Raw genomic sequence first — 110,105 nt, forward strand, 5'->3', positions numbered from 1 at the left:
CACATCCTCATTCTGAGGTCAGAAGCCGTGCTGGACGTCCTTTTCTAAAACTGAAAGATGTCAGTTAACCGTCGTGACACGGCTCTCAATCCGCCGCTCCCGGACTGCTGCCGGGCCGCGCTAGGCTGCGGGTGTGACCGACAGCAGCCTCCCGCACTGGACTCCGGCGGACGCGCGGGCGTTCGAGCGTGGCGCGGCCCTGTTCGCGCGGGGCGAGTGGTGGGAGGCGCACGAGGCCTGGGAGGAACCGTGGCTGCGGGCGTCCGGGCCGGACCGGGCGTTCCTTCAGGGCGTGATCCTGCTGGCGGCGGCGCTGCACAAGCGCTGGCATCACGGGAGCCTGACGCACCGCAACTACCACAAGGCCGCCCGGCACCTGGACACCCTGCCGCCCGTGTACGCGGGCGTGAACCTGACCCGCCTGCGGGCCGAGGTCTGGGAGGCGCTGCACGACCCGGCGCTGCGGCCCGCCCTGCACCCTGCCTGAAGGAACTGGGGGCCTGAATGAAGGCGCCGGGGTGTGCGGGGGGGTGGGTGAGGCGCCGGGGGGTCGGGTATCCTGCGGGGCGGACCCCCGATCGGGGAGGCCAGCGGCCCAGGCCCCTCAGTGGGCCGGGCGCACAGGAGAGACATCAGATGGAACGCATTGCACTTTTTATTGACGGCGCGAACGTGTACGCAGCGGCCAAACGACTCGGCTGGAACTTCGACCACCGCAAGATCCTGGAGCACTTCTCGGCGGGCGGCGCCCTGTACAACGCCTTTTACTACACGGCGGTGCCCACGCCCATCGACGACAAGCAGAAGCGCTTCACGGACGCCCTGACGTACATGGGGTACACGGTCCGCACCCGCCCGCTGCGCGAGGCGACCGACGAGGGTGGCGAGACGCACCGCCGCGCCAGCCTGGATATCGAGATCGTCACGGACCTGCTGTCCACCAGCGACCGGTTCGACACGGCGGTCCTGCTGACCGGTGACGGTGACTTCGAGCGTCCGGTCGAGGTGCTGCGCGCCCGTGGCAAGCGCGTGGTCGTGGCCTGCATCGCCGAGATGACCAGTTACGAACTGCGGAACGCCGCCGACGAGTACGTGGATTTCAAGGACATCCGCGAGCACGTCGAGCGCCCCGGTTACCGCCTGCCCAGCGAGTCGCGCGGCAACGGCGGCAGCGAGCACCGCCCGTTCTACACCTCGGCGGCGTTGCAGGAATCCGATGACCGCTGAAGCCCCGGTGAGCGCCGAAGGCCAGAAGGCCCTGCCGGTCGCGCTGGACGCGATGGGCGGCGATCACGGCGCCGCGCCGAACGTCGAGGGCGCCGTCCTGGCTGCCCGCGCGGGCGTCAGTGTGCTGCTGGTCGGTGACCGCGTGAAACTGCACGCGGAACTCGGGAAGCACGCCGGAAGTGCCACGCTGCCCATCGAGGTCGTCGAGGCGACCGACGTGATCGGCATGGACGAGCACGCCAGCGACGTGCGCCGCCGCACGCAGGCCAGCATCAACGTCGCCACCCGCCTCGTCAAGGAGGGCCGCGCGTCGGCGGCCGTCAGCATGGGCCACAGCGGCGCGACCATGGCATCCGCACTGCTGACCCTGGGCCGCATTCCCGGCGTGGAACGCCCCGCCATCCTGGCGCACCTCCCGGCACGCGGGGGCTTCACGACCATGCTGGACGTGGGCGCCAACGCCGACGTGAAAGCCAGTTACCTCGCGCAGTGGGCGCGGCTGGCCAGCGTGTACCTGCGGGTCGTCGAGGACCGCGAGAACCCCACCGTGGGCCTGCTGTCCATCGGCGAGGAGGACCACAAGGGCAACGCCCTGGTCCTCGAAGCGCACGGACTGCTGCGGGAACTGCACGGGCGCGGCGTGAACTTCCACGGGAACATCGAGGGCCGCGACGTGTTCATGGGTACCACCGACATCGTCCTGACCGACGGGTTCACCGGGAACGTCGTCCTGAAACTCGCCGAGGGAGAGGCCAAGGTGCTGTTCGGCTGGGTCAAGGAGGCCCTGAGCAGCACCCTGAAAAGCAAGCTGGGTGGCCTGCTGGTGCGCGGTTCGCTGCGCAGCCTCGCCGACCGCATGGACCCCAGCACGTACGGCGCGAGCCTGCTGATCGGCGTGAAGGGTCTGGCATTCATCGGGCACGGCAGCGCCGACGCCCGCGCCGTGAAGAACGCCCTGCTGCGCGCCGCCCGCGCCCACGACGCGAAACTGGTGCCCCGCCTGGAGGCGGCCTTTCAGGAACAGTCAAGCCTGAACTGACCTTCTGCCTCACAGCCCTCATGTTCTCATGAGAGGCTGGGGGGCATGTTGGCCGAATTGAGTGTTCAGATCGTCAAACCGCAGGTGTGGGTCGGGCTGGCCCTCACGGCGGTGTTCGCCTACGCCATCTACCGCTTCGGGCGACTGCTGATCAAGGCGCTGACCCCGCACATCCACCGCCGGCTCGTGCCAGTCCTCAAGTGGGCGTGGCTGCTGATCGTCAGCGTGTCGTGGCTGGCCGTCGCCACCTTCGTCGCGTACCTGCCCAGCGTGCCCGTGCTGTTCGAGCTGGGCCGCGACATCACGCAGGGATTCCGGCACAGCGCCGGACAACTGGTCGTGGTGATCGCCATGGCCCTGATCGCCTGGAACCTGATCAGCACCCTGGCGGCCCGCATCGTCGCCGAACAGGAATTCAACCGCCGCAGCGTGCGCGTGCAGACCCTCAAGGGCGTCGTGGAAAGCACCCTGCGGGTCGTGGTGGTCATCATCAGCGCCATCGCCGCCCTGCAGGCCATCGGCCTGAACGCCACCAGCCTGCTCGCCGGGGTGTCCGTGCTGGGCCTCGCGGTCGGTTTCGGCGCGCAGAGCCTGATCAAGGACGTCTTCAACGGCTTCTTCATCCTGCTGGAGGACCAGTACGGCGTGGGCGACGTGATCACCATCAACACCGGGCAACTCTCGGGCGGCGTGGAACGCCTGAACCTGCGCGTCACCGCCCTGCGCGCCCTGGACGGCACCATGCACATCGTCCCGAACGGCCAGATTCAGACGGTCAGCGTGAGCAGCAAGGACTGGTCGCGCGTGGTCGCCGCCGTGGACGTCACGTACAACGCCAACCTGGACGAGGCCCTCAAGGTGCTGCAGGCCGTCAGTACCGAACTGTACGAATCGCCCGACTGGCGGCACTTCTTCCTGGAGGAACCCGAGATGCAGGGCGTCGTGCAGCTCGCCCCGGACGGCGTGACCCTGCGCGCCCTGTACAAGGTGCAGCCCAAGAGCCAGTGGGCGCTGGGCCGCGAGTTCAACCGCCGCATCAAGATCGCCATGGACGAGGCCGGCATCGAGATTCCCTTCCCGCAGCGCAGCGTGAACTTCGGTTCCAGCCCCATCGAGATCCGCCTGACCCGCGACGAGGCGACCGCCCCCACCCCCGCGCAGGACACCAGCACCCAGAACCGCCACAAACCCCCGGTGGAACCCAGCCTGGGCCGCGACCCCGAGGAAGAGGAACTCTGAACAGCGCCCCCGATCCACGCGGTCGGGGGCGCTGCCCTGTGTAGCCCTGTGGTCTGTGTAGCCCTGTGGAGCCGATCCGGCGGGGGCTTCAGCCGGGCAGGCTGGCCGGGGTGGGCGGCGCGACGGGCGGCAGCGGTTCGAGTTCCTGACCGCCCAGCAGCGCGCTGAATTCCTCGCCACTCAGGGTCTCGCGGGTCATCAGCACCGTCACGATCTCGTGCACGCGGCCCAGGTGCTCGCCGATCAGGGCGAGGGCGCGGGCGTATGCGGCGTCCAGCAGGGTGCGGACCTCGGCGTCCACCTGCGCGGCGGTGGCCTCGCTGATGGGTGTCATCTGACTGCCGCCGCCCAGGAATCCGCCCTCGCTGCTGGCCAGGGCGACCTTGCCGATGGTTTCGCCCATGCCCCACTCGGTCACCATGCGCCGCGCAATGCCGGTCGCCTGCTGGAAGTCGTTCTGCGCGCCGGTCGTGACCTCGCCGAACACGACCTCCTCGGCTGCGCGGCCCGCCAGGGCGACGGCGATCATGTCCTCCAGCGCGGGCCGGGTGACGTGCAGGCGGTCATCGGCGTCCGGCATCATGAACCCGGCGGCGCGGCCCCTGGGCACGACCGTCAGTTTCGCCACTCGGTTGGCGTGCGGCAGCAGTTGCGCGGCGAGGGCGTGACCAACCTCGTGGTACGCCGTGACCTTCCGGTCCGCCTCCCGCACCACCAGCGACCGCCGCTCCGGGCCCATCAGCACCCGGTCCCGCGCTTCATCCACGTCCCGCCCCACGATCCGCGTCCGACCCGACCGCGCCGCCTGCAACGCCGCCTCGTTCAGCAGGTTCTCCAGGTCCGCCCCCACCATCCCCGCTGTGCGCCGCGCCACCACGCCCAGGTCCACCGATGCGTCCAGCGGTTTCTTGCGCGCGTGAATCCGCAGGATCTGCTCGCGGCCCCGCACGTCCGGCGCGTCCACCACCACCTGCCGGTCGAAGCGTCCCGGACGCAGCAACGCTGCGTCCAGCACGTCCGGGCGGTTCGTGGCGGCCAGGATGATGACCTCCTGCCCGCTGGAGAAGCCGTCCATCTCGACGAGCAGTTGGTTGAGGGTCTGTTCGCGTTCGTCGTTGCCGCCCTGCATGTTCATGCCGCGCTTGCGGCCCACGGCGTCGATCTCGTCGATGAAGACGATGCAGGGGGCGGCCTTGCGGGCCTGCTCGAACAGGTCGCGGACGCGGGCGGCGCCGACGCCGACGAACATCTCGACGAAGTCGCTGCCCGAAATGCTGAAGTAGGGGACCCTCGCTTCACCGGCGACAGCTTTTGCCAGTAAGGTCTTGCCGCTGCCTGGGGGGCCGACCAGCAGCACGCCGTGGGGGATGCGGGCGCCGAGCTGGTGGTACTTCTCGGGGTGGCGGAGGAAATCGACGACTTCCTGAAGGTCCTGCTTGGCCTCGTCGCAACCGGCGACGTCAGTGAAGTTGAGTTTGATCTGACCCTCGCTGATCACGGCCGCCCTCGACTTCCCGAAATTCCCTGCCGCGCCGCCACTCCCGCCCTGTCCGCGCATGCTGCGCCACAGCACCACCAGGATCAGGGCCGTGAGGATCAGCGGCAGCACCTGCCCCAGCCACGCGAACGACGACCCGGCCTGCGTCACCTGAAGCGGCACCCGCGCCGCGCGGATGCGGGCCAGGGTCGCGCCGTCCGCCGGAACGACCAGCGAACGCGGGCGGCTGCCGTCCACGAACGTCACGCTGGCCTGCCCCGCGCTGGACAGCACCACCCGCGCCACCCGCCCGGCCCCCAGATCACTGAAGAACCGGTTGCTGGAGTACGGGCCGTCCGGCGCGGTCGTCGTCACCTGCGGCGGCGCGGTCTGCGTGCCCGTCGTGACGGCCCCCGCAGGTGCGCTCAACATCAGGACCGTCAGGGCGGCCCTGGCGGCGGCGCGGGGCCGGGCGGTCCGGCGCGGGGCAGCGGCATGTGCGGCGTCGGCGGGATTCATGCCCCATGCTACGCCGCCGGCACCCCACCCGAACGCGCGTCCGCTGACCATCCCGCCCCGCCCCGCCCGGCTGTCCCATCCGGCGTCCCACCTGATGGGGGGCGTGAGGGCGCGCGTCAGGTCCGCCTCAGGTTTCCGTCAGCTGCGCCCGGTATGCTGACCGCATGCGCACTGCACTTCTGCTCGGCACGCTGGCCCTGGGCCTCAGCGCCTGCACCGTCACCGTCCGCCCCAACCTGGGCCTTCAGGGATCGGGCAGCAACCTGATCGTAGGCCTCCGCCCGGACCGTGGCGAGGGCAGCACCTACGCCGTGGGTGAAACGCTGCGCCTCAGCGTCACCACCCGCACGGCCGGGTACGTCACCCTGATCGCCCTGCAGAGCAACGGGTACACCAGCACCCTGATCCGTAACGCCTACGTTCCGGCCGGGACGACCACCTTCCCCCGCGCGCAGGACGGCGAGACGTACACCCTGGCCGAACCGCGCGGCCTGCAACGCGTGCGTGCCATCTTCACCCGCGTGCGCCCCACCACGGACCTCGTGCTGCGCGGCACGTACGACGACGGCCGCTGGAACGCCACCAGCAACGCCTACCTGCAACCCTACGCCGCCGCCGACCGCGACGTGCAGGAAACCTACCTGTACATCCGCTGAAGCCCGGCTGGGCGGCAGAGCTGGCAGGTAGAGGGGGGAAATCCAGACCGGGTTTCCCCCTCGCCCGTTCAGCCCGCCGGGCGGGGCAGGCGGCCCCGGTGCGGTCGGCCCGGCAGGGGAGAGGCCGCGCCGCGCCACGCGCCGCACAGGGCCCGCACGGCTGCCACCCGCTGGCCCCCGGCGGCGTTCAGTGCGGCTGTCATGGCCTCCCGCTCGCCGCGCCGCTGCCCCAGCAGGAACAGCGTGCGGGCCTGCGCCAGCGCCGCCAGCCGCTCCGGGTCACGCGCGGGCAGCCCGGCAGGGGGCGCGGCCCAGGCGTCGGCCGGGAAGCGCGGCGCGACCTTCTCGCCGTTCTCGGCCAGCCAGGACCACAGGCCCGCGCCGGTCAGGACACTGCGGGCCTGCACGCCCCGTAACTCCGGCAGCGCGTTCCAGCGGTGCGCGGCGGGCCGCGCGTACCCGCCGCGCAGCAGGCCCACCAGCCGCACCCGCCGGGTCACGCAGCGCCCACCCAGACCGTCCTGCCGCGCCCAGTCGCGCAGCGCCCGGTGCAGCTCGGCAAACGTCCCGCCCGACGCGACCACGTCCACCAGCGCCGCCCGGCGCCCCGAACGCACCAGTTCGCGCGGGTGCAGGCCCGCCCCGGCCAGCAGGGGCCGCAGCGTCCGCGCCTGCCCGGCGTCCAGGGTGGCGTTCAGCAGCGACACGTTCAGGCCCGACACCCGCCACGGCACGTCCACGCCCCACAGCAGGCCGCCCAGGTACGCCCGCAGCGGCTCGGGCGAGCGTCCCACGAACACCAGATCCGCGCCGTCCGCCGCGACCAGCACGCCCGCCAGTGCCGAGCGCAGGTCCGGCAGGAACGCCTCCAGCGCGTCCGGACTGTCCGGGAGTACCCCCAGGCCGTCGGCGCGGGTCACGTCCCACACGGGCGGCCCGGCACTGTGGAGCGGGTGGGGCAGAGGGTGGTGCAGCGGGGGCGGCGCGGTCATGCCTCTCAGGGTGCGCCACGCCGGGCGGCCCGCGCATCGGCCAGCTGGCGCACGGCACCCCCGGCCATTGCCGGTATGCTGACCCGCATGAGCCTGACCTTCGAGGATGCCAGCGCCCGCGTGGACGCCTACATCAGCCAGTTCCGGGAGGGGTACTTCCCGCCGCTGCTGATGCTGGCCCGACTGACCGAGGAGACTGGCGAGATCGCCCGCGTCATCGCGCACGCCAGCGGCAAGACGCCCAAACCCGGCGAGGACCCCGGCGACCTGGAGATGGAACTCGCGGACCTGCTGTTCGTGACCATCTGCATGGCGAACGAACGCGGCCTGAACCTGGAACGCGGCTTCGAACGCATGATGGCCAAGATCGAGAAACGCGACGCGACCCGCTGGACCCGCAAGGAACCCGGCCAGCCCAGTGAGCCCAGCAACACCGGGGTCACCCCGTGACCGGCGACCTGCGCTACCCGCTCGGGCCGATGCCCACCCCGCAGACCCTCACGCCCGTCGAGCGTGTCGAGGCCCTCGGGCACCTGTTCGCGCTGCCCGCCGACCTGTTCGACGCTGTGCAGGGCCTGAGCGACGAGCAACTGTCCACCCCCTACCGCGACGGCGGCTGGACGGTGCGGCAGGTCGTGCATCACGTCGCCGAGAGCCACATGAACGCCTTCATCCGCCTGAAACTCGCGCTGACTGAGGAAAACCCCACCATCAAACCCTACGAGGAAGACCGCTGGGCGACCCTGCCGGACCACGAACTGGTCCCTGACGTCAGCCTGAACCTGCTGGACGCGCTGCACTCGCGCCTGGGCATGCTGTTCGCCTCGCTGGACCCCGCCGGATACGACTGGGCCAGGCCCTGGACGCACCCCGCGCAGGGCCGCACGTACACCGTGGACACCCTGCTCGCCATGTACGCCTGGCACGGACGGCACCACACCGCCCAGATCACCGCCCTGCGCGAACGGAACGGCTGGTAAATGCAGTTCGGCCCCGAACTTCACACGCCCGTCTCTCACCGCGCGGCGGGCGTGGTCATCCTGAACGAGGCGGGCGACATCCTGCTCGTCCGTGAGAACGGAGTCCCGCAGCAGCGGCAGAAGGCGGGCCTGTGGCACATCCCCAGCGGCACCGTCGAGGACGGCGAGAACCCCCAGGACACCGCCGTGCGCGAAGCGTGGGAGGAAGCGGGCGTGCGGGTCCGCCTCCTGAAATTTCTGGCCGCGTACCTGGGTCACTTCCCGGACGGCGTGCCCGTCCTGCGGCACGCGTGGCTGGCCGAGGCCCTACCAGAATCCACCTTCCGCCCCACCCTGCCGGACGAGGTGACCGAGGTGCGTTTCGTGCCGAAAACCGAATTCGACGCCCTGTACGACGCCCGCCTGATCCGCATGCACCACACCAAGCTGTTCTACGAGGACGCCCTGCGGGAACGCGGGTGCTGACCGCAAGGGCAGCAGCGGGGCGGAACGCACTGATCTGCGTTCCGCCCCGGCGGGTGGCCGTGCCCGTGTAAACCCTTACTCGTACCCGAGTTCGCGCAGGGCTTCCTCGTCCTCGCGCCAGTTGTTGATCACGATGACTTCCAGGCCCAGGTACACCTTGCGGCTCAGGAACACTTCCAGTTGCTTGCGGGCGGCCTGACCGATCTCGCGCAGCTGCTTGCCGCCCGCGCCGATGACCATGCCCTTGTGGGCGTTCTTCTCGACGACGATCTCACCCTCGATGCGTTGCAGGCCGTCCTGGCGTTCCGTCCAGGAGTTCACGCGGGTCGCGACGGCGTACGGCAGTTCGTCGCGCAGTTTCTTCATGGCTTCCTCGCGGATGATCTCGGCCGCCCACTGCTCGCGGGTCTGATCGCTGGCGGCGCCCTGCGGGAAGAAGAACGGGTTCTCCGGCAGGGCGTCGAGCAGCTGCTCGCGCAGGGTCGCCACGGCGGCTGGGTTGTTCTGCGCGCTCAGCATGGTCTCGCTGGTGTCGTGCTCGCGGCCCTCCAGCAGGGCGCGGTACAGTTTCATGGCCTCGTCCGGGTACTTGGCGGCGTCGGTCTTGTTGCCGACCATGAACACGGGTTTGGGCAGTTCGCGGATCTGCCGGGCGACCAGCTGGTCCTCGTCGGTGGGCGGGTGGCGCAGGTCCACGACCCACACGACGGCGTCCACGTCGGCCAGGGCGCTGTGCACCTCGTGGTTCATGTACTTGCCCAGGGCGTCCTTGGCCTTGTGCAGGCCGGGCGTGTCCACGAACACGATCTGGCGGTCACCGCTGGTGTGAATGCCGCGCACGCCGCGTCGGGTGGTCTGAGGGCGGGGGCTGGTGGGGGCGACCTTGGTGCCCAGGAAGCTGTTCAGCAGGGTGCTCTTGCCCACGTTGGGTTTGCCGATAATGGCAATGAAGCCCGAGTGGGTCTGCTGCTCTCCGGTGGAGGAAAAATCCGTCATCGTTTCTATTCTCTCATGCCGCGCCCCCGGCAAAGGTGCCGGGGCGGGACCGGCGGGCGGGGTTCAGGTGCGGCGGCCCTGCACGCGGGCGATCAGGCGGGTCATGACCGCGCGGGGCAGCAGGCGCGGCAGCAGCGTCTGCACGCGGTTCAGGCGGCCCGCCACGACGACACGCTGGCCGCGCAGCATGCCCTGCACGCCCAGCCGGGCGACCTCATCGGCGCTCAGGATGGTCAGGCGGGCCGGGCCGCTCAGCAGGTCGCTCTCGTGCAACTGACTGACCGCCTGAAAGCCGGTCCGGACGGGTCCGGGGCACAGCGCCGTGACGAACACGCCGCTGCCCGCGACCTCCTCGGCGACGGCCTCGCTGAAGCTCAGGACGTACGCCTTGGTGGCGTAGTACACGGCCATCATCGGCCCCGGCTGGAACGCGGCGGTACTGGCGACGTTCAGGATGCGGCCGCGACCGCGTGTCAGCATGTCCGGCAGGAACGCGCGGGTCAGGCCGGTCAGGGCGCTGATGTTCACGGCGATCATGTGGTCGATCTCGGCGGTCTGCTGCGTGCTGAACTCGCCGTAACTGCCCAGTCCGGCGTTGTTCACCAGGATGTCCACGCTCAGGCCGCGTGCGCGGACCTCGCGGGCCAGGTCGGCGGCCGCGCCGGGGCGGTTCAGGTCGGCGGGCAGCACGTGCACCTGCACGTGGCAGCGGGCGCGCAGTTCGGCGGCCAGGGTTTCCAGGCGGGTTTCGGTGCGGGCGACCAGGATCAGGTCCGCGCCGCGCGCCGCGAGTTGCCGCGCGAGGCTCTCGCCGATGCCGCTGCTGGCCCCGGTGATCAGGGCGGTCGAGGTGCGGGTGATCAGGGGCGGTGTGGCGGGGGCCTGGGTCATGCTTCCCAGCATGCCGCACGCCGCGCGGCACGCACGCGCCGCCGCAGCGCATGAAGGTTCCGTGAACGGCTTGACTGCCCGGCAGGCTGAAACTTCCATGAGGTGCCCCGCGTACTCTGGGGCATGAGAACTCCAGTCACCGGCCCGGACGTCAGCGTGCAGGACATGTTCGCCCAGAGCACGGCCGTGCTGACCCGGCCCAGCCCCGCCACCTTCGAACGCTACGAACGCAGCGGCGGCCTTCAGAGTGCGTTCATCTACGTGATGCTGGCCGCCGCCGTCTCGGGCGTCATCGCGGCCGTGTTCTCGTTCCTGCACAGCGACGTGAGTTTCTTCGGGCAGCTGTTCAGCCGCCTGATCAGCGTGCCCGTCGGCTTCCTGATGTTCACGGGCGCGGTCTACCTGATCGGCCGCACGCTGTTCAGGGGTACCGGCACGTACCCGGAAGTGGCGTACACCTTCGCGCTGTTCTACGTGCCGATCAGCATCGCCATGACCCTGATCGGCATCATCCCGGTTCTCGGCTGGCTGGTGAGTTTCGCCCTGAGTCTCGTCCTGATCTACTTCGGGTTCCTGGCCGTGCAGAGCAGCATGAACCTGCGCGACCAGACGCAGGCCGCCGTCACGCTGGTCCTGGCGTGGATCGCGCAGGCGGTCGTGACCGGCCTGATCGCCCTGTTCTTCGGCACGCTGTTCGCCGTGGGCCGCGCCGTCACGGGCGGCTGACCCGGCCGCGCAGACCGCCGCAGGGGAGGGGAGGCCAGGGCATCACGCCCCCGCCTCCCCGCTGCTCTGCCTGCCCGCCCTGCCGGGACGCTGCCGCATCCGTTACGACTGGCCGTACACGTGAACCGCCACGTCCATGCGGCCCTGCCCGCCCCCATAGTACGTGCCGCGCACCGGGGACACGTCGCTGTACTCGCGGCCATGCCCGATCTTGATGTGCTTCTCGCGCGCCAGACAGTTGTTGGTGGGGTCCAGGCCCAGCCACCCGTACCCCGGCACGAAACACTCGACCCAGGCGTGCGTGGCCTCGGCGCCGACCATCTCGCCGCCGCTGTACAGGTACCCGCTCACGTACCGCGCCGGAATGCCCAGTTGCCGCGTGATGCCCAGCATGGCGTGCGTGAAATCCTGGCACACGCCCCGCTGGTGCGTGGCGAACTCTGCCAGGGGCGTGCTGACGGTCGTGGCCTTCGTGTCGTACGTGAACTGCCGGTACAGCGACGAGTTCAGGTTCACCAGGAACGACGGCAGGTCGTCCGCAGCGGTGGGGCGCGTCACGCCGAACAGTTCCGGCCACGCGCCCGCCGGGACGCGCGGACTGGCGACCAGGAACTCGGTGTGCCGCCCACGCTCGTCCAGCAGCGCCCCGAACGACGTGCCTGCCGGGTCCGGCACGGCGTGCGTGTCCACCAGCGCCTGCGCCTCGATCAGCAGGTGCCGGTGGTGCTCGTGCACGTGCACGTGATGCACGATCGCCCCGAAGTAATCCTTGTGCGAGGTCACCTCGGCGTCCGGCGTGACGTGCAGATGAAAGGACCGCACGGTCTGCCGGGCCTCCTGACTGGGATGCAGCCGCACCTGATTGAAGGAATCCCAGGCGGGTTTCGGGTAGTGGTACTCGGTCGTGTGACGGATCTCGCAGCGCATCAGCCCTCTCCCCGGTCCTGGCAGGCAACTGTTCCTGTGTTCAGGTAGCCCGTCATTCCTGCTGGAAGTACGCCGCGTCGATCGCGGCCCCCACGCGGTTGATCTCGACCAGGAGTTCCGGCAGCGACGGCGAACGCCGCTCCAGGATGTCGTCGGTGCGGGCGTACTGAAGCCGCGCGACCAGCCAGCGTGACAGGCGCAGCACCTCCGGATGCGCGCCCGGATGGCACAGGTCGATCTGCGTCAGCGCGTCGTGCAGGTTCTCGGCGCTGTACCGCAGGCTGCGCGGAAAGTACTCGTCGAACAGCAGGAACCCCGCCACGCCGCGCGGATCGATGCCGGTGTGCGCCGACTTGCGGTACGCCTCGAAGGCACTGGCGCCCTTGAGCACACTGACCCAGCGCTGCTCCTGCAGGGCGCGCCACGTCGGGTCGGCCGGGCCGCCCAGCGCCGCCGGGTCCTGCGGGCTGTCCAGCCGCGCCTGCAACACCCGCACGGTGTTGTCCGCGCGTTCCAGCAGTTGACCGCTGCGCAGGAACGACCAGCTCTCGTCGCGCGGGAGGGTCGCGAAGGCAATCCCGAAGAAGAACTGGGACGCCTCGCGCGCCGCCACGCAGTACTCGTAGAGGCCGTCGCGGTCCATCACGCCGCCCGTCTCGAAGCACAGGTTCAGGTACGAGCGGTTCAGGGCCTCCCACATCTCGCTGGGAATCCGGTCACGCAGTCCGCGCGCGTTCCGGCGGGCCTGCGCCAGACTGCTGGCGATACTCGACGGGTTGTCCAGGTCGAAGGCCAGCCAGGACGTGGCGGTGCGGGTATCCACCTGCCCGTAGCGTTCCAGCAGTGCGCCCTCGCCGCCCGTGAGTTCCAGCAGGGGCCGCCAGTGTTCACGGACCCGCCCGGCCGATTCCAGCGACGCGTAGTAGTTGACGTTCAGCAGGCGGGCGGTGTTCTCGGCGCGTTCCATGTACCGCCCGGTCCAGTACAGGTTCTCGGCCAGCCGTGAAAGCAGCAGCATCAGCGGTCCTCCCCGGCCTGTTCGGCCTGCCCTGCGGGTTCCTCCCCGGCTTCCGGGGTGCGGGCCTGTTCCGGCGCGGCTTCCAGCTGTTCCTTTTCCAGTTGCTGCTGGTAGGAGCGGGCCGGGCCGTCACCCGACGGAGACAGCATGTCCTGCACCTGCCCCTGCGACTGACCCTGCGACTGGCTCTGGCTCTGACTCTGGGACTGCTGCGCGGCCCGGACGGCCTCGTGCGCGGCGGCGGCGGCCGTGTCCTCCAGCACCCAGGTGTCCTTGCTGCCCCCACCCTGCGAACTGTTCACGACCAGACTGCCGCGCGTCAGGGCCACGCGGGTCAGGCCGCCCGGCACGATCGTCACGTCCTGCCCGAACAGCACGTACGGCCGCAGGTCGATGTGCGACCCCTCGAACGTCCCGGTGTCCGGGTACAGCGTCGGGTGGCGCGACAGACCCACCACCGGCTGCGCGATGAACTCACGCGGTTCGAGCCGCACCTTCTGAAGGTACGCGTCGATGTCCTTCTGCGTGGCCGCCGGGCCGATCAGCATGCCGTACCCGCCGGCCTCGCCCACACCCTTGAACACCAGGTCCCCGGCGTTCGCCAGCATGAACTCCAGGTGATCCGGGTTCCAGCCCAGGTACGTGGGCACGTTGTTCAGCAGTGGCTCCTCGTTCAGGTAGTAGCGGATCATGTCGGGCACGTACGCGTACACGGCCTTGTCGTCCGCCACGCCCGTCCCGACCGCGTTGGCGATCGCCACGCGCCCCTGCCGGTACACTTCCATCAGGCCCGACACGCCCAGCGAACTGTCCCGCCGGAACGCCAGCGGGTCCAGGAAATCATCGTCGATCCGGCGGTAGATCACGTCCACCTGCCGCCGCCCGCCCGTCGTGCGCATCCAGACGCGCCCGGCGTCCACGAACAGGTCGCGGCCCTCCACGAGTTCCACGCCCATCTGCTGCGCGAGGTACGCATGCTCGAAGTACGCACTGTTGTACATGCCGGGCGTCAGCACCACCACCGTCCCGCCGGGCTTGGGGCTCACGGCCTGCAGGTTCGCCAGCAGCGCCGTCGCGTACTGCTGCACGGGCCGCACGCCCTGACCCTCGAACATGCCAGGGTAGATGCGCGTCATGGCCTGCCGGTTGGCCAGCAGGTACGACACGCCGCTCGGCGAACGCAGGTTGTCCTCCAGCACCAGGTACTCGCCCTGCTCGTTGCGGATCAGGTCCGTGCCGACCACGTGAATGAACACCCCGCCCGGCGGGACGACGCCGTGCACCTCGCGCCGGAAGTGCACGGACGTGAACACCAGTTCAGAGGGGATCACGCCGTCCGCCAGGATCTGCGCGCCGCTGTAGATGTCGGTCAGGAAGGCGTTCAGTGCCCGCACGCGCTGCGTGAGGCCCGCCTCGACGTGCGCCCACTCGGACGCCGGAATGATGCGCGGCACCGGATCGAACGGGAAGGTCCGCTCGGTGCCCTGCGTGTCCCCGTACACCGTGAACGTGATGCCCTGATTCCGGAACGCGGCGTCCAGCAGGTGCCGCCGCCGCTCGAACTCTGCAATTCCCAGCCGCTGAATGTAGGCCTCCACGCCCTCGTAATGGGGGCGCACCTGCCCCGGCGCGCTGAACATCTCATCGAAAAACCTGGTGCCTGGATCGTACTTCATGCCATCCGTCCCCCCCGCATCCCGTGAGATGCAAGCAAGATAATGGTTTCCTCCGCGCGGCGCGGGCAGCGGCGCAGACAGCAAAGACACCGTGAAGACAGCCCAGGCGGGCAGCACGCAGGCGCGGCACCGGACCGGGGCAGGTCCGGCACTGTACTCCGGCACTCTGTTCCGTCACTGTGCGGCGCGTCCCGCGCCCGCCGCGCCGCCCGCACTACACTGCCGCGTATGAGCAGCCCCGCCGGAACCCCCATCAGCGCCGACGACCGCGCCCGCCTGGACCCCGTGTTCATGCAGGTCATCCTGGACACCCAGGCGCAGGTGCAGCAGACCCAGCCCGCCCAGACCAGCCCACTGGCCGCCATGTTCCACCGCGAAACCGTCACCGAGGCCCTCCAGGGCTGCGCCATGCTGATCGCCGGCTGGAACCAGGGCCGCGTGGACGACGCCGGCCTGACCCGCGCCGCCAAGGCCCTGCGCGCCCTGCAACTGGGCGAACTGGCCGACCGCCTGGGCAACCTGCGCAACATCGCGGGCACCGAAGACTGATACGGATTCCGTTTATTGCGTTAACAGATCGGAACACCACCGATCTGTTAACTCCACGTCCGGAACCCGCTTCGACTCCTACTCGCTCCGCTCGGATTGAACGGCTTTATAAGCCATTCAATCGGAGTCCGTATGACCCGCCCCCCCTGGCGGCCCCGGCCGTGCGGGACTGGACAGGTTTCTGACACTGCCCTAGACCGCCGCGCCGCCCCCCGCCCGGCCCGGCGCCTACACTTGCCCCATGACCAGTCGCGGCGCCTTCTTTTATTGGTTCGGTTCACACCGGGCCTAGGTGCGCTGTACCCCCGCCGCCCGGTGAGCCCCCAGAGGCCACCGGGTCTTTTCTTTCCCTCCACCCCACCCCCGAGGAACCCCCATGACGCACCCGGACCCCATCATCGAAGCTGGCCGTACCGAGAACCTCAACGTGAGCGGCTTCACGCCCCTGATCACCCCCCGCGCCCTGAAAGCCCTGCATCCCCTGACCGCGCAGGCCGAGGCGACCGTCCTGGCCGGACGCAAAGCCGCGCAGGACATCCTGCACGGCCGAGACGACCGCCTGCTGGTCGTGGTCGGCCCCTGCTCGATCCACGACCACGAGCAGGCCGTCGAGTACGCCCACCGCCTCGCGGCGCTGCGTGAACGCGTGAAGGACCGCCTGGAAGTGCACATGCGCGTGTACGTGGATAAACCCCGCACCACCGTCGGCTGGCGCGGCTACCTGCTCGACCCGGACATGGACGGCAGCAACAACATCAACCGGGGCCTGGAACTGACCCGCAAACTCATGGTGCAGGTCAGCGAGATGGGCCTGCCCGTCGCCACGGAACTCCTGGACCCCTTCGCGCCGCAGTACGTGTTCGACGCGGTCGCCTGGGCCTGCCTGGGCGCGCGCACCACCGAAAGCCAGACGCACCGCGTCATGAGCAGCGCCGTGTCCGCCCCGATGGGCTTCAAGAACGGCACGGGCGGCGGCATCAAACTCGCCGTGGACGCCATCGTCGCCGCCGCCGCCCCGCACGCCTTCTTCACCGTCGACGACGACGGACAGGCCTGCATCGTCCACACCCTCGGCAACCCCGACGGGCACGTGATCCTGCGCGGCGGACGCGGCGGCCCCAACTACGCCCCGCAGTTCGTCAGGGAAGCCGCCGACCTCATGCGCGCCGCCGGACTCGACCCGGCTGTCATGGTGGACTGCTCGCACGCCAACAGCGGCAGCGACCACACCCGTCAGGGCCTCGTGTGGCGCGACGTGCTGCACCAGCGCGCCGCCGGGCAGGACGCCGTGCGCGGCCTGATGATCGAGAGCAACCTCCGCCCCGGCAAGCAGGGCATCCCCGCCGACCTGAGCACTCTGGTGCCCGGCCTGAGCGTCACGGACGCCTGCGTCGGCTGGGACGAGACCGAGGCGCTGCTGCTCGAAGCGCACGCCGCGCTGGGCGAGCTGGCGCTGGGCCGCGAGACCGTCAGCGGCTGAGGTCCGGTTGCGGCCAGGGAAGGTCCGGCGTGCCCTTGCGCCAGTTGGTCGGCCCGTCCTGTATGAAGGTCACGTTCAGGGCGGTGCCATTCCTGGCCGGGTGCCGCCGGTGGTCAGCGGGCATTACCGAGTACAGGTACGCCACCTTCATCTCCTGCCCGTCCTCCCGCCACATCACGCTCCGCTGCTTCCCGCCCGGCTGGGTGTAGTCCAGGCCGTACACGGCCAGGGGCGTCCACTCGTTCATGGGCAGCACCCGGGCTGAGCGGTGGTTGCTGCTCCGGATGTCCCGGACGGTCCATGAGGTCCGCCCCCAGCTGCCCTGAATCCAGTCGAGGCCAGCACGGGGTGGAAGGTCCGCCAGACAGGTGGGAGATGCGCGGGAAGGGTCTTTCTCGGCGGGCCAGGTCAGGGCCGCGAACAGCGCCAGCCCGTCTCCTTCGCACAGCTTGGCGTCCCAGGGACTGCTTCCCAGCACGGCCCGTGCCAGCCGCACCCGGTTCGGCCCTGTGCCCGGCGCGGGAACCAGCTGGTGGGCGGACAGTGAGGCGCGCCCCTTCGTCTGCGCCAGCGGTGTCAGGGCCACATACACCCACTCGGTCGTCGGCGGAACCCGCAGGGTGGCGGCCAGCATCTGACCACGGGGGGCGTCCGGTGTGGCGAGCACGTCCCGCAGGTCGTCGCTGCTCAGGTCCTGCGACCAGTTCCAGCTGGCCTCGCGCACGCCGGGCAGCGGGAGCGGCACGTTCTTCCACACCCACCAGCCTCCACCACCAGTCATCAGGGCGGTCAGGAGCGTCCAGCCCAGCGCGGTCGTGAACACGTGCCCCAGCAGGGCGCGGTTGGTGCCCGTCGGGTGGCCCATGGCGGTCACGGCCAGATGCTCGGCCTCCTCGCGGCTGAATCCCTCGGCCTCCAGTTGCCGCACCCGGTCGAGCAGGTGCGTGCGGAGTTCGGCGGCGACCTCCAGGCGTTCGTGGCGGGGCAGGCCGGTGGTGGCGCGGCGGACGTAGCGGGACACGCGGCTCACGCGAGGCTCCGGCTGATCAGGGCGTTCACGGCCGCCTGGAGTTTCTGCCATTCGCCGCGCCGCCGCGTGAGTTCCTGGCCGCCGCTGTCGGTCAGGGTGTACACCTTGCGGGGACTGCCGCCGCCGGGGGTGGGGTGCCACTGGCCCTCGATGAGTCCGGCGCGACTGAGGCGCAGCAGGGCGGGGTAGAGGGTGCCCTCGCTGAGTTCGAACAGGCCGCCGCTGCGGGTGCCGATATGCTGCGCGAGTTCCAGGCCGTAGCGGGGCTGTTCCTGAACGGCCGCGAGGATGACGAGGTCGATGGTGCCGGATTTGAGTGGGTTCAAGGGAGACCTCCGGAGCAATGCCTTGTGATGCAAGGCTTGCTGGGCAAATCATGCGACGGGCTGCCAGCCACGGCAAGCGAGAATGACCGGCAGCGAAATCCCCCACCCTGGCAGGCGTCCAGGGTGGGGGAGAGGTCCGTTCAGGTCAGGGGTTCTGCACGAGCCTGAAGTCCCGGAAGCTCAGGCCGTAGCTGCTGCCGGGCGTGCCGACCGCGCCGAGAATCTGGAGTTGCGCGGCGGGGTTCGTGGCGGCCGCCGTGAAGGTGTACGTGAAGGGCTGCTCGGTGGCGTTCAGGGCGGCGGTCTTGTCGAGGTAGCGGGCGTAGCTGCCGCCGTTCTCGCCGATCACCACGGCGACCTCGCGGGCGTCGGTGGCCCTGCCCTTGAAGGTCAGGGTGTAGGACTTCCCGGCGGTCAGGGGCACGTCGGTCTGGTTGAGTTGCACGTGCCAGTTGTTGGCGGGGTCCACGTCCCTGACGTTCAGGGTGACGGTGCCGCCGCCGACGCTGGTGGTCAGGCGTTCCGGGACGTTACTCCAGGTGGTCCAGTACGCGGTGCCGGGCACGCCTGTGATGCCGGGGTGGTTGGGGCTGTCCTGCGTGAACGCGGCGTTGTACAGCAGGTTCCCGTCGGCGGCGGGTGGGCGCGCCCCGGCGGCGTTCCCGATGCGCTTGACGACCACGTTGTCGATCCAGACGGGGCCGGTGCCGGCGTTCCCGAGGTTGAATTCCAGGCGGGTGGCGGCGTCCGTGGTGGCTTTCATGTCGAAGGTGACGGTCTTGCGTTCCTTCGTGGTGCCCAGTTGCAGGGTCTGCTCGCCGGAGTACGCGGCGTACCCGCGGTCCTGCCCGCCGCCGACTTTCAGCATCATGGGCCGCGCGGTCTGCGCCCAGGCGTCGAAGGACACCTCGTACTTCCCGCCGGTTTCCACGTTCAGGCCGTCCTGCCGGACCTGCACGGCGTAGTTCACGCTGCCGGGGTTGGTGATATCGACCTTCAGGGCCTTCCCGGCGGCCACGTCGTTGCTCAGGGTGGCCTGCCCGTCACTGCGGAACAGCGTCCAGTACGCGCTCTGGGTCACGCCGTCCAGGCGGGGGGCGTCGGCGGTGACGCGCTTGTCGTCGTCGGCCCAGTCGAAGGACTCGTTGAACACGAGGTTCCCGTCCTGCTGGGCGTCACGGGCCTCGGCGGGCGTCCAGGGGTACTTCATGTCGGGGCGGGCGCCGGGACTGGCGGTCTCGCCGGTCAGGCCGTACACGCGCACGTAATCCACGCGCATCTCGGCGGTGTCCGGGGTGCTGGCGTCGGGGTTCCCGTCGAAGTTGCCGCCCACCGCGAGGTTCAGCAGCAGGTGGAAGGGTTTGTCGAACGGCGCGGGCCAGGCGTGCAGGTCGGCGTCACTGGTGGGCGGCGTGCCCCTGGCGCTCCACCAGGCGGTCTTCTCGCTGGTCAGTTGGCCGTCGATGAACCACTGGATCTTGCCGGGCGTCCATTCCACGGTGTAGGTGTGCCACTGGTCCATGGTGCCGCCGTTCGGGAAGTTCACGGTGGTGCCGGAGTACACGTTGTTCGGCCACTGCCCGCCGTAGTGCAGGGTCTGCGCGAGTTCCGTGGGTTTGCTGCCCCAGCCCTCGGCGATGTCGATCTCGCCGCTGGCGGCCCAGACGCCGTAGGGGTTGGGTTCTTCCGGCAGCAGCCAGATGGCGGGCCACAGGCCCTTGCCGGTGGGGAATTTCGCGCGGATCTCGAATTTGCCGTAGGCGCGGCTGAACTTCCCGGCGGTGCGGATGCGCGCGGAGGTCCAGTCGAAGGTGCTGTTCTGGCCGTTCGCGGTTCCCTGGTACGCGCCCCGGCGGGCCGTGATGACCAGTTCGCCGTTCTCGACTCGCAGGTTCTCGGGCCGGTCCGTGTAGTACTCCAGTTCGTTGTTGCCCCACCCGCTCACGTAGTCGCTGCCGGACATGAAGCCGTTGCCGATCTGCGGGGTCCAGTTGGCGCTGCTGAGGCTGGTGCCGTTGAATTCGTCCTGCCAGACGGCCTGCGGTTCGGCCGCACCTGACCGCGTGCAGCCGGCCAGCAGTGAGGCGGTCAGGGCCACGGCAAACAGGCGGGCGGTGCGGGCGACCGGGCGGGTGGGGCCTTTCAGTGAGCTGTTCATGCTGACTCCTGGGGAGCAAGAAGACCTGCTGCCACCGGACCCGCGCAGACGGGGCCTTGTGGGACGGCAGAACGGGGCGGCCCGGAAACGGGGGAGGCCGGTGGGCATGGGTTGGAGCGGGGCTCCTGCTGGACTGTCTGTACCGCCTGAGCCTAAGCAATTCTGAAAACGCTGTCAAGCTGCGCAGAGCAAGGATGAAGGTGCATGATGCCCGGCCGGAGTCATGCGTCAGAAAGGTCCGCGTGATGCTGAGGAGAAGAATAGAGCGACCCAGACACCTAAATCCGGCGATATAGTGCAGATTGAGGGTGCGGGTATCTCTGGCGGGCGTCCTCTGGATGACCGGGGCGTCATTCTGAAATGTGACGGGTGACACCAGAAGTTTTGAAAGCGCTTTCAAAACTAGAAGACGTCCCTCTTCACTCACCATGAAGGCCACCCCGGAGGGATCGCACACTCTGCCCCCACCCCAGCAGGCACACTCGGAAGCATGAGCCCCACCACTGCCCGGCGCCCCGGCGGAGGCCGCAAACCCAGCGAACGCCCCAGCAAACCCTGCGCCCACTGCGGCCTGCCCTTCACGTGGCGCAAGAAATGGGAACGCGACTGGGACAACGTCCTGTACTGCTCGGACCGCTGCCGCGCCGCCGCCAAACGGGACCGCCCGTGACAGCCACCCCGAACGCGGGCAGCCCCGCCTACGGCCTCGTATGCCTGACCACCGGCCCCGAGGTCCGGTTCCGCACCATCACTCTCACCCGCTACCGCGCCCTGACCCCCACCGCGCGCGAGGGTGCCCTGCTCGACCTGTACGCCGACAACATCGCCCGGCTGCGCGCCGCCGCCACCTTCTGCCAGGAACGCGGCATCCGCCTGTACCGCCTGAGCTCCAGCCTGTTCCCCATGCTCGACCTCGCCGGAGACGACACGGGCGCCGCCGTCCTGACCCACCTCGCCCCGCAACTGACCCGCGCCGGACAGGCCTTCACGGACGCCGGTATCCGCGTGCTGATGCACCCCGAGCAGTTCATCGTGCTGAACAGCGACCGCCCCGAAGTCCGCGGCAGCAGTTTGCGTGCCATCAGCGCCCACGCCCGCGTCATGGACGACCTCGGCCTGACCCGCACCCCCTGGAACCTGCTACTGCTGCACGGTGGCAAGGGCGGCCGCGCCGCCGAACTGCGCGACCTGATCCCCGACCTGCCGGACGCCGTGCGCCTGCGCCTGGGCCTGGAAAACGACGAACGCGCCTACAGCCCCCGCGACCTGCTGCCCGTCTGCGAGGCCACCGGCACGCCCCTCGTGTTCGACGCGCACCACCACGTCATCCACGACCGCCTGCCCGACCAGGAACACCCCAGCGTCCGCGAGTGGGTCCTGAGTGCCCGCCGCACCTGGACACCCCCCGACTGGCAGGTCGTGCACCTGAGTAACGGCATCGACGGCCCCCAGGACCGCCGCCACAGCCGGCTGATCACCCACCTGCCCAGCGCCTACCACGACGTTCCCTGGATCGAGGTCGAAGCCAAAGGCAAGGAAGAAGCCCTGGCCGCCCTGGCCGCAGCCCCGCCCGCACTGACCTGATCCGATCCCTACCCACGCTGGCACGCCGGGCGCCTAGCACGCCGCCGCCCCGCATGCCGCCGCAGATGCCCCGACGGCCGGGCTGTCCGCCCGGTACGCTCTGGGCATGACCCAGCGTTCAGTCCGATCCCTGACCCTGACCGCCCTGCTGACCCTCCCCCTGACCGCGCACGCCGCTGGCATTCTGGGCACCAGCGTCACGCAGGCGCAGATTCAGCAGTCCGCGTTCTGCCAGTCTTACGACTGCGGCGAACCGTTCGTGCGCGGCCGGGAATGGCAGTACCCGTTCAGTCGCTACCAGGGGCTGTCCATCACGCGCGAATCCGCCGAACCCGGCAGCCGCGTCGTGGATGTTCAACTGTGGGTCCGGAACGACGGTCTGAACGCCGCTGCCGACCGCGCCGCCTTCCAGCAGATGCAGAAACTCGCGCTGGGGTACGTGCCGTATACCGGCGCCGTTGAATCCTGCTACGGCGCGAACTTCACCCGCACGCTCGTCGACAGCCCGGACGAACGCACCCAGGGCGTCACCTGCGAGAAATGGGACAGCTCCACCGATTTCAACGTCACGGTCAGCCCGGCATTCCTCGCGCGGACCGCGCCCGCGCCCGCCACGCTCACGACCGGCCCCACCAAACTGAACACCTGGAAATTCACGGGGTGCGCCTCCCAGAGCGGCACGAACGCCTACCTTCAGATGGGCGAGGCCGCCCGCTGCACCCTGCGCATCGAGACCAAGGGCGCGCAGAGCGCCGTGGTCCGCGCGGACTTCCAGTACGAGATCGAGTACGTGCAGAACGGCCAGTACGTGAAAAAACTCCTGCCAGACGTGGAAACCTGGGTGGCCGGCCGCACACCCGGCACCCTCGACCCGCGCCTCAGCCAGAACGGGCGGGTCGTCACGGCGTCCGTCAGTCTGGCCGTGAAGAAGGTTCCGGACCGCACCGTCACCAGCCTGAACACCATCGCCCGCCTGACGTTCGCGAACGGCACCGTGAAGACCGCGTACGAACCGCTGCTGGTCCGCTGACCCGCCCCTCCCGCCCCGCACACCCCACAGAGGCTCCGCCCCGCACGCGCTACGCTGCGGGGCGTGAATGTTGTCGTGTTCGACCTTGAAACCACGGGCCTCTCACCGGAACGGGACGGCATCGTGGAAATCGGCGCGGTGCGCATCGTGGACGGTCAGGTGCAGGAACACCTGAAGTACGAGACGCTGGTGCGCCCCACCACCCCCGACGGGCAGACCCTGATGATTCCCTGGCGGGCCGAGCAGGTGCACGGCATCAGCAACGCAATGGTCCGCACCGCCCCGACCATTGCCGAGGTCCTGCCGGAATTCATCGAGTACGTGAACGGCTGGCCGGTCGTGGCGCACAACATCGGCTTCGACGGCGGGTTCATGCGCGCCAACGCCCAGCGGCACGGCCTGACCTGGGCGCCCGCCAGTGAGCACTGCACCGTGCAACTCTCGCGCCGCGCCTTCCCGAAGGAACGCGCGCACAACCTGACGGTCCTGGCCGAACGGCTGGGCCTGAACTTCGCGCCCGGCGGCCGTCACCGGTCGTTCGGTGACGTGCAGGTGACCGCGCAGGCCTACCTGCGCCTGATGGAACTGATCAAGTTGCGGGCCTGACGTGGGCGTGGGCCGTGCAAAACAGCCTGCGGCGCCGTGCCCACGCCTCACCTACTTCTTCGCGGCGGCGGCCGTGCCGGGGCGCGGCACCAGCACCAGCGCGTTGGGCACGGTGCGGCTCCAGACGGTGTTCAGGTACCCGCCCAGGTCGGCGTACCCGCCCGTGACGTACGCGGTGGCGCTGCTGCCACTGTCGAGCCGCACGGCGTCCCGCACGCCGGCCCCGGCCAGCGCGGCGGCGAACGTTTCGGGACTGCCGTACTCCAGGTAGGCGATGGTGGGCCGTCCGCTCAGCGTGCCGAACGCCACCTGCCGGGTGGGTCGCCAGATGCTGGCGGTCGTGTTGAAGCCCTCGCGGACCGGGTCCACCACGACCTTCCCGCCCTGCACCAGCAGCGGCCCGGCGCTCAGGGCGTCCACGGCGCCGCTCCAGGGGGCGTCGGTGGCGCGCCAGTCCAGCGTGACGGTCAGCGGCGACCCGGCCGCGCGGGGTAACTGCGGAAAGCGGGCGTGGTCGAACGTGACGGCCAGCGTCCCGGCGGGCGGAACGACACTTCCCGTGAAGGCCCGCAGGACGCTGCTGCTGCCCGGCGTGACGTACAGCGTGGTCAGGCTGTCCGCGCCGACGCTGCTGCGGCCGTCACCGACGAAGGCGGTCAGCAGGTCCGGGGCGGGCCGGGCGCGCACGCTGTTCACGGTGACGCTGTACGGCGCGCCGTCCGGGTCCGCGCCGCTCAGGACGTAGCGGGGGCGGGGGTACCCGAACAGCGTGTCGCCCTGCGCGGTCACGCCCAGCGTCGCGCGTTTCTCCAGACTGCCGGAAGTCATCAGGCCGCCCACGGCGACCAGATCGACCGGCAGGTTGCTGCCCGGATCGAAGTACCCGCCGTTCACGCCCGCCACGCCGCCCGCCGCCCGCACGAGGTCCGCCACGCCGCTGGCCCGCCCGGCCGGGGCGCTGACCACGCGCGTCTGGTACAGCGCCGGGTCGAAGCTCAGCAGGTGCAGTTTGCCCTGCTGGCGGTACGTGACCCCGGTGGGCAGCGTGTCCGGGTTCACGGGCGGCGGGACGCTGGTGTCGGTGTAGGTGGTCGTGTCGATCACGATGCGGGCCGGGCTGTCCAGCGTGAAGATCTCACTGCGGCCCCCGCCGGTCCCCAGGAACAGGCTGCTGCCGCCCGCCGTGAGGTCCAGGGTCAGGGCGTCCCCGGATTCCAGGGTCTGCTGCACGGGCGAGCTGCTCACGCCGGGCAGCGTGAGGCGCAGTCCGCTGGCCTCGCGGTTCACGCTGTACGCGACGGCGCGTGCGTCCGGCACGTTGAATTCCAGGACCACGCGCTGCACTTCCACGCTGCGGTGCATGCTGCGGCTCACGCGGATGGTGCCCAGGTTCGCGGTCGGCTGGAACGCCGGGGTGGGGGCCGCCGGGGGCAGGCTGACGGCAGGCCGCGCGGGCGAGGCGGCCGGACGCGGGGTCGCTGGCGCCGGGACGGGCAGGGAGGGCTGCCCCGCCTGCGCGGGGGTGGCAGGTGCAGGGACTGCGGGCGTCTGTGTTGCGGGTCCCGGTGTTGCGGTCCCCTGTGCCGTGGTCCCCTGGGCTGCGGGGGTCTGGGCTGCGGGGGGCTGGGGCGTGGGAGGCAACGTCGCGGTGGGCACGCGGGCCGGGGCAGCGAAATCCAGCAGGTCCGGCGTGTCCGCCAGGATCCGCACGCCCAGCACCTCCAGCGCCGCCAGCGGCACGAACAGGCTGCCGCCCGCCAGTTCCGGCAGCGGCAGCCGCGCACTCAGCGTGAACCCCACGGCCCGCCAGCCGGTCTGCGGCGAGAAGCGCAGTTCCCGCGTGCCCAGTTGCAGCCGCAGGTCCTGCGGATCGTTGCGGACCGCGACCCCCAGGCGCGGCAGGGTCCACACGGCCAGCGCCTCGCCACTCACGAACTGCCGGGAGTCCAGGCCCGCACTCTGCCGTAACCCGCCGATCGCCACGGGGCGCGCGGCGGCCACGCCGGACACCAGCAGCGCCGACACGATGGCCGCCCTGCCCAGCCATCCCAGTCGCCTGCCCACCTGAAGGTCCGTGCCTGCCTGCCCGCTGTTCCCCTGAACGCCCCTGATCCTCACGCGGGCGAGTGTAACGCCGCCGCCCCCGCCTGCGGGTGAGCGGCCCGTCAGGTTCCGCGCCGTCCACGCGGATTAATTCACGCGCGCCCGGCAGTCCGTCAGGCTCTTGTGTGAAAGGCTTCCTATACTGGCAGCCATATGATTGAACCTTCACTGGCGCTGTACGGAGACGCGTTCGAACGCGTGGATCAGCTGATTCAGGACCTGCTGGAAACCACCGGCGTGCGCTACGGTCTGCTGGTCGACCGCAAGGGCTTCGTGCTGTCGCACAAGGAAGCGCTGTGGGCGCCGCGGCCCCCGGCGCTCGACAGTGTCGCCACGCTGGTCGCCAGTAACGCCGCCGCAACCGCCGCGCTGGCGAACATGCTGGGCGAACGCACCTTCAGTGAACAGATTCATCAGGGCGAGAACGGCACCCTGTACGTCGAGTCGGTCGGCACGGACTCCCTGCTGACCCTGATCTTCGACGCGAGCGTCCCGCTGGGCAAGGTGAAGGTGTACGCCAAGAAGAGCATCACGCAGATCGCCGCGATTCTCGAGGAACTCAAGGACATCCCCCCGGTGCAGCTGGGCGAGGACTTCAGCCAGGGCGCCAGCGCACTGCTCGACGACCTGCTGGGCTGAAGGGCCCGCACCTCTGTTCCTTCCTCCTATCCCCTCACCCTGACCCGGCGTCACAGGAGACCTCGCCCATGAGCACCATCAACTTCGCTGCGCGCGAAATCAACTGCAAGATCGTGTACTACGGCCCCGGCATGAGCGGCAAGACCACCAACCTCAAGCACGTGTTCTCCAAGGTGCCCGGCCACCTGCGCGGCGAGATGGTCAGTCTGGCCACCGAGGACGAACGCACGCTGTTCTTCGACTTCCTGCCGCTGGACCTGGGCACCGTCCAGGGCTTCAAGACCCGCTTTCACCTGTACACCGTGCCGGGGCAGGTGTTCTACAACGCCAGCCGCAAACTGATCCTGCGCGGCGTGGACGGCATCGTGTTCGTGGCCGACAGCGCCCCCAACCGCCTGCGCGCCAACGCCGAGAGCATGCGCAACCTCCGCGAGAACCTCGCCGAGCACGGCATCGACGTGAAAGAAGTGCCGATCGTGCTGCAGATCAACAAACGCGACCTGCCCGACGCGCTGCCCACCAGCATGATCCGCTCCGTGATCGACCCGCAGGGCGAACTGCAACTGTTCGAGGCGATGTCCGACAAGGGCGTCGGCGTGTTCGAGACCCTCAAGACCGTCAGCCGCCTCGTGCTGGAACGCCTGTCCCAGAACAAGTAATACGGACTCCGATTGAATAGCTTGTAAAGGCGTTCAATCCGAGCGGATACGAGTAGGAGAGAAACGGAATCCGTATAACCGTCGCACTGGGCATGCAGGACGTGGGCAGCGGAGTGAATTCCCCGCTGCCCACGTCCTGCATGCCCCCCCTCGCCGTCAGTCGGCGCTGAGCGGCAGGGCGTCCGGGCTCTGGCTTTCCTCGGGCAGGTGGCGGCGCACCTCGCGCATGGCGGAGTGGATGATCGCCAGGGCGAGACTCATGGTCAGCATGCTGGAAAAGCCGTAACTGACGAGCGGCAGCGGCACGCCCGTGACGGGGAAGACCCCGGCGGCGACGCACAGGTTCACGAAGGCCTGCCCGACGATCATGAACATCGACCCTATCGCGAGGATGCTGGCGCCGTGAATCTCGGGCGTCATGGGACGCACGCGGCTGGCGAGATGCGCGACCTCCAGCGCCGTGGCGACGATCAGCCAGTACGCGAACAGCAGCATGGCGACGCCCAGCAGGCCCGACGTGAAGCCCACGGACGCGACGATCATGTCGGTGTGCTCGCCGAAGTAGTTGAAGCGCAGGCCGTCCGGCCCCTGGCCCCACAGACCGCCGAAGTTCAGGTCCCGGTGCGCCATCCCGATCTGGTCGAGGCCGATCTCGCGGATCTGCTCGGCGTTCTGGTGCGAGGTCAGGCGGGACATGATGTACGGGTGCCGTTCCAGGTACGTGCCGATCAGCGGCAGGATCATCATGGTGATGGCCAGCAGCAGCCCGCTGATGTTGCTGATCCGCACCCCGGCGGCGTACATGAGGATGATGCCCAGCCCGAACATCAGGACGCTGGTGCCCAGGTCCGGTTCGACCAGCACCAGGATGGTGGTCAGCAGGATCATGCCGGTGGCGCTGATGAGTTTCTTCTGCACGCCGCGCCGCGCGAAGAACGACGCGAGCATCAGGACCAGGCCCAGTTTGCCCAGCTCGGACGGCTGGAAGCGCACCGGGCCGAAATCCAGCCAGCGGCGCGTGCCTGCACTCTCGGCAGTACCGACCCCGATGAACGGCACGAGCAGCAGCAGAAACAGCGTGAACCCCCAGAACCACGGGCCGACCCGCAGGAACGCGCGGGGACGCAACCGGGCCAGCGTGAGGGTCAGCAGTACGGCAACGACCATCTTGCTGCCGTGCTCGAGGATCTTGTCGGGTTCGGTCGTGGCGATCCCCAGCAGCCCGAGGCTCATGAGCATGATCTGCGCGATGACCAGTTGAACGCTCACGCGCGGTCCCCCAGGCGGGCGGCCAGGGCGCGGGCGGCGCGGCTGAAACTGTCGCCCCGCTGCCGGTAATCCCGGAACTGATCGAAGCTCGTGCCGATCGGGGCCAGCAGCACCGTGCCCTGCGCCTCCCCGCCCGCGCTGCCCAGGGCGTCCAGGCCCGCCTGCACCGCGCGGTCCATGCTCTCGTCGCCGGTGTCGCCCGGCACGGCCCGGTAGGGGAGGCCCAGCCCGCGGGCCAGGGTCTCGCCGTCCTCACCGAACGCGATGACCTGCGCGACCCGCCCGGCCGCCGCCGCCCGCAGCGGCGCGAGGTCCGCGCCCTTGTCACGGCCGCCCACCAGCCACGCGACCGGAGGCGTGGCCCGTTCCAGCGCCGCCTGCACCGCCAGGGTGCGCGTGGCGATGGAATCCTCGATGAAGCGCACGCCGCCCACGCGGGCCACCGTCTCGAAGCGGCCCTTCACGGGGGCGGCCGTGCCCAGCGCGCCGGCCAGCACGCCCGTATCGACCGGGCGGCCCAGGTGCCGCAGCAACGCCTCGGCCGCCAGGATCGCCGCCGCCGCGTTCGCCGGGTGAATGCCGTCCGGCAGCGCGTCGGCGTCCAGCACGGGCGTCCCGTCGGCCAGGGCCAGCCTCGCGGGCGTGAACGGCTGAAGGTGGGCGCGCGTGGGCACGGTCAGGTCCGCCGGGACGATCAGCACGTCCCCGGCCTCCTGCGCCGCCGTGATGTTCAACTTGGCCGCGTGGTACGCCCCGACCGTACCGTGCCGGTCGATGTGATCCACGCCCAGGTTCGTGATGACCGCCACCGGCAACCGCACGCCCGGCACCCGCTCCAGCTGAAAGCTCGACAGTTCCACGACCGCCACCTGCGCCGTGTCCACCACGTCCAGCAGCGGCGGGTCGATGTTCCCGCCCTCGCGGGCGTTCAGGCCGCACGCGCGCAGCAGGTGCGCGACCAGCACGGTCGTGCTGCCCTTCCCGGCCGTGCCGGTCACGCCCACCATCGGCAACGCGGGCCGCAGCCGCGCCGCGAGCGCCACCTCACCGATCACCTCGGCCCCCGCCGCCCGCAGCGCCGTCAGGTCCGGGTGATCAATGGGCACGCCCGGCGCGGCCACCACCGTCCGGTAGGGGCGGGTCACGTCGCCCCGCTCCCAGCCCAGTTCGTCCATCAGCGCGAGGTCCTCTGCCGCCGGGCGCGCGTCCAGCCACTCGCCGCGCACGCCCTCCCGCGCCAGGAACCGCGCCGCGCCGCGCCCACTCCGTCCCAACCCGTACACCAGCACCCCGTCAAGCTTCACGCCACCCACCATAGAACAGCGCCGCGCCCTTGTGTTCTGCGGGTTCCAGGGCAAACAATCGAACACCACACCCCGCGCCGATTCCCCCCTGGAGGTCACCCATGCCCACCCACCCCGCGCCGTCCGTCCTGACCCTGCTGGGCGCGGCCCTCGCGTGCGCCGCGTCTGCCGGGGGCAGCGCTCCCGCTGACCGGTCGCTGCCATCTCCCGTCCTGAGTACCCCCGTGCGGGAGGTCGCGGTGGCCGCCGCACCCGACGGCACCGTGTTCCTCGCGGCCCTCAGCGACAGCGGGCAGTTCAGTAGCGGCCGGGGCACCTTCACGGCCCGCACGCTGCGCGCCTGGAAGGCCGCGCCCGGCGGCCCCTGGACGCCGCTGCCCCGCCAGGACGGAACCGGGGTGGGCGGCCCCCTCGGCCTGAACGACCGCCACCCGCGCCCCGCCGCGAACCTGAACCTCAGCGCCGACCGGCACGGCAGCGCCGTCCTGGCCTGGAACGAGAACTACGGCGACAACGACATCGTGCAGCTGCGCGCCCTGCGGCCCGGCGGCTGGACCGACTGGCCCGGTCGCTACCTGGGCGACGACCTGCCCTACGCCGCCCGCACCCGCGCCGTCGCCGCCTGGAAGGGCGAGGCGGTCCTCGCCTGGGGCGAATTCCTGCGCAATCCCGACGGCAGCCAGCTGACCGTGCGCCGCTGGAACGACGCGGCCCGCAGCTGGGTGCGCGGCCCCGCCTTCAACGACCCACGCGCCTACGCCCGCACGCCCGCGCTGGCCCTAACCCGCGCCGGGCAGCCCGTCGTGGCGTGGCTTCAGGGCGACGTGACCGCCGCCCGCGTCCTCGCCGCCCGCTGGGACGGACAGGCGTGGCAGGCCATGGGCGGCCCGCTGAACCGGCACCCGCCCGGCTACGTCGCCTCCACCCGCCTCGTACTGGACGGGCAGGACCGCCCCATCGCCGCGTGGCTCGAAGACCACGCCGGACAGGACACCCTGTACGCCGCCCGCTGGGACGGCCAGCACTGGCAGCCGCTGGGCGGCCCGGTCAGCGCCGCGTTCGCCTCGGCCCCCACCCTGAGTACCGACCCCGCCGGGCACGCCGTCCTCGCCTGGGTGCAGGAACGCGGCGGCCAGGGGCAGGTGCACGCCGCCCGCTGGACCGGACAGCACTGGCAGGGATTGGGCGTGCAGAACCGCGACCCGCGCCGCGACGCCCGCAGCCCCAGCGTCACCACCGACGACGCCGGACGCACCACCCTCGCCTGGAGGGAAGACGGGGGAGGCGTCTACCAGATTCAGCTCCGGCAGATTCAGCTCCGGCAGTTCTGAATCCTGTTCAGGCTACTCAGCGCCTTACGCTCCGGCGGGCTCTACTACTTCAGGCTCACGGACGGGCGGCGGCGTGACCGTCAGGCCCGCCTCGTCCTGCGCCCACGCCATGAACGCCCCCAGGCCCCGGCGGAACATCACCGGGCGTTTCTCGCGCTTACCCAGCTTGCGGGGCTTGCCGGTCCGCTCGTTGATCTCGGCCGGCAGTTCCGGCACCAGCGCCCAGTTCACGTTCATCGGCTGGAACCCCTTCGGGTTCGCGCTCGCCAGGTAACGGGTCAGGCCACCCAGCATGCTCTCGGCAGGCGGCGTGAGAGGTTCGAGGCCCAGCGCCAGTCGCGCGGCGTTCGTTCCGGCCAGCCAGCCGGTCGCCGCCGACTCCAGGTACCCCTCCGTGCCCGCCAGGACGCCCGCCACCAGCTTCGTCGGGTCGGCCTTCAGTTGCAGCGTGGACTCCAGCACCAGCGGCGCATTCAGGTACGTGTTGCGGTGCATCACGCCGTACCGGACGATCTCGGCGTTCCCCAGGCCCGGAATCAGGTTCACGACCACCTTCTGATCCCCCCACTTCAGGCCCGTCTGGAAGCCCACCAGCGACCACATGCGGCCCTCGCGGTCCTCCTGACGCAGCTGCGCCACCGCGTACGGCCAGCGCCCCGTCCTCGGATCGTCCAGCCCCTTGGGCGACATCGGCCCGAAGCGCGGCGTGTCGATCCCGCGCCGGGCGATCTCCTCGATGGGCATGCAACCCTCGAAGAACTCCAGCTTCTCCCAGTCGTGCGGCGTGTGCGCGCGCGCCTGCTCCAGCGCCCCGAAGAACGCCAGGTACTCGTCCTTCGTGAAAGGGCAGTTGATGTAATCCGCGCTCTGCTCGTACCGCCCCGCCCGCCACGCCACGTCCATGTCGATGGAGTCGAACGCGATCACGGGCGCCGCCGCGTCATAGAAGCTCAGGCGCTCGCTGCCGGTCAGGCGGGCCATGTCCGCCGCCAGCGCGTCCGACGTCAGCGGCCCCGACGCGATCACCGCGATGCCCTCCGGCACGGCCGTGACCTCCTCGCCCAGCACCTCGATCAGCGGATGCTCCCGCACCGCGCGCGTCACCCGCTCACTGAACTCGTCCCGCTCGACCGCCAGCGCATTCCCCGCCGGCAGTTTGGAGGCGTCCGCCGCGCCCACGATCGCGCCCCCCACACTCCGCAACTCGGCCTGAAGCAAGCCCTTGCTCTGCAACTCACCCTCGCCGCCCAGCGAGTTACTGCACACCAGCTCCGCGAAATTCCCGCTGCGGTGCGCCGGGGTCATCTTCACGGGCCGCATCTCATAGAGGCGCACCCGCACGCCCAGCCGCGCCGCCGCCAGGGCCGCCTCGGACCCCGCCAGTCCCGCACCAATCACTGTGATCATTCGCTCGCTCATCAAGACGGCAGTGTAGGGCAGACCTGTCTGCACGTTTGTGGGACGTCACGGTGCCGGATGGTTCGCGGCCAGCCTGTCAATCCTCGGCCTTCAGGCGCCGGCCCGCCCTGACCAGATGCAGTTCCCACAGGGCACTCCCGAGCAACCCGAGCGCCGCGCCACCCAGCGGTACCGCGTACAGAAAGATCATGAATGAGGTCGATGCCGCCTCCTCTCCGTACAAATACATCCCCCAGAGCATCGCCACGCCTGCCAGTGGACTGAATGGCAGGACCACGGCACTCAGCACGCACAGCAGGACCGTGCGGAACCAGGACCGGAGCAGGACACCCCAGCCGAATTCACTGCCCCCCGGCGACGCCACGTACAGGCCCCGGTAGCGGTACGACACCATCCGCGCCATCCTGGCATCACCTGGATCGGGGGCAGGACCGGTGGCCGGACGCGCGCGGCTGACTGGCAGGCCGAGGGCCAGGATCAGCGCCGCCAGCGTGAGCAGGCGAATCAGCGTCTCTACCATTAGACCTCCTGCGAAAGTGGGTTTTCGAGCCAGCCAGCCTCTTCGCTATTGTTGGCTGGCAGGAAGAAATCAGGCACGAGTCAGGAGTCAGAAGGACTTCCGCGGGAGGTCTACTGCGTTCAGGACGCTATTTCTGGCGAAGTGTCAGGTGCTGAGCTACTTGACCCGCTCAAGCACGCCTCGCTGCGTGGAGAGCGTTCAGTATGTTGGGGAGAAGATGTCCCGCCTTTTGACTCATCCTGTCCTGCTGGTGATTGGTCTCAACATACTCCTTGCCGGTATCAGCATCATTCCCGTACTAACCACTCCTGACATGCGCCCTCCACGTCAAAAATTTGAGAGGCTTTGCGCGAAAGAGCTTGATCGTCTAAAAGATTTAACAGAGGGCAGAGTTATACGAGCCGTAACTTTTAATTATAATACCAGAGGCGGAAAAACCCCCAATAGGGCAGATTTTAGTAGTTTTACAATTTCATATAATAAAGTATCGCTCAAGACAACTGGAAGCTGCCAATTTAAAGATAATAATGGTATTCCATCATTCATCATCGAAAATATAAAAACAGTCCAATAGTATTTCTACACGCATGCTGGTATATTCGACCTCCTGCGCAAGTGAGTTTTCAAGCCGCCCGGCCTCTCCGCAGGCTTTTATCTTGACGCGAGTTCAGGAATCAGGAGTTGAAGAGCGAGCAACGGATCAATGGTCAGGCGGCGCACCAGTGCTGTGATCTGACGAGTTCTTCCACTGAGCAGAGCAACCATCACGCCATTGAGCATCGCCCGTCCCTGTGCTCCTTTGCGCAACCGACACGCATCCTCGTGCAGCACGACATCCCGGCAATGGTGGCTTCGATTCTCTATACCCCAGTGACCGCGCCAGATGCGCTCCGCTTCCTGAGCCGTCAGCAGCCGGCTGCTGACGGCATACCGCACCTCAACCCGTTGTATGCCATCGCGGCGCGTGACCTGATGTTCTCGACGGATCAACGTCTGCACGCCACACAACCCGTCCTTGATGTCTTCCGGAACCTGCGCACCGGTGATCACCGACGTACGCCGCTCCCAGACTTCCCCACTGCGCCGCTCGACGTCCACGACGTGATCGTGCGCCGGGTATGTGAACGCGAACTTCGCCCATTCCTTGAGCGAGCGGGTGTTGTTCTTGAGTGGGACGAGGTAGGCTCCGCCTGCCTCGTCGATTCGAGTGGTGAGTTCCCGCTCGGTGTAGGCGGCGTCCAACGTCATGAGCCACCCGTTCCCGAAGAGGGTCGTGAGGGTGGGGAGCAGATCCTGCATCCCTTTGGCTTCATGACGCCCTGCTTGATCGACCTGCGCGACGGTCAGCGCCAGCTCATGGAAGAAGACCGATAGGAACGAGAGGGCCGTTCGGCCCTCTCGAGCGCTTCCTTTCAGGACTTTGCCGTCACCGGCAAGGATGACCAGGTGGTCATGCGCCGTGGGATGTTGAGCCTTCACCCAATCCAGCAGGGCGCGTTGCAGTTCAGGAAGATGCTGGTCCAGCGACCAGAAGAAGCGGTAGATCATAGCCTGCTGGGGGAGGCGGTCGAGGCCGAGGTGCTGGCACAGCACCTCGCGGTGTCCGGCGATCCACTGGGTGAGGGCGAGAATGTTGGGTGGTCCGGCGAGGAGGCCAGTGAGAATGACGGTCCAGAGGGCGTCCCACGGATAGTGGATGCGGGTAGGGGCACGCCAGTCGGGAATTTGAGTTAGAAATGGGAGCGGGCTGATGGGTGGTCTCACAACTCCCAATCAGCCCGTTTTGTTGGACCCGAGTCAAGATAAAAGCCTGGCCTCTCCGCTGTTCCTACCTGCAAGGAGGAATCCCGACACAGCTTTGAGCTTTAGAAGGACTTTCGCAGGAGGTCTATTCCTGCACCATGCCGGCAGCCTACCCGCGCCGACCCGTTCCCGTGAAGGCACCTGACGCAACGCGACCGACCACTGCCCCTCCGGCAGCTTCAGCGTTCCGGCGTGCCGCCCAGCGCGGCCTTCACGCGCGACAGGCTCTCGTAGGCCAGGATCCGCACGGCCCACAGGCGGTCCAGGGGGAGGGGCAGGGTGGTGTCGAAGCGGGTTTCGGGTGCGGGTACGCTGATCACGTTCACGCCGTACGTGCGGAACAGCGCGGCGGCGCGGCGGCTGTGGCTGGGGCTGGTCACCAGCAGGATGGTCGTCCAGCCGCGCGTGCGGGCCAGGTCGCGCACGCGGGCCGCCTCGTCGCGGGTGGTGGTGACGTTGCTCAGGGTCAGGACTTCCGGGCCGTCCTGCGCGAACTGCCGCGTGATGACCTGCCGTGCCAGCACGCTGATTTTCGGGCAGTCGCGCGGCCCGATCAGGCCGGACTGCTCGGAGACGGTCAGGGTGGGCGCGTAATTCTGCCCCCACAACTCCAGGCCGCGCGTCAGGCGGGCCAGACTGGCGGACTCCAGCGTGCGTGCCCCGCACTGCACGCCGCCGCCCAGCACCACGATCGCGTCGGCCCGGCCGGGCGGCTGGTCCAGCGTCAGGGCCGCCAGCGGTGCGCGCAGCGTGGGTGTCAGCAGGCACGCGGCCAGCGCCAGTGCCACGCCAGCGGCGGCGGCGTGCAGGGCGCGGCGGGACGGGCGGAACGCTCCGGCCAGTGCGCCCAGGATCAGCAGGCCCCACAGCAGGGGCGTGCCCGCACGCACCTCGCCCAGAAAGGCGGCCAGCACGCCCAGCGCGGCGCCCACGGCAGCACCACCCAGCGCGCCCCTGATCTGCTCGTTGCGGTCCGGTGCCGTCATCGCCCGGCAGTGTAACGGGCGCAGGACACTTCCCCCTGCCGGTCACGGCGTGGGGATGCCTATACTCGCGGGCATGTTGCGTCGCCTCGCCCTTCCACTGCTGGTCGTTCTCGCTGCCGTGCTGGGCGGTCTGCTGCTGCTTCCGCGTCTGGGCGGCCCGGCCGAGAGCAGTACCGAGGTGCGGTTCGTGCGCGAGATGATCCAGCATCACGCGCAGGCCGTGGACATGGCCACCCGCGTCCGTGAGCGCAGCACCGACCCGGACGTGCGCCTGCTGGCGCTGGACATCATGCTCTCGCAGCAGGAGCAGATCGGGCAGATGCGCGGCTGGCTGACCCTCTGGAAGCGCCCGTGGGCGGGGGCAGGCATGAGCGCCGACCACGCCCGCATGATGGGCATGGCCACGCAGGCGCAGGTCGAGAACCTCAGCACCCTGAAAGGCCGCGCCGCCGACGTGAGTTTCCTGCAACTCATGACCCGCCACCACCAGGGCGCCCTGAGCATGGTCGGTCCGGCCTTGAAGCCCGGCGTGCGCCCCGAGGTGCAGGCCCTGGCCCGCCAGATCGACCTGACGCAGACCGCCGAGGTGAAACTCATGACCGACATGCTGCGGGAGCGGGGCGCGCAGCCGCTCCCCACGCCTGCCAGCAGCCACGGCGACATGGACGGTATGCAGCACTGACACGGACTCGGATTGAATGGTTTGCGGAGCCGTGCAATCCGCTGAGCTTCAGCCGGGGCGTTACCAGGTGTCCTCGTCCCAGGCGTCGGTCTTGCCGTCGCGGCGGGCCTTGCGGCGGGCGTCCTTGCCGGTCTTCTTTTTCGGGCGGGGCGGCAGGGTCAGTTCGTAGGGCCGTTCCGGGTTGCAGGGGGCGGGGTGTTCGCCCAGCGACTCGCCGGGGTCGTTGCGGATGTTCCCGGCGACGTGCAGGTGCCGCTCGCCGCAGTACGGGCAGGCGTCCACGACCCAGAACATCACGCGGGTGCCGGGCATGTCGCGCAGGGTCACGAAGGCCTGCTGGGGGGTGCGTCGGTCCTTCTTCGCCATGCGGCGCAGAGTACCGCCCGCCCGCGCCGGAGTCTGTGGCGGGCATGGCGTTCCGGTCAGGGCGGCCCGGTCTACACGTCCTCGTCGCCGTCTTTCATGTACGTCACGACGCTGCGGCAGTGTTTCAGTCCGGCGCGGGTGTACAGCGCGCGGGCGGGTTTCATGTGGTCGTGCGCGCGGACGCGCAGCGTGCGGATTTCCGGGTGGGTTTCGGCCTCGGCGGCGGCCAGGGCCAGCAGTTTCAGGCCCAGTCCCTGCCCGCGCTCTGCGGGATGCACGGCCACGTACGTCACGTCCGCGCGGGCGTCCTCGGGGCAGAATTCCAGTTCCGCGAAGCCCAGCGCCGCGTCGCCGCGCATCAGGGCCACGAGGCGCACGTCGTCCTGCGCGAAATGCGCCTCGAACTGCTCGGGCGTCCAGTTCAGGCGTCCGGCCCAGGCGTCCTCGCTGCTGCGGTACAGCGCCCGGTAGTCCGTGAACGGCAGTCGGCGTGAGATGCGCGTGCCTGCCGGAGCGCAGGCCTGCGCGGTCAGCAGGGACGGCGGTCCGCTGTAGAAGTCGGTGGTGTGCATGGCCGCGAATCCCGCTGCTTCCAGCGCCGCGCGGACCGGAGTGTTGTCGCGGGCGCTGAAGGCGTACACGGGCAGCCCGTCGGCGTGTTCCAGCGCGCGGCGCAGCAGGGCCGGGAGGTGCCCCCCGTCACTGACCGGCCCCTCGAGGACCAGTCCGTCCCGGAAGGGCGACAGGGCGCAGTAGGCGTTCACGCCGTCCTCGTCGGCGTCCACGAGGCAGGTGCTGTCCTCGCACTCCAGTTGCAGTTCGCGGGGGTCGCGGGCGTCGGGGGAGAACACCTCTCGTTCCGGGGCGTCATCCATCCAGTTGAGCAGGGCGAGCACGTCGGGCACGTCGGTCAGCAGCATGGGGCGGATCATGGGAACCTCCAGAGCAGCGGGAGCCGGGATTCACGGGAGTGCGCCGGGCGGCCCTCACGGGCGCGGCGGGAGGGCCGGCGCCGCAGGGCTGACCGGAACCTGACCCCAGGGTAGTCACGCGGCGCGTTCCGTGTCTGCCGCGCGCTTCACCACGCCCGCCGTCCCGCGCGTGCTATGCTCAGGGCATGCCCTGAACAGGGTACGCCGCCTGCCTCCCCACAGACACGAAGCCGTGTTTGAGGGGCGTTTTCCTTTTTGAAGGGAGGCTGACACGGTCCGCCGCCCGACACGGGGAAAGCGGGGCGCCACTCACCGGAGGTGTTTCGCCGTGACCAGACAGTCCAGCAGACCGGGCGTCAGCCACCCCCCACGCGCCGCCCGCACCGGCCCCAGCGTGCCCGCCACCGACGTGCAGGTCGGCACGGACCTGCTGGCCCTGCGTGCCCAGCTGGCCCGCGCCGAGAAGGCCGCCCGCCGCGCCCAGGCCACCCCGCCCCCCAGGCCCGCCGCGCAGGCCCCCGTGAAACCCCAGCGTGAAGCGGACCTGGACGGCGTCAGCACCGACGACTTCAGCCTGGGCCGCGCGCACGCCCGCCTGCGCGACGCCGTGTACGACGGCCGTTACCACCTGTGCGACCACGCCATCGGGCACGCCCGCGCCGAGGGGTTCCTGGAACACGACGTCATGAACGTCCTGCTGACCGGCCGGGTCCGGGCCGTGTACACCGAGGACCGCCGCTGGCTGGTCTGCGGGTACTTCGAGGCGTGCGGCGTGAAACTCCCGCTGCACGTGGTCGCCGAACACGCCCGCGACGGATTCGTGGACATCGTGACGGCGTTCGTGCCCAAGCAACCGCACCACATCATCAGCCGCGCCCGGCTGGCCGTGATGCTCCGCTACGACGAGCAGACCATCCGCGCCCGCACCGCGCACGCCGGGAACCGCGTCGGGCACCGCAGCAAGGGCCGCTGGAAGAAAAGCGCCTGATCAATGGTGCGGGCACTGTTCGGGCGCCAGAGGGGACAGGTATGGAACACCAGAGGGGACAGGTATGGAAAACGTCTTCTGTCACGCCATGCCTGCTCACCCCCTCCCAGCCTCTCCCCTCAAGGGGAGGGGGAACCACGGCGTGTTCATCGCTGGTCTGCCCTGAAGGTATGAATCAGCAGCGGACGTTCTGACCGAAGTACTTCTGGCTCAGGCGGGCGTACGTGCCGTCGTCGATGACGGCTTTCAGGGCGACGTTCAGCGCCTGACGCATGGCGCCGTTCTCCCTGGCGACGGCCAGACCGACCGTTTCCTTCCAGAGCATGTCGCTGACGATCAGGTTCGCTTTCGGGTACAGCGTCAGGGCCTCCAGGGCCACGAACCGGTCGGTGACGGCGGCGTCGGCGCGGCCGAGGGCCACGGCGCGCACCACGTCCTTCCCGGTCGGCAGGACCGAGATGGACTTACCGAACGGCAGTTTCTTCAGGAAGCCCAGGTACGTGCTGCCTTCCTCGGCGGCCATCGTGCGGCCGGACAGCGCCCGGCTGGTCTGCGGGCCGCCCTGACGGGCCAGGATCACGCCGCCCGTGCAGTAGTGCGGGTTGCTGAACTCCACGGTCTTCAGGCGGGTGCTGGTGATGGCGTGCGAGGCGGCCACCACGTCGATGCCGTACCGGTCGCTGTTCACGTCTTCCAGCAGGCCGTCGAAGGGCCGGACCTGCCAGTTGACCTTCAGGCCCATCTGCGCGGCCACCGCGCCAATCAGTTCGACCTCGAACCCGTCGGGTCGGCCGCTGGCATCCAGGAAGTTGAAGGGCCGGAAGTCACCGCTGGTCGCGGCGTTCAGGGTGCCGCTGGCTTTCGCTTCGGCCAGCGTGCGTGCCTGGGCCGTTCCGAGGGACGCGCCCAGCAGTGGCAGGAGCAGGGCGGCGGCGCGCCACACGGGGCGCGAGGTGGTCAGGATGGGCATGATGAAGTACCTCGTGAAGTGGGCGGGATACGGACTCCGACTGAATGGGCTGCAAACCCCATTCAATCCGAGCGGACGCGCGCGGGAGAAAGAAGGGGATAAAAACGCCCCTCCGGGTTACCCAGCGAAACAGACGGAACCCATGAGCGGAGCAGGACGGAGCAGAATCCGGGCCTGACCGTCACTGTAGGCAGCCGGGCCGCGCATGCGCCGCCGAAAACCTCGCACGCGCCGGACACGGCCACCGGGGGTGCCCGGCCCCCCCACGCGGCCCGGACACCCCCGGTGACATGCTTTCCGTTCCGGTCGAGCAGCCGTTCAGGCCCGACGGCTCAGGTGGCAACGACTCAGGGGCGACGGTTCAGTGGCGACGGTTCAGTGACGGAAGTGGCGGCTGCCCGTGAACACCATACTGATGCCCAGTTCGTTGCACGCGGCGATCACTTCGGGGTCGCGTTTGGCGCCGCCGGGTTGCAGGATCGCCGTGACGCCCACGCTCGCGGCGAGGCGCACCACGTCGTCGAACGGGAAGAACGCCTCGCTGGTCAGCACGGCGCCCTGCGCCCGCTCACCGGCGTTCGCCACGGCCCGCTCGGCCGCCCAGATGCGGCTGACCGCTCCGGCGCCCAGGCCGACCGTCACGCCGCCGCGCGCCAGGACCACGGCGTTGCTGCGGGCGTTCTTCACGACTGCCCACGCGAAGCGCAGGTCATGCCATTCCTGATCGGTGGGCTGCCGGGCCGTGACGACTTCCGGGCACAGGTCGTCCCAGGGGCGGGCGTCGCGTTCCTGCACGGCGAACCCGCCGGTCAGGGGGCGCACGTCCAGCACGCTCACGTCCTGCGGCGCGGCGGCCACCAGCACCCGCAGGTCCGGTTTCTTCTCCGCGAACCACGCGGCGGCCTCGGGCGTGACCTCGGGCGCGATCAGGACCTCCAGGAACGTGCCGCGCGTCGCCTGCGCCGTTTCCAGCGTCACGGGCACGCTCAGGGCGACCACGCCACCGAACACGCTGAGGGTGTCGGCGTCACGGGCGCGTTCCCAGGCGGTCTTCGCGTCGTCCGCGACAGCCACGCCGCAGGGGTTGGCGTGCTTGACGGCCACGCACACGGCCACCGGGTCGCCGTGCTGCGCCTGCGTTTCCTGCGCCGCGAGTTCCTGGCACAGTGCCCACGCGGCGTCCGCGTCGGCGTAGTTGTTGAAGCTCATGGGTTTGCCCGCCACGACCTGCGCGTCGATGACCGGCCCGACCGCGCCGCCCAGACGGTAGATCGCGCCCGGCTGGTGCGGGTTCTCGCCGTACCGGACCTCGGCCACCCGGCTGAGGTTCAGGGTCAGCGTTCCCGGCAGCGCGGTGGGCAACTCGTCGCTGCTGCCTTCCAGGTACGCGGTGATGGCGGCGTCGTACTCGCTGGTATGCCGGTACGCCTTGGCGGCCAGCCGCTGCCGGTCGGCGGCACTCACGTCGTCCTGAAGCGCCACCGGGTAGTCGGCGGGGTCCACGAGGACCAGCACGCCCGCGTGGTTCTTCGCGGCCGAGCGGATCATGGCCGGGCCGCCGATGTCGATGTTCTCGATGGCCTCGTCGAACGCCGCGCCGCGCGCCACCGTCTCCCGGAACGGGTACAGGTTCACGCACACCAGATCGATGGTGCCGATCCCGTGCGCGTCCAGCTGCCCCAGGTGACCGGGTTCGCGCCGCGCCAGAATCCCGCCGTGCACCGCCGGGTGCAGCGTCTTCACGCGGCCGTCCAGCATTTCCGGGAAGCCCGTCACGTCACTCACCTGCCGCGCCGCGACGCCCGCCGCGACGATACTGGCGTACGTGCCGCCGGTACTCAGGATCTCCCAGCCGCGCGCCTCGAGTTGCCGCGCGAACTCCACCACGCCCGTCTTGTCACTGACCGAGATCAGCGCCCGTTTCCTGCCCTGCCCGCCGCCCTGACCTGCACCCTGCTGCGTCATCTACTTGCCTCCCTGATACCAGAAACGCGAACGGTTCCCACCGACAGGGAGCCGCTCGACCCAGGCGCGCGATCATAAGGAACATCCCGGAGGCTCCCCCGTGGTCACCCCACGTTCAGCGCCAGTCGCCCCCGCACTTGCCGCAGCATACCGGGTTCACCTGCCGCCGGGTTCGGCAGTCTCAGACAGGACGCTCAGATCGAACGTATTGATCGGAGGTGCTGATCGAGCGTGCTGATCGGAGGTGTTGATCGAACGTGCGTCCCGCGTGCGACGCAGCCCGGCTACACTGAAGGTCCTGGTCGCCCCGCCGTGAAGGGCTTTCCGGCCTGCTGTTCCCTCCCGGCCGTTTCCCGGCTGCCTGACCGGAGATTCCCCTGCCTGACCTCCCTGATCTTCCTGCGGCGCCGCTCCCGGACGCCTCGCCCGCCGGACTGCCGGAACTGCTGACGTTGTTCCGGCCGCTGGCCCGCACCGGGTTCCTGCCGCCCACCGCACCGCTGCTGCACCTGCCCGGCCCCTTCCAGGCGCTGCTGGACGCTGTTCCGGCGCTGGCCCCGGCGTACCAGGGGAGCGGCGTGCGCGCGGCCCTGCTGGACCTCGACGCGGCCCTGGGGTACCGGCGGGACGACGCCCGGCAGCTGAGCGCCGCGCAGCAGGAAGCGCTGCTGTCCGCCACGGCGATCCTGATGCACCTGTACCGCTGGAACGCCGTGCCGGTCGCGCCCGCCCGCTTTCAGGAACGTCCGGACTTCCCGGCGCACCTGCACGCCCTGTTCCGCGACCTGAGCGCCGCGCACCACCTCCCGCCGTGCGGCACCATGCACACCCTGAAGTACCTGAACTGGCGCTCGGACGCCCTGCCCCCCGGCGAGCCGTACCACGCCGCGCAGGTGCAGGCGGGTCAGGTGCGGACCGCGCACAACTGGCACGCCACGCCCGCCGGGGACGACCGGGACCTCGCCGGGCAGCTGGACCTGTGGATTCAGACGTTCGTGCTGACCGAGGCGCGCGGGCAGGCGGTCCTGGGTGCCGCCGCGCAGGCCCTGAGCGCCGCCCACCACCACGACCGGTCCGCGCTGGAAGACGCGCTGGCAGACCTGCACGCCGCGATCAGCGCCATGACCCGGCAGATCAACACCCTGATGCGTTTCCGGGTGGTCCGCAGCGACCTGTGGCGGGTGTTCATCCAGCCGACCTTCGGGTGGGGGCTGCCCGTGGACGGCGTGCCGGACGGCCCGGTTCTGGAGGGCGCCAGCGGGCTGCAACTGGGCGGCACGCAGGTCGCGGACCTGGCGCTGGGCGTGGGGTTCGACTCGAACCTGGGGCGCGCCCTCCGGCACTCACGGGCCTCCATGACGCCCCCGCAGCGGGCGCTGCTGAACGCCTGGGAACCGCACCGGAACGTGATCCGCGCGGCTGTGCTGGACTGGGGCGGCAGCCGCGCCCGTGACGCCTTCGACGCGGCGCTGAACGACCTGAACCGCTGGCGGGTCAGTCACCGCGAGCGCGGCGCGGTGTACCTGCGCGGCGACGGCCGCGAGCACGTCATGGCGTCCACCGGCACCCAGCTGGACGCCGGAATCCCCCACGAGCAGGCGTTCCGCGACCTGATGAACGAACGCATCCGGGAGACGGGCGCCCGGTCAGTCGGGCAGGGCGGCCCACACGACTGACCGGGCCGCCTTATGGGGACAGCCGACTGTTTCGCTGGCAATCCGCCTCCACACCGGACTGTCAGCGAAACAATCGGAACCCGTATCAGCCGCTGTTGCCGCTGCCGTCGGGGGAAGGCTGGTCGGTGGGGGCAGGTGCGGCCTCCAGGTTCAGGATGCGGCGCAGGTCGTCCAGTACGGCGCGTTCCCGGTCGTTCACGAGTTCCCCGCCGAAGCCCAGGAATCCGCCTTCCTTGGCGGCGTTCGCGGTGCGTTCGGCGACGCTCAGGAGCATCTGGCGGTACGCGGCGCTGTCCTCGGGGCTGGCCTTGGCGCTGACCAGCCACGCGGCCTGCCGGACGTTTTCGAGGCTCTGCTCCAGCGCTTCTTGCATGGTGCGGGCGCGTTCCTGGTGAGGCATGACGGCCGGGTCCGGCGCGGTGCGCAGCAGGTCGGCGGCGATGGCTTCCAGCAGGGGCGTGCGGGTGTCGGCGCTGACGCCGTCGCGGATGGCGTCGTTCAGGGCGCGGGCCTCGGCGACCAGTCCGGTCAGACCGCTGGGGCTGGAGGCGACGATGGCCGCTCCGGCCCGGCCGGGGCCGGTCATGACCTTGAACCACTCGTCGGGCGTGAAGTTGTCCTTGATGCTCATGCCCCCAGCGTACGGGCCGCGCCGGACGCGCAGGTTACGGGTTCATTCACGCTCGGGCAGGCCGCTCAGGTCGAACCGGACGGGCGCCGTTTCCTCGGGCACGCTGCGCACGTCTGCCGGGAGGCCGTGACCGCCGAACAGGCCGGTGGCAGCCAGCCCGCCGCCCAGGGCGTCGTGGGGTGACTCGTCCGGCGGCACGACGGGTTTCATGCGGAACGACAGGACGATCAGCGCGGTGGGGATCAGGATGAACAGCAGGAAGGCGGTCATGGGTCGCTCCGGGACGCGGGGGCAGAGGTCGGGGGCAGAGGGTCGGGGGCGGGACCGTCCAGCCGCTGCTGGCTGCCCACGCCTGCGCCCCGGCGATGATCAGGTCCATCACGGGGTCCTTGACAGCATAGTAGGCGTCCGTGTCGTGCGGGTGAAGGCGTGCCAGCCGGGTCTTTACCTCGCCGTACGCGGCGGCGGCCGGGGTGGCGCGCAGGAAGTCATACGGACTCCGATTGAATGGGCTGCAAAGACCATTTACTCCGAGCGGATGCGAGTGGGAGCAGGGCGCCCCTCCGGACGTGGAGTGGACAGAACCGTGGTGTTCCGTGTTAAGAAAAAAACGGCAGTCCGTATGATGCAGCGCCGCGCCGGGCGGCAGGTGCGGGCGGATGGCGGCGGCCAGCGCATGAAAGCGTGCCGCCCAGCGTGGATCGGGCGGCACGATACGGATGGAGGGACGGGCAGAGGGGCCGTGCAGGGCGGGGTCGTCTGGGCCGGTCATGACCGGATGATGGGGCCGCCGCTCAGCCGGCGCAGTCGGTGGCGGGCAGCTCGCTGAAGGCGGCGGGTGCGGGGGCCGGGGTGTTCAGGTGGGTGACGGCCCAGGTGTCGATGGCGTCGATGACGCTCTGGAGTTCCAGGCCGGCGGGGGTCAGCGTGTAGACGCTGCGGGCCAGTTTGCCCTGGGTGTCCTCGGTGCGTTTGCTGATCAGGGCGAGGGTTTCGAGGTGTTCGAGGCGCTGCGTGAGGGTGGCGCTGTTGCATCCGCCGACGGCGCGGGCGAGCTCATTAAACCCTTTTTCACCGTTCAGCAGGGCGCGGACGATGTGCAGCACCCATTTCTCCTGCAACACCCCGATAGCCCGGTAGACCGGGCAGAATCCAGTGTGTTCAGTACTCATGCCCAGAGTTTACACTGCGGGGCTGATCAGATCATGACGAATCTCACACCGCTTGACATTCCAAAGCGATTCGGATAACGTAGCCCCATGACCGCTACGACCCCCAAAGTGCTTGACGTCAAAGAAGCCATCGAAACCCGCCGCAGCATCCGCAAGTACGTCCAGGAACCCATGAACCAGGACGACCTGCACGAAATCCTGCGCCTCGCCAGCCTCGCCCCCAGTGCCTGGAACGCCCAGACCTGGCGCTTCGCCGTCGTGCAGGACGCCGCCATCAAGGAGCAGCTGCAGGCCGCCGCCTACGGCCAGGGCCAGGTCACGAACGCCCCCGCCGTCATCGTCGTGTACAGCGACATGGAAGACACCCTGGCCACCGTCGAGGAAACCGCGCACCCCGGCATGGGTGACGCGGGCCGCGAAGGCCAGCGCAAGACCTTCGACGGCGCCTTCGGCAGCCAGGACGTCGCCCAGCGCGGCCAGTGGGGCCTGAGCCAGGCGAACATCGCCTTCGGCTTCGTGATGATCGCCGCCCGCGGCCTCGGCTACGACACCGTGCCCATGCTCGGCTTCGACCCCGCCAAGGTCAAGGAAATCCTCGGCCTGCCCGAGCACGTCCAGTTCGCCGGTCTGCTGCCCGTCGGCAAGCGCGCCGAGGACGGCTTCCCCCACCACCGCCACAGCGTCGAGCGCATCACCAAGTTCTACTGAACCCCGACAGAGGGTGAATCATAGGGGTGCTGGGCCCGCGCTCGCGGGCGCACCCCACACTGCCCGGCCGTTCCTTCCCAGGACGGCCGGGCCTTGCTGTACCTGCCCGTTCAGGTGCAGGGCCGGTAGCAGGGCCGGGCCGTAGCTGACCGCGCCCAGACGCCCCGCCCGTTAGAATGAACGGCGCATGAAAAACAATTTCCTCCTGATCGGCGCCGCCCTCAGCCTCAGCAGCTGCTCCATGATCCTGGGCCCCTCCACCGTAGACGTCACCGTCATCGGCGTGAACGACTTCCACGGCAACCTGCTGCCCACCAGCTTCCGCGTGCCCGACCCCGCCGACCGCACCAAGACCCTGACCGTCCAGGCCGGCGGCGTCGAGGCCATCGGCGGCATCCTCGCCGAGGCCCGCCGCACCAACCCCAACACCGTCTTCGTCGGCGTGGGCGACATGACCGGCGCCAGCCCCCTGATCAGCGGCCTGCTGCGCGATGAACCCACCATCGACGCCCTGAACGGCCTGGGCATGGCCGTCAATGTCGTCGGCAACCACGAATTCGACTACGGCTTCGCCGAACTGATGCGCTACCAGAAGGGTGGCTGCAACAGCAACGACGCCACCAAGGCCTGCAAATTCAACAACACCTTCGAAGGCGCCAAGTTCCCTTACATCGCCGCGAACGTCATCGACGAGAAGACCGGCCAGCCCGTCCTGCCCGCCTACAAGATCGTGCAGGTCGGCAAGGCCAAGGTCGCCTTCGTCGGCGCCGTCTTGAAGGACACCCCCACCGTCGTCACGCCCGCCGGTGTCGCCGGACTGAAATTCGAGGATGAAGTGAGGAGCATCAACGCCGCCATCCCCGCCATCAAACGCATGGGCGCCGACGCCATCGTCGCGCTCGTCCACCAGGGCGGCACCAGCAAGGACGCCTTCGACATCGTCGACTGCAAGACCCTCAGCGGCCCCATCGTGGACGTCGCCAGGGGCCTCGACCCGGCTGTCAGCGCAATCATGACCGGCCACACCCACCGCGGCTACAACTGCCTGGTGCCCGGCCCCGACGGCAAGGACCGCATCGTCATCCAGGGCGACGCGCTGGGCCACCTGCTGCAGCGCATCGACATGACCGTCGACACCCGCGCCAACCGCGTCACCGCCATCCGCGCCAGCAACGTCGTCGTGGACGCCGCCAAGGCCCCCAAGGACGCCGCCATGACCGCCCTGGTCCAGAAGGCCAGGGACCTCACCGACCCGATCTCCAAGACCGTCATCGCCACGCTGGGCGTCGAGCAGATCAGCCGCACCGCGGGCACCAACGGCGAAAGCCCCCTGGGCCGCGTCATTGCCGACAGCCAGCTGGCCGCCACCGCGCCCGCCAGCAAGGGCGGCGCCGTCATCGCCTTTATGAACCCCGGCGGCATCCGCGCCGACCTGCCCGTGAACGTCCCCAACGCCAGCAAGCAGGTCACGTACGGTGACGCGTTCACCGTGCAGCCCTTCGGGAACATCCTGACCGTCATCACCCTGACCGGCGCGCAGATCAAGGAAGCCCTCGAGCAGCAGTTCGACAACCCCTCCGCCGGCAGCAACCGCATCCTGCAGGTCAGCCGGGGCTTCACGTACACCTGGGACAACGCCAAGGCCAAAGGCGAGAAGGTCAGCGACATCAAACTTGGCGGGCAGGCCCTCGACCCCACCGCCAGCTACCGCGTCGTCGTGAACAACTTCCTCGCCGACGGCGGCGACGGCTTCACCGCCTTCGCCAAGGGCACCAGCCGTCTCGGCGGCGACCTGGACATCGACGCCTTCCGCGCGTTCCTGACGAGCACCACCGTCAGCCCCGACACCACCGAACGCATCAAGCGCCTGAACTGAACCCAGCCGCCCGATGACCGGAGGCCGCCCAGTGCGGCCTCTGTTTCATTGCAGCCGCTGTTTCATTGCGGCCGCCTCACGATTCGTGCACCCCGCCGCCCCCGACGCGCCACTCGCGCGTGGCGACCCGCTTCACCAGCCGCCGGTCATGACTGGCGAGCAGCAGCGTGCCCGGAAAGTCCAGCAGTAGTGCTTCCAGCGCCTCGATGGCCCGGACGTCCAGGTGGTTGGTGGGTTCGTCCAGCAGCAGTACCTGCGCGCGCGTGACCCGCAGCCGCGCGAGGCTCAGGCGCATCCGCTGCCCGCCCGACAGACCCGCGAGGGGGAAGGCCGGGCCGCCCGGCACCTCCAGCGCCGCCGCGACCTCGTGCAGCTGGTGCGGGGTCAGCAGCGGATTGGCGTCCAGCAGGGCGTCCCCCACCGTGCCCAGCCCCAGCAGTTCCTCGCCGTGCTGCCCGATCAGGCTGACGGTCAGGCCCGCACCCCACGTCACCGCCCCGCTGTGCGGCAGCCCGCCCAGCAGGGCGCGCAGCAGCGTGCTCTTGCCCCCACCGTTCGGGCCGGTCAGGGCCACCCGGTCACCATGCCGCACATGCAGGTTCACGCCGGACAGCACCGCCTCCGACTCCCGAACCACGCTCAGGTCGCTGACCGTCAGCACCTCCAGCGGCCCCGGCGGCACGGGCGGCAGCGTCAGCCGCACCTGACGGTGATCCTCGTGGGGTTTCGGTGTGGCGGCCGCGTCCGCCCGATCGATCTGCCGTTCCAGTCGCCGGGCCGCCGCCGCGTTCACCCCCTGCGCGTTCTGCGCCTTGCCTTTCGCCAGGAGCTTGTCACCGTCACTGGCCCGCCGGTGGTTGTACTGCCCGGCACTCCGCGCCCGGCTGGCCCGCCGCGCCCGTTCCTCGTCCAGCGCCGCGCGTTTGCGTCGGTACGCCCCGAACTCCCGGGCCTGCGCCTCACGCAGCGTCGCCTTCAGCGCCATCGCCCCGGAGTAGTTGCCGGGGTACACGGTCAGCGTGCCGCGTTCCAGCTCGGCCACGCCGGTCGCCACCTCATCCAGGAACGCCCGGTCATGACTGGCCAGCACGAACGCCGCTCCCGACGCCAGAATCCAGTCCTGCAGCCACGCCGCGCCCCCTGCATCCAGGTGGTTCGTGGGTTCGTCCAGCAGGTACACGTCCGCCGGGGCCAGCAGCAGCGCCGCCAGCAGCACCCGCCGCGCCTGCCCGCCCGACAGCCGGTCCGCCCGCGCCCCGGCGTCCAGACCCAGCCCCGCCAGGACCGCCGCCGCGCGCCCCGCGAAGTCGTACCCACCCGCGAGCCGGTAGGCTTCCTCGGCGTCCGCGAAGGCCAGCAGCGCCGCCTCGGACCCGCCGGGCAGCGCCGCAGAGGCCGCCTCGAACGCTCCCCGGGCCGCCGCCAGCGCCGGGGGAGTCACGGCCTCCAGCACCGACCCACCCACGGGCTGCGCCTGCGCCAGCAACGCCACCCGGCCCGCGCGGGTCACCACGCCCGCATCCGGCGCGTCCAGCCCCGCCAGCACGCGCAGCAGCGAACTCTTGCCGCTGCCATTCTCGCCGACCAGTGCCAGCCGTTCCCCGGCCCCCACGGTCAGCTCCACACCCGAAAACACCACACGGGCCGCGAACGACCGCGCGACCCCACGCGCCATCAACATCACTGCATCCCCCTGACGGGACAGGCCAGCCCACACACGGCAGGCGGCAACTTGGAACACGGCAGTCAGGGGTTACAGACGCAAGGCAGGGAGGTCCTTTGAATGAGCGGAGGGGCAAACGACCGGGCAACCCCGGTGGTCAGGGCCGACCGTACCACGCGCCGCGCGGCGGGCACATGCGCCGGATGGCGGAGGGTTCCCTCACCCCTCCGGCGCTGTGCGATTCCTTCTCCCCAGTGGTCGGGGATTTCAGCTCTCGGCAGGCACGTCCGGGAAGTTGCTGAGGGGGAAGGTGTCCACGTTCGCGCTGCGCTGCTGCACCAGCACCCCGCCGTCCACGACCACGAACTGCCCCGTCACGTACGCCGCGTCGTCCGACGCGAGGAACGCCGCCGCGCCCGTCAGGTCCTCGGCGGTGCCGTAGCGGCCCAGCGGCACGGTCTTCTCCCGCTGCGCCAGATCCTCGCCTTCCAGCCCGTACGTGTTGATGAAGCCCGGCGTGATCCCATTCACGCGCACCCCGTACGGCGCCATGTCCAGCGCCAGCGCCCGCGTGAACGCCTCCACGCCGCCCTTCGCCGCGTCGTACGACGTGAAGCCCCGGTGCGAGCGGGTCGCGCCGCCACTCGACACGTTCAGGATCACGCCGCGCCGCCGCGCCGCCATGCCCCGCGCCGCCCGGTGAGCGCACAGGAACACGCTCTTCAGGTTCACGCGCAGGAACAGGTCCCACCACGCCTCATCCGCGTCCAGGAAGTGCCGCTGGTCACTCGTCAGGGCTGCGTTGTTCACGAGCACGTCCACTGGTCCCAGTTCTGCCTCGGTCGCCGCGAAGATCGCCTCCACGCCCTCCTGAACACTCACGTCGCCCGGCACGCTCAACGCCCGCGCGCCCGCCGCCGTCAGGGCGTCCGCGACCGCCTGCGCCGCCGCCGCGTTCACGTCGTTCACCGCGACCCGCGCTCCCTCTGCGGCATACCGGTGCGCCAGGGCCGCGCCGATCCCACCCCCCGCACCCGTGATGAGCACCGTCTTGTCCGTGAATCGCTGCAAAGTCGTCATGACGCACAGGGTACGGCAGGGGAGGGGACATGAGCGCTGAGCTGTGGGCTATGAGCAGGAAAAAAAGCCGGAGCGTGTGCCCCGGCGTTCTTCCTCACAGCTCAAAGCTCAGAGCCCACAGCCCCGTCACTCCCGTCTGCGGAACGCCAGCGCCAGCAGGAAGATGGCGGTGTTCACGAGGACGATGGTCGCGCCGGGGGCGGTGTCCTGGTAGTAGCTGAGGTACAGCCCCGTCACGCCGCCGACGGTGCCGAGCGCGGCGGCGAGGAGCATCATCTTCTTGAGGCTGCGGGCCAGGAGGCGCGCGGCGGCGCTGGACGTGATGAGCAGGCTGACGCTGAGGGTCGTCCCGACGAGCTGCACGGTCAGGACGACGACGAGGCCGATCAGGATCAGCAGCAGACTTTCGAGGCGGCGGACGGGGAGGCCCACGGCGCGCGCCTCGGTCGGGTCGAAGGACGCGAGCAGGAGTTCCTTCTGGATGGCGGTGAGGATGCCGCCGACGACGACCGTGACGGCCAGCGCGCCCCACAGGTCGGCGGGCGTGACGCCGAGTGGGTTGCCGATCAGGAAGTTGCTGAGGTCGGTGGTGAAGGTCGGCGCGCGCGACAGCATGACGATGCCGAGGGCGAACATGCCGACGAACACGATGCCGATGGCGCTGTCCTGCTTGAGGCCGCTGCGCCGCCCGATGGCGCCGATGCCCAGCGCGGTGAGGACGGCAGCGATGAGCGCCCCGACGAGCAGGTTGCCCTGCATGAGGAACGCGCCGACGATGCCGGGGAACACGGCGTGGCTCATGGCGTCCCCGATGTAACTCAGGCCGCGCAGCACGACCCACGCGCCGACGAGGGCACACAGGACGCTGACGAGCACCACGGCGAGCAGCGCGCGGGTGAAGAATTCGAATTGCAGGGGGTCGGTCAGCAGGTGCAAGGGAAGCCTCGGAGGTGCGGGAAGGTGGTCGGCGCGTGCAGGTGTTCCATCAACTTTCAACCATCACCTGTCGACCTCACGCCTCGGCGTGAGTATGGCCCAGGAAGCTGGTGCTGAACGTCGCCTCGATGTTCTGCGTGGTGTACACCTGTTCGGGCGTGCCGTCGGCGATCACGCGGCGGTTCACGAGCACCAGATGGTCGCACCAGCGCCGCGCCTGTTCCAGGTCGTGCGTGACCATCACGACGGCGCGGCCCCGGTCGGCCTGCGCGCGCAGCAGCCCCATCAGGGTTTCCTGCGTGGCGGCGTCCACGCCGGTCAGGGGTTCGTCCAGCAGCAGCAGGTGCCCCTGGCGGGCCAGCATGCGGGCCAGCAGGACCCGTTGCCGCTGCCCGCCGGACAGCGCGCCGATGTGCCGGCCGCGCAGGTCGTACACCCCGGTTTCTTTCAGGGCGTCCTCCACGATCTGCCGGTCCTGCTTGCCCGGCCAGCGCAGCCAGCCCAGGCGGCCGGTGCGGCCCATCATGGCGACGTCCCACACGGTCACGGGAAAGGCCCAGTCAAGGGTCTGCTGCTGCGGCACGTAACTGATGCACGAGCGGGCGCTGTGGCCCTCGTCGAAGCGCACGGCGTCCGCGTGGTCGGGCAGCAGGCCCACCAGGGTTTTCAGGAGGGTGCTCTTGCCCGCGCCGTTCGGGCCGATGATCGCACTGAACGTTCCAGCCTCGAAGCGGACGCTGGCGTTCTCCAGGGCCGTCTGCGGGCCGTATTTGACTGTCAGGTTCTCGACGCCCAGCATCAGACCAGCATACCTCCCCACGCGGTGATGTTGCGAGCGCAGAATCAAAAATGGGAAGTGGGGAGTAGGCAGTGGGTAGTGGGAAGGAGGCGGCATCGCATTTCCTTTCTGGCCTGCTCTTGACGTGTTGACCCAGGCAGACAACCCCCACTCCCCACTTCCTACTGCCTACAACCCACTCCCTCAGCGCGTTTTCAGCGCCTTCACCATGATGTCCACGTTCGTCCGGAACGCCTTGAGGTACGTCTCGCCGCCGCTGCCCTTGGGTCCCAGGGCGTCGGTGTACAGCGCGGGGGCGATGCGGGCGCCGGTCTCGCGGGCGAGCGTCTGGGCGAGGCGGGCGTTGACGGTGTTCTCCGTGAAGATCACCTTCGCTCCGGCCTTCTTCATGGTCTGGGTCAGCACGGCGAGTTCGCGGGCGCTGGGTTCACGTTCGGTGCTCAGGCCCGGAATGACCGCCCCGATCAGGCGCAGCCCGTACCGCTCGGCGAGGTAATGCAGGCTGTCGTGGTTCGTGACGAGCACGCGCCGCGCGGCGGGCACCGTGGCGAACTGTTTCTTCGCGTAGGCGTCGGCGGCGCTGATGGCTTTCAGGTGCGCGGCGGCGTTCTTCGCGTAGGTGGCCTTCCCGGCGGGGTCGAGGCGGGTCAGGGCCGCCTGGGCGTTCTTCACGTACCCGGCGGCCAGGGTGGCGTCCCACCACGCGTGCGGGTCGAGCGCGCCGTGGTCGTGGTCGTCATGCCCGGCTTCCGCGTGGTCCTCGCCTTCATCGGCGGCATGGAGTTTCAGGCCCGCCGTGAGTTCCTGCACGGGCACCCTGGGCGCGCTGGCCTTCAGTCTGGGCAGCCAGGGTTCCAGGCCCGCGCCGTTCGCGAACAGGGTGCGGCTGCGGGCGAGTTCGCGGATCGCGCCGGTGCTGGGCTGGAAGGTGTGGGTGTCCCCGCCGGGCGGCACGATGACGTTCACGCTGACGCGGGTGCCGCCGACGGCCTTCACGAAGTCCGCGATGATCGTGGTCGTGGCGCTGACCTGCAGGGGCGCGGCCTGCGCCGTGGGTGCGGCGCACGCGGCGAGCAGCAGCGCGGGCAGGAGGAGGTGGGGGCGCGTCACAGCAGTTCGATGCCCTGGTACGGGCCGCGGCTGAGGGTGCGCAGGGCGTTCGCGCTGAGCCAGACGGTCTTGACGGTGCTCTTGCCGTTCACGGTTTCGCGGATGGTTTTCTTCAGCAGGTTGGCGCGCTGTACGCGTTTGGTCACGCCGGTGACCTTGCGGCCCACGCCGCCCTGCGCGCGGGCCTTGCCGCGCCGGGTGACGCTGTTCACCACGAGGTTCTTCTTGCCGGTCAGGTAGCACTCACGACTCATATTGATATATCCTTATCACTTCTGGGGGTGGGGGAAAGGTTCAGCAGCGCACGTTCCGGCACAGGGGCTTACAGGATGGAACTGAATCGCTGATCGCTCGAATGACTTCCGTTTTCCCCTCTCCCCCAGCGGGAGAGGGAGGGAGGAGCGGAGCGACGGAAGGGTGAGGGGGCAATCACGCAACAGAAATCGATCTGACGGTGACAGAGTTAGGTCTCAGGCGCGCAGGGCGCCGCTCAGCAGTTGGTCCAGCGCGGCGCCGTCGAGGTCGTGCCCGATGAACACCAGTTCACTGAAGGCCTCGTCCGGACTGAGCCACTCGCCCGCCGTTTCCAGGGCCAGCTGCCGCCCGGTGTGGTTCCAGAGGGTCGCCACGCCATTGCCCAGGTTCACCCAGCCTTTGCTGCGGATTACGTTGCGCGGCAGGCCCAGCGTCAGCGCCGCGTTCAGCATGTCGGGGTCGAAGGGCTGCTCACTGCGGAAGATGTGGGTGCCCAGACCGTACGTCTCGGATTCCGGGGTGTGCTCTTTTTCCAGTTCGGCCATCCAGGCGTCGAGCTGGCTGGAGTGGTCGAAGTCGAACAGGCCGGTGTTCAGCAGCCCCTCGGCGGGCAGGACGCCGCGCGTGGCTTCCAGCACGCGGGCGCGGGGGTTGGTGATGCGGATCAGGTCGCGCAGTTGCCGCACGTCGTCGGGTGCGGCCAGGTCGAGTTTGTTCAGCACGACGATATCCGCGAATTCCAGCTGCTCGGCCAGCAGTTCCCCGAAGCCACGTTCAAAGTCGTCGCCGGGGATGGTGTCCTGGCGGTTCCAGAGCGGGAAGAACTGCGCGCTGTCCACGACGGTGATCATGGCGTCCACGTGCACGCGGCCCAGCAGGTCGGGAATGGCGGGCTGGCCTTCCTCGGGTTCGATCTCCAGTTCCTCTGGGGTCAGGCAGAAGCTCTGCGCGATGGGCAGGGGCTCGCCGATGCCGGTCGATTCGATCAGGATCGCGTCCAGGTCGCGCGTTTCCAGCAGGTCGTTCACGGCGTGCAGCAGGTCGCCGCGCAGCGTGCAGCAGATGCAGCCGTTACTCAGTTCGATGGTCTGCTCGTCGGTCTTGACCACGAGGCTGGCGTCGATGTTCACGGCGCCGAACTCGTTGACGATCACGGCGACGCGTTGACCGTTCGTCTGGGTCAGCAGGTGGTTAAGGAGGGTGGTCTTCCCGGCGCCGAGAAAGCCGCACAGGACGGTGATGGGCACGGAGGGGCGCGGGTCGGGTGGGGTGGGGGAGGCAGACGTCATCAGACGATAACGATAAATGATTATCAATAACTGTGCAAGCGTCTGCTACTGGCGCGGAGATCCCGCAGAATTCAATAGATGCAAAGTGCTTTAAAAAGTAAACTGTGCTTGACTGACTATCTGCAAACGTGCCCGGTGGTACGCTTCACCCATGACAGGCGACACCACCACCCACACCTACGACGTCGTGATCGTCGGCGGCGGCCCCGCCGGACTGACCGCCGCCATCTACACCGGCCGCGCCAGCCTCAGCACCCTGATCCTCGAAAAAGGCCTCCCCGGCGGCCAGATCGCCCAGACCGAGGAAGTCGAGAACTACCCCGGCTTCCCCGAACCCATCAGCGGCATGGAACTCGCCAGCCGCATGCAGCAGCAGGCCGAGAAATTCGGCGGCAGGATCGAGATGGACGAGGTCCAGAGCATCACCCGCGCCGACGACGACCGCGAACACGCCTACCCCTTCACCGTCACCGGCTACAGCGGCACCTACCGCGCCAAGGCCGTGATCCTCGCCACCGGCGCCAACCCCAAACGCCTGGGCATCCCCGGCGAGCAGGACTTCTGGGGCCGCGGCGTCAGCACCTGCGCCACCTGCGACGGCTTCTTCTACCGTGGCAAGAAGGTCGTCGTGATCGGCGGGGGCGACGCCGCCGTCGAGGAAGGCCTGTTCCTGACCAAATTCGCCGACGAGGTCACCCTGATCCACCGCCGCGACACCCTGCGCGCCAACAAGGTCGCCCAGGCCCGCGCCTTCGCGAACCCCAAGATGAAATTCGTCTGGGACACCGCCCCCGTCGAAATCCAGGGTGACGAGGCCGTCAGCGGCGTGCGCCTGAAGAACCTCAAGACGAACGAGGAATACGACATGCCCACCGACGGCGTGTTCATCTTCATCGGCCACACCCCCAACACCGAATTCGTGAAGGACACCGTCGCCCTGCGCGCCGACGGGTACGTGGAAGTCACCGACGAGATCTACACCAGCGTGCCCATGCTGTTCGCCGCCGGTGACGTCAGCGACTACATCTACCGCCAGCTGGGCACCAGCGTCGGCGCCGGCACGCGCGCCGCCATGAGCGCCGAACGCGCCCTGGCTGCCCTGGAACTCGAAACGGCCGAAACCGCAGCGGATTAAGAACACCTCTGCCCCCAGCGGAACGCCCCACCACCCGGTCGGCGTTCCGCTCCCTTATGCTCGGGGCATGCCTCACCGCACCCTCATGAGCCGCCTGCGCCGCAAGGCGACCGGGTACACGGCCAAGGTGCGTAGACTGATGCGCAGCCTGCGCCCCACCGACGCCTACCCCGACGACCCCTGGGCGCACACTCACCTGACTCCCGAAGAGCGGCGCGTGTACGACGCCATGGACCCCCGCGACCGCGAACACGCCTGCCGCGTCACCCGCCACCTGCTGCGCGACCACCCGCACGCCCCGCCCGAACTGACCGCCGCCGCGCTACTGCACGACTGCGGCAAGAGCCTGCGCCCCTACCACGCCTGGGAACGCGTACTGGTCGGCCTGATCCCCAACCGCGTGGCCCGCGTCCTGCCGCCCGTCGGGGCGCTCGGCATCCGCGCGCACCACCCGGAACTCGGCGCGCGACTGCTGGCGCACGCCGGAGCGCGGCCCCGCGTGGCCCGCCTCGTCGCCCGCCACCACCACCCCGGCGGCGACCCAGAGGCCGAACTGCTGCACCACTACGACGACCAGGAATAGGCCGGGTCCGGCAACATGAACTGAACAGCGCCGCCTCTCCCGGATGGGGAAGGCGGCGCTGTCCCGGGAAGTCAGGCTTCCCACTGTGGGTTACTCGTGGTCGTGATCCCCGTCGCTGTGCGCGTGACCGTGCTCGAGTTCCTCGGGCGTGGCGTCACGGACGGCCAGTACCGTCACGTCGAAGTCCAGGACCATGCCGGCCAGGGGCGGGTTGAAGTCCACCTTCACCACGTCGCCCTCCACGGCCATCACCGTGAACGGAATGACGCTGCCGTCCTCGGCCTGCGCGTAGTACGTCTGCCCGACCTCGATGTCGTCCTCGAAGTCCTCGCGGGACAGGTCCTCGACGTTCTCCTCGTCGCGGGGGCCGTAGCCCTCCTCGGGCTGCACCGTCACCTGCAGGCTGTCACCGGCGGCCTTGCCTTCCAGCGCGTCTTCCAGACCGGGGATGATGTTGTGGTGCCCGTGCAGGTACTCCAGCGGCTCGCCGGCTTCGCTCTGATCGACGATTTCGCCGTTCACGGTGAGTTTGTAATCGAGTTTGACAACCTTGTCCTGGGTAATATTCATGCGGTCTCCATTTCCCCGCCCGTCCCTGGAGGTCAGGGAACGCCGGGCAGGTTCTGCTGCCCAAGGAGTGTACCCTCTCGGCGTGGCGGTCAACCGTTACCGCACCCCGAAACTCCAGCCGACCCGCCCGGCGGTCGTGCCGAAACTCACCTGCACGCGGTCCCCGGCCCGCAGCGGCACGTGCGGCAGCAGCACCCCCGCCCCCTGCGCGCCCAGCACGCCCCGCCCCGCCTGCGTATCGCCCGCCGAGGCGCCCCGGAAGGACGCCGCGCTCAGCAGGCACGCGGCGGCGGGTTGCCCGTTCACCTTCAGGGCGGCGCTGCGTACCGTGACGCCCGCACCCATCAGCAGCGCGACCGGCGCGCCCGCCTCCTTCAGACCGCAGTGCACCAGCGGGTCCGGCCACTCGGACGCCGACGCACTCGCCGGGGCCACCGTCAGGTCCAGGCCAGCCTCCGGGCCGGGGTAGCGCACCGGGTACGCCTGACCGTCCGGCGCGTTCAGGCCGCGCCGCACGTCCAGCACGGCCGCCGACCGGAACGCGCCGCCCGCGTCGTGCGCCTCCCCGAACGCCACGCGGGTCAGGCGTGGGTCCAGCAGTTGCGGCAGGTGGAACGCGCCGCCCACCCAGTACGCCAGCGCCCGCCGCAGGTCACTGTCCGGCTGTGACGACACGAAGTAATGCCCGGGCGCGCAGGCCTCGCCCGCCGCCGACCGGTGGGGACTGGCTGGGTCCTCGCGGTGCTCGGCACGGTCGGCGCGCACCAGGTACCGCGCGTGCGCCGCGCAGCCCGCCTGCCAGTCCGGCTCGGCCTGCACCGCCCCCACGCCCGCCCCGGCCCGCAGGCGGTTCAGGAGAGGCAGTGGCCCGGTCGCCTCCAGAGTGCCGGTCGCCTCCAGAGCGCCGGTCGCCTCCGGATCGGCTGCCGGGGGAGGGACAGGGGAGACCGGGGGTGTCGGATCGGGTTGCCCTCTGCCTGTCGGGTCTGTGCCTGTCGGCGTGCGCGGCAGCGTGAGCGTCACGTCCGGCAGGGGCGGCGCGGCCTGCCCACCTGCCTGTCCACCTGCCTGCCCACCGGCCAGCGGGTCGGGCAGCAGGTCGGCCTCCGGGGCGGACGTGGTCGGCGCGGGCGGCGGCCCCTCCGCCTGCGGTGAGACAGGCAGCCACCCGGCCACCCGCAGGCCCAGCCACGCCAGAGCCAGCAGCGCGAGTAGCCAGACCAGCGCCCACGCGGCCCGCCGCGCCGCCCACCGCCAGGAAAAACCGTCCATGAATGCCTCATGGTACGGACGCCCGCACGCCCGCAGGCCCGCCCGACCCCTATCCTGCCTTCATGACTGCGCCGCTCCCCCCGTTCCCCATGCACGTCAGCGTGCAGGAGGCCCGCACCCTGCTGGCCGCGCTGCTTCCCGAACGCCGCACCGAGACCCTGCCGCTCGCGCAGGCCGCCGGGCGGACCCTGGCGGGCGACCTGCGCGCCCTGGTCAGCCACCCCAGCGCCACCGAGAGCGCCCTGGACGGCATTGCCGCCCGCGAGGCCGACACGCTGGGCGCTGCGCCGCCCACCCCGGTGCGGCTGCGCGTGATCGGCGAGAGCCGCGCCGGGGCGGCCTTCACCGGCACGGTCGGCGCGGGCGAGTGCGTGCGCATCTACACGGGCGCGCCCCTGCCGCCCGGCGCGGACGCCATCTGCCCGGTCGAACAGCTGCTCGACGACGGGCCGGACGGGGTGCTGCTGCGCCGCCCCGCCAGTCCCGGCGACGTGCGCCACGAGGGCGGCGACTTCCGCACCGGCGAGGTCGTCATGACCGCCGGTCTGCTCCTGACCGCGCCCCGGCTGGCGCTGGCCGCCGCACTCGGGCACCCGCAGGTGCCGGTGCTCGCGCCGCTGCGCGTGGCGCTGCTGTCCACCGGGGATGAGGTCGTCCCGCCCGGTCAGCCCCTCACGGCCGGGCAGGTGTATGACAGTAACTCCGTGGGCCTGCGCGCCATGCTGATCGAGGCCGGGTGCGAGGTCATCCCCCTCGGGCACGCCCCGGACAGCCCCGAGGCGCTCCAGGCCGCCATCGACCGTGCAGGCGGCGCGGACGCGCTGCTCACCAGCGGCGGCGTCAGCATGGGCCGGTACGACTTCATGCGCGACCTGCTGGTCGAGCAGGGCCGCGTGAGCTTCTGGAAGGTACGCATGCGTCCCGGCGGTCCCGCCATCCTGGGCGGCTGGAACGGCCTGCCTGTGTTCGGTCTGCCGGGCAACCCGGTCAGCAGTCTCGTGGTGTTCCACGTGATCGTGCGGCCCGCCCTGACCGGCCAGCCCCCGCAGACGCTGCGCCTGCGCGCCGCCACGCCCTTCCGCGCCCTGCCCGACAAGACCGCCTTCTGGCGCGCCACCCTCCAGAACGGCACGGTCAGCGACTACGGCCAGCAGGGCAGCGGCATCCTCCGGTCCCTCAGCGACGCCGGGGCGCTCGTCATCGTGCCCGAAGGCCAGCCCGTCGCGGCGGGCGACGACGTGGACGTGATCCTGCTGTAAAGGATGCTGGGAGGCAGGTCGCAGTGAACCGCCCCCCACGCCCCGCGTCCCTTACCCCAGCGGAACGAGGACCAGCGCGCCGCGCGCCGGGACACTCAGGGGCGTGTCGCCGGTCAGGGTCAGGGTGCGGCCCGTCAGGACGTCGCGGTAATCGCCGGGCGCCACGCCCGTGAACGGCAGGTGCGTGTCCCGGGTGGCGGTGTTCAGGGCGACGTGGGCATTGCCAGCCTCGTGGCGGCGCATGAAGACCACGCCCTCACCCTGCGCGTGCGTGACCTCGAAGGTGCCGCGCGTCAGGGCGGGCGTGGCGTGCCGGGCGGCCGTCAGGGCGCGGGTCAGGGCCAGGGTGTCCGCATCCCACTCCTGTTCGTTCCAGGGGAACGCGCGGCGGCAGTCGGGGTCGGGACCGCCGGGCAGGCCGATCTCGTCACCGTAGTAGATGCAGGGCGCGCCCACGTACGTCATCTGGAACACGGTCGCCAGCCGGTACGCGGTCGCGTCGCCGCTCACGGCCGTCAGGAAGCGGGCCGTGTCGTGCGAGTCCAGCAGGTTCAGTTGTGCCCGCACGATGTCCGGGTGGTACATGTTCTTCACGTCGGTCATGCGGGCCGCGAACGCCTCGGCGGTCATGGGGTCCACGCGGCCCGTGCCGCTGCGTTCGTTCATGGGGTGGTCCAGCGTGCGCGCCCCGAAGAACGCCAGACACGGCCGCGTGAAGTGGTAGTTCATGACCGCGTCGAACTGGTCGCCCTGCAACCAGCGGTGCGCGTCGCCCCAGATCTCCCCGACGATGTACGCCTCGGGGTTCACGGCCTTCACGCGGCGGCGGAACTCCTGCCAGAAGGAGTCGTCGTCGATCTCGTTCGGCACGTCCAGCCGCCAGCCGTCGATCCCGAACTGCATCCAGTACTCGGCCACGTCCCACAGGAACTCCCGCACGGCCGGGTTGCCCGTGTTGAACTTCGGCAGGGCGCGGTTGCCCCACCACGCGGCGTAATTGGCGGGGCGGGTGTCGTCGTACGCCTGGAGGGGCCAGCCGTCCACGTGGAACCAGTCGCGGTACGCGCTCGCCTCGCCCTGTTCCAGCAGGTCGTTGAACTGGAAGAACCCTCGACTGGCGTGGTTGAACACGCCGTCCAGCACCACCCGCAGCCCGCGCGCGTGCGCCGCGTCGATCAGGGCGCGCAGCGCCTCGTTCCCGCCCAGCATGGGGTCCACGCGGTAGTAGTCGTGCGTGTGGTAGCGGTGGTTACTGGCCGACTGGAACACCGGGCAGAAGTAGATGGCAGTCACGCCCAGACTCTGAATGTGATCCAGATGCTCGATCACTCCCCACAGGTCACCGCCCATGTACCTGTGGAAGTGCGGCGTGTCGCCCCAGGGTTGCAGGTTCAGGCCCGTCACGCGGCCCGAACGGGCGAAACGGTCGGGGAAGATCTGGTAGAACACCGCGTCCGCCACCCAGTCGGGCGTGATGGGATGCGTGTCGCGGGAATGGTCGGGGCGCAGCGGATTCATCTCTGCGGCAGCATAGCGGGGATTGACTGGCAGTCCCCTGACAGCGGCGTGATTCGCGGTCAGGATGAGGGAGTCCGCTCTGCCCAGGCCCGCACGAACGCCCGCGCCCCGTCCGGCGTGGTCACCTCGCCCAGCGCGGCCGCCTCGGCCAGGGCGCGGGCCGCTACACCCACGCGCGGCCCCGGCGGGATGCCCAGCAGCGCCATGATCGCCTGCCCGTCCAGCAGCGGCGGCGGGGGCGTGGGCTGCTCCTCCAGCGCCGCCAGCACCCGCTCGAAGCCCCGCGCGTACGCCCGCCGGGACGCCTCACTGCTCGACGGGCCGCGCGCCGCCTCGCGGTCCGCCAGCATCAGGGACAGCAGGTCCGGCAGCAGGTCCCGCCGCCGGTGCACGAACCGCCGCGCCTCCCGCTCGTTCGCCGGGAGCGGCAGCATGTGCGCCCCCACCAGCGCCGACACCCGCCGCACATCGTCCCCCGGCAGTTTCAGGCGGGTCAGGATCCCGGCACTCAGGTCCGCCCCCACCCGCTCGTGCCCATGGAACGACACGCGGCCCGTCACGGGGTCCACGGCGCGCGTGCGGGCCTTGCCCACGTCGTGTAGCAGCGCCGCCCAGCGCAGTGTCAGCGGCGCGTCCGGCCGCCGCGCCAGCAACTGATGCAGCGCCTCCAGGCTGTGCCCGAACACGTCCAGGTGATGAAAGCCGCCCTGCGCCACCCCCAGCCCCTCGCGCACCTCCGGCACGGTCAGGACCAGCAGGCCCAGCTCCTCCAGGCGTGCCACGCCTCGCGCCGCCTCTGGCGACCCCAGCAGCGCGTGCAGTTCATCCCGCACCCGCTCCCGGGCAGGCATGGGCAGGCGGCCCGCGCCCAGGTCCAGGGCCACCTCCCGCACCGCCGCCTCCGTGCCCGCCTCCAGCCGGAAGCCCAGCGTGCCCTCGAAGCGCGCCGCCCGCCACGCCCGCAGCGGGTCGGCCCGCAGGTTCTCCCGCGACACCATCCGCAGCCGCCGTGAGCGCAGGTCCGCGCGGCCACCCGCCGGGTCCAGCACCCGCCCGTCCGCCCACACGCCCAGCGCATTCACCGTGAAATCCCGCCGCAACAGGTCCGCCGTCACATCAACCGGCAGCGGCACCAGATCATGCTGCACGCCGCCCGGCGCACTGACCCGCCAGTACCCACGCTCCTCGTCCAGCGGGAACGCCGCCCCACCCGACACCCGCGCCAGCTCCTGCGCCGCGCCCGCCGGGTCCGGCACCGCCCAGTCGAAATCCTTCGCGGGCACGCCCCGCAACCAGTCACGCGCCGCGCCGCCCACCAGCAGCGCACCAGGCGGAAACTCAGGCAGAGGTGCGCGACGACTGAACATCCCCCCATGCTACCCACCCGCCGCCGCCCACGCCTTATACGGACTCCGATTGAATGGCTTATAAAGCCGCTGGGTCCGAGCGGATGCGAGTAGGAGAGAAACGGGTTCCGGACGTGGAGTTGACGACCCGGTGCTGTTCCGGGTTGTCAACGAAACAAACGGCAGTCCGTATGCGCCATCTGGCCCACACTTGCCAAACCCCCCGCAAGCTGGTACAGTTCACGGCGCTGAGGGGGCTTAGCTCAGCGGGAGAGCATCCGCTTTGCAAGCGGAGGGTCTGGGGTTCGAATCCCCAAGCCTCCACCAAGAAAAACCGCGCCTAGTGCGCGGTTTTCTTTTGTCGATTTTCGCCCAGCCGGGGCGCGTGACCAACCCGTGACCAACCGGCCTAATTCATCACCCTGGGCCGCACCAAGTCCGACAGGTTCACGGCCCACTCTTCATGCTCGCTCTGGTAAACCGTCCGGTACACGTCTGCCGTGAAGCTGGGCCGCGAGTGCCCCAGCTTCTCACTCACCACTTCCAGCGGCACACCCCGGCGCAACATCAGCGAGGCGTGCGTATGCCGTAGCCCGTGCACCGTGACTTCACGCACCCCAGCTTCAGTGCAGAACGCCGCGAGGTATCGCCTCAAGCCCGCTGGGGGCAGGGCGCGGCCCGTAATGCCTGTGAACACGTACCCCGTGTCTTCCCAGCCCCTCTTCCGCACGTAGGTCTTGGGATGCCCCGGCACGCGCTGCCCAGGCGCGAGTGCGGCCCGCTCGAAATCCTGCACGGCCTTCTGACGGTTCAGGCAGTCCAGTGCCTCAGGTGACAGGTGTACGCGCCTCGCGCTCTTCGCCGTCTTGGGTGTGCTGACGTGCGCCTTGCTGCCAATGGTCACAAGGTTCTCTCTGATCTGCACCGTCCCGGCGTTCAGGTCGACGTGTTCCCACTTCAGACCGCAGGCCTCGCCCCGGCGTAGGCCGGTGTGCAGCATGAACTCAAAGACCAAGCCCCAGCGGCTCGCCCGCAGTGCGGGCAGCAGCGCGGCCACCTCTTCAGCCGTCAGGGCCTTATCGACCGGCGCGGCCGTGGCGTCCCGCTTCACCGGCTGGGGCCTGACCACTGCCGTAGGGTCACGCATGACCAATTCCAGCCGTAGCGCCTCGCTGAAGGCCCCGTGCAGAACGTTGTGGGCTTGCCGCTGCATGGAATCCCCCAGGCCAGCCGCGCCCAGTCCCGTGTACAGGCCCCGCAGATCAGCGGGCCGCACGTCCTGTAGCCGCTTGCGCCCCAGCGCGGGCGTGATGTGCAGGTCAATCAGCTTGCGGTAGTTGTGATGTGTCTTCGCCGCGAGGCTGGGCCGCTTGCTTGCAAGCCACCTGTCCAGCCACTCGCCCAGCGTCACGCGGTCAGGCGCGGCCACACCCCCGCGCATGTGGTCAGCCTGGGCCTGAGTCATGGCCGCCCATGCTTCCTTCTCGCTGGGGGCCGTGCCGGTCTTGCGGATGGGCGTACCGTCCGGCTTCAGGCCCACCGTGATACGCCAGCGGTACTTCCCACTGGGCAGCGGGTCGATACTGCCGCGCCCGTTCCCGGCCTTCTGATCTGCCTTCGCCTTCGCCCGTGCCACGGCCTAGCCTTCCCGCTTGGGAACCGCGATCAGTTCCAGGCCCAGCGCGTCCAAGACCCGCTGCCAGTTGTCAGGGACTTTGCCAACCGTGCCGCTCAGAAGGCGGGTCACGTTGGCCCGTTCAATGCCGGTCAGGTCTGCCAGCTCTTGGTGGGTCAGGCCCTTCTCTTTCATGGTGCTCTTCACGCTCTGCCGGACTGTTTCGTTCATTCCTGTCATGGTATCACCCCTTGACACATAGTATCAGAATCCGATACAATGTCAATCAGCAGAAGGGGCGGCACTCCCGCGAAGAAATGACCGCCCCGGCTGACTCCCAAGAGAAGAGGAATCGACATGCAGACTACCAAACCCCGCAGCATCACCCGCACCTGGGAAGCCGTCACGCATCACGAGATGGACCGCGTGGTGGTCATGACCACCGTGCAGACCGTGACCCTGAGCGCAGACCGGCACGGCCACAAGACCGCCCAGATCGACGGCAAGCCCGCCCAGGTGGAAGAGGCCGTGAACATCCTGAACCGCGCCGCCCGCGTCACGCTCATCAGCGAGGAACGCCAGCCCATCGGCAAGCCCCGCGCCGCCCGCCTGCACACCCTCATGGGCCGCGCCGGAATCCCCAGCGGCGAACACTACGCCTTCGCCGGGGCCGCACTTGACCGCCCCGTGTACAGCCTCGCGGCCCTCACGGAAGAGGAAGCCCGCGCCGTCTGGGCCTTCCTGACCTACACCCACCCTCACGCCGCCTGAACACCCACGGGGGGCCCCAGCGCCCCCCACAGAGGACACAATGACCGACACCCACAAACAGACCGCCCAAGCTGCCCAGCAAGCCCCCATGACCCCCGCAGAGCGGGGCGCGGCCCTCGCCCGCATCGAAGACCGCCGCGCCCAACTCACAGCGGAACTCGCCCAGCTCGCCGCGATTGAAGCCGGACACCGCGCCGCACTCGCCCAGGCCTGAAGCCCCAGCCGGGGGGCCGCTCGCCCCCCACATTCCCCGGAGGTATCGACCCATGACCCACTGCGCCCGCTGTGACCGCCCGCACGCCCAGCCCATCACGCACCCCACCGGAGGAACTGAAGACCTCTGCCCGGACTGCACGGCCCGCGCGGCACTCGAGTACGCCGCCGCGCAACACCTGCACGCCCTACTTGCCCCCACCCTGACCACCTGGGCGCGGCATTGGGTTGCCGCTGGGGTGCAGCCCCAAGACCTCGCGGCTGTACTGGAAGCGCACGGCGTGACCTGGGGCACCGGCCCCCGTGACCCCTACGCAGCGGCCCAGGTGGTAGTGCGTGACGCGCTGAATTGATGACAAATGATGTGCAGAGGCCCCCAGTCACGGGGGCCTCTTTCGTGCGGTCAGATCAGGCCGCGCCGTACTTCAGCAGCAGCATGTGCCGCGTGACCGGCTTCAGCTTGGCCCAGTACCCGTTCCACACGTCCCGCTTGCCTCTGACGCTCAGGGCAGCCCAGCGGGCAGGGCTGAAGGCTGGGGGCTTCTGTACTGGAATGGTGTTCATGCGTTCCCCTTCGACTTCCAGCCGCGCCCCTCACGGGCCGCACAGATGGTGTGTGGGAAGGTCAGCACGGGCAGAGCGGGGTTCCCGTCTGCCCAGCCGTGCGAGGCGCGGCCCAGGCGGCACAGCCCATCACCGTAGGCGTCTGGGCCTTCCCAATGGGCGCAGCATCCGCAGTGCCCCGGCTGGGCCGCGAGGGCTGCCACGTTCAGGTGCCCATTCGGCAACCGGAACGGGTCGACCTGTTTTTTCTGGGCAGATACCCCACCTACCCCACTGCCAGAACTGCCAGAAGGGGGGTGCATCCCGGCACTACCGGAAGGCCCAGCCCCCACCGGCTGGGGGGCTTCTGTCACTTCTGGCAGTGAGGGGGGCAGGGTATCCGGCAGTTTTTCGCCCAGGCTCAGGCCCTCGCGGGTACTTTCGGCACTTCTGGCAGTGGGGGGGGTGGGGTGCGCGTCAGCTTTTCGGCGTGACCGCATCTTGAACACCGTCACGCTTCACCCCCACCGTCAGACAGGAAGTCCGGGTGTAGGCGTAGAACTTCCAGCGGTCGACCGGGCGTCTTGACCTTCTCAACCTGCACCCACCCCAGATCAGAGAGGGCCTGCACAGCCATGCCCAGCTCTTCATCACTCAGGCCCGCCCATCCCTTCCGGCGAAGGTCGCGCAGCCTGTCACCTTCCCTGACCGCGCCGCCTTCGATCTTCTCTGCCAGTGCATGCGCGGGGGTGAACGCCGTTCCCAGGTCATGGGCGTACACTTTCCGGGCGTGCAGCTCCAGGAAGTCGACCCAGTTCAGTGCCAGGTCTAACGCCTGGGCCGTCACGGGGGGCAGTGCGGCCGGGTGCAGGGTGGGCGCGGCCACGTCCACAAGATGGAAGATCAGCGCGAGGGACGGCGCAAGAGAGCGGTACTTCCCCAGGTGGGATTCAAACGCGGGGAACTTGACCAACTCCCCACCCCGCAGCCGGACTTCCAGCGCGTCACGCCACTCTATGAACACGGCCTGGGCTTCCTCGCTGAAGGCCAGCGTGACCGGCTCAGAAGACTGCCGCACGGTGTCCAGCGTCTCAAAGACCGCGAGGGCCTGGGCCTTCGCCGCCGCGTCAGCCTGTCGGCTGGGCCGCTTCCAGGCGGGCAGCCCGTCCGGGTACACCAAGAGCTGGAACCGCTGAAGGAAGCCCACGTCAGCCGCAGCCCCGGCGCGGCTCTTGCTCACGAACCGCTGAAGCGGCCCCGGCTGGATTGCACCCATCACGGCCATACAGAGGTTATCGACCCGGACAGTCCCGCGCCCGATCCGGTCGAAGGTGTATGACCCATCCCCGTTCCACGTTTGCAGCCAGAAGGAACGCGGCTCAGAGTTTTCTTCACGGCCCATGGCCTCAATCCAGCCGCTCAGCTCATCCCGCACCATGGTCAGCCCAAGAGGGTTCTCTCTCAGCAGCTCGCCCAGCTTTTCGTAAGTGGTGTTCTGCACCATGTACCGCCGGGGCGTAGGCGCGGCCTCTCGCGCTTCCAGCCGCAGTTCCCGCAGGGCGTCCAAGTCCAGCTTGCCGCTTTTCTTGGAATCCTTCTTGATCTGTTCCTCTTGCATCTTCAGGGCTTCCAGCTTCAGTTCCCGGTCGACCTCGCCCGCTTCAAACTCATCACGGGCGCGGGCTTCCAGTTCATGCAGCGGCGCGAGGGCCGCATCAAGCTGCATGCTCTTCATCCCGCTGGGCCGCTGAACCAACGCGCCCCAGAGGTTCGGGACAACGCGCCAAGAGTTGTCCAGGCCTTCAGGTGCAAGCTGCACAGCCCGCCCGATCAGCCCGGACAGGGCCGCGAGGGCTGACGCGGCCAAGCCTTCCAGCGGCACGCACGCCAGCTCTGCGAGGTCGACCAACCAACCGCGCAGCGCGGGCGGCAGCATCTCAGGCGGCAGGGTGGGTGCAGGCGGCAGGGCAGCGGGCAGCGGTTGCCGTTCACCCCACGTCAGGGCAGCCGGTGCAGCGTCACCCGCTGGGCCGCTCTTGCCCTCGCTCTTCTGGCCTACGCCGCTCAGGTCGCGCGGCTTGGCCTTCCCGCTGCCCAGGCCAGAGCGCACGGTAGCTTGCACCTCTGACCCTTCCAGTCCAGCGGCACGCGCTGCCTCGCTCAATTCCTGGGCCGCGTGCAGTTCGTCCAACACCCCAGCGCCTACCAGGGTGCCCAGGTTGAACGCGGCGCGGTTCAGAGCGTCATTCCGGCCACCCTCGCCCGCAGAGGCGACGGCGCCGCACTCTTCAGCAAGCGCCCGCTGCACGTACCGTTCAAGGGCCGTGCCGCTGCCCACCTGGGCGGGTGCGGGGGTGTGCGTGGCCGGCGCGGCCTTCCTCGCGGCGCTGGGCAGAGCTTCGAAGGCCCCATGTTCTACCCAGGCGTCGGCATCGATGTAGATGACCTGCACGGGCAGAGGCCGCGCCGGATTCTTCAGGTTCAGCCCACCGGGTAGCCGCATGATGCGGGACAGGTCTTTCACGGTGGAATCCGCGCCCAGGTGGGCGAAGAGTGCCGCAAGTTTGGCGTTGGTGGGTTCAGTCTCGCCCGTGCCGCTGGGCGTGGTGCGCCGTGTCCAGTGCAGGTGCAGCCCGTGCCCGCTATCGACTACCGCGCGGGGCGGGATGTTGTACCGGGCGCACACTTCCAGCGCATCAGCCAAGAGCGCCGTCTTGTACTCGCGCAGCTCTTCGGGATCAGTCTCTTTCAGCGTGGCTTTGGTCAGCCCGCCCGTGTAGCTGGGGGCCTCTGCCAGATCAAGGTCGACCCACTGCAGGTGGGTGGGTTGGCAGTTCTCTTTCTTGCCGTTGGCGGTATTCCGGCGAAGGGCCATGCCCATGTACGCCTCTTCGCCCGCTGGGATGCGGTCAAGGGTGAACTCTTGGGGGTGACCTTCGAAGGCAGGCCAGGGCATCCACGCTTTTCTCTCGCTGGGCAGGAACCTGAACTCAACGTGTCCGGGGTGAGGGTTCACGCCGCGATACAGGAACGCTACCCACTCGCGGGGCGTGAAGGCCGTCACTCGCGCCCCATGCGGGCGCGTTCCAGCCGCGCGGCCTTCTCTGCCCGGATGCGGCCGCTTGCCCGGAGCATTCCAGGCCAGAGCATCACGCGGGCGAAGACCCCAGGGCACACCACGGCCACGGCCACGGCTTCCGGCGCTTGCCCGCGGCTGAAGGCCAGCAAGAGCAGCGGGTGAACCTCTCCCGGCACGTAGGGCCGCACGTAGCTCAGGGCGTCAGGGTGCTGGGCGAAGTAACGGGCGTCCCGGCGCTTGGCGACGGGTTCCCCGTCCGGCAGGGGCAGCATCTTCATGATGGGCGTGGCGTTTATCGTTTCCTCTAAACTGTGGTCAGCGCCGTGCCGCGCCGCCCCCCCGTCCTGTCCACGGGGGGGCATCAGTTTGCCCCCGTGCTCTGGGCCGTCACGTAGGCTTCCAGCGCCTCGCGGGGAATGCGGATCACTCGCGCCCCGATCTTCACGGCCCGCAGTCGACCGGCGCGAATCTCTTTGTAGACCAGGGCAGTGTGCACGCCCAGGTGTGCAGCGGCCTGGGGAACGTCAAGGTATGCGGGCAGGGCGGGCGCGGTCGCGCCGTTCACGGTGACGGGTACGCCGTCGATATTCAGAATGGTCAAGGGAACACCTTCCAACTTTCACCCCGCATCAGCGGGGGCAGAACTTCAGCTCTTGGCGGAAGTTCTCAGTTGGTGGGCGCGTTGGGTTGAATCTGGGGCCGGTACTCGACCGGGCGCGGCCTCTTCACGCGGCTGGGCGGCACGGGCAGCGCGGGGCGGGCCGTGAGGGCTTCCAGGCGGGCTTCCTCGCGGCGCACCTGGGCCTGGGCCTCTTCGCCCGTCAGACCGGCTTCATGGGCTTCCTGACGCTTCAGCGCCCGCCACAAGTGCCGGTGTCTGCGCCTGTGGAAGAGGTCGAAGGCCCAGGCTTCCAGCAGTCGCGCCCCGTGCGCCTCGTCGACCGCGCCCAGCCGCTCGGCAAGCTCTGCCGTCTTGACCGTCCGGCGTGCCCGCACCTGGGCGGCATACCAGCGGGTCACGGCATCAGCGCGGGCCTCTTGCTGGGCGAGTTGCCGCGAGGCTTCCAGCTCTTCAGCCTCGCGCCGGTCTTCAGTCCAGCCGCGAGGAATCCAGCCGGACAGGCCAGCCGCTACGGGGTTCAGGTCAAGCGCCCATACCCAGCGGGTCCGGGACTCTTCGCCCCGGCGTTCACTTCGCCACTCGCGGCCCAGCTTGCGGGCTTGGTGCTTCTCTCGCGCTTCCCCTGCACCGAACAGCAGGAAGCCGCGCGTGAGGCGCTGACGGCGTTCCTGGGGTGAGGGAAGAGCGGGCATGTATCAAATACTAGCACCATCACGCCCCGTCATGTCCAGTAATCCACAGCGCATGAACCGCGCCTGTCATGACCAACCGTGACCAACCCGTGACCAACACACCCGCATACGTGCGTTATCAAGAGTGCATAAGCCGGGGCGCGGCATGTTCGAAAATGACCACTTGGGCGGCATAAATCAGAACACCCGTTCTCTTGCGCGACCGCCCGTAAATAGGTGTAGGCCCAGTTTGCAAGCGGAGGGTCTGGGGTTCGAATCCCCAAGCCTCCACCAATACGGGGAAGGGCCAGGAGTTTCGACTTCTGGCCCTTCCCCTTTGTGACCGGAGTGCGTGTGGGGCGGGGTTGCTGACCTTCAGACGGCGCGGGTGTCAGATGGGTGTGTGGTGGTATTCCTTAGGGTACTGGTGGTTGTGCTGATGATGAACCGGTTCCCTCTTCCCTGGCTGTTCGCGCCGCTGCTGCTGCTGGCTGGCGCGTACACGGCGCTGCTGGCGTGGGGTGTGCTGGCCGGGGTGGACCTGCCGTGGCTGAACCTGATGTACGGGGCGGTGCCGGTGGTGGCGGTGCTGGCGGTCGGGCAGGCGTGGTGCGCGCAGGTGCGCTCGGAGGGGGGCGGGTGCCTGAGGGCGGGCGGCTGGAGTGCCAGTGGCCGGCTGGGCTGGGCGCTGCTGAGCCTGCTGGCGCTGGCGGTTGCCGAGGTGGCGTACGTCACGCTGTTCGACCTGTCGGGCGTGGACGCCCCGGACGTGTCGTTCGTGGACGGCCTGTACTACCTGTACTACCTGGGGTTGCTGGGCGTGCTGTGGATGGACCGCGCGGCCGGGTCGCAGCCGGGGCGGCCGGTGTCGCGCGGGGTGCTGGGAGGGTGGCTGCTGGACAGTCTGATCACGGTGGTCGTGGTGGGCGAGGTCTCGTGGGTGCTGGCCGTGTCGCCGCTCCTTCAGGATTCGGGGTCGTCGGTGGTGTTCAAGGCGGTCAGTGCGTCGTACGTGGTGCTGGACCTGACCCTGCTGACCGTGGGCCTGCTGCTGCTGCGGCGGCGGCTGGAACCGGCGCGGTTGCCGCTGGTGCTGGGCCTGATGGTGTACGTGGGCGCGGACCTTGCGTACCTGCTGCTGGGCGATCAGTACCAGTCGCGCGGCATGCTGGACGCCCTGTGGGTGTGGGGCACGGTGGGGCAGGCGGTCGGCGTGACCCTGCTGACCCGCGCGCAGGCGGTCCCGGCGGACGCGGCGCGCGTCACGCGGGGCGGCGGGTGGCTGGACACGCTGCTGCGGGCGTTGCCGTACGCGGCCGTGACCGTGGCGTGCACGCTGCTGATCCTGCGCGGCGCGGCGTCCGACCTGACCGGGCGCGGCGTGGCGTGGTTCACGGTGACGGTATTCATGCTGGTCATGCTGCGCCAGGGGCAGGGGTTCGTCGAGACGGGCCGCCTGAACCGCCGCCTGACCGCGCAGGCCGCCGAACTGGAACGCAGCCGCGACGAGATGGAACACCTCGCGCATCATGACGGCCTGACCGGACTGCTCAACCGTGACGGCTTCTACCGCCTGCTGCTCGGCGCGCCGGACCACGCGGAACTGACCATCCTGATGATCGACCTGGACGGCTTCAAACCCGTGAACGACACGCACGGGCACGCGGCCGGAGACGCGGTGCTGCGCGAGGTCGGCCTGCGCCTGCGGGGGCTGGCCGGGCAGGCGTTCATCCCGGCGCGGCTGGGCGGCGACGAGTTCGCGCTGGTCAGCCTGGACCCGCGTGGACCGGAGCTGGCGCCACCCCTGGCCGGGCAGGTGGTGCAGGCGCTGGCCCGCCCGTACCGGCTGCCGGGCGGGTCGGCGCAGCTGGGCGCGTCGGTCGGGGTGGCGTCCCGTGCGGCCAGTGCAGTGGCGAGCGCGGCCGCGGGCGGTGAGGTGATCATGCAGCGGGCGGACGCCGCGCTGTACCGCGCCAAGCGGGCGGGCGGGAACCGGCTGGAGGTCGAGGCCGTCACGCAGGTTTCCGCGCCTGTCGCGGGCGGCTGAACCCGACGCCCGGCCCGGTCAGTACGCCGGTCAGGCTGCCGGTCAGCGCTCCGGCATCCGCCGGGAAATGCGCTAGGGTTCTGAACGTGATTCCCTCATGATCAGCGCGATGATGATGGCCGTGATCGGCGTGGGCCTGCTGGCCGGGGTGCTGGGCGCCATCCTGGGCCTGGGGGGCGGCGTGGTGGTCGTCCCGGCGCTGGAGTTCGTGCTGCCGCACTTCGGGCGGGAGATCAGCATCTCTCAGGCCGTGGCGGTCAGTCAGATCGGGGTGCTGGCGGTCGGCCTGAGCGGCGCGGCCAGTTACCTGCGTCAGGGGCTGGTGCGCGCCCGGACCGGGTACCTGCTCTCGCCGTACACGATCGTGGGCGGCGCCGCCGGGAGTTTCCTGGGCCTGATCCTGCCGGCGCGGGCGGTGGCGACGGTGTTCGCGCTGCTGCTGCTGTACTCCGCGTTCAACCTGCTGCGCGGCCTGAAACGGGTGGAGGTCGAGCGCCCCCCCAGTCGTCTGGTGCCGCCCGCCATGACGTTCGCGGGGGTCATGAGTGGCCTGCTGGGCATCGGCGGGGGCACCGTGCAGGTGCCGGTCCTGAACCTGCTGGCGGGCGTGCCGATCCGGCAGGCGATCGCCACGAGTACCTTCATCATGGGCCTGACGGCGGTGGGGAACGCGCTGGTGTATCAGGCGGGCGGCCTGCTGGACATTCCGCTGGCGGCCGGGATCGCGCTGGGCGTGCTGATCGGCGCGCGGGCCGGGGCGACCCTTCAGAGCCGCATTCCGGCCGCGCAGCTCAAGCTGTTCTTCAGTCTGCTGCTGATCTTCACGGCCGGGCAGTTGCTCTGGAAGTACTGGGGGCAGGCGTGAGCGCCCCGCAGTCGCCGCCCCCGCAGAAGCCGGATACCGAGCTGGCCGGGCTGCCCGCGTGGCTGTACCCGCTGGGCTTCTGGGTGGGGGTGGCCCTGCTGGCCGTGGGCGTGCTGCTGCCTGCTTACGCGTGGGTAGGTGTGGTGTGGATCGCGTCGGTGCCGGTCCTGGCGGCCGTGTGGGTGGCGCTGGCGGGGTGGCGCGTGGACCGCCGCCTGAGCGTGGCGGCCGCGCTGGCGCTGGCGGGACTGGCGCTGGTGGTCGTGGTCCGGCAGTTCATCGGGTAGATCCGGGCGGCGCACGTGGGGCGCGTGATGGGACGCGTGTGGTGCAATGAACGGGTGAACCGACTGGAACTCCCGGTCCTGAGTGCGGCGCAGATGGCGGCGCTGCTGCCGGATGCCCCGGCCAGCGTGACGTGGCTGGGTGCGGGCAGTGATCACTGCGCCTTCGCGCTGGATGGGGCGCGGGTGCTGCGCCTGCCGCGCTGGCCGGGCGGGGGAGAGGCGCTGCGCCGCGAGGCCCGGCTGCTGGCGTGGCTGGCCCCCCGGCTGGGTGGCGCGCCGCTGCCGGAGGTGTTGCACCTGGGTGCGGCCTCGCCGCTGGCCCCGGAGGGCTTCAGCGTGGCGCGGCGCGTGCCGGGTCGGTCGGGGCTGGGGGCCGCGCTGACCGACCCGGCCGCGCTGGGGGGTGCGCTGGGGCGCTGGCTGGCGGATCTTCACGCCCTGAACCCGCAGGGGTCCGGACTGACCGTGGACCTCGACCCGTCCGGGCACGACTGGCGGGACACCGCGCTGGACGATCTGGAGGCGGCAGCAGAGGCGGGCGTCCTTCCGGAGGCCGACGCCTGGGCGGCCCGCGTGCAGGCGGTTCCAGATCTCCGGAAGGTCGTGCCGGTGCCCATCCACGGGGATTTCGCGGCCGAGCACGTCTGCCTGGACGGGCAGGGTCGGCTCTCGGGCGTGCTGGACTGGTCGGACGGGGCGCTGGGTGATCCGGCGCGGGATCTGGCGGGCCTGATCCACTGGGGGGACGCGGCGCTGCTGGCGGCGGCCCGCGCGGCGTATCCGGCGGTCGGTCCGTCCTGTGGGGCGGTGTGGGAGCGCGCAGCGTGGTACGCGCTGTGCCGGGCGCTGGGGGATCTGGCGTTCGGGGTGGGGGAGGGGCGGCCCGCGTACCTGGGGGCGGGACGGCGCGCGCTGAGTGGGCTGCGGGTGTGGTGGACAAACGCCCCGATCCCGCCGTAAACTTGAACCGAGTCTAATTTTAAGTGAGCCCCTCAGGAGGTCGCATGAAGATACAGAAAGCTGCCGTTATCGGCGCGGGCGTGATGGGTGCCGCCATCGCCGCGCAACTCGCCAACGCCGGGATTCCCGTGATGCTGCTGGACATCGTCCTGCCGGACAACCCCGACCGGAACTTCCTGGCCAAGAGCGGCGTCCAGCGCGCCCTCAAGGCCCGCCCCGCCGCCTTCATGGACCCGGCCCGCGCCGCCCTGATCCAGGTGGGCAACCTCGAAGACAACCTCAAGGACCTCAAGAACGCCGACTGGATCCTCGAGGCGATCATCGAGAAACTCGACGCCAAACGCAGCCTGTGGGAACGCGTCGAGAAGGTCGCCAAGAAGACCGCCATCATCTCCAGCAACTCCAGCGGCATCCCCATGCACCTCCAGATCGAGGGCCGCAGCGAGGACTTCCAGCGCCGTTTCGTGGGCGCGCACTTCTTCAACCCGCCCCGCTACCTGCACCTGCTTGAAGTCATCCCCACGCCCAAGACCGACCCCAAGGTCACCGAGACCTTCAGCGAGTTCGCGCAGACCACCCTCGGCAAGGGCGTCGTCGTCGCGAACGATGTGCCGGGCTTTGTCGCCAACCGCATCGGCGTGTACGGCATCGTCCGCGCCATGGACCACATGCAGCGCGCCGGACTGACCCCCGCGCAGGTCGACCAGCTGACCGGACCCGCGCTGGGCCGCGCCAGTAGCGCTACCTTCCGCACCGCCGACCTCTCGGGCCTGGACATCATCTACCACGTCGCCAGCGACCTCGGTAACGCCACCCCCGACGACGAGGACTTCACCCTGACCCCCGCCTTCCGCACGCTGGTCGAAGAGAAGAAGATGCTGGGCGACAAGACCGGCAGCGGCTTCTACAAGAAAACCAAAGGCGCAGACGGCAAGACCAAGATCCTGAATCTGAACCTCGACACCTTCGAGTACGAGGACCAGGGCCGCGTCAAGGTCGCCGCCGTGGACGCCGTCAAGGGCCAGCCCCTCGCCACCCGCGTGAAAGCCCTGTACGCCGCCGAAGGCCAGGAAGGCGAATTCCTGCGCGGCGTCATGAACGACGGCTTCTGGTACGCCGCCAAGATGGCCGGCAACGTCAGCAACCGCCTCCAGGACATCGACAACGCCCTCAAATGGGGCTTCGGCTGGGAACAGGGTCCCTTCGAAACCATGGACACCCTGGGCGTCCAGACCGTCATCGCCAACCTGGAAGCCGAGGGCCGCACCCTGCCCCCCCTGCTGGCCGCCATGAAAGAGTCCGGCCGGGACGCCTTCTACGCGGGCGACGAGACCGTCACCCCCGAAGGCCAGCCCACCAAGTACGAGGCGCCGTACTTCATCCTCACCGACCTGAAAAAAGACGCCACCAGGGTCATCAAGAAACGCGCCGGAGCCAGCGTCATCGACCTCGGCGACGGCGTGCTGCTGGCCGAATGGCACGCCAAGATGAACGCCCTCGGTGAAGACCAGCTCCGCACCGTGCAGGACGCCCACAAACTCGTGCAGGACATGGGCTACCACGGCCTCGTCATCGGTAACCAGGGCGAGAACTTCAGCGCCGGCGCCAACCTCCCCCTGATCCTCTCGCAGGCCCAGGCGGACGAGTGGGACGAACTGGACGACATGATCAAACAGTTCCAGCAGGTCACCACCAGTCTGCGCTTCAGCCCCCACCCCACCGTCGCCGCGCCCTTCGGCCTGACGCTCGGCGGCGGCGCCGAATTCACGCTGCACGCCGACCACGTCGTCGCCTCAGCCGAACTGTACATGGGCCTCGTCGAAGTCGGCGTGGGCCTCATCCCCGGCGGCGGCGGCACCAAGGAAATGCTGCTGCGCTTCACCGACATGCAGCAACCCGGCCAGCAACTCGGCGCCACCCTGCTGCCCGCCGTGCAGCGCGCCTTCGAACTCATCGGCACCGCCAAGGTCAGCACCAGCGCCCTCGAAGCCCGCAAACTCGGATTCCTGCGCGACACCGACACCGTCGCCATGAACAAGAACCACATCCTGCAAGACGCCAAACGCCAGGTCCTCGCCCTCGCCCCCGGCTACGTGCAACCCACCCCCCGCCAGGACATCCCCGTCATGGGCGACGCCGCCATCGGCGCCATCAAGAGCGCCCTGTACGGCATGCACGAAGGCGGCTACATCACCGACTACGACCTCGTCGTCAGCGGCGAACTCGCCCGCGTCCTCGGCGGCGGCACCGGCAACAACCGCGCGGCCAAAGTATCCGAACAGCACCTCCTCGACCTCGAACGCGAAGCCTTCCTCACCCTCCTCGGCAAGAAAGGCACCCAGCAACGCATCGAGCACATGCTCAAAACCGGCAAACCGCTCAGGAACTGAGCGAAGGCGGATAGCAGATGGCAGAAGGCAGAAGGCAAAACTCAGCTCTCAGCGCGGCGGGATTCTTCCCGTTCGAGGACCTTGAGGTCTACCACCTCTCGGTGGAGTTCGCTGCGGGAATCTACGCCCTGACCCGCCATCTGCCTGCCGAGGAACGGTTCGGGCTGACCAACCAGATCCGGCGTGCGGCCACGTCCATCACGCTCAACATCGCTGAAGGACGCGGCCGGGGAACGGACCGGGATTTCGCCCGGTTCCTGACCCAGGCACGCGGCTCGCTCTACGAGGTCATCAGCGGTCTCCACCTGTCCACCCGACTGGAATTCATCGCCGCGACGGACACCACCCAGCTCAACGAGCAGGGACGCGTGCTTGCCGCCAAACTCACGGCCCTGATCAATAAGCTGGGAGCCACATGAGCCATCTGCCATCTGCCATCCGCCATTCGCGCCGCACACTCCGCCCACGGCATCTCGGCTGGGCCGCCCTGGCTTACGCCGGGGTGGTGCTGGCGGGTGCGTTCCTGGGTGCGGAGATCACGTTGCGTAGTAAGACGCGCCGCGTGAAGGGCGTGTTCGTGCCGGTGGGGCGGCGGGGGAACAGTGTGTTCCTGCCGGCCAGTGCCGAGACGCTCTCGCGCGGGCCGATCGGGATCGTGCCACTCCTGCCGAACAAGGGGCACGCGGTGCTGGGCGAGCGGAAGGTCGTGGGGACGCTGGTGCGCCGCGAGGTGCAACAGGAACGGGGCGTGCTGCCGAACGGCGCGCTCGCGTGGGCCAGTACGTTCGTGTACAACGGCACGCCCGCGCAACTGGGCGTCGAGTTCGAGCACACGGCCGTTCACACGCCACTGGGCGACATGCCCGCGTGGCACATTCCGCCCAGTGGTGACGTGCCGGGCCGCGCGGACACGCTGGTGATCGTCGTTCACGGACACGGTGGTCAGCGCGCCCAGGCGTTGCGGATGCTCCCGGCCTTGCAGCGCACCGGGACGGGCAGCCTGTTCGTCACGTTCCGTAACGCGCATGGCGCTCCGGCCTCCCCGCAGGGCTACCTGACGCTGGGCGACCAGGAAGCCGAGGACGTACTGGCCGCGCTGCACTGGGCCAGAGACGCCGGGTACAAGCGCGCCGTGCTGTACGGATTCTCGATGGGCGGCAACATCGCCCTGAGCGTCCTGCGCCGCAGGCACCGTCCGTACCCGCTGCCGATCCTGGGCGTCATGCTGGACTGCCCCGCGCTGGACTGGCGGGACACCATCCGCTCGCAGGGTGTCCGCGTGGGCATCCCGGCGTTCATGGCGCGGCACGTGGCACGCTTCGTCGAACGGATCGTCACGCACCGCAGCGGTCAGGACTTCGACACCGTCGATCAGATCGCCGCCGCGCCCACCTTCGACGTGCCCATGATCCTGTGGCACGGCACCCGCGACCGCACCATTCCCGTCGGGCAGGCCGACCGTCTGGCCGCCGCCCGCCCCGACCTGATCGAATACCACCGCGTGGAAGGCGGCAAGCACATCCGCGTGTGGAACATCGACCCCGAGCAGTACGACGCTCAACTGGAAACCTTCATCGCCCGCGTGGTACCGGAGGCCCAGGGGTGAGCGGGGTCGACTTCAAGTTCTGCCTGTCCATGATGGGACCCATTCATATTCAACCGTCCGAGAGAGACGGTCCAAGGAGAGAACCCTAATGCGTGACGCTGTTATTGTTTCTGCTGTTCGGACGCCCGTTGGGCGTGGTATCAAAGGCACCCTGGCGAACACCCGCCCCGACGATCTGGCGGCGCTGGTGCTGAACGAGGCCGTGAAGCGCGCCGGGATCGACGCGGCGCTGGTCGAGGACGTGTACTTCGGGTGCGCGATCCCCGAGGCCGAGCAGGGCCTGAACATCGCGCGTCTGGCGGCGCTGCGGGCGGGTCTGCCGGACAGCGTGGGTGGTGTGACCATCAACCGCTTCTGCTCCAGCGGCCTTCAGACGATTGCGATGGCGGCGGCTGCCATTCAGACCGGTCAGGCGGACGTGATGCTGGCGGGCGGCGTGGAGAGCATGAGTATGCTGCCCATGAGCGGTCACAACCCCAGCCCGAACCTGGACCTCGTGGACGCCCGGCCCGGCGCGTACATCGGGATGGGCATGACGGCCGAGAACGTCGCCGCGAAGTACGGCATCAGCCGTGAGGATCAGGATGCGTTCGCATTCCGCAGTCACCAGCGGGCGGCGGCGGCGCAGGATGCCGGGAAGTTCGACGCCGAGATCGTGCCCGTGCCGGTGCGCGTGGATAAGGTCAAGGGCACGAAGGTGAAGTCCGAGACCATCAACTTCGATAAGGACGAACTGATCCGCCGGGACGCGAACCTCGCGGACATGGCCAAGGTCCGCCCGGCGTTCAAGGCGACCGGTTCGGTCAGTGCGGCGAACAGCAGTCCCTTCAGTGACGGCGCGGCCGCTGTGCTGATCATGAGTGCCGAGAAGGCGCAGGAGCTGGGCCTGAAACCCCTGGCGAAGTTCGTGGGCTTCGCGGTGGCGGGCGTGGACCCGGAACTGATGGGGATCGGCCCCGTGAAGGCCATTCCCAAGGTGCTGGCGCAGACGGGCCTGACCCTGGCCGACATCGACCTGATCGAACTGAACGAGGCGTTCGCGGCGCAATCCCTGGCCGTCGCGCGTGAACTGGGCCTGAATCAGGAGATCATGAACGTGAACGGCGGCGCCATCGCGCTGGGCCACCCGCTGGGCTGCAGCGGCGCGAAACTCGCCACGACCGCCATCTACGAACTGGGTCGCCGGGGCGGCGGGAAGGCCCTGATCACCATGTGCATCGGCGGCGGCATGGGCGCGGCCGGCGTGCTGGAAGTGTACGGGCAGGAGCAGGCCGCCGACTGATCGGCCTACCAGAGCGGGTGGGGGGAGGAGCCTGTGTGGCCTGCCCCCCCCCGCTCTGTTGCGTGTTGTCTTGCCCGGATCTTTAGGTTTGCCACATGAGGGCAGCCGGGCACGCTATCCTGAGCGTCAATGAAGTCGCGTCCGTGCGGCTGGGAACGGCCCCCATAGGCCGCCCTGGTGGAGACAGTTCAATTCGAACTGTCTTCGTTTTTATTGGTTTCCTGACCGTCCGGTTCTTGATTGCGCCCTCGCCTGACGCCCGGTGTTCAGGATGCCGGAGTGACCGGCATACCCGAATGAAGTCGTTCGAATGAAGTTGTTTTCGTGGAGGTAATCGATGATGAATGTGACCCGTATTCTTCCGCTGCTGGCCCTGGCGTCCGGGAGTGCCCTGGCGGCCAGCTCGTCCGGTACGGCCAATCTTCTGTTCAGTCTGTTCTGGGTGGTGCTGGCCGCGTCCGTGTTCGGGGTGATCGCCTCGAAACTGGGTGTTCCGGCCGTGGTGGGGCAGGTGCTGGCCGGTATCCTGATCGGCCCGAGTCTGCTGAACCTGGCCCGCCCGGACGAGTTCCTGCTGAGCCTCGCGGAGCTGGGCGCGGTGTTCCTGCTGTTCATGGTGGGTCTCGAAACCCGGTTCCGGGACCTGCTGGCTGTGGGGAAGGAGGCGCTGCTGGTGGCGGTGCTGGGCATCGTGATTCCGCTGGCGCTGGGCTTCGGCTTCGGGCTGTTCCAGGGGCAGGGGAATGTCAGTGCGCTGTTCGTGGGCACGGCGCTGGTCGCCACGTCCGTGGGCATCACCGCCAAGGTGCTTCAGGAGATGGGCGTGCTGGACGCCCGGTTCGCGCAGGTGATCCTGGGCGCGGCCGTCATCGACGACATCCTGGGCCTGACGCTGCTGGCCGTCGTGAGCGGCCTGGGTGCGGGTGAGAGCATGGGCGCGGCGCAGGTCGCGTTGATCCTGGGCCTCAGCGTGGGCTTCGTGGCGCTGGTCCTGGCGGTCGGCATTCCCCTGATCCGCCGCTTCCAGCCCCGGTTGCAGAACCTCAGTCTGGCGCGCATGTTCAACGTGGCCATCGTGGTCGGTCTGGGCGTCGCGGCCATGAGTACCGTCGCGGGCCTCGCGCCGATCATCGGGGCGTTCCTGGCGGGCATGGTGCTGGCCGAGGTGAAGGACGAAGTGGAATTCGAGTCGAAAGTCCACGCGCTGGAGGCGTTCCTGGCCCCGATCTTCTTCGTGGTCGTCGGGTTGCAACTGGACCTGAGCGTGCTGGGCACGCCCACCGTGATCATCGCGGGCCTGATCCTGACCGTGCTGGCCGTGATCGGCAAGGTCGTGGGTGGCCTGCTGGGCGCGCGCAGCATGGGCGGGCAGCAGGCGCTGCTGGTCGGTGTGGGTATGGTCCCGCGCGGCGAGGTCGGCCTGATCGTCGCCAGCCTGGGCCTGGGTGCCGGGATCATCAATGGGAACGTGTACGCCGAGGTGCTGCTGATGGTGCTGCTCACGACCGTCCTGGCCCCGCTGGCCCTGCGTGTTCTGGCCCGCCGGGCGGGACCGGACGCCATCGCCGCGAAAGCCTGAGCCACACGTCCGGCGCTGTTGACGGGGCATCATACGGACTCCGATTGAATGGCTTATAAAGCCGCTGGGTCCGAGCGGATGCGAGTAGGAGAGAAACGGATTCCGGACGTGGAGTTGGCAGATCGGTGGTGTCCCGATCTGTCAACGAAATAAACGGAATCCGTATCACCCCATCAACAGCGCCATTCACGGCCCTGATCGGAGTCCGTATCAGGTGTGGTCAGTTGGGGCGGCGGACCTCGACGGTCAGGACCGGCAGGCCGCCTGACAGGTACTCGGCGTACTCGGTGGGTTCACTGAACCGCATGGTGCGTCCGCGCATCTCGGCGGTGTGGCCGTGGGCGAACACCTGCCTGTAGTGGTACTGGTAGTTCAGGAGCGCGTCGAACAGCTCGGCGGCTTCCTCGCCACTGTCGACCGGTGCGAGCCACGCGAGGTTCGGTTTCCCGAAGCGTTCGAATCCGCGCGTGGTGTAGTACACCTGCCCGTCGTCCGGACGGTGGAATTTCAGCAGGCCAGTCCAGAAGAGCGTGGGCATCAGGGCCAGTTCGCCGCCCTCATGCCTGGGCAGGGCGAGATCCAGCGCGTCCGCGACCACGCAGTTGAAGGCAGTCTCGTCGGTCACGCCCAGCGGCTGCAGGGCGGTCGCCACGGCGTACAGCAGCGTCAGGGTCTGGTCGGGGGGAAGGTGCGTCCAGCAGCTCAGGTGAACGTGGGCGCGGTGGGCGCGCAGGCGGTCCTTCTGCTCATCATTCCAGTTGCTGAAGTGAATGCTCGTGTGCTGTTGCTCGGGCGTCAGGGGCGTCCGCTCGCCGTTCAGGACCACCATGTACGGCCCGGCCGTCAGGGTTGCACTCCAGCCCAGCGGCAGTTCGGTCCACGCGTCCAGCGTGGTGGGCGCCACGTCCGGCAGGGCCGTTTTTGCCAGCAGGTCGTCCAGGCGCGGCAGCATGTCGTCCAGGTTCTGGGGCAGCGTGTCGAACAGTGCGTTCACGAAGAACGCCGGGTTGGGCAGGCCCTGAAACGGGTCGGCCGGATCGTGCTCGACTCCCGTGTCGACGTGTTCACTGCGGCCCAGGAGGCGATTCAGGAAGGATTTCACGCGGCTCATGCTGCCGACGGTACCACCTGCCCGGGCGCGGCGTGACCGCATCTGACCGGCGGGTCGGTCGCGGCCCGTGCGGTACGCTGGGGGGATGCAGGACGCCGCTCCCACTCCCCGTTCCCGCCTGAGACTGCGGGTCTCTCCGGCCGCCGAGACGCACATCCGCGCCGGGCACCCCTGGGTGTACGAATCGAGCCTGCGCGACCAGAACCGTGAGGGTGACGCCGGTGAACTGGCCGTGATCTACGACCGCCGCGACCGGTTCCTGGCGATCGGACTGTTCGACCCGGACAGCCCGCTGCGCGTGCGGGTGCTGCACCAGGGTGCGCCCGCCACGCTGGACGACGCGTGGTGGGCGGCCCGCCTGGACGCCGCCCTGCTGCGCCGCGCGCCGCTGTTCGGCCCGGACACCGACGGGTACCGCGCCGTGAACGGCGAATCCGACGGCTGGCCCGGACTGGTCGTGGACCGCTACGCGGACACGCTGGTCGTGAAGCTGTACACCGCCGCGTGGTTCCCGCACCTGGAACGCGTGCTGGACCTCCTCGAAGCCCGCTTTCCCGGCAGTGGGGTCGTGCTGCGCCTGAGCCGCAACATTCAGGTACGCGCCGCCGCCGCCGGCCTGCACGACGGTCAGGTGCTGGCGGGCGCCGTCCCGGACGGCCCGGTCGTGTTCCACGAGACCGGACTGGCGTTCGAGGCGGACGTGCTGCGCGGCCAGAAGACCGGCTTCTTCCTGGATCAGCGGGAGAACCGCCGCCGGGTGGAACGGTACGCGCGTGACCGCCGCGTCCTGAACGCCTTCTCGTTCAGCGGAGGCTTCAGCCTGTACGCCGCGCGGGGCGGCGCGGCCCACGTGATCAGCCTGGACCTCAGCGCGCACGCCCTGCGCAGCGCCGAGCGCAACTACGCCCTGAACCCGAAACTCGCTGCGCCGCACGAGACGGTGCAGGCCGACGTGTTCGAATGGCTGACCGAAACGCGGGCCGAGTTCGACATGGTGATCCTCGACCCACCCTCACTGGCGCGGCGTGAGGCGGAACGCACGGGCGCGATCCGCGCGTACGGCAAACTGGCCGCCGACGGCATCCGCCGCCTCGCGCGGGGCGGGATTCTGGTCAGCGCGTCGTGCTCCGCGCACGTCAGCGCCGACGAGTTCTGGGCGGCCGTGCGCGAGGCCGCAGGTCGCAGCGGCCGCACCTGGAAGGAACTGCACACCAGTCAGCACGCCCCGGACCACCACGCGACCTTCGCGGAGGCGCAGTACCTCAAGGCGATCTTCATTCAGCTCGACTGATCAATGGTGCGGATAGGTTCATCACTTCAGGGCAGACCAGCGATGAACACGCAGTGGTTACTCCTCCCCTTGAGGGGGGAGGCTGGGAGGGGGTGAGCAGGAGAGAAGCGGGTTCCGGACGTGGAGCTGGCAGGGGCGGTGAAGTCCCGGGTTGTCAGCGAAACAGACGGAACCCGTGTTACAGCAGTTTCTGCACGGCGCCGAAGGCCCAGGTGCCGACCAGGGCGGCGGCCAGCACGATCAGCATGGGGAGCAGGCTGCTGCCCAGCAGCGCGAAGATCGGTCCGGGGCACACGCCGGCCAGTCCCCAGCCCAGTCCGAAGATCAGGCCGCCCAGCACGTACCGGCTGGTGGGTCCGGTCTTGGCGGGGACGTGGATGGTCTCGCCGTTCAGGGCGCGCGGTCCGGCGCGGCGTAGCAGGGTGGTGGTGATCAGTCCGGTCAGGACGGCGCTGCCCATCAGGCCGTACATGTGAATGGACTGAAAGCGGAACATCTCCTGAATGCGGTACCAGCTGGCGGCCTCGGATTTGATCAGCAGCACGCCGAACAGCAGCCCGGTGATCAGGAACGGCCACTGCCGCAGCAGCAGGTGCGCGGTGGAGGTGGTCGGCGGGCGGCCGGTGGCGGTCGGGGTGGGCGTGGTGCTGATCATGGGTTCACCTCAGGAACAGGGGCAGCAGCAGGTTGGCGCTGAGAATGCCGCCCGCGAAGAACGAGACGGTGGCGATCAGGCTGGGCAGTTGCAGGGTGCTCAGGCCCGTGATGGCGTGCCCGCTGGTGCAGCCTCCGGCGTAGCGGGTGCCAAAACCCACCAGCAGGCCCGACAGGATCAGCAGGCCCCACGTGGCGGGGCGGGTCAGGTCGGTCAGTTCGGCCGGGAGCAGGCCGGGCTGCACCTGCACGCCCAGCGCGCCGAGGCTCTGCACGGCTGCGCCGGTCAGCTGCGCGGGCTGCGGGTCGCGCATGAGCGTGGCGGCCACCACGCCGCCCAGGATCAGTCCGGCGGCGAACATCAGGTTCCAGCTCTGGGCGCGCCAGTCGTAGCGGAAGAGGCTGGGTTTGGCCGCGTTGGGCAGCAGGATGGCGCAGGCGTGGCGCAGGTTCGAGGAGATCCCGAAGGCGCGGTTGCCGAGCAGCAGCAGCAGCGGCACGGTCAGGCCGATCAGGGGGCCGCTCACGTACCACGGCCAGGGTTCCTGAAGCAGGCGCAGCAGCTCAGGCACGCGCGGCTTCCTGCGCGGCGTGCGCGGTCATGCACTGCGCGAAGGCGTCTTTCAGGGCGGTTCCGGCCTGTTCGTGAATGGTCAGTTTGATCTTCACGACCATCTTGGGGACCAGTGCGCCCAGTTCGGTCAGGTCGCGGCAGGCCGAGAGTTTCGCGGCGTGCGGCGCGGCCCGGCCGCCCAGGTGTTCGGTCAGGACGCCCTGAAGGTACGTGATGATGTCCGGCAGGGTGTGCGGAAGCGCGGGTTCCGGAGCAGTCGTCGCCGGGGCCGTCGCTGGGGCCATTGCTGGGGTGGGCAACGCGTCGTCGGGCAGGGCGTTCAGGGCGGCCTGCGCTTCCTGCATCAGCTGTTCCTGCAGCTGCGCGGGCAGCGGGGCGGCAGGCGCAGCGGGCGCGGCGGCGGGGGCCAGCAGGTTCAGCTGCTGAAGGTCTTTCAGGGCGCTCTGCAGTTCGTTCAGGGGCAGGCGGGTCAGCGCGGCGACCTCTTCCAGGGCGCGGCGGCCGTTGCACATCATGTAGACCCGCAGCTGTTCCCGCGTCAACTGAAGGCCGTCCGGGCGGGGAAGTCGCTCGTAGATCATCATCAGTCCAGGGTTCCCAGCACGTCACGCACGAGGTTCAGGACCAGGATCACGAACACGGCGCCCAGCAGCAGGATCACCGACAGGATCAGCATCGAACTGTCGGCGGGGCGGCCGAAGGTCATGGCGCCCACCACCAGGTAACTCAGCGCGAACGCGGCGATCATGGCGAGCAGCTGCGTGAGGCGCGTGCCGATCAGCCCGCCGGACGCCCTTGATTTCAGCTGGTACCCGAAAAAGGTGCTGTAGGCCATGATGAGGAAACCGGCGGCGATGAGTGCGATGGTCATGAGAGGTACTCCTTGAACGGACGAGAGAGGGCAGAAAAAAGGCAGTGAAAGACCGTGGCCGCCCGGCAGGGAGGCTGGTAGGACAGGCACCTGAAGTGGTGCCTACCTGAGTGCTTCGATCTCAAAGTATGAAAAATCTCTCTTACGAAGTTATGACACGGCACCCCCTCCAGGGACGCACCCAGCGGGGGTTTCCGGGATTCTGGAGGGGGGTGTGCCTCCCCCCCGGCGCCCCGCCGGGACGTGCCACCACCCAGCCGGATTACGTTCCTGGCGTACCATGCGGGCGTGCCTGACCTGCCCCCACGCAAGATCATTCACGTGGACATGGACGCCTTCTACGCCTCGGTCGAGCAGCGCGACGACCCGGCCCTGCGCGGCGCGCCACTGGCCGTCGCGTGGGGCGGGCGGCGCTCGGTGGTCCTGACCGCCAGTTACGAGGCCCGCCCGTTCGGCGTGCGCAGCGCCATGCCGCTGTACCGCGCGCTGGAACGCTGCCCGGACCTCGTGGTCGTCCCGCCCCGCTTCGAGGCGTACCGGGAGGTCAGCCGCCAGATCCGCGCGGTCTTCCAGACCTTCACGCCGCTCGTCGAGCCGCTCTCACTGGACGAGGCGTACCTGGACGTCACCGCGCCCATCCGGGGCGGCCCCAGCGCCACCCGCATCGCGCAGGCCATCCGCGCCGACATCCGCGCGCAGACCGGCCTGAGCGCCACCGCCGGGGTCAGCGTGAACAAGTTCCTGGCGAAACTCGCCAGCGGCATGAACAAACCCGACGGCCTGACCGTCATCCTGCCGGATCAGGTGCGCGCCCTGCTGGACGCCCTGCCCGTCGGTGACTTTCACGGGGTCGGCCCGGCCACCGCCGCGAAACTCGCGGGCATGGGCATTCACACGGGCGCGGACCTGCGCGCCGCGCCGGAAGCCGCGCTACGCGACCGTTTCGGCGTGCACGGCGCGCACTTCTCGCGGATCGCGCGCGGCCTGGACGACCGGCCGGTGCAGCCCGACCGCCCGCACAAGAGCATCGGCGCCGAGGAAACGTACGCCGACGACCTGCGCGGCGTGCCCGCCGTTCTGGAGCGCCTGCCCATCCTGGCCGCGCAGGTGCAGCGCCGCCTGGAGCACGCCGGGCTGACTGCCCGGACGGTCGTCCTGAAACTCAAGTTCAGTGACCGCAGCGTCATCACGCGCCGCGTCACGCTGCCGCACCCGGTCAGCGCCGCCCCGGACCTGACCCGCGCCGCCGCCCGCCTCCTGACCCCGGAACTGCTGCTGGGCCGTAGCGTCCGGCTGGCCGGAATCACGGCCGCCAGCCTCGTGCCCGCCGGGCAGCAGCCCACGCAACCGCTGCTGCTGGGCGGCTAAGTACACTGCGTTTACCTTGTAGATAAACCGCGCGGAGCAGGGCAGGGGGTAGAGTCGGGCGGTGAACGCACCGATCCGCGCCGTGATTCTGGACCTGGACGACACCCTCTTCGACGACACGGCCTGCACGCACGCGGGCCTGCGCGCCGTGGCGCGGGCGCATGGCCTGAGCGTGGACCCGGCCGATCTGTTCGCGCGGCACGCGGCGCACATCCGCGCCATCGACCCGCTGCTGTTCAGCGGTCAGCTGGACGCGCACGGCGCGCGCGTGCGGCGCTTCACGGGCCTGCTGACCGAACTGGGCGCCCCCGACCCGGACGGCGAGGCCGCCACCCTCACGTACCGCGCCGCGTACCGCCAGCACTGGCAACTGCTGCCCGGCGCGCCGGAAGTCCTGCGTGACCTGCGGGCCGCCGGGCTGCGGCTGGCCGTCCTGACCAACTACGTGCGCGAGGTGCAGGGGCAGAAACTCGCGCACTTTGGGCTGGACGCCATGGTGGACGCCGTGCTGTGCGTGGAGGACGTACCCGCCGCCAAACCCGACCCCCGCGCGTACCACGCCGCCTGCGCCGCGCTGGACGTCACGCCCGCGCAGGCCGTGATGATCGGGGATTCCTGGGAGAAGGACGTGCAGGGCGCCCGGAACGCCGGACTGCGCGCCGTGTGGGTCAGCCGGACCGGGCTGCCTGCCCAGGAACCCGGTGTGCCGGTCGTGTCGCGGCTGGCGGACCTGCCCGTCACGCTGGGCCTCGTGCCCGCCTGACGCGGGCAGGGGGCGGAACACGGCGCCCGCGTTCCGCCCCCCGCCCTGCCCGTCTTCAGCTCTGAACGGTCGCGCGCGCCTCGGCGCCCTCACCGGCCAGGTGCAGCCAGGTGCCCAGCACGCTGTCGGGGTTCAGGCTGACCGAGTCGATGCCCTGCTCCATCAGCCAGCGGGCGAGATCCGGGTGGTCGCTGGGGCCCTGCCCGCAGATGCCCACGTACTTCCCGGCGCGTTTGGCCGCGGCGATGGCCTGTGCCATCAGGGTCAGCACGGCCTCGTTCTGCTCGTCGAACAGGTCCGCGACCAGCCCCGAGTCGCGGTCCAGGGCCAGGGTCAGCTGCGTCAGGTCGTTGCTGCCGATGGAGAAGCCGTCGAAGTGCTCCAGGAACTGGTCGGCCAGGATGGCGTTGCTGGGAATCTCGCACATCATGATGATCTTCAGATCGTTCTCGCCGCGTTTCAGGCCGTTTCTGCCCAGAATCTCGATAATCTGCGCGGCCTCGCCGACGGTGCGGACGAAGGGAATCATGACCTGCACGTTCGTCAGGCCCATGTCGTCACGCACGGACCGGATCGCCTCGCATTCCAGCGCGAAGGCCGCCGCGAAGTCCGGCGAGCGGTAGCGGCTGGCGCCCCGGAAGCCGATCATGGGGTTCTCCTCGTGCGGTTCGTAGGCGGCCCCGCCGATCAGGTGGGCGTACTCGTTGCTCTTGAAGTCGCTCAGGCGCACGATCACGGGTTTCGGCGCGAAGGCGGCGGCAATGGAGGAGACCCCCTCGGCCAGCTTCTCGCGGAAGAAGTCACGTGGGCTGGCGTACCCGCCCGTCTTCTCGTCGATCTGCGCGCGCACGTCGTCCGGCACGTTGGGGTAGTCCAGCAGGGCGCGCGGGTGAATGCCGATCACGTTCGAGCAGATGAACTCCACGCGGGCCAGTCCCACGCCCTCGTTCGGCAGGGCCGCGAAACTGAAGGCCCGGTCGGGTGACGCGACGTTCATCATGATCTTCATGCCGACCTCGGGCATGTTCCCCAGTTCCACGCGGTTCACGCGGAACGGCACCCGCCCGGCGTACACGAAGCCCGTGTCGCCCTCGGCGCAGGACACCGTGACCTCCTGCCCGCTGCTCAGCTCGCGGGTGGCGTTCCCGCTGCCCACCACGGCCGGGATGCCCAGTTCGCGGGCAATGATCGCGGCGTGGCAGGTGCGCCCGCCCCGGTTGGTCACGATGGCACTGGCGCGTTTCATGACGGGTTCCCAGTCGGGGTCGGTCATGTCGGCCACCAGCACGTCGCCGTCCTGCACCTGACTCATCTGCGCGAGGTCCGTCACGACCCGCACCACGCCGGTCCCGATGCGGTTCCCGACGGCGCGGCCCTCGACAAGCACGTCGCCCCGGCCGGTCAGTTCGAAGCGTTCCAGGGTCTGCCCGGCGCGGCTCTGCACGGTCTCCGGGCGCGCCTGAAGGATGTAGATCAGGCCGTCACGGCCGTCCCTGCCCCACTCGATGTCCATGGGGCGGCCGTAGTGGTCCTCGATGGTCACGCACTGCCGCGCCAGTTCGGTCAGGTCGGCGTCCGACAGCGAGAAGGCACGCTGCTCGGCGGGGGGCACGTCCACGGTCTGCACGCCACCTTCCGGCGCGTACTCCATGCGCCTGGCCTTGCTGCCCAGCGTGCGGCGCAGGATGGCCTTCTTCCCGCCTTTCAGGGCGGGTTTGTACACGAAGAACTCATCGGGGTTGATGGCGCCCTGCACGACCAGTTCACCCAGCCCGTACGCGCTGGTGACCAGCACGGCGTCGCGGTAGCCGCTCTCGGTGTCCAGCGTGAACGCCACGCCGGACGCGCCCAGGTCGGTGCGGACCATGCGCTGCACGCCGGCCGACAGGGCCACGTCCGCGTGCGAGAAGCCCTGGTGCACGCGGTAGCTGATGGCGCGGTCGTTGTACAGGCTGGCGAATACCAGCCGCACGTGATGCAGCACCGAGTCGATGCCGCGCACGTTCAGGAAGGTCTCCTGCTGCCCGGCGAAACTCGCTTCCGGCAGGTCCTCGGCGGTGGCGCTGGACCGCACGGCCACGTCCGGGTCGGTCACGCCGGACTCGGCAGCCAGCGCGGCGTAGGCGTCACGGATGGCGCCCTCCAGCGCGGCGGGCAGCGCGGCGGCCTCCACCTGCGCGCGGATCTCCCGGCCCGCCTGGGCCAGCGCCACCACGTCGTTCACGTCCAGTGCGCCCAGGCGGGCGTTGATGCTCTCCTCGATGCGGTTCTCGGTCAGGAACAGCCGGAAGGCGTCGGCGGTCGTGGCGAAGCCGCCGGGCACGCGCACCCCGGCTCCCGCGAGGCCCTGGATCATCTCGCCGATGGAGGCGTTCTTGCCGCCCACGATCTCCACGTCGGTCATCCTTAGTGTATGGAACACACGAATCATATCCATTGCTTTTCTCCGATGCAGAGGGATTCCAGAAGACTGGAAGCGGGCGAATTAGTGTTGCCTTACCCCGCCAGCTTACCCGAGGGCCGCGCCGCGCCCCGCCACTTGTCCAGTGACACGGGCCGCCTGTCTGGGCAGCCGCCCCCACCACCCCGCACATGTCACCCTGAACGGCATGACCCAGGCAGACGCCGCGCCCGGCACCGCACCCCACCCCCGCACCGTCGTCATCGTCAGCGACCACACCGGCCTGACCGCCGAGAACATCGCCCGCGCCCTCCTGGCCCACTTTCCCGGCCAGTCCCTGCGCTACCTGCGCCGCCCGTTCACCGCCGACCTGGGCGCCGCGCAGGCCGTCACCCGCGAGGTCCGCGCGCTGGCCGAACGCGGCGAACACCCGCTGGTCTTCACGACCGTCACCCGCGCCGAGGTCCTGACCGAACTCCAGACCTGCCCCGCGCAGGTGTTCGACCTGCTCGGCCCCGGCCTGAGCGCCCTGGAACACGAATTCCAGCAGCCCGCCACCCGCATCGTCGGCCAGTACCACGACATGCACGACACCGACGCCTACCTGTCCCGCATGGACGCCCTGGACTTCGCGCTCGCCACCGACGACGGCGTGGGCGACAAGCAGTACGGCCTGTCCGACGTGATCCTGGTGGGCGTCTCCCGCGCCGGCAAGACCCCCACCAGCCTGTTCCTGGCCCTGCAACACGGCGTGCGCGCCAGCAACTACCCCCTCGCCGAGGACGACTTCGAACGGCACGGCCTGCCCCTGCCCCTCGAGTCACACCGCCACAAACTGCACGGCCTGACCATCGACCCCCGGCGCCTGCACGCCATCCGCACGCAGCGCAAGGCCGGCAGCCGCTACGCCAGCCTCGAACAGTGCGAACACGAGGTCCGCCGCGCCGAACGCATGTTCCAGCGCGCCGGAATCCCCGTGCGCGACACCACCAGCGCCAGCGTCGAGGAAATCGCCGCCGGGATCCTCAACACCCTCCGCAAGGGCTGAACAGGACACCGGCTGGACGGGAGCGGGAGGCAATCACCCGTGTGGGGCACGCCTCCCGCTCATGCGCGGCTTACCGGCGCGTGCGGTAGCGGCGGATCAGGGTGTTCGTGGAGCTGTCGTGCGTCAGTTCGGGTTCGGCATCGGCGTGCAGTTCCGGCACGATCTTCCCGGCCAGCACCTTGCCCAGTTCCACGCCCCACTGGTCGAAGGAATTGATGTCCCACACGGCGCCCTGCACGAAGACCTTGTGCTCGTACAGCGCGATCAGCGCGCCCAGCGTGTGCGGCGTCAGGCGGTCGGCGAGGATGGTGTTGGTGGGGCGGTTCCCGTCGAACACGCGGTGCGGGGCTAGGTCCGGCTGCACACCCTCGGCCAGCACGGCGTCCAGGCTCTTGCCAAACGCCAGCGCCTCGGTCTGCGCGAACACGTTCGCCATCAGCAGGTCGTGGTGCGGCGCGCCGCCTTCCAGCGGCAGCGGGTTGAGGGTCTGGCAGAACCCGATGAAGTCCGCCGGGATCAGCTTGGTGCCCTGGTGGATCAGCTGGTAGAAGGCGTGCTGGCCGTTCGTGCCGGGCTGCCCCCAGATGACTGGGCCGGTCTGGTAGTCCACGGGCTGCCCGCCCAGCGTGATGTGCTTGCCGTTGCTTTCCATGTCCAGCTGTTGCAGGTACGCCGGGAAGTACGCGAGGTACTGGTCGTACGGCAGCACCGCGTGGCTCTGCGCGTCATGGAAGTTGTTGTACCAGATGCCCAGCAGGCCCAGCAGGACCGGCAGGTTCCCCTCCAGCGGCGCCGTGCGGAAGTGCTCGTCCATGTCGTGGAACCCGGCCAGCAGTTCGCGGAACCCGTCCGGGCCGACGGCCAGCATCAGGCTCAGGCCGATGGCGCTGTCCATCGAGTAACGGCCGCCCACCCAGTCCCAGAAGCCGAACATGTTCGCGGTGTCGATCCCGAACTTCTGCACGGCGTCCGCGTTCGTGGAGACCGCCACGAAGTGCCGCGCGACCGCCGACTCGTCCCCCAGCGCTGCCAGCAGCCACGCGCGGGCACTCTGGGCGTTCGCCATGGTCTCCTGCGTGGTGAAGGTCTTGCTCGACACGATGACCAGCGTCTCGGCCGGGTCCAGGTCACGGGTCTTCTCGACCAGGTCCGTGCCGTCCACGTTCGACACGAAGCGCAGCGTCAGGTCCCGCTGCGCGTAGTGTTTCAGCGCCTCGTATGCCATGACCGGCCCCAGGTCGCTGCCGCCGATGCCGATGTTCACGATGTTCCGCAGGGGCCGCCCGGTGTGGCCCAGCCACGTCCCGGCGCGCACCTGATCCGCGAAGGCCGCCATGCGGTCCAGCACCTCATGCACGTCCGGCACGACGTTCCGGCCATCCACCATGACGGTCGCGCCTGCCGGGGCGCGCAGGGCGGTGTGCAGCACGGCGCGCCCCTCGGTCACGTTGATCTTCTCACCGGCGAACATGGCGTCCCGCCGGGCCTCCACGCCGGTCTCGCGGGCCAGTTGCAGCAGCAACTTCAGGGTCTCGTCTGTCACGCGGTTCTTGCTGTAGTCGAGGTAAAGCCCGGCCCCCTCGGCGTTCAGGCGCTCGCCGCGCTGCGGGTCGGCGGCGAACAGGTCGCGCAGGTGCGCGGCGCGCGTGGCGTCGGCGTGCGCGGCCAGGGCGCGGTAACTGCTCAGGGACGTCAGGGATGCGTGTGCGGGGGCGTTCGATGCAGTGTGTTCCGGTGCCATGTCGTGTTCCTCCCGGGAAAGTGGCCGTCGGTTGACCCGCCGTCCTTTCCCTCAACGCCTGCGAGCATACCCCCACCCCCGGTCGGCGCGGCGCGCCTGTCCATCCCCGGCGGCGGCGTTCCTTCATGCACTGCTCATGCGCCGGGCGCGTCTGGGACAGCAAACGCGACGTGACCCCGCGTTCAGTTTCAGGTTCAGTCAGAGAACTGTGCGAACATTCTCACTACCCTGTACCACATGACCAGGAAGGCGAGGGACGCGAACGACTCAAGCTGGAGCCAGTGGGGGACACCCTACCTGCGAGACGACGCCCGCATTCAGGCGCCACCGGCCGGTTCGACCGTCGAGGCGCCGCTGCAACCCATCTCACCCGAGGCACTCAGGCGCGCCCTGCTGGCCGAGGAACAGCGGCAGGTCTTCGCGCTGCTCAACCGCCTCAGGCGCGCACGACAGGGCTGAACGCACCCCGACAACACGCCACGCACCTCACCTTGCAGCGCCCCGGTCCCCAAAGGCCGGGGCGAATGCCTGACCGCGCACCCTGCCGGGGTTGCTCACCGGGTCAGGGCGTGTCGAGCTTGTCGTGCGACAGGTCGCGCAGACTGGTGCCGGGCGCCAGCGCGCCGTGCATCAGCAGACTGAACCGGTCCTGCCAGTCGCGCAGAACGTCCCGCTGGTCCCGGTGACCGCCGTGCAGCAGCGCCAGAATGAACGCGTCGACCAGCAGCACGCTCAGCATGTTGATGTTCGCCTCGGGCCGCAGGCGACCCTGGTTCTGCATGGCCAGCAGCACAGGCTCCACCATGGCCGCCAGGGTCAGCGCGGTCCGCATGCCGTCACCGGGCACGCCGGGCGCCCGCTGCGGCGCCGGTCTGGCCTCGATGGGCGACGCTCCCAGCACCGCCTGACCGACCGCGCCCACCAGATGCCGGTAGCGCACGCCCAGGTCCGCCATGCGGGCCGTGACCTTGTCCCAGACCTGCTGCGGGTTCGCTCCGGCCCGCAGGCGTTCGGTGGCGTCGTCGCGGCTGGCCTGCACGGCCTTCTCGAAGTGCGCCAGCAGCATGTGGATCTTGCTGGGATAGTACCGGTACAGGTTGGTGCGGCTCACGAACGCCGCCTGCGCGATGTCCTGCGCGCTGATGGCGTCCAGGCCACTGCGCGCGAACAACTCGAAGGCCGCGCGGGCAATGCGCTCGCGCCGGGCGTCATCCTGTTCCTGGCGGTCTACCTTCACGCCCCCAGAATACAGCGCGCCGGAACCCGTCAACTGTACGCGGCCTTCATCTGAACGGGGCGCACCCGGCCGCCGGGAACCTGCCCGGTTCAGGGGCGCCGGTGCGTGTGGCACACGCCGGGCCTGTCACAGCGGGGTGCGAGGTCACCCGTGTGTTCTCCGTTCCGGAGCATACCGCGAAACGGGGGGCGGACGCTGTGAGCTGTTCGCCTGACAGCAAGCTGACCTTGGGCCTATTGTGACGTCACCGGAGCCGATCCCACCCTCCGGGAAAAGGAAGAGGTGAAAGCCGTGCACATCTACAAGCTGTCAGGCCGGAACGTTGAAGTCACCGACGCCATGCGTGATTACGTGCAGGAGAAACTCACGCGACTGGACCGTTACAACGATCAGATCACCGATGCCCGCGTGACCCTGACCGTCCGTGACGTGCGTGACTCCGGACGTCGAAACCGCGTCGAGGTTCAGCTGAACGTGCCCAGCGGCATCATCCGCGCCGAGGAACACCACGCGGACATGTACGCCGCCATCGACCGGGCCAGCGACGTCCTCGAACGGCAGCTGCGGAAATTCAAGACCCGCTACCTGAAAAGCCGCCACGACCAGACCCCGCAGCCCGAGCCCGGCCCGGCCGAAGCGGCCGTGAACGCCGGACTGGACGACGTGACCGAATTCAGCCCCGAGATCGTCCGCATGAAACGCTTCGACATGCGCCCCATGAGCCCCGAGGACGCCGTGGCGCAGATGGAAGCCCTGGGACACGACTTCTACGTGTTCATGCACATGCAGACCAACACCTGCGGCGTCGTGTACCGCCGCAAGGACGGACACTACGGACTGATCGAACCCAGCGTGTAAGCGCCCGCTGAGCGCCCGTCCGCAGGTCGGATTCGCACGTCATACGGACTCCGAGTGAATGGATTGCAAAGGCCATTCACTCCGAGCGGATGCGAGTAGGAGCCGAAGCGGGTTCCGGACGTGGAGCTGGCAGGGGCGGTGAAGTTCCGGATTGTCAGCGAAACAAACGGAATCCGTATCAGAACAGTCGCGCAGGTAGGAGTGGTAAAGGCCCCGGAGCATGAACGCCGGGGCTTTCGCCTGCCTGCTTGCAGACCCGGCGGTCGGTATGGACCGTTCAACCCGAGTTCTTATGAGAGTGCGTTGAAGATCCCCTCATTTGTCCCGGCGGGTGTGGTGGTCAATCTGGTACGCTGCGGCGTTGTGATCGCCCACGTGATCAATCCAGGAACCAGCGGCGTCAAGCTCGCGTGCGCGCGCATCGACCCCAGCGACAATCCGGCGCTTCCCGGACAGCTTCGGTTGACCCTGACCCGCGCCGAACTGCCCCTCAGCGGCCCGCCCGGCGCCGAGCAGGTGCCCGCCATCACGCAGGCCATCCTGGACCTGACCGCCGACTGGCCCGCCCCGGACGCCATCGTGGGGCGCGGCGGCCTGATCGGCAAGGTCACCACCGGCACGTACCGCGTCACCCGGCAACTCTCGGACTACGCGTCGCAGGGCGAACGCGGCCACTACCCACCCAACCTGGGCGGCCCGCTGGCCCTCGCGGCGGCCCAGGTGCGCGGCGTGCCCGCCTTCATCGTGGACCCCCAGAGCGCAGACGAACTGCTGCCCGAGGCGCGCGTGACCGGCCTGCGAGGCATTCACCGCACCGCGGAATTTCACGCCCTGAACGCCCGCGCCGTCGCCCGCCGCGCCGCGCACGAGGTCGGCAAACGCTTCCAGGACGCCCGCATCGTCGTGGCGCACCTGGGGGCGACCACCAGCGTCACCGCCTTCGACCGGGGCCGCGCCATCGACACCACCGGCACCGGCCCCGACGGCGGCCCCATGGGCGCCATGCAGAGCGGCCCCATCCCGCCGCGCGCGCTCCTGACCCTGGCGCACACGCTGGGCGACAGCGCCGCCCTGACCCGCCTGAGCAGCGAGGGCGGATTCCTGGCCCTGACCGGCAGCAAGGACCTGCGCGACCTCGAAACCCGCCTGCTGTCCGAGACGGACGTGCAGACGGTCGCCGCCGCGTTCGTGCATCAGGTGTGCAAGGCCCTGGGCGAGCAGACCGGCGCCCTCAGCGCCCGCCCGGACGCGCTGGTCATCACGGGCGGCATTGCCCGCTGGGACGAACTCGTGGACCGCATCGAGCGGCGCGTCGCGTGGATCGCCCCGGTGCTCGTCATTCCCGGCGAACTGGAACTTGAGGCGCTGGCCGAGGGTGCCGGTCGCGTCCTGCTGGGCCTCGAACAGGCCCGCGAGTGGACCCCCCCTGTCGACGCCATGCCTGCTGACGCCACCCCCACCCCCGACGCTCCCTGACATGCCCCGACGCCGCGCTCCCCGCACCGCCCCCGACCCGATCCGCGCCACCAGCATGTGGCGTGTCGACCAGGTGTTCCTGGCCCGGCACGGCGTGCGCGTGGAGGTCACCTGCTCGCTCGTCAACGACCAGGGCGGCCTGCGGAACCTCAGCGTCACCGCGCCCACCGACGACCCGCACGCCGCCGTCCGTCACGCCGCCCGATTCATCGCCGGGAAGGGCAACGTCAGCAGCGCCCGGCAGGCCCGCGTCCGCTGGACCCGCGAGCAGGCCACCACCGAACAGGACGCACTGATCCGAGACCGCCTGCTGGAAGACGAGTTCCTCGACGAGTTCGAGGACACCCTCGCCGCCGTGCGCGACCAGCAACGCTGACGGAGGGGTAGAAAGTCGGCCGTGGGTGCCCTTGACCCGGACGGCCGGGCCGCGTACACGCTGGTGACCATCCACCATCCACCATCCACCATCCACCATCCACCATCCACCATCCACCATCCACCATCCACCATCACCGTTCGCGTCTGGCGTGACTGCTACACTCCGTCCCGATGAGTGTTCCTGCCGCCGTCCTGCCGTCCGTTCCTGTCCGCATTCTGGGTATAGACACCTCGTGTGACGATACCGGCGTCGGCATCGTGGAACTCCTGCCGGACGGGCGCGTGAACCTGCTGGCGAACCGCGTGTGGTCGCAGACGGTGCACGCCCGTTACGGCGGGGTCATGCCGGAACTCGCCAGCCGCGAGCACGTGGAGCGTATCGACGAGGTCATGGGTGACGCGCTGCGCGAGGCGGGCCTGACCGTCACCGACATCGGCGCGGTGGCCGCCACGTCCGGCCCCGGACTGGTGGGCGCGCTGCTGGTCGGCCTGATGTACGGCAAGGGGCTGGCGCAGGCGCTGAACGTTCCGTTCCACGCGGTGCACCACCTGGAGGGGCACATCTTCGCGGCGGCCAGCGAGGCCGAACTGCGCGCCCCGTTCCTGGCGCTGGTCGTCAGCGGCGGGCACACGCACCTGTTCGACGTGCCGCGCGACGGCGAGTACGTGCTGGTCGGCGCGACCCTGGACGACGCGGCGGGCGAGGCCTTCGACAAGATCGCGCGGCTCTCGGGCCTGGGGTACCCCGGCGGTCCGGCCATCAGCGAGGCCGCCACGCGCGGCAACCCGGACGCCGTGCCGTTCAAGGAGCCGTTGCAGGGGCAGAAGACCTTCAACTTCAGTTTCAGCGGCCTGAAGACAGCAGCGCTGCTCGCCCACCGGGGCGGGGCCGCCCCCGAGGACCTCGCGGCCAGTTTCCAGCGGGCGGCCGTGAACGTCCTCGTGAAGACCACGTCCCGCGCCGCGCACGCCCACGCCCGCAGGACCGTCGTGGTGTCCGGCGGTGTCGCCGCGAACACCGCGCTGCGTGAGGCCTTCAGGGCCACCGACCTGAACGTCGTATTCCCCGGCCGGGGCCTGAACACCGACAACGGCGCCATGATCGCCCTGGCCGGGGCCGCCGCCATCCGCGCCGGACGCCCCGCCAGCCCACTGGACGGCGGCGCCACCGCCTACGCACCCCTGGCAAACGCGTAATACGGATTCCGTTTATTTCGTTAACAGATCGGAACACCACCGATCTGTTAACTCCACGTCCGGAGGGGCGCTTCGACTCCTACTCGCTCTGCTCGGACCCAGCGGCTTTATAAGCCATTCAATCGGAGTCCGTATAACTGGGGAGTGGCAACAGGTAGAAGCGGGGCGTGACCGTCGAACCGGTACGCCCCGCTTCTGTGTTGCCCCGCTGCTCCCGGGTCAGGCGCTCTTGGCTTTCTGGGCGTCGCGGGCTTCCTGGGCCAGCTGGCGGCGCAGGATTTTCATGGCGGCCGTCTTGGGCAGTTCGTCGCGGAATTCGACGCTGCGGGGCACCTTGTAGGCGCTGAGCAGGCCCTTGCAGTGCGCGATGATCTCGGCCTCGGTGGCGTTCGCGCCGGGTTTCAGGGCCACGACGGCGTGCACGCTCTCGCCGCGGTAGGTGTCGGGCAGGCCCACGGCCGCCGCTTCCAGCACGGCGGGGTGGCTCATCAGGGCTTCCTCGACCTCGCGCGGGTAGATGTTGTACCCCCCGGCGATGATCAGGTCCTTCTTGCGGTCCACGATCCGGAAGTACCCGTCGGCGTCCATGGTGGCCATGTCGCCGGTCATCAGCCAGGTGCGGCCGTGTGCCTCGCGCAGGGTCTTGGCGGTCTCGTCGGGGCGCTGCCAGTAGCCTTTCATGATCATGGGTCCGGCGATCCACAGTTCGCCGACCTCGCCGGGCGCGACGATCTGCCCGTCGTCGTTCACGACGATGGAGTCCACGCCGGGGAACGGCACGCCGATGCTGCCTTCACGCTGCTCGCCGAAGATGGGGTTGGTGTGCGTGCAGGGGCTCGCCTCGGTCAGGCCGTAGCCCTCGACGAGGTTCGCGCCGCCCGTGATCTCCCTGAAACGGCGGGACGTTTCGAGCAGCAGGGGCGCGCTGCCGCTGATGCACGCGCGGATGCTGGTCAGGTCGTGCTTGGGCGTGTCCGGGTGGTTGTTGATGGCGTTGTACAGCGTGGGCACGCCGGGGAACAGCGTGGCGCCGGACGACGTGATCTGCGACAGGACCATCTTGATGTCGCGCGGGTTGGGCACGAGGGCCAGGGTCGCGCCGGTCAGGACGCTGAGGTTCATGGCGACCGTCATGCCGTACACGTGGAAGAACGGAATGGCGGCCAGCGTGACCTCCTGCCCGTCGCGCAGGTCACTCATCCACATGCGGGCCTGCTCGCAGTTCGACACGAGGTTCCCGTGGGTCAGCATCGCGCCCTTGGGTACGCCGGTGGTGCCGCCCGTGTACTGCAGCAGGGCCACGTCGTCGGGGCTGATGCTCACGCTGGGCGCGGCGGCCGCGACCTGGGAGGCCAGCACCTTCGGGTAGGACAGCACGCGCTCGTCGAACGGGACCTTCACCCAGGTGCCCTCGCGGCGGGCCTTGATGGGATACAGCAGGTTCTTCGGGAACGGCAGGGCGTCCTGCACGCCGGTCACCAGGGTCCGCTTGACCGGCACGCGGGCGCGGATCTCCTCGTAACGGGGGTAGAAGGTGTCCAGGATGACCAGCGTTTCGCTGCCGCTGTCGTTCAGCTGGTGTTCCAGTTCGGACGGGGTGTACATGGGGCTGGTGTTCACGGCGACCGCCCCGGCCAGCAGCGTGCCGTAGAAGCTGGTCACGAACTGCGGGGTGTTGGGCAGCATGATGGACACGCGGTCGCCGGGGCGCACGCCCACCTTGTGCAGCGCGGCTGCGAAGCGCTGGGCGTCCCTGTACAGCTGGCCGTAGGTGGTGTTCGCGCCGATGAAGGACATGGCCACGCGGTCCGGGTACTTCTCGGCGGTGCGGCGCAGCAGGTCCGGGAGGGTCAGGCCGCTGGGCGTGAAGGTGTGCGGCACGCCGGGTTCGTAGCTGCTGAGCCAGGGTCGGGTGGGGGTTGGGTGGGTCATGGCACTCCTGCGGGAGGGGGGCGCCCCGCCATCAGCTGAGGTCTGAGGGACGTGGGGAGGAGGTGAAACCTGTCCCGACGTGGCTGGAGGGTGCCCAGCACGTGACCCCGGCGGGTCCGGATCGGGAAAGATCAATACGAAGTTGAACTCAGTATAAGCAAATTTGGTGGCGCTTCAACAACTGACCCCCCACGAACAGCGGGGGGGAAGGGGGGGAGGCTCCACCCCTCGCCCTCCACACTGGCCCCTTCATTCCGCCCCCGTGCGGGCCTGAACGCGACCTTCAAGCACACGACCTTCAACCACGCAACCTTCACGCAACCCCGACAATCCCGCCGAAGCTACGGAATTCCGCCCCCACCCCGTCAGACTGCCGCCATGTCTGCCCCCGACCGCCCTGCCCCTGACGCCGCTGCACCCGACTCCGCTGCCCCGGACCACCGCCGCTGGCTGCAACTCACCCTCGACCTGGCCCGCGAGGCCCAGCAGGCCGGCAGCGCACCCGTCGGGGCCGTGCTGGTCGATGCCAGCGGCCACGAGGTCGCGCGCGGCCGCAACCGCGTGGGCGAGGCGCAGACGCCCGAACACGTCGGGAAGGCCAGCGTCGCGCACGCCGAGATGGACCTGTACTTCAGCGTGGGCAAACTGGAAAACCCGCAGAGCCTGACGCTGTACACCAGCCTGGAACCCTGCCTGATGTGCGGCGGCGCCAGCGCCCTGCTCGGCGTGGGCCGCGTCGTGTGGGTCACGGACGACCCCTGGGGCGGCTCGGGCCGCCTGATCGCCTGGGCCGACCACCCCGCCATGCAGGACACCGAGGTCCTGCCCACCCCCGACCCCGACCTGGAACGCCAGGGCGCGCTGCTGTTCGCCCCGGAAGCCCGGCGCGCCTTCCCCGACGAGGGCTGGGCGCTGTGGCGCAAGCGCTACCCCACCGAGACAGCGGACCTGTAAAGCCGCCCGTTGTTCCCCGCGCGGTTCCACCCGCCCCTGCGCGCCGCTTCACGGTCCGCACGCCCGGCATGCACTAGCCTTGCCGCATGCGCTACCGCACCTTCACCGAGGCCGACTACCCGGCCATGCAGGCCCTGGACCTGACCCTGCAACGCCAGGACCCCGCCTTCGACAGCCTGCCCGAACGGGAACGCGACGGCCGCCTGCACACCAGCCAGCCCGCCCTGAAATTCTACGAGCGCAGCGAACATTCCTTCGTGGCCGAGGAAGGCGACACCCTGATGGGCTTCATCCTGGCCCAGCCGGTCTGGCAGGGTGACCGCCCGCTGGTGCTCGTGCGGACCGTCAGCGTGCGGCCCGGCGCGCCCGCCGAAACCAGCACGGGCCTGCTGCACGCCGCCGTGAAAAGCGCCTACGACACCGCCGTGTACGAGGTCCACTTCACGCTGACCCCCGACCTGATGGACGCCGCCACCAGCGAGAGTGCCGTCGTGACCGGCCAGAGCGCCGTGTGCCACCTGGGCACCCGCGCCGACACCGCGCCCGGCACCCGCCTGCGCAGCGTGCCAGCAAACCCCGCGCCCGGCACGCCGGAGCAGGGCGCATAATGACAGGCATGACCTCCAACGCCACCCGCGTACTGCTGGGCGTGCGCGGCATGACCCGCGACGCCGGAACCTCCGTTGCCGCCGCCCTGACCGCCCTGCCCGGCGTCAGCCGCGCCACGCCCGACGAGGGCCAGATCGAAGTGCATTACGACCCCTCGCAACTGACGGTCATGGACCTCGTGCGCACCGTGCGCTCGCAGGGCTTCCTGGCCGGCATGCTCTAGCGTGGCCCTGGGGTACGTGGGTGTCCTGACCATCCGGGTCGAGATGCCCTGGGTCGCCAGCCTCAAAGAGAAACGCGCCCTGATCCGCCCGGTCGTGGAACGCCTGAAAGTCCGCTTTCCGCTGACCGTCGCCCGCCTGGACGGCCTGGACGCCCACGACTGGGAAGTGATCGGCGTGGCGACCATCAGCAACGACTACGGCTGGGTCGAGGAAACACTGCGCATGGCTGCCGACTACATTGCCAAGGAAGGCCCCTACCGCGTGACCGACGAACGCACCGAGATCACCGCGCTGGGCGACGACACCGACGAGGACCCGGACGGTGATCTGGACGGTGAACCCGACGACGCCCTGACCTGACCACCCGCACACAGCACCACACAGCCGCGCCCCCTGAACCGATGCTGGTCAGGGGGCGCGGCTGTGTGTGGGAAAGGGTCGGGGGGTTATACGGACTCCGATTGAATAGGCTGCAAAGCCCGTTCAATTCGAGCAGAGCGAGTGGGAGAAAAACGGGTTCCGGACGTGGAGTTGGCAGGGGCGGTGCTGTTCCGGGTTGTTAACGAAACAGACGGAATCCGTATTACTTGCCCAGTTCGGTCTTCAGGGTGGTGAAGGCGGGCGGCGTGCTCAGCAGACGCCAGTTCAGGACGTTCTCACCGCTGAGTTCCGCCACGGTCCCGGCGTTGCAGTCGTACTTCACGTTCGCCTTGCGCATGATGGGCCATACGACGGCGGCGGCGCGTCCGGCCACGTCGCGGCGGGCGACCGCCCCGAACATGCGGGAGTCTTCCGAGCCGTTCGCGGTGCGGTTGTCACCCATCACGAAGTACGACCCTTCGGGCACCGTGAACTCGGCCGTGTCGGGCAGCACGCCGCCCCGGCTGGACGTGGCGTTGTTCGCCAGTTCGCTCTGGGTGTCCCAGCAGCCCTGCTCCTGCCAGTACGCGGTCGTCCAGCTGGAATCCAGCTTCACGCCGTTCACGGTGACCTCGCCGCCGCTGACGGTGATCCGGTCGCCGGGCAGACCGATCAGGCGTTTGATCAGGAAAGGGCGGTAGTTCCACAGGCCGAACGCGCTCTTGTTCAGGTTGGGAATCTGCCGGGTCGCCTCGACGGGCGGTTTGAAGATCAGGATGTCCCCGCGTTTGAATTCGCCCACGCCGGCCTTGTGCAGCCACGTTTCGTACTTGGGAACGAACACGCGTTCCCGGTCGCGCAGGTTCGGCATCATGCTCACGCCGTCCACGCCGACCAGCGTCGCCACGAACTGCGTGATGACGACTGCGAACACGATCGGTTCCAGCAGTTCCTTCCACAGTTTCTGAAGGGCGGACGGTGCAGGTTTGTCAGGTCTGGTCATGCACCGGGCAGAATACCGGATGAAGCCGGGCCGCATGGCCCCTGCCCGTCCCGCCGCAGTCCCCCGGGGCCTGTGCGGGCAGCGCAGTTCAGTCGCAAGTGCAGTTCAGTCGAATGTGCAGTTCAGCCGAACAGGGCGCTCAGGCGCGGCAGTTCCGCCAGCGCCGCGTCCCGCCCGGCGCGGATGGCCTGCGCGGAACGGTTGAAACTGACCAGGTCGATGTCACCCAGGTGCGGGCGCAGCAGCACGTCCGGACGGTACAGGCTCACGCGGGCGTCCGTCAGTTGCGCCTGCATGATCTCCACCGAGCGGCGCAGCGCCCGCACCGGCCCCAGGCTCGCCTCGCGTTTCCAGAGCAGCACGCGCCGTTCGTGCAGTTCCAGCGGGTCGGGCGCGGTCACGTCGACGGCCAGTACGCGCCGCGCGCCCAGGAACAGCGCGGCGTCCACCGGCACCTGGTTCAGGATGCCGCCGTCCGAGAGCAGCATGTCGTCGACCGCCACGGGCTCGATCGCGCCGGGGTACGCGGTCGTGGCGCGCAGCGCCTCGTGCAGGTTCCCGCGTGTCAGGTACACGGCGCGGCCCGAGAGCATGTCGGTCGCGGTGATCGCCAGTGGCAGCCGCAGTTCCTCGAAGGTGGGCGGCAGGTGCTGCGCGAGCCACGCGCTCAGGCTGGACGTGCGGATCAGGCCGGGGCCGGGCCGCAGGTCCAGCAGGCGCCGCCACGACACCGATTCCGAGATGCGGATCAGTTCCGGGCCGCTGTACCCGGCCGCGATGAACGCCCCGACCAGGCCGCCCATGCTGGTCCCGGCAATCACGCCGGGCGGCAGGCCGTGTTCCTCGAGGACCTGCCACGCTCCCACGTGCGCCAGTCCGCGTGCGCCGCCGCCGCCCAGTACCAGTCCGTACCCTCCCCGTCCGCTCATGCGGGCATTCTACGGCCCGCCACGCACGTTGGACCGGGTTCAGGTTCAGTGCCTCGAGTGCGGCCAGCCGCTGCTTTACCGGGTGTGCGCGCGCCGTTGCGTGCGCGGCGCACGCAGTTGGGGCTACCCCTGACCCGCCGGGCGCGGTAGTTTGAGCAGGATGCCTCTTGCAGGACAGATCGTGGGCGACGGAGTGAGACTCATCCGTCCCGTCGGTCGCGGCTCCCACAGCCTGGTGTACTTCGCCGTGGCCCGTGACGGTCAGCCCTGCGCCGTCAAGATCTTTCCCGCGCACCTGAGCGGCTACGCCGACCGCGAGTACCAGCACGCGCATGACCTGCACCACCCCCGGCTGGTGCGGGTGCTGCACCGCGCCGTCGTGGACGACCAGCCCGCCCTGGTCGGCACGCTGGCGCGCGGCGAGGTGATGTTCGCGCGGTTCACGCAGCGGCCCGCCGCAACCACCGAACGCCGCGCGTTCCTGCTGACCATCGTGCACCTGCTCGACGCGCTGGCGTACCTGCACGGGCGCGGGCTGGTGCACCGTGACATCAAACCCGAGAACATCATGGTCGACGAGGACGGCAGCGCCAAACTCGTGGATTTCGACCTGTCCGGCCCGGCCTTCGAGACCTTCGACACGCCCGTCCGCATGGGCACCGCCGCCTTCCAGAGTCCGGAAGCGGCGCGCGGCGAACCGCTCGGGCCGGAAAGCGACCTGTACGGCGTGGGCGTCCTGCTCGGCTGGGGCATCTACGGGGCGTTGCCTGACCCGGACGAACCTCACGCCCCGAGCGGCGACCCGCTGGGGTCCCTGCACGCCAGCCTGACCCGCCCCCACCGTGCCGAGCGGCCCAACGACGCGGGCCGCGTCCGGCAGGAACTGCTGCGGCTGGCGCAACTGCCGTACTGAACGCCGGGAGCGGGACGGGCGCTGGTTGCTTGCCCGTCCCGCTCCCGTCCCGCTCCCGTCCCGCTCCCGTCCCGCTCCCGTCCCGCTCCCGTGCCCTCCCTCAGCGCAGGATGCGGGCCTCGTTCGGGCGCAGGGCCGCGCCACTCGTGGGCTGGTCGCCCACGCTGCTCAGCAGGGTCTCGCCGCGCGCCAGGGCGCCGAGGTCGTGGGTCTGCTCACCGAAGTTCAGCAGGACGGTCAGGGTCTCGCCGTGCCCCTCACGCATGAAGGCGAACACGCCCTCCGGGGCGTCCACGCTGCGGTACGTGCCGCCGATCAGCGCGGGGTGTTCCTGGCGCAGGCGGGTCAGGGCGCGGAAGTAGTTCAGGTCGCTGGCCGGGTCGCCCTCCTGCGCGGCGACGTTCAGGGTGGCGAAGTCGTCGGCGATGGGCAGCCAGGGGGTCGTGCCGTCGGCGCTGAAGCCCGCGTTCACGCCAGCGTCCCACTGCATGGGGGTGCGTTCCGGGTCGCGGCCCGCCTCGGGGCTGTCGGGCTGTTGCAGCGCGGCCGGATCCACGATGCGGCCCTCGGGAATCTCGACGTCGTGCATGCCGATCTCGTCGCCGTAGTACACGGTGGGCGTGCCGCGCAGCGTCAGCAGCAGGGTCTGAGCCACGCGGTACTGCGCGTCGCCCACGCGGCTGCGGAAGCGGTGCTGGTCGTGGTTGCCCAGCACCCAGTTCGGCCACGCGCCCGCCGCGAGGCACGCCGCGTCGTACCCGTCCGCGAACTGCCGCACCCCGGCCGCGTTCCAGGGCAGCAGGATCAGGTGGAAGTTGAACGGCAGGTGCACCATGGGCGCGTCCTGGGTGCCCGAGTACGGCAGGAGCTGCTCGACCGGCAGGTAGATCTCGCCGACCATCATGCGGTCATCGAACTCGTCCAGCACGGCTCGCATCTCGCGGATGTACTCGTGCGTCTCGGGCTGGTCCTGCGTGTACGGGTGCAGGAGGCTCCAGTGTTCGGGCTGTCCGGGCTGCCAGTCGGGGTTCTCGGGTTCGTCCAGGTAGCGGTCGTCCTCGGCCAGCAGCCAGATGACGTCCACGCGGAAGCCGTCCACGCCGCAGCGCATCCAGAAGCGCAGCGCGTCGAACATCGCCTGCCGCACGTCGGGGTTGCGCCAGTTCAGGTCCGGCTGGCTGGGCAGGAACTGATGCAGGTAGTACTGCCCGCTGGCCTCGTCCAGCGTCCAGGCGGGGCCGCCGAAGAAGGACTTCCAGTTGTTCGGCACGCCGCCGCCCTCGGCGGGGTCGCGCCACACGTACCAGTCGCGTTTCGCGCTTGCCTTGCCGGTCAGCGCCTCCTGGAACCAGGCGTGGTCACTGGAGGAGTGGTTGGGTACGTAGTCCAGCATGACCTTCAGGCCCAGGCGGTGCGCCTCGGCGACGAAGGCGTCGAAGTCCTCCAGCGTTCCGAACAGCGGGTCGATGTCGCAGTAGTCGGCCACGTCGTACCCGAAGTCCCGCATGGGGCTCCTGAAGATGGGGGAGAGCCACACGGCCCGCACGCCCAGGCTGGCCACGTACGGCAGGCGGCGGGTGATGCCGCGCAGGTCGCCCACGCCGTCGCCGCTGTCGTCCTGGTAGGAACGCGGGTAGATCTGGTAGATGATGCCGCTCTGCCACCACTTCAGTTCGCCGGTCAGGGAGGAGGTCATACCCAGCACAGTACGATCTGAATCGTTTCAGATCAAGGGGGGCGCCGCCCCTCCCGCCGCCCACTCCCGACTGCGCTCAGGGTGCGGGCGTATCCGACCCCAGCCGCACGGTCACGTCCGCGCCGGACACGCCGGGCGTATCGACCACCGACCCGTGCCCCACGTCACGCAGCACCCGCGCCGCCGCCGCGCCCGTCACGGTGGTGGGCGCCGGCCCGCGCGGCTCGCTGGCAATCCACACGTTCGAGTACCCCAGGCCCTCCAGTCGCGCCTTCAGACGGCCCGCCGCGCCGTCCGGGGCGTCGGTGTTCACGACCGCCACGCCCAGGGCGCGCACGTCGTCCGGATCACGGAACTCCTTGCGGACCAGTGCGCTGAGTGCCGCCTGATTCACCTCCCACACGCTCGCCGCGCCCCGGTACCCGAAATCACCGGGCACGCTGAAGGTCCGCACCTGTGGCCCGCCCAGCGCCGCGCCGGTCAGGGCCGCCACCTGCGCGCGCGTCAGGTTGGTCTTCATGTTGCGGTCCACAGCACTCACCATCATCGGCAACCGCCACACGTTCAGCGGGTTACGCACCTGCGCGCCCAGCGCCGACACGAACTGCTGCTGCCGCGCGATCCGCCCGATATCACCCAGGTTGTCGTGCCGGAACCGCAGGAACCCGGCCGCCTGCTCGCCGTTCAGGCGCTGCCGCCCCGGCTTCAGGTCGATGTGCAGCTTCCCGGCGTTGTCGTCGTACTTCATGGCCTGCCCCACATCCACCGTCACGCCGCCCGCCGCCTCGGTCAGGGCCGGAATGGCGTTCAGGCTGACGAGCGCGTAGGCGTCCACGCTCACACCCGTCAGGGTCTGCACGGCCCGCACCAGCATGTCCGGGCCGCCGTGCACGTTCGCGGCGTTGATCTTGCCCCACCCGTACCCCGGCATGTTCACCCACGAGTCGCGCGGCACGCCCAGGATGTTCACCCGCCCGTCCGGCCACACCTGCGTGAGCATGATGGTGTCGGTGCGGGTCGTGTACGACTCGGCCTTGGCGGGCCAGGGCCACACGGCGGCGCTGTCGTCGTAATCCACGTCCACGCCCGCCAGCAGCACCGTCACCGGGCCGTCCGCCTTGCGCGGAATGGCCGCGTACCGCGAGAGAAACGGAGCGGCAGGGGCAACGACCGCTGCCAGACCCGCCGCCGCAACAAGAACCCACACAATCCGGCGCACGCCGCCGAGCATAGCGCCCGCACGCCACGCGCGGATCAACCGGACGGATGACGCGCCGCGCACGCAGCGCGGGTCACTGCGGCAGTGTCCAGACCATGTGCGTGTATGTCCCGCCCGCCAGGGACCGGGTGCCTGCCGCGCGGAAGCCCACGCGGGCGTACAGCGCAGCGGCCCGGTTCCCGTCCTCGACCAGCAGGCCCACGCGGCTCAGGCCCAGCGTGCGCGCCCGCGCCGCCGCCGCTTCCAGCAGTGTGGCCCCCACACCCTGCCCGCGCGCCGTCTCGGTCACGGCCAGCGTGTCCACGTACAGTTCGCCCGGCGTGCCCTCGGACTCCACGTGACCAGGAAGGCCCAGCGACACCAGCCGCTCGCGGAACGGATCGTCCAGCGCCGCCGCCTGTGCGCCGGGGTACGCCAGCAGCAGCCCCAGCGGTTCGGCGCCACGCGCGGCGATCAGCACGTGCTCGTAACTCAGGCGGTTGCCCCGCAGAGGAAAGAAGCCCAGCATGGCCCGCGCCGCCCCGGTATCCGAATCGGTCCCGGTCAGGGCCAGCCCCACCTGCCCGATGGTCTGCTGCACCAGCGGCACGGCGAACGCCGCGTCGAAGGCAGCGGCGGGGCGGATCACGACGGGTTCAGGCATGCCGGGCAGCATAGCGCCGGTCCCGCAGTCACGCCTCCCGCAACGCACAGAAAAGACCGGACCCCCGCAGGAGTCCGGCCGTTCACGATCCGGGTGGATCAGTTCAGGGTGATCTTGTTGGCCTTCAGGGTGCTGGCGGCCTCGTCGATCTCGCCCTCGACGGCAACGCTGGCGTCAGCGCGGTCCGCACCGAAGAACTCGTCGGCGGTGGTGGCGCCGCCCTCGAACACGGTGGCGTCGTCGATGGTGACGGCGTAGTTGGCGTCGTTCTCGTTCAGCGTGAAGGTCTTGGCGGTGCCGTCGAAGTCGGTCACGGTGCCTTCCAGGCCGTCGCCGACGGCCATGTCGACTTCCTCGCTCGTGTTGGCGTCGTCGTCGTTGGTCATGGTGCTGTCGACGCCGGGGTCGGCAGCGTTGTCCATGGCGCCCTCGCCTTCAGCGATGGGGTTGTCCACGCCGGGCTCGTTCGTCTCGGTGGAGACGGTGCTGTTGTCGGTCGTGGTGGTGGTTTCTTCCTTGGGAGCGCAGGAGGCGAGGAGGGCAGCGGTCAGCAGGGCCAGCAGGGTGGGTTTCATGCCCTCATCTTCACCGCTGCCCCCGCCCGTCAGATGAGGAGAACCGCAGGAAGTCTTTACGTCCAGCACGCCGAAAACAAACGCTGAAAGGTGAATTTTCCGTAAACATCCGGGCACGCACCTGCGCCGAACCGCGCCGGGAAGTGTGATATACGCACTCCGATTGAGAGGCTTCGCAGCCCATTCAATCCGGGTCCGTATCAGCACTGGTGCGGACACATTGCAAGCGCCAGAGGCGACACGCACGGAAAACGTCTTCTGTAACGCCATTCCTGCTCACCCCCTCCCAGCCTCCCCCCTCAAGGGGGAGGAGTAGACACGGCGTGTTCATCGCTGGTCTGCCTGAAGTTATGAACCTGTCCGCACCATTGATCAGTTGAACGTGATCAGGTGAACGTGAATTCGCCGTTCCGGACGCCCACCTTCACGCTTCCGCCGTCCTTCAGCCGCCCGAACAGCAGCTCGTCGGCCAGCGGACGCTTGAGGCGCGTCTCGATCACGCGGGCCAGCGGGCGCGCACCCATCGCCGGGTCGTACCCCAGTTCGGCCAGTCGCGCGCGGGCCGCCGCACTGACCGTGACCGTCACGCCCCGCCCGGCCAGTTGCGCCTGCAACTCCCGGATGAACTTGTCCACCACGCCGCCCATGACCGCCGCAGACAGCGGCGCGAAGTGCAGTACCGCGTCCAGGCGGTTACGGAACTCCGGCGTGAAGGTCCGTTTGACGGCCTCGGCCTCCTCGCCCGCGCGGCCCACCCGCCCGAAGCCCAGCGCGGGCCGTGACGCGTCGGCCGCCCCGGCGTTCGTGGTGAAGATCAGGATCAGGCCGCGTCCGTCCACCTTCTTGCCGGTGTGGTCGGTCAGGGTGCCGTGATCCATCAGTTGCAGGAAGACGTTGTACACGTCCGGGTGCGCCTTCTCGATCTCGTCGAGCAGCACCACCGCGTGCGGGTGCCGCGCCACGGCGTCCGTCAGCAGGCCCCCCTGATCGAAACCCACGTAGCCGGGCGGCGCTCCGATCAGCCGGGCGACCGTGTGCGCCTCCTGGTACTCGCTCATGTCGAAGCGCGCCAGGTGAATGCCCAGCCGGTCGGCCAGCGCGCGGGCCAGTTCGGTCTTGCCCACCCCGGTCGGCCCGGCGAACAG

General features: G+C 69.5%; 111 protein-coding genes, 1 tRNA gene and 1 riboswitch (1 of these 113 running past the window's edge). Of the genes, 54 read left to right on the plus strand and 58 right to left on the minus strand.

What is annotated here, in order from left to right:
* Positions 1-133 precede the first annotated feature (133 nt).
* The 4 genes from IEY70_RS03320 (at position 134) to IEY70_RS03335 (ending at position 3,505) form a co-directional block, all read left to right on the plus strand.
* A complete protein-coding gene (locus IEY70_RS03320) occupies positions 134-487 on the plus strand; it encodes a DUF309 domain-containing protein (protein ID WP_189063585.1) in 354 nt (117 codons plus the stop codon).
* Between the two features lie 149 nt (positions 488-636).
* The gene (locus IEY70_RS03325) at positions 637-1,227 is read left to right on the plus strand and encodes a LabA-like NYN domain-containing protein (RefSeq protein ID WP_189063586.1); all 591 of its coding nucleotides are present in this window, start codon (positions 637-639) and stop codon (positions 1,225-1,227) included.
* Complete coding sequence (gene plsX / locus IEY70_RS03330; RefSeq protein ID WP_189063587.1) at positions 1,217-2,266, plus strand: phosphate acyltransferase PlsX; 1,050 nt, start codon at positions 1,217-1,219, stop codon at positions 2,264-2,266. Before IEY70_RS03325 ends, plsX begins: the two co-directional genes overlap by 11 nt.
* Positions 2,267-2,311: 45 nt before the next feature.
* Positions 2,312-3,505 (plus strand): mechanosensitive ion channel family protein, encoded by a 1,194-nt coding sequence (locus IEY70_RS03335; protein ID WP_189063588.1) that lies wholly within the window; start codon positions 2,312-2,314, stop codon positions 3,503-3,505.
* A gap of 88 nt (positions 3,506-3,593) precedes the next feature.
* On the opposite strand, the gene ftsH is transcribed toward IEY70_RS03335, so the two are convergent.
* Complete coding sequence (gene ftsH / locus IEY70_RS03340; protein WP_229777591.1) at positions 3,594-5,501, minus strand: ATP-dependent zinc metalloprotease FtsH; 1,908 nt, start codon at positions 5,499-5,501, stop codon at positions 3,594-3,596.
* A 164-nt stretch (positions 5,502-5,665) separates the two neighbouring features.
* Between ftsH and IEY70_RS03345 the strand changes: the two genes are divergently transcribed.
* Complete coding sequence (locus IEY70_RS03345; protein ID WP_189063589.1) at positions 5,666-6,157, plus strand: DUF4384 domain-containing protein; 492 nt, start codon at positions 5,666-5,668, stop codon at positions 6,155-6,157.
* 68 nt (positions 6,158-6,225) lie between these two features.
* On the opposite strand, the gene IEY70_RS03350 is transcribed toward IEY70_RS03345, so the two are convergent.
* On the minus strand, positions 6,226-7,149 hold the full coding sequence (locus tag IEY70_RS03350) for a hypothetical protein (protein WP_189063590.1): 924 nt from the start codon (positions 7,147-7,149) through the stop codon (positions 6,226-6,228).
* Between the two features lie 87 nt (positions 7,150-7,236).
* On the opposite strand from IEY70_RS03350, the gene IEY70_RS03355 reads away from it, so the two are divergent.
* From IEY70_RS03355 to IEY70_RS03365, 3 genes are read left to right on the plus strand one after another with little or no spacing between them, the layout of a single operon-like run.
* Positions 7,237-7,599, plus strand: coding sequence for a nucleotide pyrophosphohydrolase (locus IEY70_RS03355; protein ID WP_189063591.1), 363 nt, complete (start codon positions 7,237-7,239; stop codon positions 7,597-7,599).
* A complete protein-coding gene (locus IEY70_RS03360) occupies positions 7,596-8,129 on the plus strand; it encodes a YfiT family bacillithiol transferase (protein WP_189063592.1) in 534 nt (177 codons plus the stop codon). The genes IEY70_RS03355 and IEY70_RS03360 overlap by 4 nt, the downstream gene beginning before the upstream one ends.
* Positions 8,130-8,594 (plus strand): Nudix hydrolase, encoded by a 465-nt coding sequence (locus tag IEY70_RS03365; RefSeq protein WP_189063593.1) that lies wholly within the window; start codon positions 8,130-8,132, stop codon positions 8,592-8,594.
* A 75-nt stretch (positions 8,595-8,669) separates the two neighbouring features.
* Here the strand turns inward: IEY70_RS03365 and era are convergent, their stop codons facing one another.
* Both era and IEY70_RS03375 read right to left on the minus strand, forming a co-directional pair.
* The gene (gene era / locus IEY70_RS03370) at positions 8,670-9,590 is read right to left on the minus strand and encodes a GTPase Era (RefSeq protein ID WP_189063594.1); all 921 of its coding nucleotides are present in this window, start codon (positions 9,588-9,590) and stop codon (positions 8,670-8,672) included.
* A 63-nt stretch (positions 9,591-9,653) separates the two neighbouring features.
* Positions 9,654-10,481, minus strand: a complete 828-nt coding sequence (locus tag IEY70_RS03375) for an SDR family NAD(P)-dependent oxidoreductase (protein ID WP_189063595.1) — start codon at positions 10,479-10,481, stop codon at positions 9,654-9,656.
* Positions 10,482-10,604: 123 nt separating this feature from the next.
* Between IEY70_RS03375 and IEY70_RS03380 the strand changes: the two genes are divergently transcribed.
* Complete coding sequence (locus tag IEY70_RS03380; RefSeq protein ID WP_189063596.1) at positions 10,605-11,207, plus strand: YIP1 family protein; 603 nt, start codon at positions 10,605-10,607, stop codon at positions 11,205-11,207.
* A 102-nt stretch (positions 11,208-11,309) separates the two neighbouring features.
* Here IEY70_RS03380 and IEY70_RS03385 read toward each other — a convergent pair whose 3' ends face one another.
* From IEY70_RS03385 to IEY70_RS03395, 3 genes are read right to left on the minus strand one after another with little or no spacing between them, the layout of a single operon-like run.
* Positions 11,310-12,134: a transglutaminase family protein gene (locus IEY70_RS03385; RefSeq protein ID WP_189063597.1), complete on the minus strand. Its 825-nt coding sequence runs from the start codon at positions 12,132-12,134 to the stop codon at positions 11,310-11,312.
* 52 nt (positions 12,135-12,186) lie between these two features.
* Positions 12,187-13,152 carry an alpha-E domain-containing protein gene (locus IEY70_RS03390; protein WP_189063598.1) on the minus strand — a complete coding sequence of 322 codons (966 nt, stop codon included), beginning with the start codon at positions 13,150-13,152 and terminating at the stop codon, positions 12,187-12,189.
* The gene (locus IEY70_RS03395; protein WP_229777592.1) at positions 13,152-14,828 is read right to left on the minus strand and encodes a circularly permuted type 2 ATP-grasp protein; all 1,677 of its coding nucleotides are present in this window, start codon (positions 14,826-14,828) and stop codon (positions 13,152-13,154) included. The genes IEY70_RS03390 and IEY70_RS03395 overlap by 1 nt, the downstream gene beginning before the upstream one ends.
* Positions 14,829-15,056: 228 nt before the next feature.
* Between IEY70_RS03395 and IEY70_RS03400 the strand changes: the two genes are divergently transcribed.
* Complete coding sequence (locus tag IEY70_RS03400; protein WP_189063599.1) at positions 15,057-15,377, plus strand: hypothetical protein; 321 nt, start codon at positions 15,057-15,059, stop codon at positions 15,375-15,377.
* 376 nt (positions 15,378-15,753) lie between these two features.
* Positions 15,754-16,857, plus strand: coding sequence for a 3-deoxy-7-phosphoheptulonate synthase (locus tag IEY70_RS03405; protein WP_189063600.1), 1,104 nt, complete (start codon positions 15,754-15,756; stop codon positions 16,855-16,857).
* Here the strand turns inward: IEY70_RS03405 and IEY70_RS03410 are convergent.
* The 3 genes from IEY70_RS03410 to IEY70_RS03420 form a co-directional block, all read right to left on the minus strand.
* On the minus strand, positions 16,847-17,887 hold the full coding sequence (locus IEY70_RS03410) for a permease prefix domain 1-containing protein (RefSeq protein ID WP_189063601.1): 1,041 nt from the start codon (positions 17,885-17,887) through the stop codon (positions 16,847-16,849). The two genes, IEY70_RS03405 and IEY70_RS03410, sit on opposite strands and share 11 nt — an antisense overlap.
* Positions 17,884-18,213, minus strand: coding sequence for a PadR family transcriptional regulator (locus tag IEY70_RS03415; RefSeq protein WP_189063602.1), 330 nt, complete (start codon positions 18,211-18,213; stop codon positions 17,884-17,886). Before IEY70_RS03415 ends, IEY70_RS03410 begins: the two co-directional genes overlap by 4 nt.
* Before the next feature lie 145 nt (positions 18,214-18,358).
* The gene (locus IEY70_RS03420; protein ID WP_189063603.1) at positions 18,359-20,371 is read right to left on the minus strand and encodes a carbohydrate binding domain-containing protein; all 2,013 of its coding nucleotides are present in this window, start codon (positions 20,369-20,371) and stop codon (positions 18,359-18,361) included.
* A 490-nt stretch (positions 20,372-20,861) separates the two neighbouring features.
* Here IEY70_RS03420 and IEY70_RS03425 point away from each other — a divergent pair, with 490 nt between their 5' ends.
* From IEY70_RS03425 to IEY70_RS03440, 4 genes are all read left to right on the plus strand, one after another.
* The gene (locus IEY70_RS03425) at positions 20,862-21,041 is read left to right on the plus strand and encodes a DUF2256 domain-containing protein (RefSeq protein ID WP_189063604.1); all 180 of its coding nucleotides are present in this window, start codon (positions 20,862-20,864) and stop codon (positions 21,039-21,041) included.
* Positions 21,038-21,955 (plus strand): UV DNA damage repair endonuclease UvsE, encoded by a 918-nt coding sequence (uvsE, locus tag IEY70_RS03430; RefSeq protein ID WP_229777593.1) that lies wholly within the window; start codon positions 21,038-21,040, stop codon positions 21,953-21,955. The genes IEY70_RS03425 and uvsE overlap by 4 nt, the downstream gene beginning before the upstream one ends.
* A 106-nt stretch (positions 21,956-22,061) precedes the next feature.
* Entirely contained in the window at positions 22,062-22,985 is a 924-nt protein-coding gene (locus IEY70_RS03435) for a hypothetical protein (protein ID WP_189063606.1), read from the plus strand.
* A gap of 63 nt (positions 22,986-23,048) precedes the next feature.
* Positions 23,049-23,591 carry a 3'-5' exonuclease gene (locus IEY70_RS03440; RefSeq protein WP_189063607.1) on the plus strand — a complete coding sequence of 181 codons (543 nt, stop codon included), beginning with the start codon at positions 23,049-23,051 and terminating at the stop codon, positions 23,589-23,591.
* A gap of 51 nt (positions 23,592-23,642) precedes the next feature.
* On the opposite strand, the gene IEY70_RS03445 is transcribed toward IEY70_RS03440, so the two are convergent.
* Positions 23,643-25,709, minus strand: coding sequence for a phosphodiester glycosidase family protein (locus IEY70_RS03445; RefSeq protein ID WP_373290740.1), 2,067 nt, complete (start codon positions 25,707-25,709; stop codon positions 23,643-23,645).
* A 138-nt stretch (positions 25,710-25,847) separates the two neighbouring features.
* Here IEY70_RS03445 and mglB point away from each other — a divergent pair, with 138 nt between their 5' ends.
* Both mglB and mglA read left to right on the plus strand, forming a co-directional pair.
* Positions 25,848-26,333, plus strand: a complete 486-nt coding sequence (mglB, locus tag IEY70_RS03450) for a GTPase-activating protein MglB (protein ID WP_189063608.1) — start codon at positions 25,848-25,850, stop codon at positions 26,331-26,333.
* Between the two features lie 68 nt (positions 26,334-26,401).
* A complete protein-coding gene (mglA, locus tag IEY70_RS03455) occupies positions 26,402-26,992 on the plus strand; it encodes a GTPase MglA (protein WP_189063609.1) in 591 nt (196 codons plus the stop codon).
* Positions 26,993-27,148: 156 nt separating this feature from the next.
* Here mglA and IEY70_RS03460 read toward each other — a convergent pair whose 3' ends face one another.
* Positions 27,149-28,261, minus strand: a complete 1,113-nt coding sequence (locus IEY70_RS03460; RefSeq protein WP_189063610.1) for an FtsW/RodA/SpoVE family cell cycle protein — start codon at positions 28,259-28,261, stop codon at positions 27,149-27,151.
* On the minus strand, positions 28,258-29,577 hold the full coding sequence (gene murD, locus IEY70_RS03465; protein WP_189063611.1) for a UDP-N-acetylmuramoyl-L-alanine--D-glutamate ligase: 1,320 nt from the start codon (positions 29,575-29,577) through the stop codon (positions 28,258-28,260). Before murD ends, IEY70_RS03460 begins: the two co-directional genes overlap by 4 nt.
* Before the next feature lie 89 nt (positions 29,578-29,666).
* Between murD and IEY70_RS03470 the strand changes: the two genes are divergently transcribed.
* Entirely contained in the window at positions 29,667-30,896 is a 1,230-nt protein-coding gene (locus IEY70_RS03470) for a hypothetical protein (RefSeq protein WP_189063612.1), read from the plus strand.
* Positions 30,897-30,920: 24 nt separating this feature from the next.
* Here IEY70_RS03470 and trmFO read toward each other — a convergent pair whose 3' ends face one another.
* Positions 30,921-32,315 carry a methylenetetrahydrofolate--tRNA-(uracil(54)-C(5))-methyltransferase (FADH(2)-oxidizing) TrmFO gene (gene trmFO, locus IEY70_RS03475; protein ID WP_189063613.1) on the minus strand — a complete coding sequence of 465 codons (1,395 nt, stop codon included), beginning with the start codon at positions 32,313-32,315 and terminating at the stop codon, positions 30,921-30,923.
* A 76-nt stretch (positions 32,316-32,391) separates the two neighbouring features.
* The gene (locus tag IEY70_RS03480; RefSeq protein ID WP_189063614.1) at positions 32,392-32,835 is read right to left on the minus strand and encodes a hypothetical protein; all 444 of its coding nucleotides are present in this window, start codon (positions 32,833-32,835) and stop codon (positions 32,392-32,394) included.
* 217 nt (positions 32,836-33,052) lie between these two features.
* On the opposite strand from IEY70_RS03480, the gene IEY70_RS03485 reads away from it, so the two are divergent.
* Positions 33,053-33,409 (plus strand): hypothetical protein, encoded by a 357-nt coding sequence (locus IEY70_RS03485; RefSeq protein WP_189063615.1) that lies wholly within the window; start codon positions 33,053-33,055, stop codon positions 33,407-33,409.
* 77 nt (positions 33,410-33,486) lie between these two features.
* On the opposite strand, the gene IEY70_RS03490 is transcribed toward IEY70_RS03485, so the two are convergent.
* Both IEY70_RS03490 and IEY70_RS03495 read right to left on the minus strand, forming a co-directional pair.
* The gene (locus IEY70_RS03490; RefSeq protein ID WP_189063616.1) at positions 33,487-34,599 is read right to left on the minus strand and encodes an ISAs1 family transposase; all 1,113 of its coding nucleotides are present in this window, start codon (positions 34,597-34,599) and stop codon (positions 33,487-33,489) included.
* A 218-nt stretch (positions 34,600-34,817) separates the two neighbouring features.
* Entirely contained in the window at positions 34,818-35,624 is an 807-nt protein-coding gene (locus IEY70_RS03495; protein ID WP_189063617.1) for a YdcF family protein, read from the minus strand.
* Positions 35,625-35,697: 73 nt separating this feature from the next.
* On the opposite strand from IEY70_RS03495, the gene IEY70_RS03500 reads away from it, so the two are divergent.
* Positions 35,698-36,306: a DUF305 domain-containing protein gene (locus IEY70_RS03500; protein ID WP_189063618.1), complete on the plus strand. Its 609-nt coding sequence runs from the start codon at positions 35,698-35,700 to the stop codon at positions 36,304-36,306.
* 60 nt (positions 36,307-36,366) lie between these two features.
* Here IEY70_RS03500 and IEY70_RS03505 read toward each other — a convergent pair whose 3' ends face one another.
* Together IEY70_RS03505 and IEY70_RS03510 are read right to left on the minus strand one after the other, a co-directional pair.
* Positions 36,367-36,672, minus strand: a complete 306-nt coding sequence (locus IEY70_RS03505) for a hypothetical protein (RefSeq protein WP_189063619.1) — start codon at positions 36,670-36,672, stop codon at positions 36,367-36,369.
* A 71-nt stretch (positions 36,673-36,743) separates the two neighbouring features.
* Entirely contained in the window at positions 36,744-37,604 is an 861-nt protein-coding gene (locus tag IEY70_RS03510) for a GNAT family N-acetyltransferase (protein WP_189063620.1), read from the minus strand.
* 409 nt (positions 37,605-38,013) lie between these two features.
* Here IEY70_RS03510 and IEY70_RS03515 point away from each other — a divergent pair, with 409 nt between their 5' ends.
* On the plus strand, positions 38,014-38,592 hold the full coding sequence (locus IEY70_RS03515; protein WP_229777618.1) for a DUF4258 domain-containing protein: 579 nt from the start codon (positions 38,014-38,016) through the stop codon (positions 38,590-38,592).
* Positions 38,593-38,767: 175 nt separating this feature from the next.
* Here IEY70_RS03515 and IEY70_RS03520 read toward each other — a convergent pair whose 3' ends face one another.
* Together IEY70_RS03520 and purH are read right to left on the minus strand one after the other, a co-directional pair.
* Positions 38,768-39,562, minus strand: coding sequence for an ABC transporter substrate-binding protein (locus IEY70_RS03520; RefSeq protein ID WP_189063621.1), 795 nt, complete (start codon positions 39,560-39,562; stop codon positions 38,768-38,770).
* Positions 39,563-39,937: 375 nt separating this feature from the next.
* Positions 39,938-41,527 (minus strand): bifunctional phosphoribosylaminoimidazolecarboxamide formyltransferase/IMP cyclohydrolase, encoded by a 1,590-nt coding sequence (gene purH / locus IEY70_RS03525; RefSeq protein ID WP_189063622.1) that lies wholly within the window; start codon positions 41,525-41,527, stop codon positions 39,938-39,940.
* Between the two features lie 51 nt (positions 41,528-41,578).
* Positions 41,579-41,666: riboswitch (ZMP/ZTP riboswitch) on the minus strand.
* 313 nt (positions 41,667-41,979) lie between these two features.
* Between purH and IEY70_RS03530 the strand changes: the two genes are divergently transcribed.
* Positions 41,980-43,203: a hypothetical protein gene (locus IEY70_RS03530; protein ID WP_189063623.1), complete on the plus strand. Its 1,224-nt coding sequence runs from the start codon at positions 41,980-41,982 to the stop codon at positions 43,201-43,203.
* A gap of 85 nt (positions 43,204-43,288) precedes the next feature.
* Here the strand turns inward: IEY70_RS03530 and IEY70_RS03535 are convergent, their stop codons facing one another.
* The 3 genes from IEY70_RS03535 to IEY70_RS03545 all read right to left on the minus strand — a co-directional run bounded on the left by IEY70_RS03535 (position 43,289) and on the right by IEY70_RS03545 (position 45,006).
* The gene (locus IEY70_RS03535) at positions 43,289-43,834 is read right to left on the minus strand and encodes a hypothetical protein (RefSeq protein WP_189063624.1); all 546 of its coding nucleotides are present in this window, start codon (positions 43,832-43,834) and stop codon (positions 43,289-43,291) included.
* A gap of 42 nt (positions 43,835-43,876) precedes the next feature.
* Positions 43,877-44,104 carry a hypothetical protein gene (locus IEY70_RS03540; protein ID WP_189063625.1) on the minus strand — a complete coding sequence of 76 codons (228 nt, stop codon included), beginning with the start codon at positions 44,102-44,104 and terminating at the stop codon, positions 43,877-43,879.
* Positions 44,105-44,628: 524 nt separating this feature from the next.
* Positions 44,629-45,006, minus strand: a complete 378-nt coding sequence (locus IEY70_RS03545) for a winged helix-turn-helix transcriptional regulator (RefSeq protein ID WP_189063626.1) — start codon at positions 45,004-45,006, stop codon at positions 44,629-44,631.
* An 87-nt stretch (positions 45,007-45,093) separates the two neighbouring features.
* On the opposite strand from IEY70_RS03545, the gene IEY70_RS03550 reads away from it, so the two are divergent.
* Positions 45,094-45,714 (plus strand): nitroreductase family protein, encoded by a 621-nt coding sequence (locus tag IEY70_RS03550; RefSeq protein ID WP_189063627.1) that lies wholly within the window; start codon positions 45,094-45,096, stop codon positions 45,712-45,714.
* 187 nt (positions 45,715-45,901) lie between these two features.
* Complete coding sequence (locus IEY70_RS03555; RefSeq protein ID WP_189063628.1) at positions 45,902-47,590, plus strand: bifunctional metallophosphatase/5'-nucleotidase; 1,689 nt, start codon at positions 45,902-45,904, stop codon at positions 47,588-47,590.
* 76 nt (positions 47,591-47,666) lie between these two features.
* On the opposite strand, the gene IEY70_RS03560 is transcribed toward IEY70_RS03555, so the two are convergent.
* The 7 genes from IEY70_RS03560 to IEY70_RS03590 form a co-directional block, all read right to left on the minus strand.
* Positions 47,667-49,265: an ABC-F family ATP-binding cassette domain-containing protein gene (locus IEY70_RS03560; RefSeq protein WP_229777595.1), complete on the minus strand. Its 1,599-nt coding sequence runs from the start codon at positions 49,263-49,265 to the stop codon at positions 47,667-47,669.
* Positions 49,266-49,520: 255 nt separating this feature from the next.
* Positions 49,521-50,333, minus strand: coding sequence for an SDR family NAD(P)-dependent oxidoreductase (locus tag IEY70_RS03565; RefSeq protein ID WP_189063630.1), 813 nt, complete (start codon positions 50,331-50,333; stop codon positions 49,521-49,523).
* 126 nt (positions 50,334-50,459) lie between these two features.
* Entirely contained in the window at positions 50,460-51,269 is an 810-nt protein-coding gene (gene mntB, locus IEY70_RS03570; RefSeq protein ID WP_189063631.1) for a manganese ABC transporter permease MntB, read from the minus strand.
* A gap of 76 nt (positions 51,270-51,345) precedes the next feature.
* The gene (mntA, locus tag IEY70_RS03575; RefSeq protein ID WP_189063632.1) at positions 51,346-52,068 is read right to left on the minus strand and encodes a manganese ABC transporter ATP-binding protein MntA; all 723 of its coding nucleotides are present in this window, start codon (positions 52,066-52,068) and stop codon (positions 51,346-51,348) included.
* Between the two features lie 183 nt (positions 52,069-52,251).
* Entirely contained in the window at positions 52,252-53,178 is a 927-nt protein-coding gene (gene mntC, locus IEY70_RS03580; RefSeq protein ID WP_229777596.1) for a manganese ABC transporter substrate-binding protein MntC, read from the minus strand.
* The gene (gene rpmB, locus IEY70_RS03585; RefSeq protein ID WP_189063633.1) at positions 53,175-53,432 is read right to left on the minus strand and encodes a 50S ribosomal protein L28; all 258 of its coding nucleotides are present in this window, start codon (positions 53,430-53,432) and stop codon (positions 53,175-53,177) included. Before rpmB ends, mntC begins: the two co-directional genes overlap by 4 nt.
* Before the next feature lie 216 nt (positions 53,433-53,648).
* Complete coding sequence (locus tag IEY70_RS03590; protein WP_189063634.1) at positions 53,649-54,722, minus strand: CobW family GTP-binding protein; 1,074 nt, start codon at positions 54,720-54,722, stop codon at positions 53,649-53,651.
* 151 nt (positions 54,723-54,873) lie between these two features.
* Between IEY70_RS03590 and trxB the strand changes: the two genes are divergently transcribed.
* Both trxB and IEY70_RS03600 read left to right on the plus strand, forming a co-directional pair.
* The gene (gene trxB / locus IEY70_RS03595) at positions 54,874-55,857 is read left to right on the plus strand and encodes a thioredoxin-disulfide reductase (RefSeq protein ID WP_189063635.1); all 984 of its coding nucleotides are present in this window, start codon (positions 54,874-54,876) and stop codon (positions 55,855-55,857) included.
* A gap of 67 nt (positions 55,858-55,924) precedes the next feature.
* Positions 55,925-56,440: an HD domain-containing protein gene (locus tag IEY70_RS03600; RefSeq protein ID WP_189063636.1), complete on the plus strand. Its 516-nt coding sequence runs from the start codon at positions 55,925-55,927 to the stop codon at positions 56,438-56,440.
* Positions 56,441-56,530: 90 nt separating this feature from the next.
* On the opposite strand, the gene IEY70_RS03605 is transcribed toward IEY70_RS03600, so the two are convergent.
* Together IEY70_RS03605 and IEY70_RS03610 are read right to left on the minus strand one after the other, a co-directional pair.
* A complete protein-coding gene (locus IEY70_RS03605; RefSeq protein WP_189063637.1) occupies positions 56,531-57,010 on the minus strand; it encodes an FKBP-type peptidyl-prolyl cis-trans isomerase in 480 nt (159 codons plus the stop codon).
* Positions 57,011-57,106: 96 nt separating this feature from the next.
* Entirely contained in the window at positions 57,107-58,282 is a 1,176-nt protein-coding gene (locus IEY70_RS03610; protein WP_189063638.1) for a CAP domain-containing protein, read from the minus strand.
* Between the two features lie 62 nt (positions 58,283-58,344).
* On the opposite strand from IEY70_RS03610, the gene IEY70_RS03615 reads away from it, so the two are divergent.
* Positions 58,345-59,541: a molybdopterin molybdotransferase MoeA gene (locus tag IEY70_RS03615; protein WP_189063639.1), complete on the plus strand. Its 1,197-nt coding sequence runs from the start codon at positions 58,345-58,347 to the stop codon at positions 59,539-59,541.
* Positions 59,542-59,592: 51 nt separating this feature from the next.
* Here the strand turns inward: IEY70_RS03615 and IEY70_RS03620 are convergent, their stop codons facing one another.
* Both IEY70_RS03620 and IEY70_RS03625 read right to left on the minus strand, forming a co-directional pair.
* Positions 59,593-61,059 (minus strand): glycoside hydrolase family 13 protein, encoded by a 1,467-nt coding sequence (locus IEY70_RS03620; RefSeq protein WP_189063640.1) that lies wholly within the window; start codon positions 61,057-61,059, stop codon positions 59,593-59,595.
* A 59-nt stretch (positions 61,060-61,118) separates the two neighbouring features.
* On the minus strand, positions 61,119-62,426 hold the full coding sequence (locus IEY70_RS03625; protein WP_189063641.1) for an HD domain-containing protein: 1,308 nt from the start codon (positions 62,424-62,426) through the stop codon (positions 61,119-61,121).
* Between the two features lie 231 nt (positions 62,427-62,657).
* On the opposite strand from IEY70_RS03625, the gene IEY70_RS03630 reads away from it, so the two are divergent.
* A tRNA-Ala gene (locus IEY70_RS03630) sits at positions 62,658-62,732 on the plus strand.
* An 82-nt stretch (positions 62,733-62,814) separates the two neighbouring features.
* Here IEY70_RS03630 and IEY70_RS03635 read toward each other — a convergent pair.
* Positions 62,815-64,041 (minus strand): tyrosine-type recombinase/integrase, encoded by a 1,227-nt coding sequence (locus tag IEY70_RS03635; RefSeq protein WP_189063642.1) that lies wholly within the window; start codon positions 64,039-64,041, stop codon positions 62,815-62,817.
* Between the two features lie 3 nt (positions 64,042-64,044).
* Positions 64,045-64,251, minus strand: coding sequence for a helix-turn-helix domain-containing protein (locus IEY70_RS03640; protein WP_229777597.1), 207 nt, complete (start codon positions 64,249-64,251; stop codon positions 64,045-64,047).
* Positions 64,252-64,377: 126 nt separating this feature from the next.
* Here IEY70_RS03640 and IEY70_RS03645 point away from each other — a divergent pair, with 126 nt between their 5' ends.
* The 3 genes from IEY70_RS03645 to IEY70_RS03655 are packed head-to-tail and all read left to right on the plus strand — an operon-like array spanning position 64,378 to position 65,357.
* Positions 64,378-64,791, plus strand: coding sequence for a hypothetical protein (locus IEY70_RS03645; RefSeq protein WP_189063644.1), 414 nt, complete (start codon positions 64,378-64,380; stop codon positions 64,789-64,791).
* 40 nt (positions 64,792-64,831) lie between these two features.
* Positions 64,832-65,005 carry a hypothetical protein gene (locus IEY70_RS03650; protein ID WP_189063645.1) on the plus strand — a complete coding sequence of 58 codons (174 nt, stop codon included), beginning with the start codon at positions 64,832-64,834 and terminating at the stop codon, positions 65,003-65,005.
* A 52-nt stretch (positions 65,006-65,057) separates the two neighbouring features.
* Positions 65,058-65,357: a hypothetical protein gene (locus IEY70_RS03655; protein ID WP_189063646.1), complete on the plus strand. Its 300-nt coding sequence runs from the start codon at positions 65,058-65,060 to the stop codon at positions 65,355-65,357.
* A gap of 55 nt (positions 65,358-65,412) precedes the next feature.
* Here IEY70_RS03655 and IEY70_RS03660 read toward each other — a convergent pair whose 3' ends face one another.
* The 5 genes from IEY70_RS03660 to IEY70_RS03680 form a co-directional block, all read right to left on the minus strand.
* Positions 65,413-65,568 (minus strand): hypothetical protein, encoded by a 156-nt coding sequence (locus IEY70_RS03660; RefSeq protein ID WP_189063647.1) that lies wholly within the window; start codon positions 65,566-65,568, stop codon positions 65,413-65,415.
* Between the two features lie 490 nt (positions 65,569-66,058).
* Positions 66,059-68,611: a YfjI family protein gene (locus IEY70_RS03665; RefSeq protein ID WP_189063648.1), complete on the minus strand. Its 2,553-nt coding sequence runs from the start codon at positions 68,609-68,611 to the stop codon at positions 66,059-66,061.
* On the minus strand, positions 68,608-68,988 hold the full coding sequence (locus IEY70_RS03670; protein ID WP_189063649.1) for a hypothetical protein: 381 nt from the start codon (positions 68,986-68,988) through the stop codon (positions 68,608-68,610). Before IEY70_RS03670 ends, IEY70_RS03665 begins: the two co-directional genes overlap by 4 nt.
* Positions 68,988-69,227 (minus strand): helix-turn-helix domain-containing protein, encoded by a 240-nt coding sequence (locus tag IEY70_RS03675; protein ID WP_189063650.1) that lies wholly within the window; start codon positions 69,225-69,227, stop codon positions 68,988-68,990. Before IEY70_RS03675 ends, IEY70_RS03670 begins: the two co-directional genes overlap by 1 nt.
* Positions 69,228-69,292: 65 nt before the next feature.
* Complete coding sequence (locus IEY70_RS03680) at positions 69,293-69,940, minus strand: hypothetical protein (RefSeq protein ID WP_189063651.1); 648 nt, start codon at positions 69,938-69,940, stop codon at positions 69,293-69,295.
* A gap of 418 nt (positions 69,941-70,358) precedes the next feature.
* Between IEY70_RS03680 and IEY70_RS21240 the strand changes: the two genes are divergently transcribed.
* The 9 genes from IEY70_RS21240 to IEY70_RS03725 all read left to right on the plus strand — a co-directional run bounded on the left by IEY70_RS21240 (position 70,359) and on the right by IEY70_RS03725 (position 80,935).
* Complete coding sequence (locus IEY70_RS21240; protein WP_189063652.1) at positions 70,359-71,966, plus strand: GGDEF domain-containing protein; 1,608 nt, start codon at positions 70,359-70,361, stop codon at positions 71,964-71,966.
* 97 nt (positions 71,967-72,063) lie between these two features.
* On the plus strand, positions 72,064-72,831 hold the full coding sequence (locus tag IEY70_RS03690) for a sulfite exporter TauE/SafE family protein (RefSeq protein ID WP_189063653.1): 768 nt from the start codon (positions 72,064-72,066) through the stop codon (positions 72,829-72,831).
* Positions 72,828-73,118 (plus strand): hypothetical protein, encoded by a 291-nt coding sequence (locus tag IEY70_RS03695; protein WP_189063654.1) that lies wholly within the window; start codon positions 72,828-72,830, stop codon positions 73,116-73,118. Before IEY70_RS03690 ends, IEY70_RS03695 begins: the two co-directional genes overlap by 4 nt.
* Before the next feature lie 54 nt (positions 73,119-73,172).
* Positions 73,173-74,078 carry a phosphotransferase family protein gene (locus IEY70_RS03700; protein ID WP_189063655.1) on the plus strand — a complete coding sequence of 302 codons (906 nt, stop codon included), beginning with the start codon at positions 73,173-73,175 and terminating at the stop codon, positions 74,076-74,078.
* A gap of 44 nt (positions 74,079-74,122) precedes the next feature.
* A complete protein-coding gene (locus tag IEY70_RS03705) occupies positions 74,123-76,468 on the plus strand; it encodes a 3-hydroxyacyl-CoA dehydrogenase/enoyl-CoA hydratase family protein (protein WP_189063656.1) in 2,346 nt (781 codons plus the stop codon).
* Positions 76,469-76,485: 17 nt separating this feature from the next.
* Positions 76,486-76,887, plus strand: a complete 402-nt coding sequence (locus tag IEY70_RS03710) for a four helix bundle protein (RefSeq protein ID WP_189063657.1) — start codon at positions 76,486-76,488, stop codon at positions 76,885-76,887.
* Complete coding sequence (locus tag IEY70_RS03715; protein WP_189063658.1) at positions 76,884-78,074, plus strand: alpha/beta hydrolase family protein; 1,191 nt, start codon at positions 76,884-76,886, stop codon at positions 78,072-78,074. Before IEY70_RS03710 ends, IEY70_RS03715 begins: the two co-directional genes overlap by 4 nt.
* An 88-nt stretch (positions 78,075-78,162) precedes the next feature.
* On the plus strand, positions 78,163-79,356 hold the full coding sequence (locus tag IEY70_RS03720) for a thiolase family protein (protein ID WP_189063659.1): 1,194 nt from the start codon (positions 78,163-78,165) through the stop codon (positions 79,354-79,356).
* A 346-nt stretch (positions 79,357-79,702) separates the two neighbouring features.
* On the plus strand, positions 79,703-80,935 hold the full coding sequence (locus tag IEY70_RS03725; protein ID WP_229777598.1) for a cation:proton antiporter: 1,233 nt from the start codon (positions 79,703-79,705) through the stop codon (positions 80,933-80,935).
* Between the two features lie 220 nt (positions 80,936-81,155).
* Here IEY70_RS03725 and IEY70_RS03730 read toward each other — a convergent pair whose 3' ends face one another.
* On the minus strand, positions 81,156-82,046 hold the full coding sequence (locus IEY70_RS03730; protein WP_189063660.1) for a hypothetical protein: 891 nt from the start codon (positions 82,044-82,046) through the stop codon (positions 81,156-81,158).
* An 85-nt stretch (positions 82,047-82,131) separates the two neighbouring features.
* Between IEY70_RS03730 and IEY70_RS03735 the strand changes: the two genes are divergently transcribed.
* Positions 82,132-83,337, plus strand: a complete 1,206-nt coding sequence (locus tag IEY70_RS03735) for a 23S rRNA (cytosine(2499)-C(5))-methyltransferase (protein WP_189063661.1) — start codon at positions 82,132-82,134, stop codon at positions 83,335-83,337.
* Between the two features lie 178 nt (positions 83,338-83,515).
* Here the strand turns inward: IEY70_RS03735 and IEY70_RS03740 are convergent, their stop codons facing one another.
* Genes IEY70_RS03740 through IEY70_RS03755 form a run of 4 tightly spaced genes read right to left on the minus strand, consistent with a single transcriptional unit; the run spans position 83,516 to position 85,436 of the window.
* The gene (locus tag IEY70_RS03740; RefSeq protein WP_189063662.1) at positions 83,516-83,992 is read right to left on the minus strand and encodes a DUF6691 family protein; all 477 of its coding nucleotides are present in this window, start codon (positions 83,990-83,992) and stop codon (positions 83,516-83,518) included.
* 4 nt (positions 83,993-83,996) lie between these two features.
* Positions 83,997-84,563: a YeeE/YedE family protein gene (locus IEY70_RS03745; RefSeq protein ID WP_189063663.1), complete on the minus strand. Its 567-nt coding sequence runs from the start codon at positions 84,561-84,563 to the stop codon at positions 83,997-83,999.
* On the minus strand, positions 84,556-85,149 hold the full coding sequence (locus IEY70_RS03750) for a hypothetical protein (protein ID WP_189063664.1): 594 nt from the start codon (positions 85,147-85,149) through the stop codon (positions 84,556-84,558). Before IEY70_RS03750 ends, IEY70_RS03745 begins: the two co-directional genes overlap by 8 nt.
* Entirely contained in the window at positions 85,149-85,436 is a 288-nt protein-coding gene (locus IEY70_RS03755; protein WP_189063665.1) for a hypothetical protein, read from the minus strand. Before IEY70_RS03755 ends, IEY70_RS03750 begins: the two co-directional genes overlap by 1 nt.
* Before the next feature lie 288 nt (positions 85,437-85,724).
* On the opposite strand from IEY70_RS03755, the gene dinB reads away from it, so the two are divergent.
* Both dinB and IEY70_RS03765 read left to right on the plus strand, forming a co-directional pair.
* Positions 85,725-86,804, plus strand: a complete 1,080-nt coding sequence (gene dinB, locus IEY70_RS03760) for a DNA polymerase IV (RefSeq protein ID WP_229777599.1) — start codon at positions 85,725-85,727, stop codon at positions 86,802-86,804.
* Positions 86,805-86,865: 61 nt separating this feature from the next.
* The gene (locus IEY70_RS03765; protein ID WP_189063666.1) at positions 86,866-87,567 is read left to right on the plus strand and encodes an HAD family hydrolase; all 702 of its coding nucleotides are present in this window, start codon (positions 86,866-86,868) and stop codon (positions 87,565-87,567) included.
* Positions 87,568-87,622: 55 nt separating this feature from the next.
* On the opposite strand, the gene ppsA is transcribed toward IEY70_RS03765, so the two are convergent.
* Positions 87,623-90,004 (minus strand): phosphoenolpyruvate synthase, encoded by a 2,382-nt coding sequence (gene ppsA / locus IEY70_RS03770; RefSeq protein WP_189063667.1) that lies wholly within the window; start codon positions 90,002-90,004, stop codon positions 87,623-87,625.
* Between the two features lie 172 nt (positions 90,005-90,176).
* Between ppsA and IEY70_RS03775 the strand changes: the two genes are divergently transcribed.
* On the plus strand, positions 90,177-91,016 hold the full coding sequence (locus IEY70_RS03775) for a pyruvate, water dikinase regulatory protein (protein ID WP_189063668.1): 840 nt from the start codon (positions 90,177-90,179) through the stop codon (positions 91,014-91,016).
* Positions 91,017-91,086: 70 nt separating this feature from the next.
* Here the strand turns inward: IEY70_RS03775 and pgi are convergent, their stop codons facing one another.
* Positions 91,087-92,757, minus strand: coding sequence for a glucose-6-phosphate isomerase (gene pgi, locus IEY70_RS03780; RefSeq protein ID WP_189063669.1), 1,671 nt, complete (start codon positions 92,755-92,757; stop codon positions 91,087-91,089).
* A 237-nt stretch (positions 92,758-92,994) separates the two neighbouring features.
* Here pgi and IEY70_RS03785 point away from each other — a divergent pair, with 237 nt between their 5' ends.
* A complete protein-coding gene (locus IEY70_RS03785) occupies positions 92,995-93,216 on the plus strand; it encodes a hypothetical protein (RefSeq protein ID WP_189063670.1) in 222 nt (73 codons plus the stop codon).
* 103 nt (positions 93,217-93,319) lie between these two features.
* Here IEY70_RS03785 and IEY70_RS03790 read toward each other — a convergent pair whose 3' ends face one another.
* Positions 93,320-93,994: a TetR/AcrR family transcriptional regulator gene (locus tag IEY70_RS03790; RefSeq protein WP_189063671.1), complete on the minus strand. Its 675-nt coding sequence runs from the start codon at positions 93,992-93,994 to the stop codon at positions 93,320-93,322.
* Positions 93,995-94,285: 291 nt separating this feature from the next.
* Between IEY70_RS03790 and hpf the strand changes: the two genes are divergently transcribed.
* The 4 genes from hpf to tsaD all read left to right on the plus strand — a co-directional run bounded on the left by hpf (position 94,286) and on the right by tsaD (position 97,903).
* On the plus strand, positions 94,286-94,852 hold the full coding sequence (gene hpf, locus IEY70_RS03795) for a ribosome hibernation-promoting factor, HPF/YfiA family (protein ID WP_189063768.1): 567 nt from the start codon (positions 94,286-94,288) through the stop codon (positions 94,850-94,852).
* Between the two features lie 363 nt (positions 94,853-95,215).
* Entirely contained in the window at positions 95,216-96,328 is a 1,113-nt protein-coding gene (locus IEY70_RS03800) for a butyrate kinase (RefSeq protein ID WP_189063672.1), read from the plus strand.
* 1 nt (position 96,329) lies between these two features.
* Positions 96,330-96,704, plus strand: coding sequence for a hypothetical protein (locus IEY70_RS03805; RefSeq protein WP_189063673.1), 375 nt, complete (start codon positions 96,330-96,332; stop codon positions 96,702-96,704).
* Positions 96,705-96,877: 173 nt separating this feature from the next.
* Positions 96,878-97,903: a tRNA (adenosine(37)-N6)-threonylcarbamoyltransferase complex transferase subunit TsaD gene (gene tsaD / locus IEY70_RS03810; protein ID WP_189063674.1), complete on the plus strand. Its 1,026-nt coding sequence runs from the start codon at positions 96,878-96,880 to the stop codon at positions 97,901-97,903.
* A 219-nt stretch (positions 97,904-98,122) separates the two neighbouring features.
* Here the strand turns inward: tsaD and IEY70_RS03815 are convergent, their stop codons facing one another.
* Positions 98,123-99,835 carry a long-chain-fatty-acid--CoA ligase gene (locus tag IEY70_RS03815; protein ID WP_189063675.1) on the minus strand — a complete coding sequence of 571 codons (1,713 nt, stop codon included), beginning with the start codon at positions 99,833-99,835 and terminating at the stop codon, positions 98,123-98,125.
* Positions 99,836-100,213: 378 nt separating this feature from the next.
* On the opposite strand from IEY70_RS03815, the gene IEY70_RS03820 reads away from it, so the two are divergent.
* The 4 genes from IEY70_RS03820 to IEY70_RS03835 all read left to right on the plus strand — a co-directional run bounded on the left by IEY70_RS03820 (position 100,214) and on the right by IEY70_RS03835 (position 101,982).
* The gene (locus IEY70_RS03820; protein ID WP_189063676.1) at positions 100,214-100,789 is read left to right on the plus strand and encodes a nucleoside deaminase; all 576 of its coding nucleotides are present in this window, start codon (positions 100,214-100,216) and stop codon (positions 100,787-100,789) included.
* Positions 100,790-100,875: 86 nt separating this feature from the next.
* On the plus strand, positions 100,876-101,397 hold the full coding sequence (locus IEY70_RS03825; RefSeq protein WP_189063677.1) for a DUF1999 domain-containing protein: 522 nt from the start codon (positions 100,876-100,878) through the stop codon (positions 101,395-101,397).
* Positions 101,397-101,621 (plus strand): heavy-metal-associated domain-containing protein, encoded by a 225-nt coding sequence (locus tag IEY70_RS03830; protein WP_189063678.1) that lies wholly within the window; start codon positions 101,397-101,399, stop codon positions 101,619-101,621. Before IEY70_RS03825 ends, IEY70_RS03830 begins: the two co-directional genes overlap by 1 nt.
* A 1-nt stretch (position 101,622) precedes the next feature.
* Positions 101,623-101,982: a DUF503 domain-containing protein gene (locus IEY70_RS03835; RefSeq protein ID WP_189063679.1), complete on the plus strand. Its 360-nt coding sequence runs from the start codon at positions 101,623-101,625 to the stop codon at positions 101,980-101,982.
* Between the two features lie 223 nt (positions 101,983-102,205).
* Here the strand turns inward: IEY70_RS03835 and lepB are convergent, their stop codons facing one another.
* Both lepB and IEY70_RS03845 read right to left on the minus strand, forming a co-directional pair.
* Positions 102,206-102,985 carry a signal peptidase I gene (lepB, locus tag IEY70_RS03840; RefSeq protein WP_189063680.1) on the minus strand — a complete coding sequence of 260 codons (780 nt, stop codon included), beginning with the start codon at positions 102,983-102,985 and terminating at the stop codon, positions 102,206-102,208.
* Positions 102,986-103,107: 122 nt separating this feature from the next.
* The gene (locus IEY70_RS03845; protein ID WP_189063681.1) at positions 103,108-103,914 is read right to left on the minus strand and encodes a patatin-like phospholipase family protein; all 807 of its coding nucleotides are present in this window, start codon (positions 103,912-103,914) and stop codon (positions 103,108-103,110) included.
* Between the two features lie 160 nt (positions 103,915-104,074).
* Between IEY70_RS03845 and IEY70_RS03850 the strand changes: the two genes are divergently transcribed.
* Complete coding sequence (locus tag IEY70_RS03850; protein WP_189063682.1) at positions 104,075-104,827, plus strand: serine/threonine-protein kinase; 753 nt, start codon at positions 104,075-104,077, stop codon at positions 104,825-104,827.
* Between the two features lie 100 nt (positions 104,828-104,927).
* Here IEY70_RS03850 and IEY70_RS03855 read toward each other — a convergent pair whose 3' ends face one another.
* The 5 genes from IEY70_RS03855 to IEY70_RS03875 form a co-directional block, all read right to left on the minus strand.
* Entirely contained in the window at positions 104,928-106,523 is a 1,596-nt protein-coding gene (locus IEY70_RS03855; RefSeq protein ID WP_189063683.1) for an alpha-amylase family glycosyl hydrolase, read from the minus strand.
* A 76-nt stretch (positions 106,524-106,599) separates the two neighbouring features.
* Entirely contained in the window at positions 106,600-107,742 is a 1,143-nt protein-coding gene (locus IEY70_RS03860) for an LCP family protein (protein ID WP_189063684.1), read from the minus strand.
* 73 nt (positions 107,743-107,815) lie between these two features.
* The gene (locus tag IEY70_RS03865; RefSeq protein ID WP_189063685.1) at positions 107,816-108,385 is read right to left on the minus strand and encodes a GNAT family N-acetyltransferase; all 570 of its coding nucleotides are present in this window, start codon (positions 108,383-108,385) and stop codon (positions 107,816-107,818) included.
* A gap of 98 nt (positions 108,386-108,483) precedes the next feature.
* The gene (locus tag IEY70_RS03870) at positions 108,484-108,960 is read right to left on the minus strand and encodes a hypothetical protein (protein WP_189063686.1); all 477 of its coding nucleotides are present in this window, start codon (positions 108,958-108,960) and stop codon (positions 108,484-108,486) included.
* 386 nt (positions 108,961-109,346) lie between these two features.
* Positions 109,347-110,105, minus strand: the end of a protein-coding gene (locus IEY70_RS03875) for an AAA family ATPase (RefSeq protein ID WP_189063687.1). Its footprint extends 1,482 nt past the window's final position; 759 of the gene's 2,241 nt are visible here — the last part of the coding sequence; its start codon lies off the right edge, out of view; its stop codon occupies positions 109,347-109,349.

Origin of the sequence: Deinococcus seoulensis (genome assembly GCF_014648115.1) — a bacterium.
GTDB lineage: Bacteria > Deinococcota > Deinococci > Deinococcales > Deinococcaceae > Deinococcus > Deinococcus seoulensis.

Excerpts from the sequence above, each read along its gene's own strand:
- IEY70_RS03495 (WP_189063617.1), bottom strand. The coding sequence starts at position 35,624 with ATGACGGCACCGGACCGCAACGAGCAGATCAGGGGCGCGCTGGGTGGT.
- IEY70_RS03620 (WP_189063640.1), bottom strand. The coding sequence starts at position 61,059 with ATGAATCCGCTGCGCCCCGACCATTCCCGCGACACGCATCCCATCACG.
- purH (WP_189063622.1), bottom strand. The coding sequence starts at position 41,527 with ATGACGCAGCAGGGTGCAGGTCAGGGCGGCGGGCAGGGCAGGAAACGG.
- IEY70_RS03510 (WP_189063620.1), bottom strand. The coding sequence starts at position 37,604 with ATGATCCGCCCCATGCTGCTGACCGACGTGCCCGACGTGCTCGCCCTG.
- IEY70_RS03335 (WP_189063588.1), top strand. The coding sequence starts at position 2,312 with ATGTTGGCCGAATTGAGTGTTCAGATCGTCAAACCGCAGGTGTGGGTC.
- IEY70_RS03550 (WP_189063627.1), top strand. The coding sequence starts at position 45,094 with ATGACCGCTACGACCCCCAAAGTGCTTGACGTCAAAGAAGCCATCGAA.
- IEY70_RS03690 (WP_189063653.1), top strand. The coding sequence starts at position 72,064 with ATGATCAGCGCGATGATGATGGCCGTGATCGGCGTGGGCCTGCTGGCC.
- era (WP_189063594.1), bottom strand. The coding sequence starts at position 9,590 with ATGACGGATTTTTCCTCCACCGGAGAGCAGCAGACCCACTCGGGCTTC.
- IEY70_RS03820 (WP_189063676.1), top strand. The coding sequence starts at position 100,214 with ATGTCTGCCCCCGACCGCCCTGCCCCTGACGCCGCTGCACCCGACTCC.
- IEY70_RS03710 (WP_189063657.1), top strand. The coding sequence starts at position 76,486 with ATGGCAGAAGGCAGAAGGCAAAACTCAGCTCTCAGCGCGGCGGGATTC.
- IEY70_RS03590 (WP_189063634.1), bottom strand. The coding sequence starts at position 54,722 with ATGACGTCTGCCTCCCCCACCCCACCCGACCCGCGCCCCTCCGTGCCC.
- IEY70_RS03660 (WP_189063647.1), bottom strand. The coding sequence starts at position 65,568 with ATGAACACCATTCCAGTACAGAAGCCCCCAGCCTTCAGCCCTGCCCGC.
- IEY70_RS03615 (WP_189063639.1), top strand. The coding sequence starts at position 58,345 with ATGACTGCGCCGCTCCCCCCGTTCCCCATGCACGTCAGCGTGCAGGAG.
- IEY70_RS03380 (WP_189063596.1), top strand. The coding sequence starts at position 10,605 with ATGAGAACTCCAGTCACCGGCCCGGACGTCAGCGTGCAGGACATGTTC.
- IEY70_RS03545 (WP_189063626.1), bottom strand. The coding sequence starts at position 45,006 with ATGAGTACTGAACACACTGGATTCTGCCCGGTCTACCGGGCTATCGGG.
- IEY70_RS03610 (WP_189063638.1), bottom strand. The coding sequence starts at position 58,282 with ATGGACGGTTTTTCCTGGCGGTGGGCGGCGCGGCGGGCCGCGTGGGCG.
- IEY70_RS03540 (WP_189063625.1), bottom strand. The coding sequence starts at position 44,104 with ATGACCGCCTTCCTGCTGTTCATCCTGATCCCCACCGCGCTGATCGTC.
- IEY70_RS03670 (WP_189063649.1), bottom strand. The coding sequence starts at position 68,988 with ATGCCCCCCCGTGGACAGGACGGGGGGGCGGCGCGGCACGGCGCTGAC.
- IEY70_RS03435 (WP_189063606.1), top strand. The coding sequence starts at position 22,062 with ATGACCCAGCGTTCAGTCCGATCCCTGACCCTGACCGCCCTGCTGACC.
- IEY70_RS03605 (WP_189063637.1), bottom strand. The coding sequence starts at position 57,010 with ATGAATATTACCCAGGACAAGGTTGTCAAACTCGATTACAAACTCACC.
- IEY70_RS03325 (WP_189063586.1), top strand. The coding sequence starts at position 637 with ATGGAACGCATTGCACTTTTTATTGACGGCGCGAACGTGTACGCAGCG.
- IEY70_RS03750 (WP_189063664.1), bottom strand. The coding sequence starts at position 85,149 with ATGATGATCTACGAGCGACTTCCCCGCCCGGACGGCCTTCAGTTGACG.
- IEY70_RS03855 (WP_189063683.1), bottom strand. The coding sequence starts at position 106,523 with ATGACCTCCTCCCTGACCGGCGAACTGAAGTGGTGGCAGAGCGGCATC.
- pgi (WP_189063669.1), bottom strand. The coding sequence starts at position 92,757 with ATGGCACCGGAACACACTGCATCGAACGCCCCCGCACACGCATCCCTG.
- IEY70_RS03355 (WP_189063591.1), top strand. The coding sequence starts at position 7,237 with ATGAGCCTGACCTTCGAGGATGCCAGCGCCCGCGTGGACGCCTACATC.
- IEY70_RS03870 (WP_189063686.1), bottom strand. The coding sequence starts at position 108,960 with ATGAAACCCACCCTGCTGGCCCTGCTGACCGCTGCCCTCCTCGCCTCC.
- rpmB (WP_189063633.1), bottom strand. The coding sequence starts at position 53,432 with ATGAGTCGTGAGTGCTACCTGACCGGCAAGAAGAACCTCGTGGTGAAC.
- IEY70_RS21240 (WP_189063652.1), top strand. The coding sequence starts at position 70,359 with ATGATGAACCGGTTCCCTCTTCCCTGGCTGTTCGCGCCGCTGCTGCTG.
- IEY70_RS03425 (WP_189063604.1), top strand. The coding sequence starts at position 20,862 with ATGAGCCCCACCACTGCCCGGCGCCCCGGCGGAGGCCGCAAACCCAGC.
- trmFO (WP_189063613.1), bottom strand. The coding sequence starts at position 32,315 with ATGAGCGAGCGAATGATCACAGTGATTGGTGCGGGACTGGCGGGGTCC.
- IEY70_RS03720 (WP_189063659.1), top strand. The coding sequence starts at position 78,163 with ATGCGTGACGCTGTTATTGTTTCTGCTGTTCGGACGCCCGTTGGGCGT.
- trxB (WP_189063635.1), top strand. The coding sequence starts at position 54,874 with ATGACAGGCGACACCACCACCCACACCTACGACGTCGTGATCGTCGGC.
- mglA (WP_189063609.1), top strand. The coding sequence starts at position 26,402 with ATGAGCACCATCAACTTCGCTGCGCGCGAAATCAACTGCAAGATCGTG.
- mglB (WP_189063608.1), top strand. The coding sequence starts at position 25,848 with ATGATTGAACCTTCACTGGCGCTGTACGGAGACGCGTTCGAACGCGTG.
- ftsH (WP_229777591.1), bottom strand. The coding sequence starts at position 5,501 with ATGAATCCCGCCGACGCCGCACATGCCGCTGCCCCGCGCCGGACCGCC.
- IEY70_RS03535 (WP_189063624.1), bottom strand. The coding sequence starts at position 43,834 with ATGAGCATCAAGGACAACTTCACGCCCGACGAGTGGTTCAAGGTCATG.
- IEY70_RS03565 (WP_189063630.1), bottom strand. The coding sequence starts at position 50,333 with ATGACGACTTTGCAGCGATTCACGGACAAGACGGTGCTCATCACGGGT.
- IEY70_RS03350 (WP_189063590.1), bottom strand. The coding sequence starts at position 7,149 with ATGACCGCGCCGCCCCCGCTGCACCACCCTCTGCCCCACCCGCTCCAC.
- IEY70_RS03805 (WP_189063673.1), top strand. The coding sequence starts at position 96,330 with ATGCCCCGACGCCGCGCTCCCCGCACCGCCCCCGACCCGATCCGCGCC.
- IEY70_RS03625 (WP_189063641.1), bottom strand. The coding sequence starts at position 62,426 with ATGTTCAGTCGTCGCGCACCTCTGCCTGAGTTTCCGCCTGGTGCGCTG.
- IEY70_RS03775 (WP_189063668.1), top strand. The coding sequence starts at position 90,177 with ATGACCCAGGCAGACGCCGCGCCCGGCACCGCACCCCACCCCCGCACC.
- IEY70_RS03850 (WP_189063682.1), top strand. The coding sequence starts at position 104,075 with ATGCCTCTTGCAGGACAGATCGTGGGCGACGGAGTGAGACTCATCCGT.
- IEY70_RS03640 (WP_229777597.1), bottom strand. The coding sequence starts at position 64,251 with ATGAACGAAACAGTCCGGCAGAGCGTGAAGAGCACCATGAAAGAGAAG.
- IEY70_RS03645 (WP_189063644.1), top strand. The coding sequence starts at position 64,378 with ATGCAGACTACCAAACCCCGCAGCATCACCCGCACCTGGGAAGCCGTC.
- IEY70_RS03735 (WP_189063661.1), top strand. The coding sequence starts at position 82,132 with ATGCAGGACGCCGCTCCCACTCCCCGTTCCCGCCTGAGACTGCGGGTC.
- IEY70_RS03600 (WP_189063636.1), top strand. The coding sequence starts at position 55,925 with ATGCCTCACCGCACCCTCATGAGCCGCCTGCGCCGCAAGGCGACCGGG.
- IEY70_RS03470 (WP_189063612.1), top strand. The coding sequence starts at position 29,667 with ATGCCCACCCACCCCGCGCCGTCCGTCCTGACCCTGCTGGGCGCGGCC.
- mntA (WP_189063632.1), bottom strand. The coding sequence starts at position 52,068 with ATGCTGGGCGTCGAGAACCTGACAGTCAAATACGGCCCGCAGACGGCC.
- IEY70_RS03680 (WP_189063651.1), bottom strand. The coding sequence starts at position 69,940 with ATGCCCGCTCTTCCCTCACCCCAGGAACGCCGTCAGCGCCTCACGCGC.
- IEY70_RS03830 (WP_189063678.1), top strand. The coding sequence starts at position 101,397 with ATGACAGGCATGACCTCCAACGCCACCCGCGTACTGCTGGGCGTGCGC.
- plsX (WP_189063587.1), top strand. The coding sequence starts at position 1,217 with ATGACCGCTGAAGCCCCGGTGAGCGCCGAAGGCCAGAAGGCCCTGCCG.
- IEY70_RS03845 (WP_189063681.1), bottom strand. The coding sequence starts at position 103,914 with ATGAGCGGACGGGGAGGGTACGGACTGGTACTGGGCGGCGGCGGCGCA.
- IEY70_RS03365 (WP_189063593.1), top strand. The coding sequence starts at position 8,130 with ATGCAGTTCGGCCCCGAACTTCACACGCCCGTCTCTCACCGCGCGGCG.
- IEY70_RS03390 (WP_189063598.1), bottom strand. The coding sequence starts at position 13,152 with ATGCTGCTGCTTTCACGGCTGGCCGAGAACCTGTACTGGACCGGGCGG.
- murD (WP_189063611.1), bottom strand. The coding sequence starts at position 29,577 with ATGGTGGGTGGCGTGAAGCTTGACGGGGTGCTGGTGTACGGGTTGGGA.
- IEY70_RS03785 (WP_189063670.1), top strand. The coding sequence starts at position 92,995 with ATGACCAGGAAGGCGAGGGACGCGAACGACTCAAGCTGGAGCCAGTGG.
- IEY70_RS03520 (WP_189063621.1), bottom strand. The coding sequence starts at position 39,562 with ATGCCCATCCTGACCACCTCGCGCCCCGTGTGGCGCGCCGCCGCCCTG.
- IEY70_RS03480 (WP_189063614.1), bottom strand. The coding sequence starts at position 32,835 with ATGGTAGAGACGCTGATTCGCCTGCTCACGCTGGCGGCGCTGATCCTG.
- IEY70_RS03655 (WP_189063646.1), top strand. The coding sequence starts at position 65,058 with ATGACCCACTGCGCCCGCTGTGACCGCCCGCACGCCCAGCCCATCACG.
- IEY70_RS03400 (WP_189063599.1), top strand. The coding sequence starts at position 15,057 with ATGAGCAGCCCCGCCGGAACCCCCATCAGCGCCGACGACCGCGCCCGC.
- IEY70_RS03395 (WP_229777592.1), bottom strand. The coding sequence starts at position 14,828 with ATGAAGTACGATCCAGGCACCAGGTTTTTCGATGAGATGTTCAGCGCG.
- IEY70_RS03650 (WP_189063645.1), top strand. The coding sequence starts at position 64,832 with ATGACCGACACCCACAAACAGACCGCCCAAGCTGCCCAGCAAGCCCCC.
- IEY70_RS03375 (WP_189063595.1), bottom strand. The coding sequence starts at position 10,481 with ATGACCCAGGCCCCCGCCACACCGCCCCTGATCACCCGCACCTCGACC.
- IEY70_RS03715 (WP_189063658.1), top strand. The coding sequence starts at position 76,884 with ATGAGCCATCTGCCATCTGCCATCCGCCATTCGCGCCGCACACTCCGC.
- IEY70_RS03405 (WP_189063600.1), top strand. The coding sequence starts at position 15,754 with ATGACGCACCCGGACCCCATCATCGAAGCTGGCCGTACCGAGAACCTC.
- IEY70_RS03815 (WP_189063675.1), bottom strand. The coding sequence starts at position 99,835 with ATGACCCACCCAACCCCCACCCGACCCTGGCTCAGCAGCTACGAACCC.
- IEY70_RS03730 (WP_189063660.1), bottom strand. The coding sequence starts at position 82,046 with ATGAGCCGCGTGAAATCCTTCCTGAATCGCCTCCTGGGCCGCAGTGAA.
- IEY70_RS03825 (WP_189063677.1), top strand. The coding sequence starts at position 100,876 with ATGCGCTACCGCACCTTCACCGAGGCCGACTACCCGGCCATGCAGGCC.
- IEY70_RS03505 (WP_189063619.1), bottom strand. The coding sequence starts at position 36,672 with ATGGCGAAGAAGGACCGACGCACCCCCCAGCAGGCCTTCGTGACCCTG.
- IEY70_RS03420 (WP_189063603.1), bottom strand. The coding sequence starts at position 20,371 with ATGAACAGCTCACTGAAAGGCCCCACCCGCCCGGTCGCCCGCACCGCC.
- IEY70_RS03555 (WP_189063628.1), top strand. The coding sequence starts at position 45,902 with ATGAAAAACAATTTCCTCCTGATCGGCGCCGCCCTCAGCCTCAGCAGC.
- IEY70_RS03705 (WP_189063656.1), top strand. The coding sequence starts at position 74,123 with ATGAAGATACAGAAAGCTGCCGTTATCGGCGCGGGCGTGATGGGTGCC.
- IEY70_RS03500 (WP_189063618.1), top strand. The coding sequence starts at position 35,698 with ATGTTGCGTCGCCTCGCCCTTCCACTGCTGGTCGTTCTCGCTGCCGTG.
- IEY70_RS03865 (WP_189063685.1), bottom strand. The coding sequence starts at position 108,385 with ATGCCTGAACCCGTCGTGATCCGCCCCGCCGCTGCCTTCGACGCGGCG.
- IEY70_RS03345 (WP_189063589.1), top strand. The coding sequence starts at position 5,666 with ATGCGCACTGCACTTCTGCTCGGCACGCTGGCCCTGGGCCTCAGCGCC.
- IEY70_RS03560 (WP_229777595.1), bottom strand. The coding sequence starts at position 49,265 with ATGGCGCGTGGGGTCGCGCGGTCGTTCGCGGCCCGTGTGGTGTTTTCG.
- ppsA (WP_189063667.1), bottom strand. The coding sequence starts at position 90,004 with ATGGATATGATTCGTGTGTTCCATACACTAAGGATGACCGACGTGGAG.
- lepB (WP_189063680.1), bottom strand. The coding sequence starts at position 102,985 with ATGACCAGACCTGACAAACCTGCACCGTCCGCCCTTCAGAAACTGTGG.
- IEY70_RS03755 (WP_189063665.1), bottom strand. The coding sequence starts at position 85,436 with ATGACCATCGCACTCATCGCCGCCGGTTTCCTCATCATGGCCTACAGC.
- IEY70_RS03485 (WP_189063615.1), top strand. The coding sequence starts at position 33,053 with ATGTCCCGCCTTTTGACTCATCCTGTCCTGCTGGTGATTGGTCTCAAC.
- tsaD (WP_189063674.1), top strand. The coding sequence starts at position 96,878 with ATGAGTGTTCCTGCCGCCGTCCTGCCGTCCGTTCCTGTCCGCATTCTG.
- IEY70_RS03385 (WP_189063597.1), bottom strand. The coding sequence starts at position 12,134 with ATGCGCTGCGAGATCCGTCACACGACCGAGTACCACTACCCGAAACCC.
- IEY70_RS03740 (WP_189063662.1), bottom strand. The coding sequence starts at position 83,992 with ATGATCAGCACCACGCCCACCCCGACCGCCACCGGCCGCCCGCCGACC.